The 110,872-nt window shown below is 73.1% G+C and carries 113 protein-coding genes and 1 riboswitch (2 of these 114 cut by a window edge); of the genes, 60 read left to right on the top strand and 53 right to left on the bottom strand.

From position 1 onward, the window contains the following. Positions 1–633 carry the 3' portion of an ABC transporter ATP-binding protein gene (locus AB0F58_RS03505; protein ID WP_357137308.1) on the top strand. The gene continues 201 nt to the left of window position 1, outside the view, so the window shows 633 of its 834 coding nt (coding positions 202–834); its start codon lies off the left edge, out of view; it ends in the stop codon at positions 631–633. Then, positions 630–1,703 carry an ABC transporter substrate-binding protein gene (locus AB0F58_RS03500; protein ID WP_357137305.1) on the top strand — a complete coding sequence of 358 codons (1,074 nt, stop codon included), beginning with the start codon at positions 630–632 and terminating at the stop codon, positions 1,701–1,703. The genes AB0F58_RS03505 and AB0F58_RS03500 overlap by 4 nt, the downstream gene beginning before the upstream one ends. An 18-nt stretch (positions 1,704–1,721) precedes the next feature. Here AB0F58_RS03500 and AB0F58_RS03495 read toward each other — a convergent pair whose 3' ends face one another. The 4 genes from AB0F58_RS03495 to AB0F58_RS03480 form a co-directional block, all read right to left on the bottom strand. Further along, positions 1,722–1,862 (bottom strand): hypothetical protein, encoded by a 141-nt coding sequence (locus AB0F58_RS03495; RefSeq protein ID WP_357137302.1) that lies wholly within the window; start codon positions 1,860–1,862, stop codon positions 1,722–1,724. A 119-nt stretch (positions 1,863–1,981) separates the two neighbouring features. Beyond that, complete coding sequence (locus AB0F58_RS03490; RefSeq protein ID WP_357137300.1) at positions 1,982–2,356, bottom strand: VOC family protein; 375 nt, start codon at positions 2,354–2,356, stop codon at positions 1,982–1,984. Between the two features lie 37 nt (positions 2,357–2,393). Continuing rightward, the gene (locus AB0F58_RS03485; RefSeq protein WP_357137297.1) at positions 2,394–2,591 is read right to left on the bottom strand and encodes a hypothetical protein; all 198 of its coding nucleotides are present in this window, start codon (positions 2,589–2,591) and stop codon (positions 2,394–2,396) included. A 65-nt stretch (positions 2,592–2,656) separates the two neighbouring features. Continuing rightward, a complete protein-coding gene (locus tag AB0F58_RS03480) occupies positions 2,657–3,298 on the bottom strand; it encodes a hypothetical protein (RefSeq protein WP_357137295.1) in 642 nt (213 codons plus the stop codon). Between the two features lie 89 nt (positions 3,299–3,387). Here AB0F58_RS03480 and AB0F58_RS03475 point away from each other — a divergent pair, with 89 nt between their 5' ends. After that, positions 3,388–3,741 carry a MazG-like family protein gene (locus AB0F58_RS03475; RefSeq protein WP_357137292.1) on the top strand — a complete coding sequence of 118 codons (354 nt, stop codon included), beginning with the start codon at positions 3,388–3,390 and terminating at the stop codon, positions 3,739–3,741. A gap of 39 nt (positions 3,742–3,780) precedes the next feature. Beyond that, positions 3,781–4,425 carry a GNAT family N-acetyltransferase gene (locus AB0F58_RS03470; protein ID WP_357137289.1) on the top strand — a complete coding sequence of 215 codons (645 nt, stop codon included), beginning with the start codon at positions 3,781–3,783 and terminating at the stop codon, positions 4,423–4,425. Between the two features lie 198 nt (positions 4,426–4,623). Here AB0F58_RS03470 and AB0F58_RS03465 read toward each other — a convergent pair whose 3' ends face one another. Beyond that, complete coding sequence (locus tag AB0F58_RS03465) at positions 4,624–4,824, bottom strand: winged helix-turn-helix domain-containing protein (protein WP_357137287.1); 201 nt, start codon at positions 4,822–4,824, stop codon at positions 4,624–4,626. 448 nt (positions 4,825–5,272) lie between these two features. Between AB0F58_RS03465 and AB0F58_RS03460 the strand changes: the two genes are divergently transcribed. Beyond that, positions 5,273–5,590, top strand: a complete 318-nt coding sequence (locus tag AB0F58_RS03460) for a DivIVA domain-containing protein (protein WP_357137285.1) — start codon at positions 5,273–5,275, stop codon at positions 5,588–5,590. Beyond that, on the top strand, positions 5,584–5,877 hold the full coding sequence (locus AB0F58_RS03455; protein ID WP_357137283.1) for a hypothetical protein: 294 nt from the start codon (positions 5,584–5,586) through the stop codon (positions 5,875–5,877). The genes AB0F58_RS03460 and AB0F58_RS03455 overlap by 7 nt, the downstream gene beginning before the upstream one ends. 4 nt (positions 5,878–5,881) lie before the next feature. Here the strand turns inward: AB0F58_RS03455 and AB0F58_RS03450 are convergent, their stop codons facing one another. Then, positions 5,882–6,496 carry a pyridoxamine 5'-phosphate oxidase family protein gene (locus AB0F58_RS03450; RefSeq protein WP_357137281.1) on the bottom strand — a complete coding sequence of 205 codons (615 nt, stop codon included), beginning with the start codon at positions 6,494–6,496 and terminating at the stop codon, positions 5,882–5,884. A 172-nt stretch (positions 6,497–6,668) separates the two neighbouring features. On the opposite strand from AB0F58_RS03450, the gene AB0F58_RS03445 reads away from it, so the two are divergent. From AB0F58_RS03445 to AB0F58_RS03435, 3 genes are all read left to right on the top strand, one after another. Further along, a complete protein-coding gene (locus AB0F58_RS03445) occupies positions 6,669–7,175 on the top strand; it encodes a DUF2231 domain-containing protein (RefSeq protein ID WP_357137279.1) in 507 nt (168 codons plus the stop codon). 61 nt (positions 7,176–7,236) lie between these two features. Beyond that, positions 7,237–7,878, top strand: coding sequence for an Hsp20/alpha crystallin family protein (locus AB0F58_RS03440; RefSeq protein WP_357137276.1), 642 nt, complete (start codon positions 7,237–7,239; stop codon positions 7,876–7,878). Positions 7,879–7,881: 3 nt separating this feature from the next. Continuing rightward, positions 7,882–8,994: a glycosyltransferase family 9 protein gene (locus AB0F58_RS03435; RefSeq protein ID WP_357137273.1), complete on the top strand. Its 1,113-nt coding sequence runs from the start codon at positions 7,882–7,884 to the stop codon at positions 8,992–8,994. Here AB0F58_RS03435 and AB0F58_RS03430 read toward each other — a convergent pair. Both AB0F58_RS03430 and rfaE2 read right to left on the bottom strand, forming a co-directional pair. After that, positions 8,991–9,860, bottom strand: coding sequence for a glycosyltransferase family A protein (locus AB0F58_RS03430; RefSeq protein ID WP_357138656.1), 870 nt, complete (start codon positions 9,858–9,860; stop codon positions 8,991–8,993). The two genes, AB0F58_RS03435 and AB0F58_RS03430, sit on opposite strands and share 4 nt — an antisense overlap. Before the next feature lie 98 nt (positions 9,861–9,958). Continuing rightward, positions 9,959–11,929 carry a D-glycero-beta-D-manno-heptose 1-phosphate adenylyltransferase gene (rfaE2, locus tag AB0F58_RS03425; RefSeq protein ID WP_357137271.1) on the bottom strand — a complete coding sequence of 657 codons (1,971 nt, stop codon included), beginning with the start codon at positions 11,927–11,929 and terminating at the stop codon, positions 9,959–9,961. A 139-nt stretch (positions 11,930–12,068) separates the two neighbouring features. Between rfaE2 and AB0F58_RS03420 the strand changes: the two genes are divergently transcribed. Continuing rightward, positions 12,069–12,614 carry a type 1 glutamine amidotransferase domain-containing protein gene (locus AB0F58_RS03420; RefSeq protein WP_357137268.1) on the top strand — a complete coding sequence of 182 codons (546 nt, stop codon included), beginning with the start codon at positions 12,069–12,071 and terminating at the stop codon, positions 12,612–12,614. 156 nt (positions 12,615–12,770) lie between these two features. On the opposite strand, the gene AB0F58_RS03415 is transcribed toward AB0F58_RS03420, so the two are convergent. Both AB0F58_RS03415 and AB0F58_RS03410 read right to left on the bottom strand, forming a co-directional pair. Continuing rightward, positions 12,771–14,069: an MFS transporter gene (locus AB0F58_RS03415; protein WP_357137265.1), complete on the bottom strand. Its 1,299-nt coding sequence runs from the start codon at positions 14,067–14,069 to the stop codon at positions 12,771–12,773. Positions 14,070–14,134: 65 nt separating this feature from the next. Continuing rightward, positions 14,135–14,626 carry an NUDIX domain-containing protein gene (locus tag AB0F58_RS03410; protein ID WP_357137262.1) on the bottom strand — a complete coding sequence of 164 codons (492 nt, stop codon included), beginning with the start codon at positions 14,624–14,626 and terminating at the stop codon, positions 14,135–14,137. 54 nt (positions 14,627–14,680) lie between these two features. Here AB0F58_RS03410 and AB0F58_RS03405 point away from each other — a divergent pair, with 54 nt between their 5' ends. Then, entirely contained in the window at positions 14,681–16,330 is a 1,650-nt protein-coding gene (locus AB0F58_RS03405) for a fatty acid--CoA ligase (protein ID WP_357137259.1), read from the top strand. A 199-nt stretch (positions 16,331–16,529) separates the two neighbouring features. Here the strand turns inward: AB0F58_RS03405 and AB0F58_RS03400 are convergent, their stop codons facing one another. The 4 genes from AB0F58_RS03400 to AB0F58_RS03385 all read right to left on the bottom strand — a co-directional run bounded on the left by AB0F58_RS03400 (position 16,530) and on the right by AB0F58_RS03385 (position 20,145). Beyond that, positions 16,530–17,543 (bottom strand): NADPH:quinone reductase, encoded by a 1,014-nt coding sequence (locus AB0F58_RS03400; RefSeq protein WP_357137256.1) that lies wholly within the window; start codon positions 17,541–17,543, stop codon positions 16,530–16,532. Between the two features lie 166 nt (positions 17,544–17,709). After that, positions 17,710–18,357 carry an HAD family phosphatase gene (locus AB0F58_RS03395; RefSeq protein ID WP_357137254.1) on the bottom strand — a complete coding sequence of 216 codons (648 nt, stop codon included), beginning with the start codon at positions 18,355–18,357 and terminating at the stop codon, positions 17,710–17,712. A 73-nt stretch (positions 18,358–18,430) separates the two neighbouring features. After that, entirely contained in the window at positions 18,431–19,255 is an 825-nt protein-coding gene (locus AB0F58_RS03390; protein ID WP_357138653.1) for a hypothetical protein, read from the bottom strand. A gap of 236 nt (positions 19,256–19,491) precedes the next feature. Beyond that, positions 19,492–20,145: an FKBP-type peptidyl-prolyl cis-trans isomerase gene (locus AB0F58_RS03385; RefSeq protein ID WP_357137252.1), complete on the bottom strand. Its 654-nt coding sequence runs from the start codon at positions 20,143–20,145 to the stop codon at positions 19,492–19,494. A 162-nt stretch (positions 20,146–20,307) separates the two neighbouring features. Here AB0F58_RS03385 and AB0F58_RS03380 point away from each other — a divergent pair, with 162 nt between their 5' ends. Then, positions 20,308–20,700 (top strand): PPOX class F420-dependent oxidoreductase, encoded by a 393-nt coding sequence (locus tag AB0F58_RS03380; RefSeq protein ID WP_357137250.1) that lies wholly within the window; start codon positions 20,308–20,310, stop codon positions 20,698–20,700. 16 nt (positions 20,701–20,716) lie between these two features. Here AB0F58_RS03380 and AB0F58_RS03375 read toward each other — a convergent pair whose 3' ends face one another. Next, positions 20,717–21,757 carry a Ku protein gene (locus AB0F58_RS03375; protein WP_357137247.1) on the bottom strand — a complete coding sequence of 347 codons (1,041 nt, stop codon included), beginning with the start codon at positions 21,755–21,757 and terminating at the stop codon, positions 20,717–20,719. 87 nt (positions 21,758–21,844) lie between these two features. Between AB0F58_RS03375 and ligD (AB0F58_RS03370) the strand changes: the two genes are divergently transcribed. The 3 genes from ligD (AB0F58_RS03370) to AB0F58_RS03360 all read left to right on the top strand — a co-directional run bounded on the left by ligD (AB0F58_RS03370) (position 21,845) and on the right by AB0F58_RS03360 (position 25,765). After that, the gene (gene ligD / locus AB0F58_RS03370; RefSeq protein ID WP_357137244.1) at positions 21,845–22,792 is read left to right on the top strand and encodes a non-homologous end-joining DNA ligase; all 948 of its coding nucleotides are present in this window, start codon (positions 21,845–21,847) and stop codon (positions 22,790–22,792) included. Next, complete coding sequence (gene ligD / locus AB0F58_RS03365) at positions 22,782–23,696, top strand: non-homologous end-joining DNA ligase (RefSeq protein ID WP_357137242.1); 915 nt, start codon at positions 22,782–22,784, stop codon at positions 23,694–23,696. The genes ligD (AB0F58_RS03370) and ligD (AB0F58_RS03365) overlap by 11 nt, the downstream gene beginning before the upstream one ends. A gap of 80 nt (positions 23,697–23,776) precedes the next feature. Continuing rightward, positions 23,777–25,765 carry a family 43 glycosylhydrolase gene (locus AB0F58_RS03360; protein WP_357137239.1) on the top strand — a complete coding sequence of 663 codons (1,989 nt, stop codon included), beginning with the start codon at positions 23,777–23,779 and terminating at the stop codon, positions 25,763–25,765. 136 nt (positions 25,766–25,901) lie between these two features. Here AB0F58_RS03360 and AB0F58_RS03355 read toward each other — a convergent pair whose 3' ends face one another. After that, on the bottom strand, positions 25,902–26,912 hold the full coding sequence (locus AB0F58_RS03355; protein WP_357137236.1) for a 3-oxoacyl-[acyl-carrier-protein] synthase III C-terminal domain-containing protein: 1,011 nt from the start codon (positions 26,910–26,912) through the stop codon (positions 25,902–25,904). A gap of 351 nt (positions 26,913–27,263) precedes the next feature. On the opposite strand from AB0F58_RS03355, the gene AB0F58_RS03350 reads away from it, so the two are divergent. Beyond that, complete coding sequence (locus AB0F58_RS03350; RefSeq protein WP_357137233.1) at positions 27,264–27,434, top strand: hypothetical protein; 171 nt, start codon at positions 27,264–27,266, stop codon at positions 27,432–27,434. A 140-nt stretch (positions 27,435–27,574) separates the two neighbouring features. Here AB0F58_RS03350 and AB0F58_RS03345 read toward each other — a convergent pair whose 3' ends face one another. Beyond that, entirely contained in the window at positions 27,575–29,254 is a 1,680-nt protein-coding gene (locus tag AB0F58_RS03345) for a DNA repair helicase XPB (protein WP_357137230.1), read from the bottom strand. A gap of 167 nt (positions 29,255–29,421) precedes the next feature. Between AB0F58_RS03345 and AB0F58_RS03340 the strand changes: the two genes are divergently transcribed. Together AB0F58_RS03340 and AB0F58_RS03335 are read left to right on the top strand one after the other, a co-directional pair. Then, positions 29,422–30,300 carry a L,D-transpeptidase family protein gene (locus AB0F58_RS03340; protein WP_357137228.1) on the top strand — a complete coding sequence of 293 codons (879 nt, stop codon included), beginning with the start codon at positions 29,422–29,424 and terminating at the stop codon, positions 30,298–30,300. Positions 30,301–30,387: 87 nt separating this feature from the next. Next, positions 30,388–30,687, top strand: a complete 300-nt coding sequence (locus AB0F58_RS03335) for a hypothetical protein (protein WP_357137226.1) — start codon at positions 30,388–30,390, stop codon at positions 30,685–30,687. Positions 30,688–30,691: 4 nt separating this feature from the next. On the opposite strand, the gene AB0F58_RS03330 is transcribed toward AB0F58_RS03335, so the two are convergent. Further along, positions 30,692–33,163: a helicase-associated domain-containing protein gene (locus tag AB0F58_RS03330; protein WP_357137224.1), complete on the bottom strand. Its 2,472-nt coding sequence runs from the start codon at positions 33,161–33,163 to the stop codon at positions 30,692–30,694. An 83-nt stretch (positions 33,164–33,246) separates the two neighbouring features. Here AB0F58_RS03330 and AB0F58_RS03325 point away from each other — a divergent pair, with 83 nt between their 5' ends. Both AB0F58_RS03325 and AB0F58_RS03320 read left to right on the top strand, forming a co-directional pair. Then, positions 33,247–33,861, top strand: coding sequence for an HAD family hydrolase (locus AB0F58_RS03325; RefSeq protein WP_357137221.1), 615 nt, complete (start codon positions 33,247–33,249; stop codon positions 33,859–33,861). Between the two features lie 36 nt (positions 33,862–33,897). After that, positions 33,898–34,284 (top strand): cold shock domain-containing protein, encoded by a 387-nt coding sequence (locus tag AB0F58_RS03320; protein ID WP_357137218.1) that lies wholly within the window; start codon positions 33,898–33,900, stop codon positions 34,282–34,284. On the opposite strand, the gene AB0F58_RS03315 is transcribed toward AB0F58_RS03320, so the two are convergent. The 3 genes from AB0F58_RS03315 to AB0F58_RS03305 all read right to left on the bottom strand — a co-directional run bounded on the left by AB0F58_RS03315 (position 34,245) and on the right by AB0F58_RS03305 (position 38,500). Continuing rightward, positions 34,245–35,144 carry a 1,4-dihydroxy-6-naphthoate synthase gene (locus tag AB0F58_RS03315; RefSeq protein WP_357137216.1) on the bottom strand — a complete coding sequence of 300 codons (900 nt, stop codon included), beginning with the start codon at positions 35,142–35,144 and terminating at the stop codon, positions 34,245–34,247. The two genes, AB0F58_RS03320 and AB0F58_RS03315, sit on opposite strands and share 40 nt — an antisense overlap. Positions 35,145–36,242: 1,098 nt before the next feature. Beyond that, positions 36,243–36,941, bottom strand: coding sequence for a futalosine hydrolase (locus AB0F58_RS03310; protein WP_357137213.1), 699 nt, complete (start codon positions 36,939–36,941; stop codon positions 36,243–36,245). Then, positions 36,938–38,500, bottom strand: coding sequence for an MFS transporter (locus tag AB0F58_RS03305; protein WP_357137210.1), 1,563 nt, complete (start codon positions 38,498–38,500; stop codon positions 36,938–36,940). The genes AB0F58_RS03310 and AB0F58_RS03305 overlap by 4 nt, the downstream gene beginning before the upstream one ends. 89 nt (positions 38,501–38,589) lie before the next feature. Here AB0F58_RS03305 and AB0F58_RS03300 point away from each other — a divergent pair, with 89 nt between their 5' ends. Beyond that, positions 38,590–39,426: a DUF3027 domain-containing protein gene (locus tag AB0F58_RS03300; RefSeq protein WP_357137207.1), complete on the top strand. Its 837-nt coding sequence runs from the start codon at positions 38,590–38,592 to the stop codon at positions 39,424–39,426. A gap of 56 nt (positions 39,427–39,482) precedes the next feature. Here the strand turns inward: AB0F58_RS03300 and AB0F58_RS03295 are convergent, their stop codons facing one another. Beyond that, on the bottom strand, positions 39,483–39,731 hold the full coding sequence (locus AB0F58_RS03295; RefSeq protein ID WP_357137206.1) for a DUF2530 domain-containing protein: 249 nt from the start codon (positions 39,729–39,731) through the stop codon (positions 39,483–39,485). Positions 39,732–39,782: 51 nt separating this feature from the next. On the opposite strand from AB0F58_RS03295, the gene AB0F58_RS03290 reads away from it, so the two are divergent. The 4 genes from AB0F58_RS03290 (at position 39,783) to AB0F58_RS03275 (ending at position 43,844) form a co-directional block, all read left to right on the top strand. Next, the gene (locus tag AB0F58_RS03290; RefSeq protein ID WP_357137203.1) at positions 39,783–41,300 is read left to right on the top strand and encodes an NCS2 family permease; all 1,518 of its coding nucleotides are present in this window, start codon (positions 39,783–39,785) and stop codon (positions 41,298–41,300) included. Between the two features lie 114 nt (positions 41,301–41,414). Then, positions 41,415–41,864 carry a MarR family transcriptional regulator gene (locus AB0F58_RS03285; RefSeq protein ID WP_357137200.1) on the top strand — a complete coding sequence of 150 codons (450 nt, stop codon included), beginning with the start codon at positions 41,415–41,417 and terminating at the stop codon, positions 41,862–41,864. A 61-nt stretch (positions 41,865–41,925) separates the two neighbouring features. Continuing rightward, positions 41,926–43,269 carry an MFS transporter gene (locus AB0F58_RS03280; RefSeq protein WP_357137197.1) on the top strand — a complete coding sequence of 448 codons (1,344 nt, stop codon included), beginning with the start codon at positions 41,926–41,928 and terminating at the stop codon, positions 43,267–43,269. A gap of 65 nt (positions 43,270–43,334) precedes the next feature. Beyond that, complete coding sequence (locus AB0F58_RS03275; RefSeq protein ID WP_357137194.1) at positions 43,335–43,844, top strand: hypothetical protein; 510 nt, start codon at positions 43,335–43,337, stop codon at positions 43,842–43,844. A gap of 73 nt (positions 43,845–43,917) precedes the next feature. Here AB0F58_RS03275 and AB0F58_RS03270 read toward each other — a convergent pair whose 3' ends face one another. The 3 genes from AB0F58_RS03270 to serC form a co-directional block, all read right to left on the bottom strand. Beyond that, entirely contained in the window at positions 43,918–44,904 is a 987-nt protein-coding gene (locus AB0F58_RS03270) for an aldo/keto reductase (RefSeq protein ID WP_357137192.1), read from the bottom strand. 93 nt (positions 44,905–44,997) lie between these two features. Continuing rightward, positions 44,998–46,071, bottom strand: a complete 1,074-nt coding sequence (gene sepH / locus AB0F58_RS03265) for a septation protein SepH (RefSeq protein WP_357137190.1) — start codon at positions 46,069–46,071, stop codon at positions 44,998–45,000. A 181-nt stretch (positions 46,072–46,252) separates the two neighbouring features. After that, entirely contained in the window at positions 46,253–47,380 is a 1,128-nt protein-coding gene (serC, locus tag AB0F58_RS03260; RefSeq protein WP_357137188.1) for a phosphoserine transaminase, read from the bottom strand. A gap of 208 nt (positions 47,381–47,588) precedes the next feature. On the opposite strand from serC, the gene AB0F58_RS03255 reads away from it, so the two are divergent. After that, complete coding sequence (locus AB0F58_RS03255; protein ID WP_357137185.1) at positions 47,589–48,023, top strand: DUF3592 domain-containing protein; 435 nt, start codon at positions 47,589–47,591, stop codon at positions 48,021–48,023. A 158-nt stretch (positions 48,024–48,181) separates the two neighbouring features. Here the strand turns inward: AB0F58_RS03255 and AB0F58_RS03250 are convergent, their stop codons facing one another. After that, positions 48,182–49,288 carry a citrate synthase 2 gene (locus tag AB0F58_RS03250; protein ID WP_357137183.1) on the bottom strand — a complete coding sequence of 369 codons (1,107 nt, stop codon included), beginning with the start codon at positions 49,286–49,288 and terminating at the stop codon, positions 48,182–48,184. A 250-nt stretch (positions 49,289–49,538) separates the two neighbouring features. On the opposite strand from AB0F58_RS03250, the gene pdxH reads away from it, so the two are divergent. From pdxH to AB0F58_RS03220, 6 genes are all read left to right on the top strand, one after another. Beyond that, positions 49,539–50,198: a pyridoxamine 5'-phosphate oxidase gene (pdxH, locus tag AB0F58_RS03245; RefSeq protein WP_357137181.1), complete on the top strand. Its 660-nt coding sequence runs from the start codon at positions 49,539–49,541 to the stop codon at positions 50,196–50,198. A gap of 56 nt (positions 50,199–50,254) precedes the next feature. Next, the gene (locus AB0F58_RS03240; protein ID WP_357138650.1) at positions 50,255–51,502 is read left to right on the top strand and encodes an MFS transporter; all 1,248 of its coding nucleotides are present in this window, start codon (positions 50,255–50,257) and stop codon (positions 51,500–51,502) included. Between the two features lie 123 nt (positions 51,503–51,625). Further along, positions 51,626–52,555 carry an aldose 1-epimerase family protein gene (locus AB0F58_RS03235; RefSeq protein ID WP_357137178.1) on the top strand — a complete coding sequence of 310 codons (930 nt, stop codon included), beginning with the start codon at positions 51,626–51,628 and terminating at the stop codon, positions 52,553–52,555. Between the two features lie 26 nt (positions 52,556–52,581). Beyond that, the gene (locus AB0F58_RS03230) at positions 52,582–53,223 is read left to right on the top strand and encodes a nitroreductase family protein (RefSeq protein WP_357137176.1); all 642 of its coding nucleotides are present in this window, start codon (positions 52,582–52,584) and stop codon (positions 53,221–53,223) included. A 147-nt stretch (positions 53,224–53,370) separates the two neighbouring features. Then, the gene (locus AB0F58_RS03225) at positions 53,371–53,676 is read left to right on the top strand and encodes a type II toxin-antitoxin system VapB family antitoxin (protein ID WP_145820482.1); all 306 of its coding nucleotides are present in this window, start codon (positions 53,371–53,373) and stop codon (positions 53,674–53,676) included. A gap of 51 nt (positions 53,677–53,727) precedes the next feature. Beyond that, complete coding sequence (locus AB0F58_RS03220; protein ID WP_357137172.1) at positions 53,728–54,894, top strand: acyl-CoA dehydrogenase family protein; 1,167 nt, start codon at positions 53,728–53,730, stop codon at positions 54,892–54,894. Positions 54,895–54,958: 64 nt separating this feature from the next. On the opposite strand, the gene AB0F58_RS03215 is transcribed toward AB0F58_RS03220, so the two are convergent. The 3 genes from AB0F58_RS03215 to argS are packed head-to-tail and all read right to left on the bottom strand — an operon-like array spanning position 54,959 to position 57,587. Continuing rightward, positions 54,959–55,459 (bottom strand): SRPBCC domain-containing protein, encoded by a 501-nt coding sequence (locus AB0F58_RS03215; RefSeq protein WP_357137169.1) that lies wholly within the window; start codon positions 55,457–55,459, stop codon positions 54,959–54,961. 16 nt (positions 55,460–55,475) lie between these two features. After that, entirely contained in the window at positions 55,476–55,808 is a 333-nt protein-coding gene (locus AB0F58_RS03210) for a helix-turn-helix domain-containing protein (protein WP_357137166.1), read from the bottom strand. Positions 55,809–55,859: 51 nt separating this feature from the next. Next, positions 55,860–57,587 (bottom strand): arginine--tRNA ligase, encoded by a 1,728-nt coding sequence (gene argS / locus AB0F58_RS03205; RefSeq protein WP_357137163.1) that lies wholly within the window; start codon positions 57,585–57,587, stop codon positions 55,860–55,862. 391 nt (positions 57,588–57,978) lie between these two features. On the opposite strand from argS, the gene AB0F58_RS03200 reads away from it, so the two are divergent. After that, on the top strand, positions 57,979–58,752 hold the full coding sequence (locus AB0F58_RS03200) for a DUF4230 domain-containing protein (RefSeq protein ID WP_357137160.1): 774 nt from the start codon (positions 57,979–57,981) through the stop codon (positions 58,750–58,752). An 85-nt stretch (positions 58,753–58,837) separates the two neighbouring features. Here the strand turns inward: AB0F58_RS03200 and AB0F58_RS03195 are convergent, their stop codons facing one another. Then, positions 58,838–59,041: a PspC domain-containing protein gene (locus AB0F58_RS03195; protein WP_357137157.1), complete on the bottom strand. Its 204-nt coding sequence runs from the start codon at positions 59,039–59,041 to the stop codon at positions 58,838–58,840. Positions 59,042–59,306: 265 nt separating this feature from the next. On the opposite strand from AB0F58_RS03195, the gene AB0F58_RS03190 reads away from it, so the two are divergent. From AB0F58_RS03190 to AB0F58_RS03150, 9 genes are all read left to right on the top strand, one after another. Further along, positions 59,307–60,677 carry an L-serine ammonia-lyase gene (locus AB0F58_RS03190; RefSeq protein WP_357137154.1) on the top strand — a complete coding sequence of 457 codons (1,371 nt, stop codon included), beginning with the start codon at positions 59,307–59,309 and terminating at the stop codon, positions 60,675–60,677. A gap of 79 nt (positions 60,678–60,756) precedes the next feature. Next, the gene (locus AB0F58_RS03185; RefSeq protein WP_357137152.1) at positions 60,757–61,584 is read left to right on the top strand and encodes an ABC transporter permease; all 828 of its coding nucleotides are present in this window, start codon (positions 60,757–60,759) and stop codon (positions 61,582–61,584) included. 34 nt (positions 61,585–61,618) lie between these two features. Further along, positions 61,619–62,353 (top strand): ABC transporter ATP-binding protein, encoded by a 735-nt coding sequence (locus AB0F58_RS03180; RefSeq protein ID WP_357138647.1) that lies wholly within the window; start codon positions 61,619–61,621, stop codon positions 62,351–62,353. Between the two features lie 65 nt (positions 62,354–62,418). Continuing rightward, a complete protein-coding gene (locus tag AB0F58_RS03175) occupies positions 62,419–64,332 on the top strand; it encodes a DUF5941 domain-containing protein (RefSeq protein ID WP_357138645.1) in 1,914 nt (637 codons plus the stop codon). Positions 64,333–64,369: 37 nt separating this feature from the next. Next, positions 64,370–66,601, top strand: a complete 2,232-nt coding sequence (locus tag AB0F58_RS03170) for a bifunctional glycosyltransferase family 2 protein/CDP-glycerol:glycerophosphate glycerophosphotransferase (protein WP_357137149.1) — start codon at positions 64,370–64,372, stop codon at positions 66,599–66,601. Between the two features lie 141 nt (positions 66,602–66,742). Next, on the top strand, positions 66,743–68,056 hold the full coding sequence (locus AB0F58_RS03165) for an ABC transporter ATP-binding protein (protein ID WP_357137146.1): 1,314 nt from the start codon (positions 66,743–66,745) through the stop codon (positions 68,054–68,056). A gap of 90 nt (positions 68,057–68,146) precedes the next feature. Further along, complete coding sequence (locus tag AB0F58_RS03160; protein WP_357137144.1) at positions 68,147–68,611, top strand: DUF4442 domain-containing protein; 465 nt, start codon at positions 68,147–68,149, stop codon at positions 68,609–68,611. 64 nt (positions 68,612–68,675) lie between these two features. Next, the gene (locus AB0F58_RS03155; RefSeq protein ID WP_357137142.1) at positions 68,676–69,428 is read left to right on the top strand and encodes a beta-phosphoglucomutase family hydrolase; all 753 of its coding nucleotides are present in this window, start codon (positions 68,676–68,678) and stop codon (positions 69,426–69,428) included. After that, entirely contained in the window at positions 69,425–71,797 is a 2,373-nt protein-coding gene (locus tag AB0F58_RS03150) for a glycosyl hydrolase family 65 protein (RefSeq protein WP_357137140.1), read from the top strand. The genes AB0F58_RS03155 and AB0F58_RS03150 overlap by 4 nt, the downstream gene beginning before the upstream one ends. A gap of 72 nt (positions 71,798–71,869) precedes the next feature. Here the strand turns inward: AB0F58_RS03150 and AB0F58_RS03145 are convergent, their stop codons facing one another. Then, positions 71,870–72,046 (bottom strand): hypothetical protein, encoded by a 177-nt coding sequence (locus tag AB0F58_RS03145; protein WP_357137138.1) that lies wholly within the window; start codon positions 72,044–72,046, stop codon positions 71,870–71,872. 235 nt (positions 72,047–72,281) lie between these two features. On the opposite strand from AB0F58_RS03145, the gene AB0F58_RS03140 reads away from it, so the two are divergent. Next, a complete protein-coding gene (locus tag AB0F58_RS03140; protein ID WP_357137135.1) occupies positions 72,282–72,950 on the top strand; it encodes a hydrolase in 669 nt (222 codons plus the stop codon). Positions 72,951–72,992: 42 nt separating this feature from the next. Here the strand turns inward: AB0F58_RS03140 and AB0F58_RS03135 are convergent, their stop codons facing one another. After that, positions 72,993–74,135, bottom strand: a complete 1,143-nt coding sequence (locus AB0F58_RS03135; RefSeq protein WP_357137133.1) for an AI-2E family transporter — start codon at positions 74,133–74,135, stop codon at positions 72,993–72,995. A 153-nt stretch (positions 74,136–74,288) separates the two neighbouring features. On the opposite strand from AB0F58_RS03135, the gene AB0F58_RS03130 reads away from it, so the two are divergent. The 3 genes from AB0F58_RS03130 (at position 74,289) to AB0F58_RS03120 (ending at position 76,091) form a co-directional block, all read left to right on the top strand. Further along, on the top strand, positions 74,289–74,471 hold the full coding sequence (locus AB0F58_RS03130) for an antitoxin (protein WP_357137132.1): 183 nt from the start codon (positions 74,289–74,291) through the stop codon (positions 74,469–74,471). Positions 74,472–74,650: 179 nt separating this feature from the next. Then, the gene (locus AB0F58_RS03125) at positions 74,651–75,847 is read left to right on the top strand and encodes a cytochrome P450 (RefSeq protein ID WP_357137129.1); all 1,197 of its coding nucleotides are present in this window, start codon (positions 74,651–74,653) and stop codon (positions 75,845–75,847) included. A 16-nt stretch (positions 75,848–75,863) separates the two neighbouring features. Beyond that, positions 75,864–76,091 (top strand): ferredoxin, encoded by a 228-nt coding sequence (locus AB0F58_RS03120; RefSeq protein ID WP_357137126.1) that lies wholly within the window; start codon positions 75,864–75,866, stop codon positions 76,089–76,091. A 101-nt stretch (positions 76,092–76,192) separates the two neighbouring features. On the opposite strand, the gene AB0F58_RS03115 is transcribed toward AB0F58_RS03120, so the two are convergent. The 6 genes from AB0F58_RS03115 to AB0F58_RS03090 all read right to left on the bottom strand — a co-directional run bounded on the left by AB0F58_RS03115 (position 76,193) and on the right by AB0F58_RS03090 (position 80,092). Then, on the bottom strand, positions 76,193–76,798 hold the full coding sequence (locus AB0F58_RS03115) for a hemerythrin domain-containing protein (RefSeq protein ID WP_357137124.1): 606 nt from the start codon (positions 76,796–76,798) through the stop codon (positions 76,193–76,195). Positions 76,799–76,897: 99 nt separating this feature from the next. Further along, entirely contained in the window at positions 76,898–77,608 is a 711-nt protein-coding gene (locus AB0F58_RS03110) for a C39 family peptidase (RefSeq protein WP_357137121.1), read from the bottom strand. Positions 77,609–77,814: 206 nt separating this feature from the next. Continuing rightward, the gene (locus AB0F58_RS03105) at positions 77,815–78,234 is read right to left on the bottom strand and encodes a TIGR03618 family F420-dependent PPOX class oxidoreductase (protein WP_357137118.1); all 420 of its coding nucleotides are present in this window, start codon (positions 78,232–78,234) and stop codon (positions 77,815–77,817) included. Between the two features lie 73 nt (positions 78,235–78,307). Next, positions 78,308–79,093: a hypothetical protein gene (locus AB0F58_RS03100; RefSeq protein WP_357138643.1), complete on the bottom strand. Its 786-nt coding sequence runs from the start codon at positions 79,091–79,093 to the stop codon at positions 78,308–78,310. A 162-nt stretch (positions 79,094–79,255) separates the two neighbouring features. Then, complete coding sequence (locus AB0F58_RS03095; protein ID WP_357137116.1) at positions 79,256–79,636, bottom strand: hypothetical protein; 381 nt, start codon at positions 79,634–79,636, stop codon at positions 79,256–79,258. A gap of 111 nt (positions 79,637–79,747) precedes the next feature. Continuing rightward, positions 79,748–80,092, bottom strand: a complete 345-nt coding sequence (locus AB0F58_RS03090; RefSeq protein ID WP_357137114.1) for a helix-turn-helix domain-containing protein — start codon at positions 80,090–80,092, stop codon at positions 79,748–79,750. 168 nt (positions 80,093–80,260) lie between these two features. Here AB0F58_RS03090 and AB0F58_RS03085 point away from each other — a divergent pair, with 168 nt between their 5' ends. Next, positions 80,261–80,941: a carbonic anhydrase gene (locus tag AB0F58_RS03085; protein WP_357137112.1), complete on the top strand. Its 681-nt coding sequence runs from the start codon at positions 80,261–80,263 to the stop codon at positions 80,939–80,941. A gap of 256 nt (positions 80,942–81,197) precedes the next feature. Continuing rightward, positions 81,198–81,764, top strand: coding sequence for a hypothetical protein (locus AB0F58_RS03080; protein ID WP_357137111.1), 567 nt, complete (start codon positions 81,198–81,200; stop codon positions 81,762–81,764). 106 nt (positions 81,765–81,870) lie between these two features. On the opposite strand, the gene AB0F58_RS03075 is transcribed toward AB0F58_RS03080, so the two are convergent. From AB0F58_RS03075 to AB0F58_RS03065, 3 genes are all read right to left on the bottom strand, one after another. Beyond that, complete coding sequence (locus tag AB0F58_RS03075) at positions 81,871–82,881, bottom strand: hypothetical protein (protein WP_357137108.1); 1,011 nt, start codon at positions 82,879–82,881, stop codon at positions 81,871–81,873. A gap of 3 nt (positions 82,882–82,884) precedes the next feature. Next, positions 82,885–83,016, bottom strand: a riboswitch (cyclic di-AMP (ydaO/yuaA leader). 165 nt (positions 83,017–83,181) lie between these two features. Next, positions 83,182–84,501: a YibE/F family protein gene (locus AB0F58_RS03070; protein WP_357137106.1), complete on the bottom strand. Its 1,320-nt coding sequence runs from the start codon at positions 84,499–84,501 to the stop codon at positions 83,182–83,184. A 219-nt stretch (positions 84,502–84,720) separates the two neighbouring features. Then, on the bottom strand, positions 84,721–85,017 hold the full coding sequence (locus AB0F58_RS03065; RefSeq protein WP_088980949.1) for a metal-sensitive transcriptional regulator: 297 nt from the start codon (positions 85,015–85,017) through the stop codon (positions 84,721–84,723). Between the two features lie 90 nt (positions 85,018–85,107). On the opposite strand from AB0F58_RS03065, the gene AB0F58_RS03060 reads away from it, so the two are divergent. The 5 genes from AB0F58_RS03060 to AB0F58_RS03040 all read left to right on the top strand — a co-directional run bounded on the left by AB0F58_RS03060 (position 85,108) and on the right by AB0F58_RS03040 (position 89,412). Further along, complete coding sequence (locus AB0F58_RS03060) at positions 85,108–85,317, top strand: cation transporter (protein ID WP_357137102.1); 210 nt, start codon at positions 85,108–85,110, stop codon at positions 85,315–85,317. Continuing rightward, complete coding sequence (locus AB0F58_RS03055; RefSeq protein ID WP_357137100.1) at positions 85,314–86,267, top strand: hypothetical protein; 954 nt, start codon at positions 85,314–85,316, stop codon at positions 86,265–86,267. The genes AB0F58_RS03060 and AB0F58_RS03055 overlap by 4 nt, the downstream gene beginning before the upstream one ends. 101 nt (positions 86,268–86,368) lie before the next feature. Continuing rightward, positions 86,369–88,624, top strand: coding sequence for a heavy metal translocating P-type ATPase (locus AB0F58_RS03050; protein WP_357137098.1), 2,256 nt, complete (start codon positions 86,369–86,371; stop codon positions 88,622–88,624). Between the two features lie 117 nt (positions 88,625–88,741). After that, positions 88,742–88,915, top strand: a complete 174-nt coding sequence (locus tag AB0F58_RS03045; protein ID WP_357137096.1) for a CsbD family protein — start codon at positions 88,742–88,744, stop codon at positions 88,913–88,915. A gap of 68 nt (positions 88,916–88,983) precedes the next feature. Then, positions 88,984–89,412 carry a hypothetical protein gene (locus AB0F58_RS03040; RefSeq protein WP_357137094.1) on the top strand — a complete coding sequence of 143 codons (429 nt, stop codon included), beginning with the start codon at positions 88,984–88,986 and terminating at the stop codon, positions 89,410–89,412. A gap of 108 nt (positions 89,413–89,520) precedes the next feature. Here AB0F58_RS03040 and AB0F58_RS03035 read toward each other — a convergent pair whose 3' ends face one another. Next, entirely contained in the window at positions 89,521–90,051 is a 531-nt protein-coding gene (locus tag AB0F58_RS03035) for a DinB family protein (protein ID WP_357137091.1), read from the bottom strand. A gap of 374 nt (positions 90,052–90,425) precedes the next feature. On the opposite strand from AB0F58_RS03035, the gene AB0F58_RS03030 reads away from it, so the two are divergent. Continuing rightward, a complete protein-coding gene (locus AB0F58_RS03030) occupies positions 90,426–91,013 on the top strand; it encodes a hypothetical protein (protein WP_357137088.1) in 588 nt (195 codons plus the stop codon). Positions 91,014–91,064: 51 nt separating this feature from the next. On the opposite strand, the gene AB0F58_RS03025 is transcribed toward AB0F58_RS03030, so the two are convergent. Together AB0F58_RS03025 and AB0F58_RS03020 are read right to left on the bottom strand one after the other, a co-directional pair. Beyond that, positions 91,065–92,306 (bottom strand): MFS transporter, encoded by a 1,242-nt coding sequence (locus AB0F58_RS03025; protein WP_357138640.1) that lies wholly within the window; start codon positions 92,304–92,306, stop codon positions 91,065–91,067. Beyond that, positions 92,303–93,442, bottom strand: a complete 1,140-nt coding sequence (locus AB0F58_RS03020) for a polysaccharide lyase family 7 protein (RefSeq protein WP_357137086.1) — start codon at positions 93,440–93,442, stop codon at positions 92,303–92,305. Before AB0F58_RS03020 ends, AB0F58_RS03025 begins: the two co-directional genes overlap by 4 nt. Before the next feature lie 279 nt (positions 93,443–93,721). Here AB0F58_RS03020 and AB0F58_RS03015 point away from each other — a divergent pair, with 279 nt between their 5' ends. Next, positions 93,722–94,171 (top strand): DUF4383 domain-containing protein, encoded by a 450-nt coding sequence (locus AB0F58_RS03015; protein WP_357137083.1) that lies wholly within the window; start codon positions 93,722–93,724, stop codon positions 94,169–94,171. 37 nt (positions 94,172–94,208) lie between these two features. Here AB0F58_RS03015 and AB0F58_RS03010 read toward each other — a convergent pair whose 3' ends face one another. The 4 genes from AB0F58_RS03010 to AB0F58_RS02995 all read right to left on the bottom strand — a co-directional run bounded on the left by AB0F58_RS03010 (position 94,209) and on the right by AB0F58_RS02995 (position 99,603). Continuing rightward, the gene (locus AB0F58_RS03010) at positions 94,209–95,987 is read right to left on the bottom strand and encodes an IucA/IucC family siderophore biosynthesis protein (RefSeq protein ID WP_357138637.1); all 1,779 of its coding nucleotides are present in this window, start codon (positions 95,985–95,987) and stop codon (positions 94,209–94,211) included. 122 nt (positions 95,988–96,109) lie between these two features. After that, the gene (locus tag AB0F58_RS03005) at positions 96,110–96,712 is read right to left on the bottom strand and encodes a GNAT family N-acetyltransferase (RefSeq protein WP_357137080.1); all 603 of its coding nucleotides are present in this window, start codon (positions 96,710–96,712) and stop codon (positions 96,110–96,112) included. Then, the gene (locus AB0F58_RS03000; RefSeq protein ID WP_357137078.1) at positions 96,709–98,001 is read right to left on the bottom strand and encodes a lysine N(6)-hydroxylase/L-ornithine N(5)-oxygenase family protein; all 1,293 of its coding nucleotides are present in this window, start codon (positions 97,999–98,001) and stop codon (positions 96,709–96,711) included. Before AB0F58_RS03000 ends, AB0F58_RS03005 begins: the two co-directional genes overlap by 4 nt. Positions 98,002–98,031: 30 nt before the next feature. Continuing rightward, positions 98,032–99,603: an aspartate aminotransferase family protein gene (locus AB0F58_RS02995; RefSeq protein ID WP_357137076.1), complete on the bottom strand. Its 1,572-nt coding sequence runs from the start codon at positions 99,601–99,603 to the stop codon at positions 98,032–98,034. Between the two features lie 206 nt (positions 99,604–99,809). Between AB0F58_RS02995 and AB0F58_RS02990 the strand changes: the two genes are divergently transcribed. Continuing rightward, positions 99,810–101,858: a penicillin acylase family protein gene (locus AB0F58_RS02990; RefSeq protein ID WP_357137074.1), complete on the top strand. Its 2,049-nt coding sequence runs from the start codon at positions 99,810–99,812 to the stop codon at positions 101,856–101,858. After that, positions 101,842–102,399 carry a GNAT family N-acetyltransferase gene (locus tag AB0F58_RS02985; RefSeq protein WP_357137071.1) on the top strand — a complete coding sequence of 186 codons (558 nt, stop codon included), beginning with the start codon at positions 101,842–101,844 and terminating at the stop codon, positions 102,397–102,399. The genes AB0F58_RS02990 and AB0F58_RS02985 overlap by 17 nt, the downstream gene beginning before the upstream one ends. Positions 102,400–102,563: 164 nt before the next feature. On the opposite strand, the gene AB0F58_RS02980 is transcribed toward AB0F58_RS02985, so the two are convergent. From AB0F58_RS02980 to AB0F58_RS02965, 4 genes are all read right to left on the bottom strand, one after another. Continuing rightward, positions 102,564–103,493, bottom strand: a complete 930-nt coding sequence (locus AB0F58_RS02980; RefSeq protein ID WP_357137068.1) for a siderophore-interacting protein — start codon at positions 103,491–103,493, stop codon at positions 102,564–102,566. Positions 103,494–103,555: 62 nt separating this feature from the next. After that, positions 103,556–105,664, bottom strand: coding sequence for an iron ABC transporter permease (locus AB0F58_RS02975; RefSeq protein WP_357137066.1), 2,109 nt, complete (start codon positions 105,662–105,664; stop codon positions 103,556–103,558). After that, positions 105,661–106,647, bottom strand: coding sequence for an iron-siderophore ABC transporter substrate-binding protein (locus tag AB0F58_RS02970; protein ID WP_357137063.1), 987 nt, complete (start codon positions 106,645–106,647; stop codon positions 105,661–105,663). Before AB0F58_RS02970 ends, AB0F58_RS02975 begins: the two co-directional genes overlap by 4 nt. Before the next feature lie 34 nt (positions 106,648–106,681). Beyond that, positions 106,682–107,506, bottom strand: a complete 825-nt coding sequence (locus tag AB0F58_RS02965; protein ID WP_357137060.1) for an ABC transporter ATP-binding protein — start codon at positions 107,504–107,506, stop codon at positions 106,682–106,684. Positions 107,507–108,166: 660 nt separating this feature from the next. Here AB0F58_RS02965 and AB0F58_RS02960 point away from each other — a divergent pair. Genes AB0F58_RS02960 through AB0F58_RS02950 form a run of 3 tightly spaced genes read left to right on the top strand, consistent with a single transcriptional unit; the run spans position 108,167 to position 110,772 of the window. Then, positions 108,167–109,273, top strand: a complete 1,107-nt coding sequence (locus AB0F58_RS02960) for a polyprenyl synthetase family protein (RefSeq protein ID WP_357137058.1) — start codon at positions 108,167–108,169, stop codon at positions 109,271–109,273. 21 nt (positions 109,274–109,294) lie between these two features. Further along, positions 109,295–110,173, top strand: a complete 879-nt coding sequence (locus tag AB0F58_RS02955) for an ATP-binding cassette domain-containing protein (RefSeq protein ID WP_357137056.1) — start codon at positions 109,295–109,297, stop codon at positions 110,171–110,173. Next, a complete protein-coding gene (locus AB0F58_RS02950; RefSeq protein WP_357137053.1) occupies positions 110,170–110,772 on the top strand; it encodes a hypothetical protein in 603 nt (200 codons plus the stop codon). The genes AB0F58_RS02955 and AB0F58_RS02950 overlap by 4 nt, the downstream gene beginning before the upstream one ends. Before the next feature lie 34 nt (positions 110,773–110,806). Here the strand turns inward: AB0F58_RS02950 and AB0F58_RS02945 are convergent, their stop codons facing one another. After that, a protein-coding gene (locus AB0F58_RS02945; RefSeq protein WP_357137050.1) for a methyltransferase domain-containing protein crosses the window boundary here: on the bottom strand, positions 110,807–110,872 show its final stretch. The gene runs 681 nt beyond the window's last position; only the last 66 of its 747 coding nucleotides appear in the window; its start codon lies off the right edge, out of view; the stop codon is at positions 110,807–110,809.

Here is a 110,872-nt window from a genome sequence, read left to right as displayed (position 1 = left end):
GGCGGACTGATCGATCTGCGGCGGCTCCGGAGCCGGGAACGCGCCCGGCAGCTCGCCTACGTGCCTCAGGAGGACGTGACGACCTCCGAGCTGCGGGTCGGGGAGATGGTCGCCCTCGGCCGGGTGCCGCAGACCCGTCCCTGGGCCCGCGGTGGCCGCGCCGAGCGCGATCTCGTGCTCGGCGCCCTCGACGCCGTCGGACTGGCCGGCCGGATCGACACCGTCGCCGACCAGCTATCCGGCGGCGAGCGGCGCCGGGCCGTCCTGGCCCGCGGCCTGGCCCAGCAGTGCCCGACGGTGCTGCTCGACGAGCCGACCAACCACCTCGACGTCGCCTGGCAGCTCGACCTCCTGGAGGTCTTCGCCACACGCGCCCGAACCCTGGTGGCCACCGTGCACGACCTCGATCTCGCCCTGCGCTTCTTCGACCGGCTGGCCCTCGTCGGCTGGCGCGCGGGCAGCGACCGGACGTCGGAGCCAGCGTGCATCGTCGCCGTCGGCCCGCCCGCCGAGGTGCTCGGCGCTCACCACGTCGAGACGCACTTCGGCGTCGGCTCCGTTCAGGTGCCCCACCCCGACCTCCCGCAGCACCATCTGCTCATCCACCCCCGGAAGGACACCTCACCGGCATGACCGTCTTCCCACCCGGCCGTACCCGTGTCCCCGCTCTTGTGCTCGGCCTGTTCACCCTCACCGCGTGCACCTCCGGCGATGCCGGATCGAGCGCGGCCACCGGTGCCATCACCGTCCAGAACTGCGGGCAGGACGTGAGCGTCGACAAGCCCGTCACCCGGCTGTACGCGTACGACGGCGGCATCATCTCGATCGTGCTGTCCGTCGGCGCACGCGACCAACTGATCGCCGTCACCGGGATGGACCAGGACCGGGACGTGCTCAAGCTCGCCTATCCCGAAGCCCGGGTCGATCAGATGAAGGAGGTCGGGGACGAGCACCCCACCCTGGAGAACGTCCTGGCGGTCAACCCGGAGATGATGTTCGCCGGCTACGGATACGGGTTCAGCGAGTCCCGCAACCTGATGCCTGAGGACCTGACGACCCACGGCATCAAGACCTACCTGCTCAGCGAGACCTGCAAGCAGGACAACGGCGCTCGCGGCACGATGGACGCGTGGACCGCGCTCACCACCGACCTGCGCAACGTCGGCACGCTGACCGGCCACCGCGAGACCGCGGACACCGTCGTCGCCGACATCGAGAAGCGGCGGACGGCGCTGGCCGCCGCACCCAGGGGCGGGAAGCCGACCGCGTTCCTCTTCGACTCCGGGACCGACGCCATCTTCACCTCCGGTTCGTACGGCGGCCCGCAGGCCATCTTCGACGCCGCAGGGGTCACCAACGCCACCGCTGACGTGCAGGACACCTGGACCGAGGTGGGCTGGGAGCGGCTCGCCGCATCGAACCCCGACGTCATCTTCTTCGTCGACTACCCGGGCCAGTCGTACCAGCAGAAGGTCGACACCTTGAGGGCCAACCCAGCATCCCGCAACCTCAAGGCGGTCAAGGAAGGGCGGTTCGTCAACCTGCCGTACGCCATGTGGGTCTCGGGCCCCCTCAACATCGACGCGGCCGAGTGGGTACGCGAAGCGATGGAGCATTTCGGCGTCGTCCCGAAGTCATCGGTCTCGCCGACGCTCGACATCCGGCAGCTCAGCAAACTGCCCGGCAACGACTGGCTCAAATGACCGCCCGCAGCTTGCGCGTCAGATGGCCTGGGCTTCGCCATTTCCGAGGTCGACGACGCCGAGATGCTGGGGTGCCTGGATCTCGTCGAGCAGCGCGATCGCGAGGTCCGCGTAGCTGATCCGGCTGGCCGACGCCCGCGAGTCGTACGACAACGCCACCCGCCTGGACCGGGCCGGATGACACGGCGGGCTTCCGGCCCTCGCCCGTCAGTCGGGACAGTCGCGGGCGGGCCGGTGCGTCGGCGCCCCGGACTCCTGCCGATCGAGCACCGGCCGGATCAGATGAACAGGCAGAACGGGTGGCCGGCGGGGTCGAGGTGCACCCGCACGTCCTGCTGCGGTTGAAAGTCCGCCAGCACAGCGCCTACGGCCACCGCGTGCGCCGAGGCCGCTTCGAGGTCGTCCACCCTGATGTCGAGGTGGGCCATCATCTGCTGCTGGTGCGGATCAGCCGGCCAGAACGGCCGGACGTAGGCCGGCTCGGTCTGGAAGGACAGGCCGGCGCTGCCGTCCGGTGCCCCCAGCGTGACCCAGTGCGGCTCGTCCTCGTGCCGCGACCACCCGAGCAGACGCTCGTAGAACGCGGCGAGTTCCCGGGCGTCGGGGGAGTCCAGCACGGTGGCGACCAGGGTCAGTCGGGGTTGGTTTGCCATGTCGCTGACCGTACCCGTGACGGCGTGATCGCCAACGTCAGCTGACGTACCAGTCGAAGAGTTCCCAGCCGGGCGGCGTGGCCATCACCACGAGCATCAGGCCGGTGAGGGCGCTGGACACGGCGAGGCCGACCGAGGCGGACCAATCGGCCCGCCGCCGCGCGGAGGCCAGTCGGGACAGGGCCACCACCAGGCAGAGCACCGCAGGAACGAAGCCGACCCCGACCACGATCACCGCCGGCCGGGACCATCCGGGCGGCGACTGCTCGGGGAAGCACCCGGCGTCGGTGTTGAGCGGTGTCAGTCCAACCAGTACCAGCCGTCCCCGAGCGACCAGCGCATCCGGCAGGGGTCCGCGAAGCAGTCGAAGCTGGCGTCCCCCGGCGTCCCGTCGAGGTACGCGTAGCCGGCCGCGCCGTCCGGCGTGCCGAGCCAGACCGGCAGGAGGACGCCCTCCGGTCCGCTGCCCTCGGTACCGATCCGCACCGCCCGCCCCATGGACGACAGGTGCCGCAGGTTCTTCGGCAGAACCTGGCCGTACCGGTCGCCGTACCCGGCCGTGACCTTGTCGGCGAGGGCGGCGGCGGCCCGGAAGTCGTCCCGGTTGAGGCGGTAGAAGTTGTGGACGTAGACGGAGGTCCAGTTGACGGCCACGATCGCCACCGGGGCCAGCAGCCCGGGGACCAGCACCAGCGCCATCGCCCTGACCGGCCCGACCCGCCGCCACAGGACCCCCAGGGCGACCCCGGTGACGGTCAGCGCCACCAACCAGCCCAACCCGGTGATGACCAGGCCGAACAGCCACAGGTTGGCCAGCCGAAGGCCGAACAGGTGCAGCCCGGCGACGATCCCCCAGGCCGCCACCACCCCGACCACCCAGGCGACGACAGCACGGCCACGCGGGCGTACGGCTGATGTGGTGACACCGGCGGCGACGGGCATCGGCCCATTGTGCCGCCGAATCGCAAGGGGGCTGGCCGCGCAGGTCGCGGGTGACAGGCTCCGGAGGCGTCGGGTCGTACGCTGCCCGGGTGGAGTTGAGCGAACTCACCGACCAGGTCGAGACGGTGTCCCGCAACTACGGTCGGCGACACGGCATCACCCAGGACGCCACCTGGTTCCTGCTCAAGCTGCAGGAGGAGGTCGGTGAGCTGACCCAGGCGTTCCTGATGCGTAGCGGGCAGGCCCGGCAGAAGGGGCTCACCGAGCAGGAGATCGACGAGCGGTTCCGATCCGAACTGGCCGACGTGCTGTGTCAGGTGCTGGTCCTCGCCCGGCATCACGGTGTCGACCTGCAAGCCGAGGTCGAACGGAAGTGGCTGAGGTGGAGTCCGACACCCGTTCCGGCGTCGGCCCTGCCCCCGGTTGCGAAGCCGGGGCGGTAACTCCGGTGCGGTCGGGACCGACCGGCGCGACAATGCCTCGTGCTCATCGACCACTGGCCCCTGCTGGGACTGCGGGTACGGACCGCCCGGCTGGAACTCCGACTGCCCACCGAGGACGAACTCGCCGAGTTGGCGGAGGTGGCCGCGCAGGGCGTGCACGAGCCGGGTGAGCGGCGCTTCCTGGTGTCGTGGGCGGATAGCGCACCCGCCGAGCGGGCCCGTTCCGTGGTCCAGACCCACTGGCGTCGACGGGGCGAATGGACCCCGCAGTCGTGGTCGCTCGACCTGGTCGTCTTCGTCGAGGGACGGCCCGTCGGCGTCCAGGACGTCTGGGCCCGGGAGTTCGCGGTACGTCGCGAGGTGGCGACCGGCTCGTGGCTCGGTCTGGCGTACCACGGTCGGGGGATCGGCACCGAGATGCGCGCCGCCACGCTGCACCTGGCCTTCGCCGGTCTCGGGGCCGCGCACGCGACCAGCGCCTCGTTCGTCGACAACGCCGCGCCGCTCGCCGTCTCCCGCAAGCTGGGGTACGAGCCGGACGGGATCAGCCGCGACCTCTGCGCCGGCGAGGTCCTCGTCTCCCAGCGGCTGCGCCTGACCCGGGAACGCTGGGAACGGACGGAACGCCGGACCGTCAGCCTGACCGGCCTCGAACCCTGCCGGGAGCTGTTCGGCCTCGACTGACCCGACCCACCACCCCGCCCTGCCGACGGAGCGGACGGTCGACCCGAGCGCCGCTCACTGGAACGGGCTCCGGTTGGGCCTCCGCCCGCGCTGATCGACTCCACTTTGGCGATATGGCGCTCTCTGGCGACTGGACACCGCGATGTCGCCACCCTGGAGTGGATCTTCGGGTTGTCGCATCACGACATCCGATCGCGGTTACTTCTCGGCGACGAAGACCCCCCGCCCCGGTCGCCCGACCAGAATGCCCCGCTCGCGCAGGGTGGCCACAGCTCTGCTGATGGTGGACTGGGAGACGTCGTACTCAGCGGCCAGGGCGCGGCCGGACGGCAACTGGGTGCCGGGCGGGTAGGTCCCGTCTTCGATCCTGCTCAACAGGCTGTCGAGCAGCTCATCCATGGTGGGCGGAATAGGCACGTCAGGGCCCCTTGCGGTCGGTTGGCCCCGCCAGTATCGATGAGTTGCCTCGCCATAGGCAACGTATGTACAAGCGTTGACAGTGGTGACTCGGTGACATTTGTGGGTTGAAGACATCCTTGACATAGGTGGGTTGGTGTCGATAGCGTCACGGACAGCGATGCGGTGCTTGCGGTTGGTTGGCGCCTCGTGGGTGCGGCATCGGTGCTCCACCACGCATCTGCCCCGGTCGGGGTGGTCGGTTTCCTTCCCGAGCCCGGCCGCCCGTCTTCCCCCGACTGACCGGGGCGGCTCCGCCGTCGCTGCTGCTCGACGCCGCGCACGGCAGGGCGGGGGTGTCCCGGCCGGACCCGAACCAGCAGGGGCACCCCCGAACACCAGGAAACACCACCTCGGCGAACATCACCTGACTTCCGGAAGGCGGTCACCCGTGCGCGTACTCCTCCGCCGGCCCCGGCGACGGGGCCGGCACCACCACCAACGACCCGCGTCCACCTGCGACACCGCCGCCCTTCGGGGGCACCCGCCGCTGACCCCGGAACGCATCCGGGACCACCGATTCACCATCCGTCGGCGGGGACTGGATCCGGCCGAGATCACCGCCTTCCTCGACCGGGTCGCCGGTGAGCTGGCCGTCGCCCGGACCGCCCTGACCGCCGTACGGGAGGAGAACCTGCGCATCAAGAACGCGTTGCGGTGCTGGCAGTCCGCCCAGGCCCCGACCGCCCGGGAGCTGGCCCGATGGTGAGCGGCCCCCGGAACCTGAACCGCTGGGTCATCCACCTGCCGATCGTGGTGCCCGACCTGACCCGGGCGCGGATCTTCGCCCGCACCGCAGCCCGAGCGCTCGCACAGGTCACCGGCTGCGTGGACGCCGGTGAGGTGACGGTTTCCGAGGAGGACGCCCAGGGCGTACGGCACCGGGTGTTCTGCGACCGGCTGCTGCCCGGCGGTGGCCGGTGTGCCCTGCCCAGCGAGCACACCGTGCCCTGCACGGCCCGGCGGCGACGGCCGAATCCGGACCGGTTCCGCTAGCGGATCAGTACATCGTCCTGGCGTAGCCGGGGCCGTAGTGGCGCTGTAGGGCGGCCAGCTCCACGTCGGGGGCCTCGACCGCCTTGACGATCCGGGGCCGGGACGGCAACGCGTCCGGCTGCCAGGTCTCCGGTCGCCACAGCTCGGAGCGGAGGAACGCCTTCGCGCAGTGGTAGAACACCTGCTCGATCTCGACCACGAGGGCGAGTTGCGGGCGGTGCCCCTGCACCACCATCCGGTCGAAGAACGGCGCGTCCCGGACCAGGGTCGCCCGGCCGTTGATCCGCAGCGTGTCCGACCGGCCGGGGACCAGGAAGATCAGTCCGACGTGCGGGTTCTCCAGGATGTTGTGGAAGCCGTCGGCCCGCCGGTTGCCGGGGCGCTCCGGGATGGCGATGGTCCGGTCGTCGAGCACCAGGGTGAAGCCGGGCGGGTCGCCCTTCGGCGAGACGTCGCAGGAGCCGTCCGCGCCGGAGGTGGCGATCAGGCAGAACGGCGCGGCGGCCAGCCACTGCCGGTCCAGCTCGTGCAGGACGCGTCGCTCCTTGCCGGCCACCCGGGGCGTGGGCTCGCCGAGCAGGTCACGCAGTTCCTCGGCCGAAGTGATCTCCGTCGTCACGTTGTCCTCCCCCGTGCGTTGACCTCGGTGACAGCACCCGCGCTGAGGGCAGACACCGCCGCCAGGGTACGCCGGGCGGGCCACGGCGAGGTTTGTCCACCAGAGGCGCGGGTACCGCCACGCAGCGGCACCCACGGGCGTCCGCGACTCGGAAGACCCTGGGAGGCCGGAGATGGAGAGCCGACTGAAGGTGTTGGGTCACCCCGTACACCCGATGCTGGTGATGTTCCCGTTCGGCCTGCTGGTGACCGCGGTCTTCTTCGACGTCGTCGACACGCTCGGCGGGTCCGCCGTCTTCGGGGAGATCGCGTACTGGAACATCACCGTCGGGTTGGTCATGGGCCTGCTCGCCGCGACCGCCGGCACCTTCGACCTGCTGGCCATCCCGGCCGGCACCCGGGCCAAACGAGTCGCCCTCACCCACGCCGCCGCCAACCTGGCGGTGATCCTGCTCTTCGCCGCCGTCTGGGCGGTGCGCTTCAACGCCGACTCGCGGACGGCCGGCGGTGCGCTCATCGCCATCGAGGTGGTCGCCCTGGCCATCCTCGGCGTCAGCGGATGGCTCGGCGGTGAACTGGTCGACCGGCTCGGCGTGGGGGTCGACCGGGAGGCCCACCTCGACGCACCCAGCTCACTGCGACCCCCGGCGGCCACCACACGCATCGGGGAGATGCGGTGAGCGGCGGTCCGCTGCGGCGCGGGACCGTCGGAGCGGTTACCACACGGATCGGGGAGATGCGATGAGCGAGCAGCAGAGCGGCGGCTCCGGCCGGAGCTGGCGCGGTCGGTCGACGGGCTGGGACCCGATCGGTGAGTTGCAGTCGCTCCGCGCCGAACTGGCCCGCCTCGTGGGTGGCCCGGCCGGGCCACCGGAGGTGGAGCTGACCGAGACCGCCGAGGGGTGGGAGGTCATTGTCCGACTGCCCGGTGTGGCACCGGAGGAGGTCGCCGTCGAGATCGACGACCGGGAACTCTGCGTACGGGCGCGTTCGGAGGCCGAGGTCAACGCCGACCACGGCATCCCCGGCGGGCTGGAGACGCGGGGCTTCGAGTACCGCGTCGACCTGCCCTCCCGGGTGGAGCCGGACGCGATCGACGCGGTCATGGACCATGGGCTGCTCCGGGTCCGGTTGCCCCGGGCCACCCGCTCCGCGCCGCGCACCATCACCGTCGGCCAGCCGAACCCGCTGCCCCGGGCGACGTCGGTGGCAGGCTCCGGCAACGGCCGTCCCGGCCGGGGTACCTTTCCGGCCGACCCGGCCGACCCGGCCGACCCGGCCGCCGACCGGGAGCTGCACCGTCCGGACGCCGGCCCCGGCTCCGCCGGATCCAGCGGTCGGCCCGACCCCGCCGAGGGCTCGGGCGAGATCGACCGGCCGTAGCGGATGGTCGCCCCGTCCCTGCTCGGCCCGGTCACCGGGCATGTGCCGGACGTGGCACGGATCGCCGTGCTGCGCGCCAACGCACTCGGCGACTTCATCTTCGTCCTGCCGGCGCTGGACGCGCTGCGGGCCGCGTACCCCGGGGCGGAGTTGGTGCTGCTCGGCGCGCCGTGGCACGCGAAGCTGTTCCGCGACCGGCCGGGCCCGGTGGACCGGGTCCTGGTGGTCCCGCCGGCAGCCGGCATCCGGGGCCGCGACCCGGGCGAGCCGGAGTCCGCCATGGACGACTTCCTCGCCGCCGCCCGCGCCGAGCACTTCGACCTGGCGTTGCAGGTGCACGGCGGCGGCGCGAACTCGAACCCGATCGTCAGTGGACTCGGCGCGCGGGTCACCGCCGGATTGCGTGCCGAGGACGCGCCACCACTGGACCGCTGGCTCCGGTACGTCTACTACCAGCACGAGGTGATCCGCTACCTGGAGGTGGCCGCGCTGGTCGGGGCCCCGGCCACCACCGTGCTGCCGAGCCTTCCGGTCACCGGTGCCGACCGGGCCGAGGCACGGGCGGTGCTCGGCGAGCCGGTCCGGCCCCGGGTGGCGTTGCACCCGGGCGCCACCGACACCCGTCGCCGCTGGCCCGCCGAGCGGTTCGCCGAGGTGGCCCGGGAACTGGCCACCGACGGGTACGAGGTGCTGGTCACCGGCACCCCCGGCGAGCAGGAGGTGGTCGACCGGGTGGTCGCGGCGGCCGGCGTGCCGGTCCGCCCCCAGGTGGGCACGCTCAGCCTCGGCGCGCTGGCCGCCTGCTACGCGGACTGCGCCCTGGTGGTGTCGAACGACACCGGCCCGCTGCACCTCGCGGCGGCGGTCGGTACGCCGACCGTCGGCGTCTACTGGGTCGGGAACCTGATCAACACGGGGCACCCGCTGCGCCGCCGGCACCGCCCGATCATGTCCTGGACGGTGCACTGTCCGGTCTGCGGCGTCGACTGCACGCCCGGGTTGTACCCGGCGCGGCCGGGCGACGGCGAGTGCCCGCACCGCGATTCGTTCGTCTCCGACGTGCCGACGGTGGAGGTCGTCGAGGCCGCCCACGAACTCCTGCACGGGGCCGGCTAGGCGGGCTCGGCGTCGGTGAGGACGACCTCCCACGCCTCGACGTCCCGCTCGGTGACCGTCGTCGGCGACTCGAGGTGGTACGCCCCGCTGGGCAGGATGCCGGCACCGCCGTACCGGGCCAGCACGGCGAGTTGTGCCGCGACGTCCTCGCCCTGGTGCCCCTCGGGCAGCCGCCGCCAGAAGTCGAAGCCGCCCGCCTCGACCAACCGGGCCCGGTCGTAGAGGACGCAACCCCCGATCCAGGAGATGCGGTACGCCCGCCAGGCTCCCCGGGGCAGGTTCAGGCTTTCGGTCACGTGCAGCAGGTTCGCCGCCGAGTGGATGGTCGCGCGCTGCCACTCGTGAGTGCCGGGGCGCACCGTCTCCGGGACGGGCCGGCCGGTCCACTCCTCGTAGTGTCGATGGGTCTGTGGCCGGACGTCGTGGAGGTAGGAGAGGCCGTGCACGGCGTTGCCGACGAACCCGCAGCGCAGCTCGGTGATGGCGGTGACCAGCCGGTGCAGGGTTCCCGGTTCCAGCCAGACGTCGTCGTCGAGGCAGAGCACGTACCGGGCCGCCGACCGGTCGAGCAGGTACGCCCGGTGCTCGGCCAGGCCGCGCCGGGGCAGCCGCCGGGTGAGCAGCACCGGATGTCCCCGGTGGCGTAGGGCTCGGGCCATCGTGGCGACCGCCGGGTGGCGGAAGGCCGGTGTGCCATCGGACTGGTCACTGACCACCACCCCGAAGCCGGGTACGCCCTCCTGTGCGGCCAGCCCGGAGAGGGTGACCGCGAGTTCGGCCGCCCGGTTCCGGGTGGGGACCAGCACGTCCAGGGTGCGCTCGCGGCGGAAGTCGTCCGGCGAGCCGGGGTCGAGCGGCCGATCCACCATGTCCGGTGCGTCCACGTGCGGGGGGCCCACGTGCGGTGCGCCGGACACGTTCGGCGGGCCCGCCATGTTCGGTGCGCCCTCGGCGTCCGGCGGGCTCACGAAGTCCGGCGGGTGAGGAAGGGGCCCCGCTTTTCCTTGCCGTGGCCGTTGGGGTGTCCGGTGCCGTTGGGGTGACCCTCGCCGTTGGCGTTGGCGTTGGCGTTGGCGTTGGCGTTGCCGTTGGCGTCGGCGGGCGGAGTGTCGACGACCTGCTGGGCACGGATCCGCGCGATGATCGCCGAGGTGGAGCGGTCCGGGACGTAGCCGAGGGTGTGCACCTGGCCGCCGAGCCGGCGGACCAGGGGAGCCTCGGGCACCATCTCGGGCGGGTAGTCGCCGCCCTTGACGTACACGTCGGGACGGATCGTCTCGATCAGCGTCGCGGGCGAATCCTCCCCGAAGACCACCACATGATCCACGCAGGCCAGGGCGGCGAGCAGGGCGACCCGGTCCTCGACCGGGTTCACCGGTCGGTCCGGGCCCTTGAGTCGGCTGACGCTGTCGTCCGAGTTGACCGCCACGACGAGCAGGTCGCCCAGTCCGGCCGCCTGTTCCAGGTAGCGCACGTGCCCCGGGTGGAGCACGTCGAAGCAGCCGTTGGTGAAGACCACCGACCGTTCGGCGACCCGGTGCGCGGCCACGATCTCGGCCAGCTCCTCGGGGCCGACCACCACCGGTCGGTCGCCGCCGTCCACCGTGACGCCGAGCGCGGCGAGCAGGTCCTGTCGGCGGCAGACGCAGGTGCCGGTGTCCGAGACGGTGATGGTCGCGGCGAGCTGCGCCAGGTGCGCGGCGGTGGACAGCGGGGCCTCGGCGGCGAGGGCCAGCGTCATGGCGGCCAGGTACGCGTCCCCGGCTCCCACGGCGTGACTGGCCGGCACGGGGGTGGCATGACTGCGCCGGGGAGAGCCCTCGGCGCCGCCGACCACCGCGCCCTCGGTGTCCAGGGTGACCGCCACCACTTCCGCCCCGGTGTGTGCGCGCAGCTCGGCCAGTCGGGACTCGGCGAGCCGTGCCCGGTCCGTGTCGGTGCCGTCGGCGGAGACGGTCACCCCGGTACCGGTGACGCTGAGTCCGTCCCCGGTCAGCGCAACCCGGTCCTCGCCCGGGGTCGGTTCCCCGGTCGGGCCGGTGGCCGGGAAGTCGGCCGGAGCGGGTGGCGGTTCGCCGGGGTGCGGCGACCGGCCGGGGGCGGTCCCGTCCGGGAGGGCGGCCGTGCGGGTGGCCCGTCCCTCGCCCGGCGCGGTGCCGACGACGAGTTCCGAGGGGCCGTCCGGTGGGTCCGAATGGTCGAGGTGGAGGACGTCGACACCGGCGCTCCGGGCGGCGGCCCCGAGGGCGGTGGCACGGGCCAGCAGCCGGGTCGCCTCGGCGAAGCTCGGCGTGACCACGGTCGGGGCCAGGCCACGCCAGTCGGCGAGGTCGTGTGCGTCCAGGGCGACGGTGGCGAAGCGGTGCCGGTTGGCGACCAGCCAGGCCCGGATCGGCGCGGACAGCGCACCGAGTCCGTAGTCGCAGACGACCAGGGTGGGTGGGGCTCCGGCCGAGGCGGCGCGCAGTTCCTCGACCGCGCATGCCACGGCGGTCAGCAGCCGGGTCACCCCGTCGTCGGTGAGCACGTCGTCCGGGTCCCCGGAGTCCTCCCGTAGCAGGATCTGGTTACCGGCCAGCATCCGACGCTTGACCGGGGTGGGGCGGCCGGGCTGGTTGACCGTCCGGTCCCAGACGGCCGCCCGGTCCAGGCAGTCGTGCAGCTCGTCACCGGCGACGTCCGCGCCGACCGGGGCGACCAGTGCGGCGAGGCCGCCCAGGGCGGCCAGGTTCACGGCGGTGTTCGCCGCTCCACCGGCCGCCGAGATTCGCCGGCGCAGGGTGAGTACCGGGGCGGGTGCCTCCCGGCAGAGCCGTTCGGAGTCGGCGAACCGCCACTCGTCGAGCATCGCGTCGCCGATGACCAGGACGGGACGTCCCCGCCAGCTCTCCACGACGGTGGCGAGCCGGCGCTGTTCCGCTGCTGCTCCTGCCATACCGTGCCGGATCCCCGTGCCTCGCCGGGTCAAACCCGGGCCGGGGCGGGGTGACCCGGGCGACGTGTTTTGTCCCTCCCACCCCGGGAACACCTTCAGTGGACACGGAGAACGGGACGAGACGGAGGAGGGCCGACGAATGGCAGACCAGGTACTGGAGGGCAAGCGGATCGCGTTCCTCGCCGCCGACGGGGTGGAGGAGGTCGAGTACGTCCAGCCCCGGGAGGCGGTGGAGAAGGCCGGCGCCCGGACCGAGCTGGTCTCCCTGGAGGGCGGCTCGATCCGGGCGTTCAATCACCTCGACCCGTCGACCAGCTACGACGTGGACGTGGCGGTGGCCGACGCGGACGCCGGGGCGTACGACGCGCTGGTGCTGCCGGGCGGGGTGGCGAACCCGGACTTCCTGCGGGCCGACCCGGCGGCGGTGCGGTTCGTGCGGAGTTTCCACGAGCAGGGCAAGCCGATCGGGGTGATCTGCCACGGCCCGTGGACGCTCATCGAGGCGGATCTGGTCCGGGGACGGCGGATCACCTCCTGGCCGACGCTCCGCACCGACCTGGTGAACGCCGGTGCGGACTGGGTCGACGAGGAGTGCGTGGTCGACGGCGGCATCGTCAGCAGCCGGAAGCCGGACGACCTGCCGGCCTTCTGCGCGGCGATCGTCGAGGAGTTCGCCCGCCGCTGACGCCGGGAGCCTCCGGATCGCCGGGAGCCCTCGGATCGCCGGGAGTACCGGTGACGCCGGGAGCCCCGGCGGTGCCGGAAGAACGAGGGTGGGTGGCACGGCCCGGGTGAGGCCCGCTCCGACCGGATGTGGTCGGAGCGGTCCGGGTCGTGCCGGTCAGGCCGGGGCGCGGTCGGCGGCGGTGGCCGCCCATTCCGCGTCCTCGGCCTGTTTGCGGGTCAGTCCGTCGCGGCCGTCGTAGCGGAGGAAGGCGGGCAGCGCGGCGGCGAGCGCGACGGTGCCGATCACGCAGAGGATGCCGCCGGAGACGATCGAGCCGTTCACCCCGACCCAGCGGGCGGCCAGGCCGGAGCGGAGCTGACCGAGGAGCGGACCGGTCGAGTAGGAGAGCATCTCGATGCCGGCGAGCCGGCCGCGCAGATGGTCGGGGATGGTCTGGTTCCAGATGATCATCCGGAACAGGCCGGAGACCATGTCCGCCGCGCCGGCCAGGGCCAGGAAGAACAGGGCCAGCCAGAGCGAGCTGACCAGCCCGAAGCCGATGATGGCCAGCCCCCAGGCGCCGGCGGCGAGGACCACCATCAGCCCGTGCCGGTGCACCCGGGCGGTCCAGCCGGAACCGACCGTGGCGATCATCGAGCCGACGGCCGGGGCGGCGTAGAGCAGCCCGAGGACCGACGGCCCGCCCATCTTCTCGGCCATGAACGGGTAGAGGGCCTGTGGCATGCCGAAGAACATCGCGTTGATGTCGACCAGGTAGGTGCCGAGCAGTTCCGGGCGGCTGCGGGCGTACCGCAGACCGGTCACCACCGACCGCAGCGACGGCCGGTCGGCGGCCGGGGGCGGTGGCACCGCCCGGACCATGGCCAGGCAGACCAGCGAGACGGCGAAGGTGAGCAGGTCGAAGGCGTACACCCAGGCCAGGTCGACGGTGGCGATCAGCACGCCGGCGATGCCCGGCCCGCCGAGCTGGGCGAGCTGCATGCGTAGCGAGTTCAGCGCGCTGGCCGCCGGGATCTGGTCCGGCGCGACGATGCGCGGGGTGAGCCCCTCCATGGCGGGTCGTTGCAACCCGTCGAGCGACGCGGTCAACGCGGCCACCAGGTAGAGCAGCCAGAGATGCGGCTCGTCGTCGAGGGAGTTGACCAGCAGCACCCCGCAGAGCAGGGTGAACCCGACCTCACCGCCGAGCACCAGCAGGCGACGGTCCAGGTAGTCGGCGAGCGCGCCGCCGACGAAGGCCATCACCAGCAGGGGTACCAGCTCACAGACGCCGATCAGGCCGACCAGGAGGGGATCCCCGGTGATCTGGTACACCTGGTACGGCAGCGTGACGTAGGTGATGAAGGACCCGAAGCTGGATATGCCCGCCGCGGTGAAGACCAGCCGGAAGTCCCGTGAGGTCCGCAGCGGCGTCACGTCCAGCGCCGTACGGCGGAGCAGGCGGATCAGCACGTGCGGATGCTCGCCGGTCCGGTGCCTCCTGTCCAGGGTTTTACCCGGAGGTGAGGCTTACCTAACTACTTCAGTACGAGCCGGCCGCTCTGGTCGAAGTCGGCGAGGTCGGCGAGGGTCTCGACGACCGAGGGGGAGAGCGGGGCGGGGAAGGCGTCCGGGTGGAAGAACCCGGCGTCGGTGGTCTCGTCGGTGCGGCGGAGCAGTTCGCCGTCCCACTCGTCGACCCGGAACGCGGCGGTGAAGACCTGGTACGTGTGGCCGTACATGTTGGTGTGGGTGCGGTCCGGGCCGGTGTAGAGGGCGAAGGCGCTGACCCGCAGGGCCCGGAGCCCGGTCTCCTCCCGGACCTCGCGTACGGCGCAGTCGGCGATCGACTCGCCCAGCTCCATCGCGCCGGCCGGCATCGACCAGTGGCCGTTGTCCGAGCGTTGGATCAGCAGCACCCGCCCGCGCTGGTCGCGCAGCACGGCCCGCGCGCCCACGAACATCAGCGTGCGGTCGCCGGCCAGGGCCCGCAGCTGCCCGACGTACGACTCGGCCCAGGAGACACTCACCGGACCACCCTACGGGGTGGTCGACGTGTCGTGCGCCACACTACGTTGTTACCTATGCGTAGCACGATGATGGACGCCCCCCTCCAGATCGCCCGGATCCTCGACCACGGCGCCACCGTGCACGGTACGGCCGAGGTGGTCACCTGGACCGGCGCCGAGCCCCGCCGCATGTCGTACGCCGAGGTGGCCCGGACGGCGGCCCGGCTCGCCCACGCGTTGCGCGACGAGTGCGGGGTGACCGGGGACGAGCGGGTCGCCACCTTCATGTGGAACAACAACGAGCACCTGGTGGCGTACTTCGCGGTGCCGAGCATGGGTGCCGTGCTGCACACCCTGAACATCCGGCTCTTCCCCGAGCAGCTCACCTACATCGCCAACCACGCCGACGACCGGGTGGTGCTGGTCGACGCCACGTTGATCCCGCTGCTGGCCGGGGTGATCGGCGACCTGACGGGGGTGCGGCACGTGGTGGTGGTCGGCGGCGGGGACCCAGCGCCCCTGCTGGCGGCGGCCGGCGACCGGATCGCCGTACACCACTGGGACGCGCTGCTGGCCGACCGCCCGACGGTCTACGACTGGCCGGAGGTCGACGAGCGTGACGCGGCGGCGCTCTGCTACACCTCCGGGACCACCGGCCATCCGAAGGGGGTGGCCTACTCGCACCGCTCGGTCTACCTGCACTCGCTCCAGGTGTGCATGCCGGAGGGGTTCGGGCTCGGCCCGACCAGCCGGGAGCTGGTCATCGTGCCGATGTTCCACGCGATGGGTTGGGGGCTGCCGTACGCGGCGTTCATGTCCGGTGCGTCGCTGGTCATGCCGGACCGGTTCCTCCAGGCGGCACCGATCGCCGAGATGATCGCCGCGGAGCGGCCGACGATGGCCGCCGCGGTGCCGACCATCTGGACCGACCTGCTGGCGTACCTGGACACCCACGACGCCGACGTCTCCGGGTTGCGGGAGGTCGTGGTCGGCGGGTCGGCCTGCCCGCCGGCCCTGATGCACGCCTTCGGCGAGCGGTACGGCATCGAGCTGGTGCACGCCTGGGGGATGACCGAGATGTCGCCGCTCGGTTCGGTGGCCCGTCCGCCGGCCGGAGCGACCGGCGAGGAGGCCTGGCGCTACCGCTACACGCAGGGACGGGTGCCCGCCGGGGTGGCCGCCCGGATCGTCGGGCCGGACGGCGAGGTGTTCCCCGCCGACGGCACCTCGGTCGGCGAGCTGGAGGTCCGGGGCCCCTGGGTGACCGCCCGCTACCTCGGGGACGAGACCCCGGACGGGGAGAAGTTCCACGACGGATGGTTGCGTACCGGGGACGTCGGTACGCTCTCCCCGGACGGCTTCATCACCCTGACCGACCGCTCGAAGGACGTGATCAAGTCCGGCGGCGAGTGGATCTCGTCGGTCGAACTCGAGAACGCCCTGATGGCCCACCCGGCGGTGCGCGAGGCGTGCGTGGTCGGGGTGCCGGACGAGCGCTGGCACGAGCGGCCGCTCGCCACGGTGGTGCTCCGCGAGGGTGCCTCGGCGACGGCGGAGGAGCTGCGCGAGTTCCTGGCCGGCACGGTGGCCCGGTGGCAGTTGCCGGAGCGGTGGGCGTTCGTCGACGCGGTGCCGAAGACCAGCGTCGGCAAGTTCGACAAGAAGGTGGTCCGCGCCCGGTACGCCGAGGGCGTGCTCGCGGTGCAGGCGGTGACGGCGGTGTAACGGTTTCGGGCGCGCCGACGCATGGAGAGGTAGGGGTGTGCGTGCTCCCCTCCCCAGGAGCGGCCCCGGCGTTCGCACCGCGCCGGGGCCGCCCGTTCCTGCGGGCGATCCCGCACCTGGATTGTTGCGAAACTTATTCACGTTTTCCGGTGGTCGGTGGTTCCGTCCCCCGGTCGGCGGAAGCTCCGGCAATTCGCCGTCAGGCCGCGCTGGTGCTGATCAGGACCCTTCCGACCACCGAGTGCTCCACGCTGCGGTGGGCCGCCGCGGTGGCGTCGAGCGGGTAGTGGTGCAGCGGCAGCCCGGCCTCCGCACCCACCCGGACGTGCCCCTGGGCGACCGCCGCCGCCACGTCCGCGATCGCCTGCTCCTTGGCCGGCCACGGGGTGGTGTAGACGAGGACGAACTGCCAGCGCGCGTTCGGCAGCATCAGCGCCCGGATCGGCAGGGTCACCTCGTCGCCGCCGTCGTCGGCGTAGACGCTGACCACCGCGCCGGTCCGCAGGATCCGTACGTCGGTGGCGGCGTTACGGGCGGCGGACACCTCCACCACCGCGTCCACCCCGTCGGGCGTGATCCGGCGGACCTCCTCGGCCACGTCCTGCTCCCGGTAGTTGATCACGTGGTCGGCTCCGGCCGCCGCCGCGAGGAGCGCCTTCTCCGGGCTGCTGACCGTGGCGATCACCGTGGCGTCCGCCCAACGGGCGAGCTGCACCGCCGCGTTGCCCACCGCCCCGGCCCCGCCCTGCACCAGCACCACCCGACCGGTCAGCGCCCCGGCGTGCAGGCGCTGCGGCATGGTCTCGCCGGCGGTCAGACAGCGGTGCGCGGTGAGGAACGGGATCCCGAGGCAGGCCCCCAGGTCGAAGGAGGCGTCGCCGAGCGGCACCGCCTGGCGGACCGGCACCACCGTGTACTCGGCGGCGGTACCCCACCGCCGCTGCCAGGACGCCTCCCACACCCAGACCCGCTCGCCGATCAGCTGCCGGTCCAGTCCGGCGCCGACCGCCTCGACGACTCCCGCGCCGTCCTGCCCCGGGGTCTGCCCGCCGTCGGGCACCGGCCAGTTGCGGCGGCCCTTCCAGTCGGTCGGGTTCACCCCGGCGACCGCGAGCCGCACCAGCACCTCCCCGGGACCGGGTTCCGGCACCGGACGGTCGACCACCTGGAGCACCGAGGGGTCACCGTTGCGCTCGTACACGATCGCCTTCATCCCGTCCTCTCCTCCCGGTCGCGCGCTGCCGTACCCGGCAGTGCCCCGATCATGCCGGTTCCGGCAGCCCGTCAGGGGGCAGTCGGCCGCCGTCGGGCAGGGCCCGCGGTGCGCCGTCCCGGCCCTGGCCGAGCGGCCCGGGAGACGGTCGCATGGCGGGACCGGTTCAGCCGGCGACGACGTCCGGGGTGAGCGCGGCGATCGACGGGAGCACCACGGCGGCCAGCCGCTCGGCGTCCGGATCCAGCGGGTACGCCCCGTGCGGCACGGCCACCACCCGCATCCCCGCCGCCGCGGCGGACCGCACCCCGTTGGAGGAGTCCTCCACCGCGACGCAGCGCCCCGGTTCCACCCCGAGGCGCGCGGCCACCGCCAGGTAGACGTCCGGAGCGGGCTTGCCGTGTGCGGTCTCCTCGGTGGAGAGGGTCGCGCCGAAGGTGTCGGAGAGGCCGGTCGCGGCCAGCGCCGCCGCGATCAGCCGGGTCGGCGAGGAACTGGCCAGCCCCAGCGGCCAGCGGGCGGCCAGCCGGCGCACCACGTCGTCGGCCCCGTCGATCAGCGGGACGCGCTCGGCGTACCGCCGGGCCATCTCCCCGACCACCTCGGCGGCGACCTGCTCGGCGGTCCGGTCGACGCCGAGGTCGTCGCTGAGGTGACGGGACCACTCCCCGGTGCTCATCCCCATCAGCCGGCGTTGCGTGTCCGGTTGCCAGGCGCCGCCGTGCGTCGCCACGTACGCGCGCCGGACCTCCTCCCACACCGGCTCGGAGTCCACGATCACGCCGTCCAGGTCGAAGACCACCGCATCCGTCACGGCTCCATCCTGCCGTGTCCGGGGCCCGTCGGCCCGCCAGGGCGATCGGGGCACCGGGGATTTCCGAAGCCGGTCAGCCCGGCAGGGCCGGCAGGCCGATCGGGTTGCCCGGGGGGATCATCGTGTGGCACCGGCGGGCCAGCGGGTCGAGCAGGTCCCGGAGCCGGTCGACCCGTTCGGCGCCGAGCGCCCGCCACGGGTGGTCGGCGGCCCGGTCGGTGGCCTCCTCGACCGCCCGGAAGCCGGCCCGGCCCTCCTCGGAGGGCTTCCCCTCCGGGGTCAGCCAGCCGCGTTCGACCAGCCGGTCGTGGGCCGCCCGCCACTGCTCCTCGGACCAGCCCCGGCCGGTCAGCATGACCGGCGCCATGCCGTCGGCGATCCGCCAGGCCAGCGTCTCCACCGGGTCGAGGCCGGCGGCGACGAGCGCCGCGACGTGCCCGTCGCCCCGGTGTTCGCGCAGCGTGGTGGCCGCCTGCCAGAGCCGGGCGAGCGGGTACTCGGCGCGGGGCAGGGCGGCGTTCGCCGCGCCCAGCACCCGGCCACCCGGCTCCACCGCCACGGCGGCGGCCTCCAGCAGCTCGGCGGCCTCGGCCAGATGCCCCTCGGGCAACTCGTACGTCAGCTCGGCGAGCGCCTGCACCGCGCCGGTGAGCCGGGCCCGCAGCGCCTCCTCCGGGGTGGCGAGCTGCCAGACGGCCGGCAGCGCCCGGCCGACCATGTGCGGGGCGAAGCTGAAGAAGACCGCGACCACCGCGGGGGCGTCGGTCGCGCCCAGCGGCGCGGCGCGCCCGGCGAAGTAGCCCCGCCAGTACCCGCGCAGCCCGACCGCCTCGTAGGCGGCCCGAGCCCGGGGGTGGAAGTAGGTCACCGCGTGCAGCGGCTCGTAGTGGGTCCACAGCAACCGGGCGGTCCGCCCCGGATCGTCCAGTGACGTCACGTGTACCTCCGCGTCCGCGGGTGGTCACCACGCCGCGCTGCGTGGTGGATCCTGAACCTACTGCCACCGGTCAAACCGCCGGAAGCCTCCTGTGGCCCACACCGCACGGGAGCGTCCCGCCGGGTCCTCGCCCGCAACGACCGCGAACGCCGGACGGCGGCCGACCCGTTCGGGTCGACCGCCACCGGTGGTGCCGGTCACTGGGCGGCGAGCACGTCCACCACGAAGCGCAGCGGACCGGCCGGGCGACCGCCGCCGCCTTCGCCGTACGCCAGCTCGGCCGGGATGTCCAGCTGGACCCGGCTGCCCACGTTCACCCCGACCAGGCCCTGGTCCCAGCCGGGGATGACCCGGCCGCCACCGACCTGGAAGGTGAACGGCTGGCCGGTCTTCCAGGAGGCGTCGAACTCCTCGCCGCTGGCGTAGAACACCCCGACGTAGTTGACGGTGAGCTGCTGGCCGGCCTTGGTGGCCGGGCCCTTCCCCTTGACCAGCGGGGTGACGGTGAGCTTGGTCAGCTCGCCGGAGCCCTTGGTCACGGCGGGCTTGCTGCCCAGCGCCGGGTCGGTGCCCGGGGGCAGCTGCGGAGCCGGTGCCGCGGGCTGGTCGGCCGGCGCGCTGGCCGACGGGGCGGTCGAGGCATGGTCCGCCGGGTCGTCGTCGTTGCCGAAGACCACGAACGCTCCCACGATCACGCCGACCACGGCCAGACCGGCGAGCGCGCCGAGCATCGACTGCCGGCGGCGCTTCGCCTCGGCGGCCTTCTGGGCGGCCAGCTTGGCGGCGAGTCGCCGCTCCGACTTGCTCGCCGGGCTCTGGCCCGAGGACCGGTTCTCCGCGCGCTCACTCACGTCGAGGACTCCCTGTAGCGATGGAAAGGTGGGTCGGCGCCGGTGCCGGGCCGAAGTCGACGCAAACGGTACCCGGATCGATGCCTCGCAGGCAGGGGTCCCAGCGGCCCGGACGCCGCAACGGGGGCGTGGCCGCGCCGGGACGACGGTAGATTCGGCCCCATGGCGTTCCTCACCGCAGACGACATTGCCCTCCTGAACGAGCCGCAGTTGGCCCACGTGGCCACGATCGAAGCCGACGGCACCCCGCACGTCACCCCGGTCTGGGTGGACACCGACGGGGAGCACGTCATCTTCAACACCGCGAAGGGGCGGGTGAAGCACCGGAACATGGAGCGCAACCCGGTGGTGGCGATCTCCGTCTCCGACCGGACGAACGACTACCGGACCTTGTGGATCAAGGGCACCGTCGAGCTGACCACCGAGGGCGCCGACGAGCACATCGACCGGATGGCGAAGAAGTACCTGGACAAGGAGACCTACCCGTTCCGCAAGTCGGGGGAGGAGCGCGTGATCGTCCGGGTCACCCCGACCCAGCGGCTCAGCCAGGGCTGACGTACGGCGGCCGGGGTCAGGCGGTCTTGCGCGGCGCCTTCTTCGGCGCGGCCTTCCTGGCCCCGGTCTTCTTCCCGGCCGTCTTCTCCGCCGGTTCGGCCTTCTTCTCGGCAGCCTTCTTCTCCGCCGTCTTCTTCGGGGCGGCCCTGCTGGTCGCGGTCTTCTTCCCGGCCGTCTTCCTCGCCGGGGCCTTCTGCTCCCCGGCCTTCTGTTCCCCGGCCTGCTGTGCCGACCGGGCCGCCGAGATCGGGGTCGGCTCGCCGGCGGGCGGCTGTTCGCCCCGGGCCGCGCGGGCCCGCTCCACGGACGCCCGGAGCGCGGCCATCAGGTCCACCGCTGCGGCCGGGGCCTCCTCGACCTCCTCCGGCGCGACCACCTCCCGCCCCTCCACCTTGGCGTCGATGACCTCCTGCAACGCGGCCCGGTAGTCGTCGGTGAAGGCGTCCGGCTGGAACTCGCCGGCCATCGAGTCGATCAGCGAACTGGCCATCGCCAGCTCCGGTGGGCGGACGGTGATGTCCTCGTCCAGGAAGCCGAACTCCGGGCTGCGCACCTCGTCCGGCCAGAGCATGGTGTTGAGCACCAGCACGCCCTCCCGCACCCGCAGGGTGGCGAGCTGTTCGCGCTGCCGCAGCGCCACCTTGACGATGGCCACCCGCTCCGCGTCGACCAGCGCGTCGCGCAGCAGCACGTACGGCTTGGTCGCCGTCCCCTCCGGCTCCAGGTAGTACGCCTTGTTGTAGAGGATCGGGTCGACCTGCTCGGCCGGTACGAACTCCAGCACGTCGATCGCGTGCGAGGTGGTCAGCGGCAGGTCGGCGAAGTCGTCGTCGGTGAGCACCACCATCTCGCCCCCGCCGAGGTCGTAGCCCTTGGCGATGTCGTCGTAGCTGACCTCCTCGCCACAGACCGAGCAGGTGCGCTTGTACCGGATCCGGCCGCCGTCGGCCCGGTGCACCTGGTGGAAGCGGATGTCCTTCTCCTGGGTGGCGGAGTAGAGCTTCACCGCGATCGAGACCAGACCGAACGAGACGGCACCCTTCCAGATCGCGCGCATGCTGGCGCTCCTCTCACCGCTTCTGACCAGGATCGCAAATGATCGAAGGTGGCGCGCGCGGTTCGCCGGCGAACTACAGTCACACTCGTGCCGGGCCGCCTGCCGCTGAGGCCGATGCTCGCGACGACCGGGCCGTTGCCGGCCGGGTCGGAGTGGGCGTACGAGTTCAAGTGGGACGGCGTACGCGCCCTGGCCGACATCTCCGCCGCCGGTCAGCACCTCTACGCCCGATCCGGCGTGGAGATCACCGCCGCGTACCCGGAACTGGCGGGCCTGGGCGAGCAGGTGGACGACGCCCTGCTCGACGGGGAGGTGGTGCTCCTCGGTGCCGCCGGGCAGCCCTCGTTCACCGCGCTGGCCGAGCGGATGCACGTACGGGACCGGAACCGGGCGGCCCGGCTGGCGGCGGTCGCCCCGGTGACGTACATGATCTTCGACCTGGTGCGGCTGCGCGGCGCGGACCTGACCGGCTGGCCGTACGCCCGGCGGCGCGCGGAGTTGGAGGCGCTGGGGCTCGCCGGGGCCGCCCGGTGGGCGGTGCCGCCGGCCTTCCCCGACGGGCCGGCCACCTACGAGGCGGCCGGCGAGCACGGGTTGGAGGGGGTGATGGCCAAGCGGGTCGACGGGCCGTACCGCCCGGGGGTGCGCTCGCCGGACTGGGTCAAGGTCAAGCTGGAGGTGACCGGGGACTTCGTGGTCGGCGGCTGGCGGCCCGGCGCGCGGAAGATCGGCGGACTGCTGGTCGGGGTGCCGTGCCCGGACGGGCGGCTCGCCTACCGGGGCCGGGTCGGTGGTGGGATCGGGGCGGCCCTGGAACGGGCGCTCCTGGCCGAGTTGGAGCCGCTGCGCACCGCCGGCTCGCCGTTCGGCGTCGGCGTGCCGAGGGAGGACGCCCGGGGTGCGATCTGGGTGGAGCCCCGGCTGGTGGTCGAGGTGAAGTACGGCCAGCGCACCCCGGACGGTCGACTGCGCTTCCCCCGGGTGTTGCGACTGCGTCCGGACAAGCCCGCCGAGGAGGTCGACGATGTCGGGTGAGCGGCTGCGGGTGGAGGTGGAGGGGCGTTCGCTGGAGCTGTCCAACCTCGACAAGGTGCTCTACCCGGACGTCGGGTTCACCAAGGGCGAGGTGATCGACTACTACACCCGGATCGCCCCGGTGCTCCTGCCGCACCTGCGGGACCGGGCCCTGACCCGGATCCGCTACCCGAACGGGGTGACCGGCACGTCGTTCTTCGAGAAGAACCGGCCCGCCGCCACCCCCGACTGGGTGCGGGTGGCGACCCTGCCCGCGCCCGGCTCGACCAGGGGACGGGAGACCATCGACTACGTGGTCGCCGACGACCTGCCCACCCTGGTCTGGCTGGCCAACCTCGCCGCGCTGGAACTGCACACGCCGCAGTGGCGGATCGGCGCGCACCCGGACACGATGGTCGTCGACCTCGACCCGGGGCCCCCGGCGGGCCTGCGGGAGTGCTGCCAGGTGGCGGTGCTGATGCGCGACCGGCTCGCCGACGACGGCGTGGCCGCCTACCCGAAGACCTCCGGCAAGAAGGGCATGCAGCTCTGCTGCCCGGTGGCCGGCACCCAGTCCGCCGAGGTGGTCTCCGAGTACGCCCACCGGATCGCCCGTGAGCTGGAGCGCACCCATCCGAAGTTGGTCGTGTCGCGGATGGCGAAGAACCTGCGCCCCGGGAAGGTCTTCATCGACTGGAGCCAGAACAACGCGGCGAAGACCACGGTGGCGCCGTACTCGCTGCGGGCCGGGCCGGCCCCGTCGGTCTCCACGCCGCTCACCTGGGACGAGGTGGAGGCGGTGGCCGCCGACGGCCGGCGTCGGCTGCGTCCGTTCACCGCCGCCGAGGTCCTGACCCGGGTCGACGAGTACGGCGACCTGCTCGCCCCGCTGCTCGACGGCGGCCCGGAACTGCCCACCCGCTGACACCGACACTGTTGCTATTTGACGGTCGTCGATGCGACGCTGAAGGAAATCTCAGTCGTGCGTCGAGTGGGGGATCGTCCATGAAACGGCTCATGTCCCGCCTGCTGGCGGCAGCCTGCCTCCTGCCGCTGCTGGCGGTGCCGGCCCAGCCCGCCGCCGCCTCGACCCCGTTCCGCAACCCGCTCAACCCGGGCGCGGACCCCACCATGACCTACTACAACGGTGCCTACCACCTGGCCACCACGCTCGGGGACCGGATCGGCATCTGGTCCTCGCCGACCCTGGCGGGCCTGTCCGCCGTGCCGGAGCGGACGGTGTGGCGGGACCCGGACCCCAGCCGCAACAAGCAGGTGTGGGCCCCCTCGATCCACCGGTTCGTCCGGCCCGAGGGCCCCCGCTGGTACATCTACTACACCGCCAGCGACGGCGTGGACGCCAACCACCGTAACTACGTGATCGAGTCCGAGGGCGACGACCCGCGCGGCCCGTACCACTTCAAGGGGCGGATCGCCGACTACGCCGAGTACGCCATCGACGGCGAGCCGTTCGTGCACAACAGCGTCATGTACTTCGCCTGGACCGGCCCGGGACGGGGCATGGGCGGCCCGGCCCAGCTCTACCTGCGCCGGATGACGAGCCCGTGGACCACGACCGGCAACCGGGTGGCCCTGCCCGCCGACGGCGGCTGCCCCGAGGTGCGCGAGGGGCCGACCGGGCTGCGCGGCCCGGGGCGGCTCTTCCTCGTCTACTCCACCTGCGACACCGGCAAGCCGGACTACCAGCTCTGGATGAAGTCCATCGCGGACGGCGCGGACCCGCTGGTGGTGTCGAACTGGCGCCAACACCCCGGTCCGGTGCTCTCCCGTAACGACGCGGCCGGCGTCTTCGGCCCCGGGCACAACGGCTTCTTCCGCTCACCCGACGACACCCAGGACTGGATCGTCTACCACGGCAAGACCACCTCGGCGTACACCTACGAGGGGCGCACCACCCGGGCCCAGCCGGTGCTCTGGAACAGCGACGGCACCCCGAACTTCGGCCGCCCGCTCTCCCTGGGCGCGGTGCAGGCGCCGCCGTCCGGGGATCCGTGGGCCAGCCAGGAGGCGGGCGCGAACCGCAGCTACCTGTCGGTGGACGAGCAGCACCACTTCGACCGCGACCCCAACGGGATGCTCGCGCACTGGTGGGCGAGCCCCGTCGACCGCATCGTCCGGCGCGACGTGTGGGGCGGCCCGATCGCCGGCCGGCCGACGGGCTACGCGGTCGGCAGCGAACAGCACGTCTTCGCGCGTACCCCGGACGGGCGGCTGCGGCACTGGTGGTGGGCGCCGGGCGGGAGCGTCCGCCAGGAGGACTGGGGAGCCGGGCTGGCCGGCGACCCGACCGGCTTCGTCGCCTCGAACGGACAGCGCCACGTGTTCGGCCGGGGCCCGGACGGCCGGCTGGCCCACTGGTGGCAGGAACCCGACGGCACCGTCCGGCGGGACACCTGGACCGGCGGTGATCTCGTCGGCACGCCCGTGGCGTACACCGTCGGCGAGGAACAGCACGTCTTCGCCCGGGGTAGCGACAACTCGCTGCGCCACTGGTTCTGGTACCCCGGGATCGCCAACAACCTGCCCGGCCTGGACAACTGGGGGGTGGGCAGCGGCCGGGTCCACTCCGACCCCACCGGGTTCTCCTTCGGCGACCAGCAACACGTCTTCTACCGGACCGCCAACGGCAGCGTCGAGCACACCTTCTTCGACCACGGCGACTGGACCACGACCACCGACAATTGGGGTGGCTCGGTGGTCGGCGCGCTCACCGCGATCCGGCACGGCCAGAGCCAGCAGGTCTTCGCCCGGGGCACCGACGGCGCGCTGTGGCGGCTGGTGTGGCGCCCGGACGGAAAGCCGGTGAGCGCCGACCGGGCGACCACCGGGCCCACCACCGACCCGGTGGCGGTCGCCTGGCGGGACGAGACCCACCTGCTGGGCCGGGGCGCGGACGGCTCGCTGGTGGACTGGCGCTGGCAGCCGGCGGGCGGCGCGGTGTCGAACTCCTGGGGCGGTCAGGTAGCCCCCTGACCCCCTCCGGCCACCTCACGCCTGCCCTGCCGGCGGTGCCCACCGCCCGTCGCTGGCGGTCGGCGCGCGCCATGCCGCCGCTCGGCTGCGAATCCTGGACACTTACCGTCGAATGAGGACGGTAAGTGTCCAAGATTCAAGCGGACACCGGGTGCCAGCGGACGGCTGCGGCTGCGGCGAGGTCGCCGGCGTGCGCGAAGCCGGCCAGCACCACCAGGTCACCCGGGCGGGGCCGGCCCTGTTGGAGGTTCTCGTGCAGGGTGACCGGCACGGCCGCGCCGAAGAGGTTGCCGTACTCGTCGAAGGTGTCCGGATGCCGCGCCGCGTCGATACCCAGCGACTCCCGCCAGTTGGCCAGGAAGAGCCGGTTCGGCTGGTTGGTGACGAGCAGGTCGATCGCCGAGGTGGGAACGTCGAGGCGGTCGCAGAGCCGACCGACCACCTCCGGTACGAGAACGTTGCCCCGGTCGATGATCTTCCGCACCCGGTCCGGGGTGAACGAGACGTCGAGCTGGCTGTGCCCGGGTTCCCAGTAGCGGCGGCCGTCCTCCAGCCGGACGCCCATGTCCCCGGCGAACTCGCCGAGGTTGCGCAGCTCGATGTCGAGAATCGGCGACTCGTCCCCCACCCGCAGGTAGCCGACCCCGCAGCCGTCCCCGGGCACCGAGGCGTGCGAGCGTCGGCGTACCTCCGACTGGGCGAACATCTGGCCGGCGGTGTTCTGCACGCAGCAGATCAGCGCGGTACGGGCCTCGCCGGTACGCAGGATCTGTCGGGCGGTCCGGAGCAGGTGGACGAAGGAGGCACAGCCGCCGTTGTGCACGTCGAGCACCCAGCCCGGATCCTGCCCGAGCCGGTGCGCCAGCGCCGCTCCCGCGCCGGTCCACGGCAGGTCGGGTAGTTGGACGTTGGTGAGCAGCACGTCCAGTGGCCCGTCGCCCCGGGCGGCGGCGCGCTCCAGGACCGGCCGGGCGGCCTTCTCGATCATGTCCACGGCGCTCTCGCCGGGGGCCACGTGTCGCCGGTACCGGGGCGACTTGAACATCACGCTCTCCCGGAGCGCGTCGTCGTCGCCACCGTAGAAGTCCACGGTCACCCGTCGTTCGGGCAGGTAGCTGCCGACGTCCACCAGGCTGACCGGGTTCACGCGACCTCCCGGTCTCGGTGGGGGTGGCCGACCAGCCGGAACCGCGGGTCTGCTGCATTCATCGAGGATCGCCCCTGTCGTGCGGCGGCGCGGACGTCCTTCGCGTGATCATCGTCGTCGGGAAACCGGGCCGACACAAGTCCCCGCCGGGCCGCCGGGGCCGCTGGCCGTCCGCTACCGGTGGAGCGGGAAAGGGAAACGAACCCATTTCCCACTTCGGGTGGCTGCGGCTACCGCTGCCGGTGCCGGGTCGACGTCGTCGTCTTCGGCGCGGCCCACCGGCCCCGACGGCTGCCCGCCGCGCCGCCGGTCGGGCCGGTCGCCAGTGCGCGGTGCGGCACACTGAGCGGCATGACGCGGGGGCACGATCGTCTGCGGTGGGCAGCCGGACCGGTGGCGGAGAGCCTGATGGCGCAGCCGGTACGGCTGACGGTCTGGGCGTCGGCGGCCGTGGCCACCGTGTTGATCATGCGGGTGCGGGGATGGCGGGAGGCTCCGGCGGCATCGGTCCGGCCGGGCTGAACCGGAGACTGCCCCGTCTGCGCGAGCAGTCCGACATTGCCCCGTCTGCGCAGGCAGTCGGGAACTGCCCCGTCTGCGCGGGCAGCTCGACAGGACCGCGACCGGGTACCCGTGACCCTGCCGGTCGACCCGCTCCGCGGTCAGTCGACGGTGGGCAGCTTCGGGCCGAGCACGTCATCGGCGTCGACGATCGTGTACGCGTATCCCTGCTCGGCGAGGAAGCGCTGCCGGTGGGCGGCGTACTCGGTGTCGATGGTGTCCCGGGAGACGACGGTGTAGAAGTGCGCCTGGCGGCCGTCGGCCTTCGGCCGGAGCACCCGACCGAGCCGCTGCGCCTCCTCCTGCCGGGAGCCGAAGGTGCCGGAGACCTGGATCGCCACCGCCGCCTCGGGCAGGTCGATGGAGAAGTTGCCGACCTTCGAGATGACCAGGGTCCGGACCTCGCCGGACCGGAAGGCGTCGAAGAGCCGCTCCCGTTCCTTGTTCGTCGTCGAGCCCTGCACGATCGGCGCGTCGAGGTACTCGCCGAGCTGGTGGAGCTGGTCGATGTACCCGCCGATCACCAGCACCTGCTCGTCCGGGTGCCGCTGCACGAGCGCGCGGATCACCGGCAGCTTGGTCCGGGCGGTCGCCGCCATCCGGTAGCGCTCCTCGCTCTCGGCGGTCGCGTACGCCAGCCGCTCGGCGTCGGTCAGGGTGACCCGTACCTCGGTGCACTGGGCCGGGGCGATCCAGCCCTGCGCCTCGATGTCCTTCCACGGCGCGTCGTACCGCTTCGGGCCGATCAGGCTGAACACGTCGCCCTCCCGGCCGTCCTCCCGGACCAGGGTCGCGGTCAGGCCGAGCCGGCGACGGGCCTGGAGGTCGGCGGTGAACCGGAAGATCGGCGCGGGCAGCAGGTGCACCTCGTCGTAGATCACCAGGCCCCAGTCGCGGGCCCCGAACAGGTCGAGGTGGGTGAACGCGCCGCCGCGCCGCGAGGTGAGCACCTGGTACGTGGCGATGGTGACCGCGCGGATCTCCTTGCGCTCGCCGGAGTACTCGCCGATCTCGTCCTCGGTCAGCGAGGTGCGGGCGACCAGCTCGCGCTTCCACTGCCGGCCGGCCACGGTGTTGGTGACCAGGATCAGCGTGGTCGCCTTCGCCTCGGCCATCGCCGCCGCCCCGACCAGGGTCTTGCCCGCGCCGCAGGGCAGCACCACCACGCCCGACCCGCCGGCCCAGAACGCCTCCACCGCCTCCCGCTGGTACGACCGCAGCGTCCACGGCCGCCCGCCGTCCCCGCCGGCCTCGGCCAGTTCGATCGGGTGCGCCTCGCCGTCGACGTACCCGGCCAGGTCCTCGGCGGGCCAGCCGAGCTTGAGCAGCGCCTGCTTGAGCCGCCCGCGCTCGGACGGGTGCACCGCGATCGTGTCGTCGTCCAGCTTCGCGCCGAGCATGCCGGCGAGCTTCTTGCTCTTGGCGACCTCGATCAGCACCACCCGGTCCAGCGCCCGCAGCACCAGGCCGTGCACCGGGTCGTTGGCGAGCTGGAGCCGGCCGTACCGGTCCATCGTCTCGGCCACGTCCACCAGCAGCGCGTGCGGCACCGGGTAGCGGGAGTACTTCAGCAGCGAGTCGACGACGCCCTCGGCGTCGTGCCCGGCGGCCCGCGCGTTCCACAACCCGAGCGGGGTGAGCCGGTAGGTGTGCACGTGTTCGGGGGAACGCTCCAGCTCGGCGAAGGGCGCGATGGCCATCCGGCAGGCCTGGGCGTCCGGGTGGTCGATCTCCAGCAGCAGGGTCTTGTCCGACTGCACGATCAGTGGTCCACCGCTCACGCCGGGTCCTCCTGCTCTCACCAGGTCATTCGCCCTCCGGACGGTCCCGGGACGACCCTCCAGTCTTGCACGGAACCGGAAGAGGCAGAAAAATTCACCACAGGGTGCAACCTTCGCAGCACTCCCACACGTCTAGCGAAGGGACGGCTGCGCCCCTAGGAGGACACATGAACAGAGTTCGGTCCACCCTCGGGGTCGCCGCCCTGGCAGTGGTCACGCTGGTCGGTGCGGGCGCGTGCGCGCTCGACCCGCAGGCTGATCCGGCCGGCGACGACCTCGCCGCGGTCAGCGTGTCGGGACGGTTATCGGGGGAGAGCGCCTTGCTCGGCTCCGACCAGCTGACCGGCCTGACGTCCGCCAGGACGACGACCACGACGACCGCGACACTCGCGACCACCCGCACCACCGTCCAGACCACGTCCAACAAGACCACGGCCAAGACCAAGGCGGCCGCCGCCTGCCCGCAGGGTGAGTACCAGAAGGCCGTCGAGACCTACCTCGCCAAGCTGGGCACGTTCGGCAAGATGACCGTGGACGGCAAGCAGTCCGCCGCCGACTGCGCCGCGATCAAGCTGTTCCAGCAGCGGTACGACATCCGCCCCGTCGAGGGCCGCGCCGGGCCCACCACGCACGACGTGGCGAAGCGGCTGGCCACCACGAGCGTCAGCAGCTGCAAGGCCGGTTCCGGCGTGACGTTCTGCATCGACCTGACCCGGCAGACCACCTGGATCATGCGGGACGGGAAGGTGATCTATCCGCCGACGGTGACCCGGACCGGGATGCGCGGCTACGCCACCCCGACCGGTACCTACAAGATCAACTACCGGAACATCAAGGAGTGGTCCAACCCGTACGAGGTGTGGCTGCCGTACTGGCAGCGCTTCGTGGGCGGCATCGGGTACCACCAGACCACCACCTACCTGCACGACAAGTCGATCGGCTCGCACGGCTGCATCAACCTGCTCCCCGCCGACGCCAAGCGGTTCTGGGACTGGGGCAAGGTCGGCTACCGGGTGGTCGTCTTCGGTCACCGATCCGGCACCTGACGCGGGTCGGACTGCGTCCCCCCTGTCACTTCGTCCCCTCAGGTGACAGGGTGGACGCAGGGGCGGCGGCGACGGGGAGGTCAGCAGATGACGGTCGACCGGGACACCACCACCGGGACCGAGCGGGACGCCCCACCCGCGCCGGCGCAGGTGTCCCGGGCCGACCGGCCCCCACGGACGGGAGCCGCCCCGGCGTCCACCGTGTCCACCGCGACCGTGGTGGCGTACGCGATGGCCGGCGCGGCGGTCCTCGGCTGGTTCCTCTTCGGGTGGCTCGTGCTCCAGCAGGGGTTCATCGACTCGGTCGGCGAGTCCGCCGGTGCGGCCTTCGCCCTGCTGCTGATCGTCTCGATCGTCGGCACCGTCCGACGCGGCCGACGCCGCTGACGACCTACTCGTCCCGCACCGCCGCGGTGATCCGGTGCAGGGCGAAGGTGTGCAGCATCTCCGTCCGCTCGTCCTCGGCGCGCAGGTAGCCCGCCCCGATCGACACCGGACGCACCAGCCGGGACGCGGTCGCGCCGTGCGCGTCGACGTACCCCACCCAGACCAGGACCTTGTCCCGGACCGCCTGTTGCAGCACCGCCAGCGCATCCCGGTGACCCGGCACCGCAGCGGGGCGGCCCCCCTCCGGCGTCACGCCACGCAGCACCGACGGAGCCCGCCGGGCGGCCCGCGCTGCCGCCTCGCCCCGCCGGATCTGCTCCACGATGCCGAGCAGTCGGGGCGGGGTGAGCCGGGGCCCGGCCAGCGGGTCGGCCGAACGGCTGGTCACCGGCACCCGGGCCGGCGCGCGGCGGGCCTTCGGCCGGGCCAGCACCACCGTCCCGGCCGGATCCTCCGGCACCGGCGCGTAGCCGGCGTCCCGCAGCGCCCCCAGCAACCGGCCGACCTGGTACGGGGTGACCAGCACGGTCGGCGCGAGCCGGCGCATCGAGAGCCCCTCCAGCCGCCGGTCGGCGAGCACCTCGGCCAGCAGCGCCTCGTCGTCGCTGCGCAGGTACGCCCCGGCCGAACCGGCCCGCAATCCGCCGTGCCGGCGGGCCACGTCGTCCACCAGGTACGTCAGCCCCTGCGGCACCGGGGTACGGGACCGGCGGCGGAACAGGTCGTGCAGGTCGTCGGCGGACCAGCCGGCGTCCAGCGCCCGGCGCACGCTCGCCGTGGTGATCCGGTGCACGCTCGCCCCACCGGCCGACTCGTGCTCGGCGACCACGTCCAGTTCGGCGGCGAGCGTCGGCTCCGGTGGGCCCGGCACCACCACGGTCAGGTCGGCCTGGACGAGGAAGTGGTCGACCGGCTCGGGGAGGAGCGCGTCCAGGGCCCGGACGGCGGTGTCCTGCTCGTCCGGATCGGTCCGCACCCCCAGCGGGTCGTCCGCCCCCGTCCCCGGGGACTCCGTGTCGGCCAGCAGCAGCCGCCCGTACGAGGTGAGCGCCCCCAGCCCGGTCACGCCCAGCGTGGCCGCCTCCGCCAGCACCTCCCGGTGTGCCGTCTCCCGTCCCCGACTGCGCCGGGGCGCCCGCCAGTCGAGCAGGGCCAGCACTTCGTCGGGACTGGGGGCGGTCGCCGGGGGCAGGTCGGCGAGGATCCCGAGCACGGCCCGACGGGCGGCCGGCGCGCCGGCCCGTTCCGCCTCGGCGGAGAGCGCGCTGATCGGCCGGTCCCGGTCGTCGCGCTGCCCGACCAGCCCCACCTGCCGGGTCATCGCCAGCCAGGCGCGGGCCAGCCGCTCCCAGCGCCGGGCCAGGGAGACCGCCCGCCACACCTCGTACCCGCCGGTGGGCAGGACCTGCTGGTCCGCCCCGTACCGGGTGGTGGTGGCCCCGGGCAGGTCCAGCTCGCCGAGAAGCCCGGCCGCGTACGCCGTCTCCAGCAGCAGGGCGGTGGTCGGCTCGTCCAGCCCGGTGCCCTTGGCCAGCCGACGCAGGTCCCGCACCCCGAGCCCACCGGTCCGCAGCACCGGCGCCGGGTCGGCGGCCAGCGCGTCCAGCAGCGTCTCGGTGTGCCGGACCACCTCCATGGTCTGCCCGACCCCGGCGTTGTCCACGACCTTCGGCTCGCGGGACGCGGCGGCCACCGCCGGTGGCTCGGTCCGCAGCGGACCGAGCGGGCCGGTCTCCCGACGCAGCAGCAGGCCGACCTCGCGGGGCAGCTCCACCGCGCCCGCCCCGCCGGACTCCGCGCCGGAGACCGGCACCAGGAGCCGATGGTCGACCAGCCAACGCACCGGGGAGCCGGTTGGCGGGCCACCGTTGGTCGGGTCGGCGGGGACGGTGTCCTCCGCCCCGGAGGCGGGGGCGCGCAGCGCGCCCGGGGGCACCGTGCCGACCGGTGGACCGGCGGCGAGCCGGTCGAGGATCGCCCGCGCGGAGGGCGGCGCGGCCAGCACCGTCCGCCGCAGCTTCGCCGGGTCCGCGCAGAGCGTGGCGGTGGCCGGGTCCAACTCCGCTGCCGGCCGGCCCAGCCCCGCCGGGTGGGTGGAGACCTCGTCCACACTCGCCACCACGCGCAGGTCGTGCTCCGGGCCGTACACCAGGAAGAGCTCGCGCAGCCGCGACAGCGCGGCCCGGACGGCGGTCGGCGCGGGCGGACGCGGACCGGCGGTGGCCAGCGCGAGCACCGTCTCGACGGAGGTGCCGCCGTCGGGCCCCCGGGTCAGCCGGGCGGCGTCGAGGATCTGGAGGGTGAACTGGTCCAACCCGTCGAGCGCGCGGGCCACCGAGACCCGCGACTGCGCCCGGACGGCGAGGGCCGAGAGGTCGGCGGGCACCGGCACGACGAGGTCCGGCCGCCGGGCGAGCAGCGCGGCGAGCGTCTCGTCGTCGAGGGTGCGCAGATGGTCCGCGAGTGAGATGGTCATCGTCGTTCCACGCTAGCCGGCCGAGGGGCCGTCGCGCCCCTCGGACGTCCGGCCGGTATCCCGGTGACGGGTAGGTTCGCGGGATGCCCCCACTGACGGTCGGATTCGACCTCGACATGACCCTGGTCGACTCGCGTCCCGGCATCGCCGCCACCTACCGGGCGCTGACCGCCCGGACCGGCGTGCCCGTGGACGTCGACGCCGTGGTCGCCCGGCTCGGGCCTCCGCTGCACACCGAGATCGCCCGCTGGTTCCCGCCGGCGGAGGTCGAGACGGCGGTGGCGCTCTACCGCGAGCTCTATCCGGCGTACGCGATCACGCCGACGGTGCCGCTGCCCGGCGCGCTCGCCGCCCTCGACGCGGTCCGCGCCCACGGCGGACGGGTCCTGGTGGTCACCTCGAAGCACGGCCCGCTGGCCCGGCTGCACCTGGACCACCTCGGGCTGACCGTCGACGAGCTGGCGGGTGACCTGTTCGCCGAGGAGAAGGCGACCGCGCTGGTCACCCAGGGCGCGACCCACTACGTCGGCGACCACGTGGCGGACATGGTGGCCGCCCGGACGGCCCGGATTCCCGGGATCGGGGTGGCGACCGGTCCGTGCACGGCGGCGGAACTGCGTGCCGCCGGAGCGGACCTCGTGCTCGATGACCTCACCGGATTCCCAGCGGCGATGAGGCAGTGGATCCGGCTAGCCTGAGGGGAGTAGACGTCTCAACGAAGCAGAGGTTCTCAGGTGCCGACGGGTCGAGTGAAGTGGTATGACGCGGCCAAGGGATACGGGTTCGTCACCAGTGACGAAGGTGGCGACGTGTTCCTGCCCAAGGGCGCGCTGCCGACAGGGGTCACCGATCTGAAGGGTGGTCAGCGCGTCGACTTCAGCGTCGTGGACAGCCGCCGGGGCGCACAGGCGATGGGGGTCAAGCTGCTCGATGCCCCGCCGTCCGTCGCCGAGCTGCGCCGCCGCCCGGCGGAGGAGCTGCACGGCCTGGTCGAGGACATGATCAAGGTGCTGGAGGCCAAGGTCCAGCCGGACCTGCGGCGGGGCCGCTTCCCGGACCGGAAGAACGCGCAGAAGATCGCTCAGCTCGTCCACGCGGTCGCGCGCGAGCTGGAGGTCTGAGGCACGAGCCCGGCGTCGGCGGCCCGGCTCAGCAGGGCCGCCACGGCGGCGAGCCCGTCCGCTCCCAGGTCTGCGGTGAACTCGTTGACGTAGAGGCCGATGTGCTGGTCCACGACGTCGGGCTCCATCTCCTGCGCGTGGGCCAGCACGTAGTCCCGGGTCGACGCCGGGTCGGCCCACGCCCGCTCCACCGAGGCGCGGATCCACCCGGCGGCGGCCTGCGGGTCCACCACGCCCCGGCGGGCCAGGATCGCCCCGAGCGGGATCGGCAGGCCGGTGGTGGCCTCCCACCACTCACCGAGGTCGACCAGGGCGGTCAGCCCGTGCCGGGGGTACGTGAACCGGGCCTCGTGGATCACCAGGCCGGCGTCGTACCGGCCGGCGGCGACCCCCGGCATGATCTCGTGGAACGGCACCACCTCGATCCGCGCCGGCGGCCGGTCGGCCGACCAGAGGCGGAACAGCAGGTACGCCGTGGTCCGGTCACCCGGCACGGCGACCGTCGCGCCGGTGAGGTCGCCCCCACCCGCGCCCCCGTCCAGGGCGCTGCCCGCTTCGCCGCCGCTGTCCCCGGTGCCGCCCGCGCCCACGTTTCCGGGGCGGGTGAGCAGGAGCGGGCCGCAGCCCCGGCCGAGCGCCCCGCCACACGGCAGCAGCTCGTAGTCGTCCAGCAGCCACGGCAGTGCCCCGTAGCTCACCTTCACCAGGTCGAACGCGCCCTGCTCGGCGGCGTTGTTGGTCACGTCGACGTCGGCGTAGGTCACCTCGACCGGCGGTGCGCCGGGCACCAGACCGTGCACCAGAGCGTGGAACACGAAGGTGTCGTTGGGGCAGGGCGAGATCGCCAGCGAGAGTGCCACGCCCTCACGGTAGCCCGTTCACCTGCCGCGCCGGCCGGCCCCTCGACCGGGCTGCCCACCCTCGGTGTTCCGAGCGACCGGTTGCCGGTGCCGGCGACATGCTTCTTCGAGTCCTCTGGAGCTGCCCGCACAGACGGAGCACCCACCCAGCTGACCGTACGCCCATCTGACCGCAAGTCCCCTGACTGCAAGTCCACTGACCGCACGCCGACTGGCCTCCTCCAGCGGACGCACGGATGGGGCAACTCGACAGCGTTCAACCGGTACTGTCCACCGCGCGCCGCGTTGTCCACAGGGTTGTCCACAGGACCGGCGAGCCTGTTGAGAACGGCAGTGGTCCCTCGGACTATCGAGGTGTGACGGAGCACGCGGTGAGCCCGGATCGCCCGACCGCGGAGCGGTTACCGGCCAGGGACGAGAACCGGGCCGCTGCCAGGCCCGAAACCGTGACTGGGACCGGAACCGGGGACGGAGCCGTGAGCGGGGCCGGAACCGGGGGCGGGGCCGGAAGCGGGGGTGGAGCGCTCGGAACAGGTGTGGAGTGCGGGCCGGTGCTGCGCGCCCTGCGCGGACCGTCGCTACCCCGTGCATCTCGATGTACGCGAGGTCCGCACCCTCAAGGACTGGCCGGGGCCTGGTGGGCGGAGTGGTACACCCTGCCGCCGGAACGGTGGCCGTTGCCGGTGCCTCCGGCGACCTACGACCTCGACCGGCGTCGGCGTGACCGACGGCGTGCGGTCGACCGGATCTCCAGCGGCTTCGGTACCGGCGTGACGGCGTCGGCCTGCCGGACACCTCGTGGCGGTTCGTCGCCGAGCTGCCCGACGGTGCGCTGGTGGGGGAGTTGCGGGCCCACGAGCGCAGCGTCGACCTGCTGGCGGCCCGGCCGGGCCACGGTGACCGGGAACTGGTGCTGGACGGGGTGCTCGTCGCGCCCGGTCTGCACCGGTCAGGCACCGGTCGGCGGCTGGTCAGCCTCCTCCTGGGGGGAGATGGAGCGGGCCGGGATCGGCGCGGTCCACGCGGTCGCCGAGGGCGGTGCGGTGGATTTCCTGCTCGCCTGTGACTTCCGGCTGGGGTGGACCCGCCCGTGGCCGATCAGCCCCCGTCGGCCCGCAGGGCGTCGAGGGCCGCCGCCGACCCCAGTGCGGTGAGGGCCGCCGCCGCCGACCCCAGTGCGGTGAGGGCCTCCCGGAGCCGCCACGACTCCCGGTCCCGGGGCCCGATCGGGTTGGAGATCGTCCGGATCTCCACGAAGGGAAGGCCGGCCTGGGCGGCGGCGACTGCCACGCCGTGTCCCTCCATCGCCTCGGCCACCGCGTCGGGGTGCCGGGCGGCGAGGGCCCGGGTGCTGGCGGCGGTGCCGGTCACCGTGCCGACGGTCAGCACCGTCCCGACCACCGCGTCCGGCAGGGCCGACCGTAGGGCGGCGAGCAGGGCCGGGTCCGCGTCGACGGCGACCGGGCCGCCGAGCTGCTCGGGGGACATGCCCAGCTCGTCGATCGGGATGAACCCCTCCGGTGACTCCGCGCCCAGGTCCGCCGCGAGGCTGCGTTGGCCGAGCACCGTCCGGCCCACGGCGACCCGGTGGGCGAAGCCACCGGCCACGCCCGCGCTGACCACACCGTGGTACGGGCGTCCGGCGGCTTCGGCGAGCGCCAGCAGCCGCGCGGTGGCCGCCCCCGCCACGGCCGGCCCGACCCCGACCGGGACGACGGTGGCCGTCGGGTCGGTCAGGCCGGTACGCACCGCCGCCGCCTCGGCGGGGACCGCAGTGACCACGAGCAGGCCGGTCATGCCACCGGCCCCGGCGAGTCCTGGCGGTCCTCGCCCTCCGAGCGGTCGGCCGCGGGTGAGGGGCGGTAGATGTGGTACCCCGGCGGGGCCAGTCGCTCGTCCTCCGCTCTAGTGGGTGCCGGTGCCGGTGCGGGGGCCGGGGCCGGGGCGGGCTCGGCGGGCGGCTCGTCGCCGAGCGGTCGACCGAGCAGGCGTTCCCCCCGTAGCCGCCGGGTGACCAGGACGCCCCGGACGGCGGCGAGCGTGCCGGCGGCAGCGGCGACGCCGATGCCGACCCGCCCGTGGAAGGGGACCAGCCCGAGGCCACCGCCGGCCACGAAGGCGAGCATCAGCACCGTCTCCGAGTGGGCGAAGGAGCTGGCCCGCAGCCGCTCCGGGATCCGTTCCTGGATCGAGGCGTCCACAGCGAGCTTGGCCACACCGCTGGCCAGGGCGGCCACCAGGCAGAGTGTGGCCACCGTCTCCAGGGAGAACCGGAGGGTGGCGAGCACCGCCACCGTGGCCACGACGACCATGCCGCTGGACTGGATCAGTGCCGGGTGGTGGATGCGGAGCCGGGTGCCGACAGCGGTGGCCAGGAAGGTGCCCACCGCCAGGGCCGCGCCGACCAGGCCGAGGGCGGCCTTGTCCCCGAGATCCCGGCCGAGCAGCACGGTGGTCAGGTCCCCCGCCTTGATCGCGAAGGCGAGGAAGAGCAGGAGGAAGCCGTACACGGCGCGGAGGGTGGCCGCGCCGATCAGCGTGGCCAGCACCAGCCGGCCGGCCGGGCGGCCACGGCCCAGGGGGCGTTCCCCGTCGCGACCGAACGCCCGCCACAGCGGACGGGGAACCCGTTCCGGCGGCTCCGAGTCGGCGCGGGGCGGCAGGCGCAGGGCGATCACCATGCCGGCCAGGAAGATGAGCGAGGCGACCCGGAGCGGCCACTGCGGGCCGAACCAGAACGCGGCGAGCCCGATCGGGGCGACCAGCCCGCCGGCGACCGTGCCGTAGACGCTGGCCCGCGCACCGACCTGGGAGAGGCCGAGCCCCTCGGGGAGCAGCCGGGGTACCGCCGCGGACCGGGCCACCCCGTACGCGCGGGAGAGGGCGAGCACTCCGAACGCGGCTGGATAGAGCCCGAAGCCGTGGATGTAGTCGGAGATCATCCAGGCCAGGAACGCCCGGCCCAGCATGGTGGCGGCCAGGGCGTAGCGGCGGCCGTGCCGGAAGTGGTCCAGCAGCGGACCGACCACCGGCGCCAGCATCGCGAACGGCACCATCGTCACCAGCAGGTAGATCGCGACCTTGCTGCGCGCCTCGCCGAGCGGGACGTTGAAGAAGATCGTCCCGGCCAGGCCGATGGCGATCAGGGTGTCCCCGGCGCACGAGACGGCGTGCAGGTCGAAGAGGCGGACCATGCCGACCTCGCCCCCGGCGCTGCGGCTCCTGGCCTGCCCGAACCGTCGCCCCATCCACCGGCCGCCGTTGACCGAACCCCGCAGGACCCTGCGGGTGGTACGGACGCCCGTACCGACGGTCGTCCCGAGGACGGACCGCCCGGAGCGGGAGAACAACGGCATGTGCACCATCCTCGCCCATCGCCCCGGCCGACGCCGCAGCTGCCCGGGAAGACGTGTGTCGGGGACTCCCCTGTCGGTCCGCGCCACGCATGGGGGACAATGGACAGGTGACCAGGCCCGCCTCCGCCCGTGCCCGCCTCGACCAGGTCTGCGCCGCTGCCGTCGAGGTGGCCCGCGACGGCATCACCGAGGTGGAGCCCTCGGACATCGGTGACCACCTGAAGGCCGTCGCCGAGGGGGACCGGCTCGTCACCCACTACTTCGAGTGCCGCCTTCCGGGTTACCGGGGCTGGCGCTGGGCGGTGACCGTCACCCGGGTCCCGCGCAGCCGTAACGTCACGATCTGCGAAACCGTCCTGCTGCCCGGTCCGGACGCGCTGCTCGCGCCGGGCTGGCTCCCCTGGCAGGAGCGGCTCCAGCCGGGTGACCTCGGCCCCGGCGACCTGCTGCCCACCCCGCCGGACGACGAGCGCCTGGCGCCGGGCTACCTGCTCTCCGACGACCCGGCCATCGAGGAGACTGCCTGGGAGCTGGGCCTCGGCCGCTCCCGGGTCCTCTCCCGCGAGGGGCGGACGGACACCGCCCAGCGGTGGTACGACGGTGACCACGGCCCCGGCGCGGCGATCTCGGCGGCTGCTCCCGTCGCCGCCCGCTGCGGCTCGTGCGGCTTCTACCTCCCGTTGGCCGGCGCGCTGCGGCAGTCCTTCGGTGCCTGCGGCAACTTCTACGCCCCCGACGACGGTCGGGTGGTCAGCGCCGACCACGGTTGCGGCGCGCACTCCGAGGCCCTGTCCGAGGCGGCCGAGGCGGCGGTCGACGAGCTGCCCACCGTCTACGACGACAGCGCGGTCGAGGAGATGTCGGTGAGCCGGGCACCGGGTTCGGTCGAGGCGAGCGAGCCGGCGGAGCCGTACGGACACCCCTGAGCCGGGCGACGGGCCCGACGCTGCCGGACGGTGACGGCTCTCGGTGACCCGTCAGGTCAGCGTCGGACGCGGCGGCGTCGCCGGTTCGCGTCGTGCCGCATCATTACCGCCAGACCGGGAAAGCCCCACAGGAAGCCGGCCAGGCAGGTCCAGAGCCAGTTCTCGTGACCGTTCGTGGTGATCCAGTCGCGGAAGAAGACCAGGAGCGTCAGCCCGACGACGGCCCAGATCGCCAACCCGGCGAGGGCGAAGGGCACCATCGGCGGGTCGAGCGGCTCCGGCCGCGGTGGCTGTTGTCTGGGCACCTGGGAAGCGTACCTCGATCAACTTTTCCCGGTGGCCCCTGATCTGCGACGATGCGCCCCGACAGACGGAAGATCAGTTGCGAGGAACCGATGGACAAAGCCCCGTTCGAGACCGGAACACCCCCCGGCTCCGCCCGCCCCCGCGGCGGCTTCGACCGGTTCTTCGAGATCTCCGCCCGTGGCTCGACCGTGGGCCGCGAGGTACGTGGTGGTCTCGCCACCTTCTTCACGATGGCCTACATCGTGGTGCTGAACCCGTTGATCATCGGCGGCGCGGTCGACGGTGAGGGGCAACGGCTGGCCATCCCCGCCCTGGCGGCGGCGACCGCCCTGGTCGCCGGGCTGATGACCCTGCTGATGGGCGTGGTGGGGCGGTTCCCGTTGGCGCTCGCCGCCGGGCTCGGCGTGAACGCGCTGGTCGCGTACGAGATCGCGCCGCAGATGACCTGGGCGGACGCGATGGGCCTGGTGGTGATCGAAGGTGTGATCATCGCGGTACTGGTGCTCACCGGGCTGCGGACCGCGGTGTTCCGCTCCGTGCCGACCCAGATGAAGACCGCGATCGGGGTCGGCATCGGCCTCTTCCTGACCATCATCGGCCTGGTCGACGCCGGGTTCGTCCGCCGGGTACCGGACGCGGCGAACACCACCGTCCCGGTCGGGTTGGGCATCGGCGGCAAGCTGGTGAGCTGGCCGATGCTGGTCTTCGTGCTCGGCCTGCTGGTCACCCTGGTGCTGGTGGTGCGCAAGGTCCGGGGCGCGATCCTGATCGGCATCCTCGCCTCGACGGTGCTGGCGATCATCGTCGAGGCGGTGGCGAACGTCGGCCCGTCGGTGGTCGACGGCGAGCCCAACCCGAAGGGCTGGGCGCTCAACGTGCCGGAGCTGCCGAAGAGCGTGGTGGACGTCCCGGACCTCTCCCTGCTCGGCAACTTCAACGTGCTGGACTCGTGGGGCCGGGCCGGCTGGCTGGTCGTGCTGATGTTCGTCTTCACCCTGTTGATCACGGACTTCTTCGACACGATGGGGACGATGGTCGCCGTCGGCCAGGAGGGCGGCCTGCTCGACGAGCGCGGCACCCCGCCCCGGGCCAAGGAGATCCTGCTGGTCGACTCGATCGCGGCGGCGGCCGGTGGCGCGGCGAGCACCTCCAGCAACACCTCGTACATCGAGAGCGCCGCCGGGGTCGCGGAGGGCGCCCGGACCGGTGCGGCCAACCTGGTCACCGGCGCGCTGTTCCTGCTCGCGATGTTCCTCGCGCCGCTGGTGGTGATCGTGCCGTTCGAGGCGGCCTCGACGGCGCTGGTGGTGGTCGGTTTCCTGATGATGACCGCGGTGCGGACCATCGACTGGACCGACTACGAGATCGCCATCCCGGCGTTCCTCACCATCGTGCTGATGCCCTTCACCTACTCGATCTCCAACGGGATCGGCGCCGGCCTGATCACCTACGTGGTGGTGAAGCTGGCAAAGGGGAAGGCCCGCGAGGTCCACCCGCTGCTGTACGGGGTGGCCGCCCTCTTCGTGGTGTACTTCCTGCGAGGGCCGGTCGAGGCCGCCCTCCTGTGACACCGTTCCGGCCCGGGGCACCTGAGGGTGTTCCGGGCCGGAAGGGAACACCTCCTGGTGAGCATGCTCATATTCGGATGTCGTTAGCTCTGCTCATTAGCTAGGCTAACCAACGTGACGGAGCGGACGGTGACGACGAGACGCGTGGCACCGACGCAACTGGCGCAACAACTGCGTGATGCGCTCACCCGGCTCAACCGGCGGGTCCGACAGGCCCGTCCGGTGGGTGACCTCACGGTGACTCAGCTCTCCGCGCTGACCAGCCTCCGGCTGGCGGGCGCGCTGACTCCTCGGGAACTGGCCGACGTCGAACGGGTACAACCGCCGACGATGACCAGGATCGTCGCGAAGTTGGAGGAGCGCGGCCTCGTACGCCGCACCCCCCACCCGACCGACGGCCGGCAGGTCATCCTGGCCGCCACCGAAGGGGGACAGGCCGTGCTCGACCAGTTCGAGCGGGCCCGCGACGAGTGGCTGGCCAACCGGCTGGCCGACCTCACCGACGAGGAACGCGACACTCTGCGGCACGCCGCCGAGATCCTGCAGCGGCTCGCCCGCGGCTGAACGCCACCGGGTCCGCACCGTCCACCCGTGGATGACGCGTACCCGAGGAGGCGCACCGAGCGTGCGGACGAAGCTGAGCACGATGTTCCAGTCCCTGCAGATCCGTAACTACCGGCTCTTCGCGTCCGGGCAGCTGATCAAGTTGATCGGCGTCTGGATGATGTTCATCGCCCAGGACTGGCTCGTCCTCGACCTCTCCGGCAACTCCGCCACCGCGCTCGGCATCGTCACCGCACTCCAGTTCGCGCCGGTCCTGCTCCTGACCCTGATCTCCGGCCGCCTCGCCGACCGTTACGACAAGCGCCTGCTCCTCTTCGTCGCCAACGCGTTCTGGAGCGTGCTCGCGCTCGGGATGAGCCTGCTGGTGCTCACCGGCCTGGTGCAGCTCTGGCACGTCTACCTCTTCGCGGCCCTGCTCGGCGTCGCGAACGCGGTGGAGACCCCGGTCCGGCAGGCGTTCGTCTCCGAACTGGTCGGCACCCCGCTGCTGCCGAACGCGCTCGCCCTCTCGGCGGCGACCTTCAACAGCGCCCGGATCATCGGCCCCGCCGTCGCCGGTGTGGCCATCGCCCTCGTCGACGTCGGTCCGGTCTTCCTGGTCAGCGCGCTCAGTTCGCTCGCCCCGCTGGCCAACGTGGTCCGGATGAACCCCGCCGAGCTGCACCGGGAGGACCTGCGCCCGATGAAGGAGCGCGACTCGGCCAAGGTGGTCGACGGGCTGCGCTACGTGGCGAAGCGCCCCGACCTGCTGCTGCCCATGGCGCTGATGTCGGTCGTCGGGATGAGCCTGTTCAACTTCCAGATCACCCTCGCCGCGCTGGCCAAGACCGTCTTCAACACCGGCGCGGCCTCGTTCGGCCTGTTCACCACCACGCTCGCGGTGGGCTCGCTCGCCGGCGCGCTGGCCGGCAGCGGACGGCGCAGCCGGCCGTCGATCTGGGTGGTCCTCGGCGCGGCGGTCACCTGTTCGGTGTTCGGCACCCTGGTCGGGCTCGCCCCCGGGTACTGGCTGGTCGTCGCGTTGCTCCTGCCGACCGGGTTCTTCGTGATCTACTTCGCCCAGGCCGCCAACCAGCGGGTGCAGCTCGGCACCGACGCCGCCTTCCGGGGCCGGGTGATGGCGCTCTGGGTGCTGGTCTTCCTCGGCACCAACCCGGTCGGCGCGCCGCTCGTCGGCTGGGTCGCCGAGACGTACGGCGCGGGCGTGAGCATCTGGGCGGGTGGGTTGATCTCGCTGACCGCCGCCCTGATCGCCCTGACCTGGCAGTTGCGTCGCTCCAAGGCCCGGATCCGGCTGCGGATCCGCCCGATGCCCCAGCTCTACGTCGTTCCGCCGCCGACCGTCGACCTGCCCGGTCGCGGCGCCTGCGCGCCGCGCGTCCCCGCCGAGGCCGGTGTCCGCTGAAACGTCCCCGACCGGATACCGGCATTCCGCTGGCACGGTGGGTCACGGGGGATTAGCGTCGATACGTGGAGATCGGTCGGGCGACGCTGCTCGTACTGGTGATCCTGCTCGTGGCGTGTCTGCCGGCCGCGGTTGCCCTGGTGTGCTGCGGCGACGACCGTCTCGACCGGATCGCCGGTGCCTGGTCGCGTCGGTGGGCCGGTCGGCGCGACCGGCGGACGATCGCCGGGCTCGACCGCGCCGTCGACGCTGACGCCCTCACTCGCGACATCGACCTCAGTGAGTTCGACCGCCCGGACCGCCGGCCGGTGGAACAGATCGCCGCCGACCTGTGGCGGCTCCGTGGGTACCGGTCGGGGCGCGGTGGACGCCCCACCGTCTGGCCGGTGCTGCTGATCGAGGCGTACGACGACCGGCTCCGGTCGGCCTGCCGGTGCCTCGGCATCCCGGAACACCTGGTCGAGTTGGAAGGGGTGGACCGGGAGATCGAGCGGGTCCGTGTCGAGGGGGCGCTGCACGCCGCCGGGCTGCCACTGCCGGCGGCCACCGCCGGCCACCGGCAGCGACACCGCTGACCCACCCCCTGCCACCGGCACCGGCACCGGCACCGGTACGTACCGGCACCGCCCCGGCACCGACGAGGCGTGGCTACCAGGCCCACGCCTCCGGGGCGGGACCGCCGCTGCCGATCGGCGGGAAGAGTTCGTCCAGCCGTTCCCCGGTCGCCTCGTCGAGTCGGACCGCCAGGGCCCCGAGGGACCGGTCGAGCTGCTCGACGGTACGCGGGCCGATGATCGGCGCGGTCACCCCCGGCCGGGAGAGCAGCCAACCCAGCGCCACGTCGGCCGGGTCGTGGCCGAGATCCGCGCAGAGCTGCTCGTACGCCTCGATGGTCGCGCGGTGCGCGGCCAGCGCGTCGGCGGACCGGCCGGTCGCACCGCGTGCCGCCCCGCCGGCGGCCATCTTGGCCAGCACCCCGGCCAGCAGCCCGCCGTGCAGCGGCGACCAGGGGATGATGCCGAGGCCGAGGTGCTGCGCGGCCGGGACCACCTCCAACTCGGCGTGCCGGGTCATCAGGTTGTAGATGCACTGTTCGGAGACGAGCCCGAGGAAGTTGCGCCGTCCGGCAGCGGCCTGCGCGACGGCCAGGTGCCAGCCGGCGAAGTTCGACGAGCCGACGTAGAGCACCTTGCCCTGGGCGACCAGGGTCTCCATCGCCTGCCAGATCTCCTCCCACGGGGTGCTCCGGGAGATGTGGTGCATCTGGTACAGGTCGATGGTGTCGGTCTGGAGCCGGCGCAGCGAGTCCTCGCAGGCCCGGACGATGTGCCGGGCGGAGAGACCCTGGTCGTTCGGCCAGTCGCCCATCTTGCCGTAGACCTTGGTGGCCAGCACCACCTTCTCCCGGCGACCGCCGCCCTGGGCGAACCAGCGCCCGATGATCTGCTCGGTGACGCCCTCACCGGTCTGCCAGCCGTAGACGTTGGCGGTGTCGAAGAAGTTCAGTCCGTGCTCCAGGGCACGGTCCATGATCGCGAAGCTGTCGGGTTCGCTGGTCTGCGGCCCGAAGTTCATCGTGCCGAGACAGAGCCGACTGACCGAGAGGCCGGTCCGGCCGAGGTTCGTGTACTCCATGGGCTCAGCCTGCCACGGCCCGGTCGACCGCACCGGCTGGCCGGCTGCGGTCGAACCGTGCGGGGGTGGCGCCCCGGCCGCCGGGCCGATCGGTCAGGAGGACTCGCGAGCCGCCGGACCGGAACCGAAGAGGACGTCGTCCCAGCTCGGCAGCCGCTTACGCGGCTTGCCGGTAGCTTCGGCGGGAGCCTCGGCGGTGGGCGCGCCGGTGCGGCGGGGCCGGAGCACCGCCAGCGACGGTACGGCCGGAACCTCCTTCGGCGCGTCCGAGTCGTCGTCGAACGCCGAACCCTGGCCACCGCCGAGCAGGGCTGCCGCGCCCCCGCTGATCGCCCGCTGGCGGGTCGTCTCCTGGTCGCCGAGGGCAGCCGGGGTACGCGGTTCGAGGCCCCGGCCGGAGGTCGAGCCGAGCGGCCGGTCCAGGGAGGCGAGCAGGGCGTCCCGACCGGCGCGGATCGGGTCACGCCCGGGACGGGTGCGCTCGACGGCGGCCGGCAGCCCGTGGCCGCCCCGGCTCGGCTCACCACGCGACGGGCCGGGCAGCGCGTGGCCCCGCTCCGGGGCCGGCTCCTGCCCGAGGATCGGGGTGGGGCGCTCGGCGCAGAGGTACTGCGCCATGTCGTCGTGCGGCGTGACGTTCTGCCGGGTCTTGTCGAGATCCCAGACGGCCTGCGCGGTGGCCTTGCCGGAGGGCCAGGTGGCGATGATCCGCCAGGTGCCGTCGTCGCGGCGGTACGCGTCCCAGGAGATCTTCTCGGTGTCGATCCCGTGCTGGGCCAGCCGGCCGTTGACCACCTCGGCGAGCGGGGTGGGCTTCTCCGCGCCCTTGAGGCGGGTGCGCCGGGCGTGCTGGGCGAGCATCGCCCGCTCCTGGAGCACCGGGCCGGCGTACCGCAGGACCCGGTCGACCGGCACCCCGGCGATCCGGGCGACGTCCTCGGCGGACTCGCCGGAGCGGATCCGGGCCTGGATGTCCCGGGGGGAGAGCGAGGGGATCGGGTCGGGGGCCCGTTCGGTGGCGACGGCCAGCGGTGGCGCACCCGGCTCGGCGTGCAGCACGTTGGTGACGCGCTCGTCGATGGGCAGAGCGAGCAGGCGCCCCACCTCGTCGGCGAGCACCAGGGCCTGGCCGTCCTCGGAGAGGGCGACGAAGCGTACTGGGCGCATGACGTTGCCTCCGTCCCGCTTCGCTGGCCGCACGCCAGGGTCAGCCACCCAGGCGTCTGGTCAACACGGTACGCCCATCCCGCGCGGGGTGGGGGATGCCACGCCCGGATGTTGCGGCTGAGCAGGTCAGGATCACAGTCGCAGGGGACGCCGCCGGTCGGCGACGTCCCCACCATAGCGGTTAGAGCCGCTCCACGACGTAGTCGATCGAGGCGGTCAGCGCCTCGACGTCGGCCGGCTCCACCGCCGGGAAGAGTGCCACCCGAAGCTGGTTACGGCCGAGCTTGCGGTACGGCTCGGTGTCGACGATGCCGTTCGCCCGCAGCGCCTTGGCGATCGCCGAGGCGTCCACCCCGTCGGCGAAGTCGATCGTGGCGACCACGTTGGACCGCAGCGCCGGGTCGGTGACGAAGGGGGTCGCGACCGCGGACCGCTCGGCCCAGCCGTACACCGTGCCGGCGCTCTCGGCGGTGCGCTTGGCGGCCCAGGAGAGCCCGCCCTGCGCGTTCATCCAGTCGGTCTGCTCGGCGGCCAGGAAGACGGTGGCCAGCGACGGGGTGTTGTAGGTCTGCTCCAGCCGCGAGTTGTCGATCGCGGTGACCAGGTCGAGGAAGGCCGGGACGTAACGGCCGGAGGCCTTGATCTCGGTGGCCCGCTCCAGCGCGGCCGGCGACATCAGCGCGATCCAGAGGCCGCCGTCGGAGCCGAAGCACTTCTGCGGGGCGAAGTAGTAGACGTCGGTCTCGCCGACGTTGACGTCCAGGCCGCCGGCCCCGGAGGTCGCGTCGACCAGCAGCAGCGAGCCGGGGTCGGCCCCGTCCACCCGGGCGATCGGCACGGCCACGCCGGTCGAGGTTTCGTTGTGCGGGGTGGCGTAGACGTCGACCCCGGCCTCGGCGACCAGCGACGGCGCGCTGCCCGGCTCGGACGTGTGGACGGTCGGCGTACCGAGGAACGGTGCCTCCTTGACCGCCTTGGCGAACTTCGCCCCGAACTCGCCGAAGCTGGCGAACTGCGCCCGGTCGCGGACCAGACCGAAGGCGGCGACCTCCCAGAACGCGGTGGTGCCGCCGTTGCCGATGACGACCTCGTAGCCCTCGGGAAGGGAGAAGAACTCGGCGAGGCCCCGACGCAGCCGGGCGACCTCGTCCCGGACCGTCTTCTGCCGGTGCGATGTGCCGAGGTAGCTGGTCGCGACGTCGGCGAGCGCGGACACGGCCGCCGGACGGACCTTGGACGGCCCGCAGCCGAACCGGCCGTCGGCGGGCTTGATCTCGTCGGGAATCCGGATGGTCGAAACATCAGCCACGGTGATCAGGCTTCCTTCTGTGGGCCACTTGACCGGGGTGTCGTGCGGTTCCGGCGACGTTGCCGAGGGCTCCATCCTTCCATCCGCGGCGGGGTGGAACGCCGTCAGTCACTCGTCGGACGGTGAGGCGCTGCCCACACCGCGGAGTGGCTCGCCGCCGCCGCCATCATCGACGGCGCGCCCCGCAGGCGCGATCGGAGGACGGCACATGGCGGATCGGAGCGCTGACCGACGGCGGCAACGACCACGTCGGCCGTTCGGCATGGCGGTCGGCCGCTGGCTCGGCGTGCTGGTCTGCGCCGGTTCCGGCCTGGTCCTGCTGACCGTGGCCGGACAGTACGGGGATCGCGACCTGCGTCTGCTCCGGTCGGACCACCGGGCCGAGGCGACGGTGCTGGAGCGTACGGGCCGGCAGGGGCGGGTCGTCTTCACCACCGACGACAGGCGGACGGTGGCCGCCGAGATCGACATGGTCGCGGGAACCCGGTCCGGCGACGTGATCACCGTCCGCTACCACCCGGACGACCCGACCTGGTACGTCGCGGACACCGCCGCCCACTTCTGGCCCTTCCTGCTCCCGGCGATCGCCCTGGCCGGCGCGGTCTGCCTGGGCCGCATCCTCTGGCTGTTGCCAACCCCCTGAACCCCCTCCCCTCCCCCTCCCCCCGTCGATCATGGACTTCTGGTGCCTCACACATTGTGCGAAGCCGACAGATCGGGTGCCATAACTTCATGATCGACGGGGTGAGGTGGGGGTGCGGGGGTACCGGGTGCGGAGTGCGGGGGTACGGGGTGCGGGGGTCAGACGCCGTGGGGGATGGCGTTCCAGCCGTCGACGTCGTGCGGCTTGCGGGGGCCGTGGCCGACGTACCGGGCGGACGGGCGGACCAGCCGGTTGAGCCGCTTCTGCTCCAGGATGTGCGCGCTCCAGCCGCCCATCCGGGCGCAGGTGAACATGGAGGTGAACATGTGCGCCGGCACCTCGGCGAAGTCGAGCACCACGGCCGACCAGAACTCGACGTTGGTGGCGAGGACCCGGTCCGGGCGGCGGGCCTGGAGTTCGGCCAACGCGGCCTTCTCCAGCGCCTCGGCCACCTCGAAGCGGGGCGCGCCCAGCTCACGGGCGGTGCGGCGGAGCACCCGGGCGCGCGGGTCCTCGGCCCGGTAGACCCGGTGGCCGAAGCCCATCAGCCGCTCGCCCCGGTCGAGGACGCCCTTGACGTAGCCCTCGGCGTCGCCGCTGCGCTCCACCGCCTCCAGCATGCTGAGCACCCGGGAGGGAGCGCCGCCGTGCAGCGGGCCGGAGAGCGCGCCGATGCCGGAGGAGATGCAGGCGGCGGCGTCGGCGCCGGTCGAGGCGACGATCCGGGTGGTGAAGGTGGAGGCGTTCATGCCGTGCTCGGCGGCCGAGATGAAGTACGCGTCGACGGCCTTGACGTGACGCGGGTCGGGCTCGCCCCGCCAGCGCTTCATGAACCGCTCGACGATGGTCGAGGCCTTGTCGATCTCCTTCTGCGGCACGGCCGGCAGGCCCAGACCCCGGGCGGACTGGGCGACGAAGGAGAGCGCGGTGACCGACACCCGGGCCAGATCCTCGCGGGCCTGCTCGTCGGAGATGTCGAGAAGCTGGTCGAGCCCCCAGTACGGGGCGAGCATCGCCACGGCGGACTGCACGTCGACCCGGATGTCGCCGGAGTGCACCGGCACCGGGAACGGCTCGGCCGGCGGCAGGCCGGGGCCGAACCGCCCGTCGACCAGCAGCGCCCAGACGTTGCCGAAGGAGACCTGGCCGATGAGGTCCTCGATGTTGACCCCGCGGTAACGCAGCGACCCGCCCTCGCGGTCGGGCTCGGCGATCTCGGTCTCGAAGGCTACGACGCCCTCCAGGCCCGGTTTGAAGTCGGCCATGTCGTCTCCTTGGATCTGCTCGGTGCGCCCGCCTGTGGGCCCATCCGGCCGGACGGCCGGGCGCCGTAGGCGACCCTCAGGGATGTGTTCGAACATCTTGCCTGGTGGAGAACCGGGTTTGCGACCCGCAACCACTGTGCTACAGGCGACATCCGGGTGCGCGGTCAACCGCAACATCGCCGTGACCCGGGGCACAACGTGCTGGTCAACGGGGTGTGGCACGGTATCGGCAGGTGAGAAGGAGGGGAACGTGACGGGAGACACAGTGGTCCCGGGCGTCGGTTGGGCCGGGAACGCCGAGCAGGAAGGGCTTTCCCGGACGGATCTGGCAGCCGACTGGTGCACCCAGTTCGACCGCTGGTTCCGCGCCGTGGCCGCCGCCGCGCTGCCCCAGCCGAACGCGATGGTGGTCGGCACCGCCGACCCGACCGGCCGTCCGAGCGGCCGGACCGTCCTGCTCAAGCGGTACGACCCCGAGGGCTTCGTCTTCTTCACCAACCACACCTCCCGCAAGGGCACCGAGGCGCTCGCCAACCCGTACGCCAGCCTGGTGTTCCCGTGGTTCGCCGTCGGCCGGCAGGTGACCGTGACCGGACGGGTGGAGCCGGTGGACCGCGCCGAGACGGAGGCGTACTTCGCCAGCCGGCCGCGCGGCTCGCAGCTCGGCGCCTGGGCCAGTCCGCAGTCCCAGGTGATCCCCGATCGGGACTACCTGGTGGAGCGGGAGCGGGAGGTGGCCGAGCGGTTCGCCGGTACCGACCCGATCCCGCCCCCGTCGCACTGGGGCGGGCTACGGGTCGTCCCCGACGCGGTGGAGTTCTGGCAGGGGCGGGCCAACCGGCTGCACGACCGGTTCCGTTACCGCCGTACCGGGCAGGGTGACTGGGTCGTCGAGCGGCTCGCGCCGTGACCGGGACGCAGACCGCGACCGGGGCGGCGGAGAAGCGGTCGGGCGCCGCCCGGCGCGTGGCGATCGACCTGCGCCCGCTGCGGGTGCCGGCGTACCGGCGGCTCTGGACCGGCAACAGCGTGGCGATGTTCGGCTTCCAGTTCACCGCCGTCGCGGTTCCGGTCGAGATGTACGCGCTGACCCGCGACTCGTTCTGGGTCGGGCTGATCGGGGTGGCCGCCTTCCTGCCGCTGCTGGTCTTCGGGCTCTGGGGCGGGGTGATCGCGGACCGTCGGGACCGCCGACAGGTGCTCCTGTTCGGTTCCGTGCTGCTCTGGCTCGCCACCCTCGGGCTGCTGGTGCAGGCGCTGGCCGGGGCGCGCAGCCCGGTGCTGCTGCTGGCCCTGGTGGCGGTGCAGTCGGTCGCGTTCGCCATCACCTCGCCGGCGCGCAACGCCATGCTGCCCCGGCTGGTGCCGCTGGACCTGGTGCCGGCGGCGAGCACGCTGAACTTCACCACCAACACCGGGGCCGCGGTCGCCGGCCCGATGGTCGCCGGGCTGATCTTCGGGATCTGGGGCACCGACACCGGCCTGCCGATCGCGTACGCGGCGGACGCCCTGCTGCTCACCGCGCTGATCTGGGCCGCCCGGGGGCTGCCGGCGCTACCGCCGGAACCGGAGCCGGACGGCGTTCCGCCCCGACGGGGGCTGGCCAGCGTGGTGGACGGCTTCCGCTACCTGCTCACCACCCGGGTGCTGCTGCTGTCGTTCGCCATCGACCTGGTCGCCATGATCCTGGCCATGCCCCGCGCGCTCTTCCCGGAGGTCGCCGAGGAACGCTTCGGCGGCGGTGCGGCGGTCGGTTGGCTGTTCAGCGCGATCGCCTTCGGCGCGCTGCTCGGCGGACTGACCTCCGGCTGGATCGGCCGGATCAGGCGGCAGGGCCTGGCGCTGGTCGGCGCGGTCGTCGGCTGGGGGGTGGCGGTCGCCCTGGCCGGCCTCGCCGGACAGCTCTGGCTGGCCGTCGGGCTGCTCGCCGTGGCCGGTGCCGCCGACCTGGTCAGTGCGGTGCTGCGGCAGTCGATGCTGCTGGTGCACGCCCCGGACCGGATGCGCGGCCGGCTCCAGGGGGTGAACACCGTGGTGGTCGCCGGTGGGCCACGCCTGGGCGACCTGCGGGCCGGGACGATGGCCGCCGGTCTCGGCAGCGGGGTGGCCTGGGTCGGCGGTGGCGTGGTCGCCGCCGTGCTGGCCGTGCTGCTCGCGGTCAGCTTCCCCGCCCTCGTCCGCTACCGGAGCACCCCGGCCACCGGGACGCGGTAGCCCTGACCCGATCCGACCGCGAGCGACCGCTTGGCGCGGTGCCGGCCGCGAGCGACCGTCCGGTGCGGGGACGGCCGCGAGGCCGTCGGGCGCGGCGGTGGTCCAGGCACTAGGGTCGCCGGCATGCAGACCACCGAGCCCACTCCGCCCTCCGGAGCACAGTGGACCATCGCCGCCGCCGGCCACGAGGCCGTCATCGTGGAGGTGGGGGGTGGACTGCGGGCGTACCGCCGCGACGGCGTCGACTACGTCGACGGCTACCGCGCCGACGAGATCTGCCCCGGTTGTGCCGGGCAGGTGCTCGCTCCCTGGCCCAACCGGATCCGGGACGGCGAGTACACCGTCGACGGGCGGTCGTACACGCTGCCGCTGACCGAGCCGAGCCGGCAGGTCGCCATCCACGGCCTGGTGAACTGGGTGCCGTGGCGGCTGGTCGAGCAGGCCGGTGACGCGGTCACTGTGGGCTACGACCTGCCGCCGCAGCCGGGCTACCCGTGGGCGCTGCGACTGCGCAGCCGGTGGAGCGTGGGGGCGGACGGACTGCGGGCGGAACACGAGGCGACCAACCTGGCCGCCGAGCCGGCCCCGTTCGGCTTCGCCGTGCACCCGTACCTGCGGCTGCCCGACGTCGCCGTGGACGACCTGCTGATGCGGGTGCCCGCCGGCAACCGGCTGGTGGTGGACGGCCGGCTGCTGCCGATCGGGGCGAGCCCGGTGGCCGGCACCAAGTACGACTGGACGGCGCCCCGGCCGATCGGCGACGCGGTGCTGGACACCACCTTCGGCGCGGTGGTCCGGGACGCCGACGGCGGCTCGACGGTCACCCTCGCCGCCCCGGACGGCTCGGACGCGGTGCACCTCTGGGCGGACGCGCAGTTCGGCTGGTGGCAGGTCTTCACCGGCGATGCCCTGTCCGGCGAGCGGTACCGCCGGTCGGTGGCGGTGGAGCCGATGACCTGCCCGCCGGACGCGTTCCGGTCCGGCCGGGACGTGATCACCCTGGCCCCGGGGGAGACCTGGCGGGGCGTCTGGGGCGTCCGGACGGGCGCCTGAGCCACCGGCGGAGAGGGAGGCAGGGCATGGAGTTCGCAGAGGTCGTCCGGCGGCGACGGATGGTGCGCAACTACGACCCGGACCGCCCCGTCCCGCCGGAGGTGGTCGACCGGTTGCTCGACCACGCGGTCCGCGCGCCGTCGGCGGGCTTCGCCCAGGGCTGGGGTTTCCTGGTGCTGGAGGACCCGGCCGACCGGGAGCGGTTCTGGGCCGCGGCGACACCCGAACGGGGCGGGCGGGACCGCTGGTTGACCGGGATGCGGCGGGCTCCGCTGGTGGTGGTCCCGCACGCCAACCGCGCCGCCTACCTCGACCGGTACGCCGAGCCGGACAAGGGCTGGACGGACCGCGCCGAGGAGCGCTGGCCGGTGCCGTACTGGCACGTCGACGCCGGCTTCGCCGCCCTGCTGATGCTGCTCACCGTCGTGGACGAAGGGCTGGGGGCGTGCTTCTTCGGCATCCCGCCGGAGCGCACCGCGACGTACCGGGCGGCGTTCGACGTTCCGGCGGAGTTCACGCCGGTCGGCGCGATCACCATCGGTTACCGGGCACCCGACCAGCGGTCACCGTCGCTGCGGCGGGGGCGTCGACCGGTCGACGAGGTGGTGCACCGGGGACGGTGGGGGCGACCGGTGGCGATCCCCGAGGCGGGGAGCGCAACCGAGTAGCGAAGCTGACAAGAGGGAGCAAAATGTGAAGTGACCGGGGCCGCTAGGCTGACAAGGTCATCGAATACCGCTGGGTCGCGGTGTCACGCCGCGGCCCGCGCTGGCGGGTGCCGGCCGGCTCGGTAAAGGGGAGGGGAGCGTGCCGTCGTGATCTTCAGAGCGGTTCGGGACGGGCGTCCCTACCCGGAGCACCACCTCACCCTCAAGCAGTGGGCCGAGATCCCGCCACGCCCGCTCCGCCTGGACCAGCTGATCACCACCAAGCGGGAACTGGCGCTGGACAAACTCCTCGCCGAGGACTCCACCTTCTACGGTGACCTCTTCCCGCACGTGGTCCAGTGGAACGGCGGGCTCTACCTGGAGGACGGGCTGCACCGGGCGCTGCGCGCCGCCCTCCAGCAGCGCAACCAGATCCACGCCCGGGTGCTCGTGCTGAGCGACCACTCCGAGTAGGCGTCCGCCGCGTGGTCGCGGCCGGGCCTGAGGAGTCGTTAGGGTGACCGCATGAGCGCGCCCACCCTCGACCTGCTCGACCTGGACTCGTCGCTCGGCGAGGAGGAGCGGCAGATCCGCGCCGTCGTGCGCCGGCTCGTCGACGACCGGGTACGCCCGTACGTCGCCGACTGGTACGAGCGGGGCGAGGTGCCCGCCCGCGAGCTGGCCCGGGAGTTCGGCAGGCTCGGCCTGCTCGGCATGCACCTGACCGGGTACGGCTGCGCCGGTTCCTCGGCGGTCGCCTACGGTCTGGCCTGCCTGGAACTGGAGGCCGGCGACTCGGGCGTCCGGTCCCTGGTCTCGGTGCAGGGCTCCCTGGCCATGTACGCCATCTGGCGGTACGGCAGCGAGGAGCAGAAGCAGCGCTGGCTGCCGCCGATGGCGACCGGTGAGGCGATCGGCTGCTTCGGGCTGACCGAGCCGGACCACGGCTCCGACCCGGCCTCGATGGCGACCCGGGCCCGGCGGGACGGCACCGACTGGGTGCTCACCGGGGGCAAGACGTGGATCACCAACGCGCCGGTGGCCGACGTCGCGGTGATCTGGGCTCGGGCCGAGGAGGGGGTGCGCGGGTTCGCCGTACCGCTGGACACGGCCGGGGTGACCACCCGGGAGATCCGCCGCAAGATGTCGCTCCGCGCGTCGGTGACCGGTGAGATCGTCCTCGACGACGTCCGGCTCCCGGCGGACGCGCTGCTGCCGGAGGCGGCCGGGTTGCGGGCCCCGCTGAGCTGCCTCACCGAGGCCCGGTTCGGCATCGTCTGGGGCGCGCTCGGTGCGGCCCGGGAGTGCCTGGAGACCACCCTGCGGTACGCCACCACGCGGACCCAGTTCGGCCGGCCGCTCGCCGGTTTCCAGCTGACCCAGGCCAAGCTCGCCGACATGGCGGTGGAGTGGCAGAAGGGCTACCTGCTCGCCCTGCATCTCGGCCGGCTGGCCGACGCGGGCGGGTTACGTCCGGAGCAGGTCAGCGTGGGCAAGCTGAACAACGTCCGGGAGGCGCTGGCGATCGCCCGGCAGTGCCGGACGATCCTCGGCGCGAACGGCGTCTCCGGGGAGTACCCGGTGATGCGGCACGGCGACAACCTGGAGAGCGTGCTCACCTACGAGGGCACCTCGGAGATCCACCAGCTGGTCATCGGCCAGAAGCTGACCGGCGTCTCCGCCTTCACCTAGGCCGACGACCAGCTGGTCTCCCCCGATCCTCCGCCCGGCGGGGCGCCGCCGGGACGACTGCGGTTCAGCCGGTCGCGCGGTCCTCGGCGAGCAGCGCGTCGATCTGCCCCATGGCGGCGCGCGAGCCCTCCTCCATGCCCATGGCGACCATCTCCTCCAACTGTTCCCGGCTGCGGAACGTGGAGACCGTCGTCATGCGGGTGCGGTCGCCGACCTGCTCCAGGGTCACGACACCGTGGCTCCGGTCCTCCGGGTCGAGCGGTTCGCCGTCCTCGCCGGCGAAGCCGTCGTCGAACTCCAGCCGGTGCGGCGCGTCGATCGCGGTGATCGTCCACCAGCCGCGTGACTTCTCGCCCTCGGGGCCGGTCATGTGGTAGCGGGCGGCGCCACCCACCACGAGTTCGTACCGGACGAAGGTGGCGGGCCACTCCGGCGGGCCCCACCAGCGCTCCAGCTGGCGCGGGTCGGCCCAGAGCTGCCACACCCGCTCCACGGTGGCGTCGAACTCGGCGACGATGGTGAGGGTCTTCGCCTCGGGGTCCTGCTGCGAACTGATGACGGGCATCTGTCGACCTGCCTTCTCACTCCTGGTCAAGAATCTGGTCCATGCGCTGTACGCGGTGGCGCCACAGCTCTTCGTACGCGTCGAGGAGCTGGCTCACCCGGCGCAACGCCGCCAGGTCGCCGTGCACGATTTGTTCCCTGCCCTTCCGTTGCTTCGTGACGAGGGACGCCCGTTCGAGGACCGCCACGTGCTTCTGCACCGCCGCGAAGCTCATGGTGTAGTGCTGCGCGAGCGCGGTCACCGACTGCCCGCCACGAATCACCCGGGCGAGGATGTCGCGCCGGGTGGCGTCGGCCAGGGCGTGAAAGACCCGGTCGGCCTCCGCCTGTTCCCGCTCACCTACAACCATGTGGTTGTACGTTAGGGCCTCGGGAGGCCCGGCGCAAGCACCAGCGCGCGTCTACAGCTGCTCCGGTGCCTCGATGCCGAGCAGGTGCAGGCCGGTGCGCAGGGTGTCACCGGTGAGCCGGCACAGGGCGAGCCGGACACCGCGCCGCTGCGCGTCGGCGCGCAGCACCGGGCACCGCTCGTAGAAGGCGGTGAAGGTCTGGGCGAGCCGGTACAGGTAGCCGCAGAGCCGGTGGGGCTCGTAGCCGGCCACCACCTCGTCGAGGATGTCGGCGAAGGCGTCGAGGTCGAGCACGAGCGCCCGTTCCGCCGGTTCCAGGAGCGTGCCGGTGTCGACGACCGCGTCGCCGTCCGCGCGGGCGAGGATGGAGCGGATCCGGGCGTGCGCGTACTGCAGGTACACGCTGGTGTTGCCGGTCAGCGCCAGCATCCGCTCCGGGTCGTAGGTGTAGTCGCGGGCCCGGCCGGTGGCCAGGTCGGCGTACTTGACCGCACCGATGCCCACCTGCCGCGCCCGTTCGTCCAGGGCCGCGCCGGTGAGGTCCGGGTTCTTGCCGGCGACCACGCTCCGGGCCCGGTCGACCGCCTCGGTGAGCAGGTCGACCAGACGGACGGTGTCCCCGGCCCTGGTCTTGAACGGCCGTCCGTCCGGGCCGAGGACGGTCCCGAAGGCCACGTGCACGGCGGACACGGCCGACGGCAGCCAACCGGCCCGCCGCGCGGTGTCGAAGACCATCCGGAAGTGCAGCGCCTGCCGGGCGTCGACCACGTACAACAGCCGGTCGGCATCCAGGTGGACGACCCGCTGCCGGAGTGCGGCCAGGTCGGTCGCCGCGTATCCGAAGCCTCCGTCGCTCTTGCGCACGATCAGCGGGGTGGGGCGGCCGTCGGGGCCGCGTACCTCGTCGAAGAAGACGCAGAGAGCACCGTCGCTGACCACCGCGACCCCGGTGCGTTCCACCTCGTCGGCGATCCGGGGCAGCTCGTCGTTGTAGGCGCTCTCGCCGACCGCGTCGGCCTCGGTGAGGAGTACGTCGAGCTGCTGGTAGACCTCGGTGAAGTAGCGGCTGGACTCCGCCACGATGTCCCGCCAGGCGGTCACCGTGGCCGGGTCGCCGCCCTGTAGGGCCACCACCCGCTGCCGGGCCCGCTCGGCGAAGGCCGGATCGGTGTCGAACGCCGCCCGCGCACGCCGGTAGAGGGCGGCCAGCCGACGTACGGTGTCGGTGTCCTCTGCGGCCGGCGGCTCGGGCTGCTCGAACCGGTGCTGGATCAGCATGCCGAACTGGGTGCCCCAGTCGCCGATGTGGTTGCGCCGCACCACCGCCCCGCCGAGGTGTTCGAGGATCCGTACCAGGGCGTCCCCGATGATGGTGGACCGCAGATGCCCGACGTGCATCTCCTTGGCGATGTTCGGCTGCGAGTAGTCGATGACGGTCGTGACGCCCGCCTCGGGCGTGCCGACCCCCAGGCGCGGGTCGTCGAGGCGGGCCGCGACCTGCGCCAGCAGCGCCGCGTCGGTCACGTCGAGGTTGACGAATCCAGGCCCCGCTATCCGCGCCGACGCCACCGGACCGACCGCCGGCAGCGCCGCGACCAGCTCCGCCGCGAGGTCCCGTGGGTTGCGGCGCAGTACCCGGGCCGCCGCGAGGACTCCGTCGGCCTGGAAGTCGGCGTGCTCGGATCGGCGGACCAGCGGTGCCAGGTCGGACAGCCCGAGGGAAGCTGCGGCGACGGTCACGGAGTCGGACAACGACGAGGCCAACGAGGGCACGGTCACGGGTACTCCCGGAAGTTCGGGTGAGCGGGAAGGCGGCAACGGAAGGCCGGCTGCTCGGCATCGAGGAAGCGGAGCGCCGACCGCGCTACGGACACGGCTCGGACGGCAGGAACGCGCAGGGGGGAACGGCGACTATCGTCGTCGCAGGCGCGCGCGGAGGACGGGGCTGGTCACCAGCTCCATGTCCACCGCCTTCGGGCCGCGAGCGGGCCGCGATCCACGCGGCCGGTCGTCGACCATCGTACGCGCCGTCCCGACACGGCGGGAGACTCCTGCGGCCGGCCGGCCGGACGGTGCCCTGGAGGTGAATCCGGCTCGACGCGCGCGCGTCGTACCGGGGACGTACCGTCATTCCCAGGTACCGATGTCACGACCGAGGACGGTGAGGGCGATGTCCCGCAACGGCGATGTCAACCAGCCCACGCGCGAGTTCCCGGAATACCCGACCGAAAGCGAGTCGACCGGGCCGGCCCCGGCCGACCGGCCGCCCGCCGACACCGACGAGCCCGTCGCCGCCGGTCGCCGTGGCCCGGCCCGCGGGCTGCTCCTGGTCCTGGGGGCCGCCGCGCTGGCCGTGGTGGTGCTGCTCGGCACCCAGGTGGCCGGGCTCTGGCCGAGCTGGCGTAACCCGTTCGCCCAGGAGACCACCGACCGCAGCCAGCCGCCGTTGCTGAAGTCGATCCGGGACCTCAGCCGGTACGTGGCCGCCGAGGGCAACTTCCAGGTCGTCGTCGACCTGGAAACCGACCGCAAGTACGTCCCGGACTTCCTGCTCAACCAGCGCACCCTCTTCGTCGGCGCGGGCCGGGTCGAGGCGTACGTCGACTTCTCGAAGATCGCCGAGCGGGCGGTGGTGGAGTCCGCCGACGGAAAGTCCGTCACGATCACCCTCCCCGCGCCGCAGTTGAGCGACACCAACCTCGACATCGAGAAGAGCTACGTCTTCGCCGAGAAGCGCGGCCTGCTCAACCGGCTCGGCGACGTCTTCGCCGACGACCCGAACCGACAGCGGGAGGTCTACCGGCTGGCCGAGGAGCGGATCACGGCCGCCGCCCGGGACAGCGAACTCGCGGCCCGCGCCGAGGCGAACACCCGCAAGATGCTGGAGGGGCTGCTCCGCTCCCTCGGCTACCAGACCGTGACCGTCACCTACGCCAAGCCCTGACCCTTCGACGCCGGGACGAAACAGCGCCCGCCCCGGAAGGCCGGGGCGGGCGCGGTGGTCGTCGGGTCGGGTGTGGCGGTACGGGTCAGTAGCGGACGGCGTACCGGTCCTCGTTGGGCATCAGGACCCAGAGCACCAGGTAGACGATGACCTGGGTGCCGGGCAGCAGCAGCGACAGCAGGAACAGCAGTCGGATGAACCCGGGAGACCTGCCGAACCGCCGGGCCAGGCCGGCGCAGACACCGGCGAGCATGCGCCCCTCACGGGGCCGGACCAGTTTGCGACTCATCGTCGTCTACTCCCACTCTGCGGCGCTTTGGCCGCCTCTGCGATCCACGGTAGGCGGGGCGCGCCAGCGCGCCCTCGGCCGGCAGGTGGACCGGCAACCGGCGTACCCGTAGGTACATACCCGCGCCAGAGGGGGGTGACCCCTCCTGACGGTGGTGACCGGCGCGGGGGTGTGGCGACGACCGATCGGGGAAACGTGACCAGGACGGGTACGCTCGCCAGCGGCCCCGCCGACGTCGCCGGGGCCGAGGGGAGAGGTGCAGATCGTGATTAGCGTCTTCGATCTCTTCAGCGTCGGTATCGGGCCGTCCAGTTCACACACGGTGGGGCCGATGCGCGCCGCGCGCACCTTCGTCGAGGGGCTCAAGGCCGACGGGCTGCTCGCCGACACCGCCCGGGTGCGGGCCGAGCTGTTCGGTTCGCTCGGCGCGACCGGGCACGGGCACGGCAGCCACCGGGCCGTGCTGCTCGGCCTGGCCGGCGAGGCCCCGGAGACGGTCGACACCGACGGGGTGGGTCCCCTGGTGGACCGGGTCCGTGCCGAGCGGCGGCTGCGCCTGCTCGACGTGCACGAGATCGACTTCGACGCCGACCGGGACCTGGTGCTGCACCGGCGCCGGTCACTGCCGTACCACCCGAACGGGATGACCTTCACCGGGTACGACGCCGACGGGGCGCAGCTGCGCAGCCGCACGTACTACTCGGTCGGGGGCGGGTTCGTGGTGGACGAGGCGGCGGCCGGCGCGGACCGGATCCGGCCGGACACCACCCCGGTCCGGTACCCGTTCGGTACCGGCGCCGAGCTGTTGGCGGTCACCACGGCCACCGGGCTGTCGATCAGCGAGGTGATGCTCGCCAACGAACGGTCCTGGCGGAGCGAGGCGGAGGTCCGCGCCGGCCTGCTGGAGATCTGGCGGGTGATGCGGGAGTGCGTCGACCGGGGCTGCGCGCGTGACGGCGTACTCCCGGGTGGGTTGAAGGTCCGGCGGCGCGCGGCGGAGCTGCGCCGGGGCCTGGTGGCGGACGTGGGCAGCGCGGACCCGCTGCGGGTGATGGACTGGGTGACCCTCTTCGCCCTCGCGGTCAACGAGGAGAACGCGGCCGGTGGCCGGGTGGTCACCGCCCCGACCAACGGGGCGGCCGGGATCATCCCGGCGGTGCTGCACTACTACACCCGCTTCGTGCCCGGCGCCGACGACGACGGCGTGGTCCGCTTCCTCCTGGCGGCCGGGGCGATCGGGGTGCTGTTCAAGGAGAACGCCTCGATCTCCGGTGCCGAGGTGGGCTGCCAGGGCGAGGTCGGATCGGCCTGCTCGATGGCGGCGGCCGGGCTGGCCGAGGCGCTCGGCGGCACCCCGGCGCAGGTGGAGAACGCCGCCGAGATCGGCATGGAGCACAACCTCGGTCTGACCTGTGACCCGGTCGGGGGTCTGGTGCAGATCCCCTGCATCGAACGGAACGCGGTGGCTAGCATCAAGGCGATCACGGCGGCCCGGCTCGCGCTGCGGGGCGACGGGGTGCACGCGGTCTCCCTGGACAAGGTGATCAAGACGATGCGGGAGACCGGCGCCGACATGAAGGTCAAGTACAAGGAGACGGCACGCGGGGGGCTCGCGGTCAACGTGATCGAGTGCTGAGCCCGGGGGCCGGGCAACCCGCGTAGCGGGCATCCCGGCGAGTCGGTCGCCGGAGTGCGGGCCGGGGCGGGAGGCGACGGTGGCGACCGGTGCCGCGACCCTGTGGTCGCACCGCAACGCGCTGCGCATCCTGGTCCGCCGCGACCTGGCGGTGAAGTACCAGCGGTCGGTGCTCGGGTACCTCTGGTCGCTGATCGAGCCGCTCGGCCTGGGCGCGGTCTACTACTTCGTCTTCGGCGTCCTGTACGCCCGGGACACCGGCCGGCACCTGGGCGAGGCGGCCGGGTCGTACCCGCTCTTCCTGGTCGCCGGGATCTTCGCCTGGCAGTGGGCCAGCTCGGCGATCACCGAGGCCACCGGCGCGCTGAGCGGCCAGGCCCGACTGATCACCGTGCTGAACGTGCCCCGGCAGATCTTCCCGGTCGGCCGGGTCGCCGGCCGGTTCGCCGAGTACGTCGCCGGCCTGCCGATCCTGGTCGGCGTGGCCGCGGTCTACGCCCTGCGCGACCGGATCGACCCGGGCGTCTCGCTGCTCGCCCTTCCGCTGGCCCTGTTGGTGCAGGCGGTCCTGCTGGTCGGGCTGGCGCTGCTGCTCTCCGCGCTCAACGTGCTGGTACGGGACGTGGAACGGGTGCTGCGCCTGGTGCTCCGGCTGCTCTTCTACGCCACCCCGGTCATCTACCCGCTGAGCCTGGTCCGGGACTCCTCGGCCCCCGGCTGGGTGAAGGGGCTCTACGAACTGAACCCGCTGGTCGGCATCGTGCAGCTGCACCACGCGGCCTGGTATCCGGACGAGTTCCCGGACACCCGGCTGCTGCTCACCTCGGTCGCCGGCAGTCTGCTCGTGCTCGTCGCCGGTCGGTTGGCGTTCCGCCGCCTCGAACCGGCCGTGCTGAAGGAGCTGTGAGCGTGCGGACCGGAGAGCTGCGGACGTGTCCGCGATGATCGAGGCGGACCGGCTGGGGATCCGCTTCGCCCGCAACCGGCGCCGGCGGCTGCGTCTGCGTGAGCTGGTCGTCCACCGGGGCGCCCGGCATCCGGACGCCGGCCGGTTCTGGCCGCTGCGGGAGGTGTCGTTCCGCATCGCCGCCGGGGAACGGGTCGGTGTGCTGGGGCGCAACGGCAGCGGCAAGAGCACCCTGCTGCGGCTGATCGCCGGGGTGCTGATCCCCGACGAGGGACGGATCCGGGTGCGTGGGGCGGTCGCCCCGTTGCTGGAACTCTCCGCCGGTTTCGCGAGCGACCTGACCGGTCGGGAGAACCTGCACCTGGTCGGTGGCCTGCACGGGCTCTCTCCGGTTTACCTCCGGCGGCACTTCGATGACATCATCTCCTTCGCTGGCGAGCAGGTCGAGCGGGCCGTCGACACCCCGGTACGGCACTACTCCTCCGGGATGAAGATCCGGCTCGGCTTCGCGATCGTCAGCCGACTGCCGCACCCCGTGCTGCTGATGGACGAGGTGACGGCCGTCGGGGACGCGGAGTTCCGCGCGAAGTGCTACGCCACGATCGACCGACTGCTCGCGGAGGGGCGCACCTTGGTGCTGGTGTCACACAACGAGAAGGACCTGACCCGGTTCTGCCGTCGGGGTCTCTACCTCGACGGTGGCCGGTTGACCGTCGACGGGTCGCTGGACGAGGCGCTCGCCGCGTACCGCCGGTCGGTCGCACGGTGACGCTGGCCATCGTGCTCGCCGGCGGGGGACCGGCGACGACGCTTCCCGACGGCTCCGGGCCGGACCTGACCACCCACCTGGTCGAGCAGTGGCGACGGGCCGGGGCGGACGAGGTGCGGGTCGCCGCCGACCTCGACGAACTGGCCGTGCTGGCCGGACGGGCGACCGGGCCGGTCCTGCTCTCCGGCGTCGACCTGGTGGCCCACACCACCGTGCTGAAGCACCTGGCGACCAGCCCGGTCGCGGGTACGGCCGCGCTGGTGCTCGGCGATCCGCCGGCCGACGGCCACGCGGCGGTGCGCGAGGAACGGGGCCAGGTGGTGTCCGCCGCCCCGGCCGGTGGGCTGCCCGAGGCCACCGGCAGCTTCGGCGGCGCGCTCCGGGTCGTCCCGGCCGACCTGCCCGCGCTGGTCGCCGCGGCCCGTACGGCCGCCGCCGCGCCCGCCCCCACCGCTGCCGGCGGCACGCCGGCCGACCTGACCGGTGGACCCGCCGACCCGATCGGTGGGAGCGCCGTGGACCGGCTCTTCGCCGCGTTCACGGCGACCGGGACGCTGACCTTCGCCCACCGGGTACGCCTGCTCGTCGCGCACCGGGTCGTCGACCCGGCCGGGCTGGCCGCCGCCCGCGCCGAGCTGGCCGGGGTGGACGAGGACGCGACCGAGCTGCGGCTGTCGGTCAAGGAGCGGGACGACTTCTTCACCACGTACTTCGTCAGCTCCTGGTCGCCGTACGTGACGAAGGTCTGTGCCCGGCTCGGGCTGACGCCGACCGGGGTCACCATGATCTCGGTGCTCTTCGCCGTGGTCGCGGCGGTGCTGTTCGGCGTCGGCGGGCGGCCCGCGCTGGTGACCGGCGGCGTGCTGCTCTACCTCGGGTTCATGCTCGACTGCGTGGACGGGCAGCTCGCCCGGTACACCCGCGACTTCAGCCCGTGGGGCGGCTGGCTGGACACCATGGCCGACCGGGCCAAGGAGTACGTCGTCTACGCCGGGCTCGGCTTCGGGATGACGCACGCCGGGCTCGGCGACGGCTGGGTGCTGGCGCTCGCCGCGATGACCCTCCAGACCGTCCGCCACCACACCGACGCGTGGTACGGGGTGCTGCACGACGAGGCGGCCCGCCGGCCGAAGGCCGCCAGCCCCGGCGGCGGCATCGGCGACCGGCTCAACGCCGCCTCCAACCGGGTGCAGGCCGACACCGGCTCGGTGTCGTACTGGCTGAAGCGGACCGTGGTCTTCCCGATCGGGGAGCGCTGGGCGCTGATCGCGCTCGCCGCCGCGCTCTTCGACACCCGGGTCGCCCTGATCGCCGTGCTGGTCTGGGGTGTCCTGGCGTTCGCGTACACCGGGGCGCTGCGCACCCTGCGGGCCCGGTTCATGCGGGTGCCGGTGCTCGGCACGGTCGACGCCGGCCTGCACCGGGACGACGGCCCGCTGCTGCGCCGGTTCGGCGGCCGGATCCCGGCGCAGCTCCCGCTGGCCGTGCTCGCCGTGCTCGGCGCGGTGGGCCTGCTCGGGGCGGCGCTGGTCGGCGGCGACACCGCCCGTTGGGCGGCCCCGGCGGCCCTGCTGGTGCTGCTCGCCGCCGGCCTCGGCGCGCGGGGCCGGGCCGAGGGCGCGTTGGACTGGCTGGTGCCGGCCGCGCTGCGGGCCGCCGAGTACGTCTTCGCGATCGCCGTCGGGGTGGCCGGCGACGTGCCGCTGCCGTTGGTCTTCGGGTACGTCTTCGTGCTCACCCTGCTCCACTACGACCTGGTGGCGCGGTTGGAGAAGCGGCAGCCCGCCCCGCCGCTGCACGATCTCACGCTGGGCTGGGAGGGGCGCTCGATCCTGCTGGTCGTGGCGCTGATCGCCGGATTCGCATGGGTGGGCACGGCTACACTCGGTACGTACCTTTTCGTGGTGTTCGTGATGACTGTGGTCGCCACCTGGGTGACCGTCCCGGCCCGCGCCGCGCGTACCGCCCCGGCGCGGTGAGGGGGCGCCGCGCGGTGGGCTGACCGGGGGGCCCGGGATGGCGCTGATCAGCTTCGTCGTACCGGCCCACCGGGTTCAGGGCTACCTGCGCGAGTGCCTGGACTCCCTGCTCGGGCAGGCGTTCGACGACGTCGAGGTGATCGCCGTCGACGACTGCTCGCCGGACGCCAGCCCGGAGATCCTCACCGGGTACGCCGGCCGGGACCCCCGGGTCCGGCTGGTCCGGCTGACCGGCAACGTCGGGCTCGGTCCGGCCCGTAACGTCGGGCTGGACCGGGCCACCGGCGAGTACGTCTGGTTCGTCGACGGCGACGACTGGCTCGCCCCCGGGTGCCTGCCGGCGGTCGCCGAACGGCTCCGCGCCACCCGGCCGGACGTGCTCCTGGTCGACCACGTCCGGGTGCACTGGAACGACAACGCCACCCGCAGCGCGCTGCGCGACGTCCACCCGGAGCCGGTCGGGCCGGGGACCTTCCGGCTGCGGGACCGCCCGGAGGTCGTCGGACTGCTGCACACCGCCTGGAACAAGCTGGTCCGGCGGGAGTTCCTGGTCTCCCTCGGGCTGCGCTTCGCGTCCGGCTGGTACGAGGACGTCTCGTTCAGCTACCCGGTGCTGCTGGCCGCCGAGCGGATCGGCCTGCTCGACCGGGTCTGCGTCAACTACCGGCAGCGGCGGGCCGGGGCGATCACCCGGACCCGGGGGGACCGGCACTTCGACATCTTCGCCCAGTGGGAGCGGGTGTTCCGGTTCCTGGCCGACCACCCGGCGGCCAGCGGGGCCGGGGAGTTGCACCCGGTGCTGTTCGAGCGGATGGTCTGGCACTACCTGACGGTGCTCGGCAACGGGGAACGCATCGCGCCGGAGCTGCGGGCGGCGTTCTTCGAGCGGATCGTCGCCGACCACGCGCGGTGGCGGCCACCGGGCGGGTACCGGATGCCGGACGGGGCCGAGGGGCTCAAGCACCGACTGGTGGCGGCCGGCCGCTGGCGTACCTTCAGCGCGCTGCGCGGTGTCCACCGGGCCGGGGCGACGGCCCGGCGGACCGTACGGGTGGCGAAGCGGCGCGGCGCTCCGGTGCTGCGCGGTGCGGCGCGGCTGACCCGGGACGCGGCGCTGCTCGCCGGATACCGGGCGGAGCTGCGCCGACCGGTCGACCCGACGCTCGCCGTCTACGCCGCGTACTGGTACCGGGGGTACGCCTGCAACCCGGCCGCGATCCACGCCGCCGCCCAACGGCTGGCCCCGCACGTGCGCGGGGTGTGGATCGTCCGGCGGGACCGGGTCGACTCGCTGCCACCCGGCCTGGAGTACGTGGTGCCCGGCACCCACGCCTACTTCCGGGCGCTGGCCCGGGCCCGGTGGCTGGTCAACAACGTCAACTTCCCCGACCACGTGCGCAAGCGCCCCGGCACGGTGCACGTGCAGACGCACCACGGCACCCCGGTCAAGGTGATGGGGCTGGACCAGCGGCGCTATCCGCTCGGCGCGCCCGGGATGGACTTCGCCGCGCTGCTGCGCCGGGTCGACCGGTGGGACTACAGCATCTCCTCGAACAGCTTCTCCACCCAGATGTGGGAGCGGGCGTACCCGGCGTCGTACACCACGCTGGAGGTGGGCTACCCGCGCAACGACCGGCTGGTGAACGCCACCGCCGCCGAGGTCGCCGAGATCCGGGCGGGACTGGGCGTCGGGCCCGGCGAGCGGGTGGTGCTCTACGCGCCCACCCATCGGGAGCACCTGCCCGGCTACCGTCCCCCGTTCGACCCCCACCGCCTGCTCGACGCGCTCGGCCCCGCCGGGCGGCTCCTGGTGCGCAGCCACTACTTCCACGACCGTGAGCCGGACGGCCACCCGTCCGGCTGGCCGTCCGGTGCTCCCCGGGTGACCGACGTCAGCGGGTACGACCCGGTGGAGGAGCTCTACCTCGCCGCCGACGTGCTGGTCACCGACTACTCCTCGGCGATGTTCGACTTCGCCGTGCTGGACCGCCCGGTCGTGGTGTACGCGCCGGACCTGGAGGCGTACCGGCTGGCGCGCGGGGTCTACTTCGACGTGACCGGGGAACCGCCGGGTGCGGTGGCGACCACCTTCGCCGGCCTGGTCGACGTGTTCCGCTCCGGGGCGGTCGACTCGGCCGCCGCCACCGTGCGGCGGCAGCGGTTCCGGGCCCGGTTCTGCGTCTGGGACGACGGGCGGTCCGCGCAGCGGGTGGTCCGCCGGGTCTTCCTCGGCGAGCCCGACGGCGACGGGCCGGGTGGCGGGGGATGACCGGGGACCGGGCCGCTGGGAGGGACGGCCGGCGTAATAGGCCTGTCACGAGCCGAACATGGCACGTTTACCCGATGTCCCGATCCCTTGATGCTGGTCACAGTCATTGCGGTGTCCGCGATGACCAGCGGGAGGTGACGGGTGGCCACCGTCGCGTTGAAGGATGTCTCCAAGGTGTTCCCGAACGGGACGCTCGCGGTGGACAACGTCAACCTCGATGTGAACGACGGCGAGTTCATGGTGCTGCTCGGGCCCTCGGGCTGCGGGAAGTCGACGGTGCTGCGCATGGTCGCCGGCCTGGAGGACCCGACCAGCGGCGCGGTGATGATCGATGGCGAGTACGCCAACGACCTGACCCCGCGCGACCGGCGGATCGCCATGGTGTTCCAGGACTTCGCGCTCTACCCGCACATGACGGTGGAGGACAACATCGCCTTCCCGCTCAAGCTGGCCGGGATGGAGTTGACCCCCCGTGAGGAGCGGGTGACGAGCGTGGCCAGCGCGCTGGGTATCGGGGACGTGCTCGGCCGCCGGCCGAGTCAGCTCTCCGGCGGGCAGCGGCAGCGGGTGGCGATGGGCCGGGCGATCGTCCGCCGGCCCCGCCTCTTCCTGATGGACGAGCCGCTGTCCAACCTCGACAGCGGCCTGCGGGCCGAACTGCGCGCGGAGATCTCCGGGCTGACCCGGGAACTCGGGGTCACCACCGTCTACGTCACCCACGACCAGGCCGAGGCGCTGACCATGGCCGACCGGGTGGCCATCATGCGCAGGGGCGTGCTCCAGGACGTCGGCACCCCCACCCAGGTGTACGGCCGTCCGGCCACCCTGTACGTCGCCGCCTTCCTCGGCAGCCCCCGGATGAACCTGCTGGAGGCGTCGGTCTACGTCCACCTCGACCGGTACGTGGCGCTGAACCTCGGCGAGCAGTCGCTCTACCTGCCGTGGGACGACATCCGCAGCCGGGCGGTGGCGCACTACCACGGTGAGCGGATCGTGGTCGGGATGCGGGCCGAGGCGCTGACCCCGGTCGCGCCGGACGCTCCGGGCGACGTCCTCCGGGGGCGGATCCGGTTCCTGGAGCACCACGGGCACGAGTCGCTGGCCTTCCTCGACGTCGGCGCGACGGCGGTGGTGGTGGACGAGATGGGCCGTCGGGCCGAGGCGGACGACACCGGCTCCGGGTCGCGCGGCCTGCGCCGGGGGCTCGGGCAGGTGGTGCAGCGGCTCACCGGCCGGTCGGTGGAGTCGCCGCCGGAGGAGCCGGTGGTCCGGGACAACCGGGCGAGCGTCCTCGGTGACCCGGGGCGCCACCACCGCCGCCCGGCGGAGCTGTCCGTCCGGCTGGCCCCGTACCCGGCGGTGGCCGCCGGTCAGCAGTTGGCGGTCTCGGTCCGGATGGACGCCGTGCACTTCTTCGACGACCGGGGCGACCGGATCGACGTGGGCTGGCGCTGAGGGAGGAACGCCGGTCCGGTGGCGGCCGGCGTGTGGGGTGATTCCCGGCGGGCCCTTGCCGGACAAGTTACCGCTCAGTAGCCTCTGGTCATGTCGATTGACTCGCGTCAGGTGGCTGCCGGTCTGCTGGCGGCGGTGCCGTTCGTCCGTACCCTCGGCCTGGAGGTCGTCGAGGTCGCGTCCGAGGCCGACGGTGGTCTCCGGGCCGTGCTGCGACTGCCCGACACCCCGGCGACCCACAACCACGTCGGTGGCCCGCACGCCGGGGCGATGTTCACCCTGGGCGAGAGCGCCTCCGGCGCGGTGGTGCTCGCCGCCTTCGGTCACCTGCTCGACCGGGCGACGCCGCTGGCCGTCCGGGCCGAGATCGGTTACCGTCGGCTCGCCATGGGGCCGGTGACCGCGACCGCCCGCCTGGGCCGCCCGGCCGCCGAGGTGGTCGCCGAGTTGGAGGCCGGCCGCCGGCCGGAGTTCCCGGTGCCGATCGAGATCGCCACCGCCGACGGCACCACCACCGGCACGATGACCGTCATCTGGACCCTGCGTCCCCACTGACCGTTGGCGTACGGTACGCGCGGAATGGGGTTTGCCAGCACTTTCCACTGGTTAGATTCATGGGGTGCTGGGCCTACCCGATCATGTGACCGCCTGTCTCTTCGATCTGGACGGCGTGCTGACCCAGACCGCCCGGGTGCACAACGCCGCGTGGACCGAAACCTTCGACACGTTCCTGCGCGCGCGGGCCACCGCCACCGGTGAGCCGTACCGCCCCTTCGACCCGGGGGACGACTACAACCGTTACGTCGACGGCCGGGCCCGGGCCGACGGGGTGCGCACCTTCCTCTCCTCCCGGGGGATCGCCCTGCCCGAGGGGGACCCGGACGACCCGCCCGGGGCGGAGACCGTGCACGGCCTCGGCAACCGCAAGAACGTCGTCCTGCTGGCGCGGCTGCGCTCCGACGGCGTCGACGTCTACCCCGGCTCGGTGGCGTACCTGGAGGCGGTGACAGCGGCCGGGCTGCGCCGGGCGGTCGTCTCGGCCAGCGCCAACTGCCGCGAGGTGGTCGCCGCCGCCGGGCTGGAACACCTGCTGGAGGTCCGGGTGGACGGGCTGGTCGCCCGCGCCGAGGGACTGCGGGGCAAGCCGCACCCGGACACCTTCCTGGCCGGGGCGCGGCAACTCGGCGTCGTACCGGCCCAGGCGGCGGTCTTCGAGGACGCGCTGGCCGGGGTGGCCGCCGCCCGGGCGGGCGGTTTCGGCTACGTGGTCGGCGTCGACCGGGTCGGGCAGGCCGACGCCCTGCGTGCCCAGGGCGCCGACATCGTGGTGCCCGACCTCGGTGACCTGCTCGACGCGGAGTTCGGCGGGTGATCCGGGAGCGGGCGTATCCGGTCGAGCCCTGGCACGTGCGGGAGGTCCTCCTCGACCTCGACGTGCTGTCCCAGTCCGAGTCGCTCTTCGCCCTCTCCAACGGGCACATCGGGCTGCGCGGCAACCTCGACGAGGGCGAACCGCACGGCCTGCCCGGCACCTACCTGAACTCCTTCTACGAGCTGCGCCCGCTGCCGTACGCCGAGGCCGGGTTCGGCTTCCCGGAGTCCGGGCAGACCATCGTCAACGTCACCAACGGCAAACTGATCCGGCTGCTCGTCGACGACGAGCCGTTCGACGTCCGGTACGGCGAACTCCTGGACCACGAGCGGATCCTCGACCTGCGCGCCGGCACCCTGCACCGGTACGTGCACTGGCGCTCCCCGGCCGGGCGGGAGGTCAAGGTGCGCAGCACCCGGCTGGTCTCGTTCCGCCAGCGCTCGGTCGCCGCGATCAACTACGAGGTCGAGGCGGTCAACGGGCCGTTGCGGCTGATCGCCCAGTCCGAGCTGGTGGCCAACGAGGCCCTGCCCGCGCAGAGCAAGGATCCCCGGGTGGCGGCGGTGCTGGAGTCGCCGCTGCTCGCCGAGGAGCAGCTCACCCAGAGCCATGGCGGCCTGCTGATCCACCGGACCAAGGTGAGCGCCCTGCGGGTGGCCGCCGCGATGGACCACGAGGTGCAGGCCCCGGCCGACGTGACGGTCAGCACCGAGGGGTACGACGACTGGGTCCGCACCACCATCGGCTGCGTCCTGGAGCCGGGGGAGACGCTGCGCGTGGTCAAGCTGCTCACGTACAGCTGGTCGAGCCAGCGGTCGTTGCCGGCGCTGCGTGACCAGGTCGCGGCGGCGCTCGCGGCGGCCAAGCTGGACGGCTGGGACGGCCTGCGCCGGGAGCAGCGGGAGTACCTGGACGAGTTCTGGGACGCCGCCGACGTGCGGGTCGAGGGCGACCCCGAGATCCAGCAGGCGGTGCGGTTCGGCCTGTTCCACGTGTTGCAGTCCGGTGCCCGCGCCGAACGGCGGCCCATCGCCGCGAAGGGGCTGACCGGTCCCGGGTACGACGGGCACGCGTTCTGGGACACCGAGATGTTCGTGCTGCCGGTGCTCACCTACACCCAGCCGACCGCCGTCCGGGACGCCCTGCACTGGCGGCACTCCACCCTCCCCCAGGCCCGGGAACGGGCCCGGACGTTGTACCTGGAGGGGGCGGCCTTCCCCTGGCGGACCATCGAGGGCCCGGAGTCGTCGGCGTACTGGCCGGCGGGGACGGCGGCCTTCCACATCGCCGCCGGTGTCGCCGACGCGCTGCGCCGTTACGTCCTGGCCACCGGAGACACCGAGGTGGAACAGTCGATCGGCCTCGAACTGCTGATCGAGACGGCCCGGCTCTGGCGGTCGCTCGGGCACCACGACCGGCACGGGCAGTTCCACATCGACGGTGTGACCGGCCCGGACGAGTACACCGCGGTCAAGGACGACAACGTCTACACCAACCTGATGGCCCAGCGGAACCTGCTCACCGCCGCCGACGTGACGATGCGCTACCGCGACCAGGCGATCCAGCTCGGGGTGACCGAGGAGGAGGCCGCGGCCTGGCGGGACGCCGCGCACTCCATGCACATCCCGTACGACGACGAGGTGGAGGTGCACGAGCAGGTCGAGGGATTCACCCGTCAGGAGGAGTGGGACTTCGAGCGCACGCCGTCGGACCGGTACCCGCTGCTGCTGCACTACCCGTACTTCGACCTGTACCGCAAGCAGGTGGTCAAGCAGGCGGACCTGGTGCTGGCGATGCACTGGCGCGGGGACGCGTTCAGCGCGGAGGAGAAGCTGCGCAACTTCCTCTACTACGAGCGACGGACCGTCCGGGACTCGTCCCTGTCGGCCTGCACCCAGGCGGTGCTCTCCGCCGAGGTGGGCCATCCCGAACTGGCGCACAGCTACCTGCGCGAGGCCGCGCTGATGGACCTGCACGACCTCAACGAGAACACCCGCGACGGCGTGCACATGGCCTCCCTGGCCGGGGCGTGGATCGCGCTGGTCGCCGGGTTCGGCGGGCTCCGTGACCACGACGAGGAACTCACGTTCCGCCCCCGGCTCTCCAGCCGGCTCAGCCGGCTGGAGTTCTCGCTCCAGTGGCGGCAGCTCCGGTTGCGGGTGGACGTCCGGGCCCACCAGACCACGTACTCGCTGCGGCACGGTGGACCGGACGCGGTGCTGGAGCTGCGGCATTACGGTGAGCCGGTCCGGGTCACCTGCGACCAGCCGGTCACCATGCCGGTGCCGCCACTACGGGCGCCCGGACCACCCCCGGTGCAGCCGCCCGGTCGGGCGCCGCTGCGTCAGGCCGACAAGATCCGCGAGTAGCCCGGCCCCGGGTCGCCCGTCGTCACCGGGACGGGCGACCCGCCGTACGTCGTCCGGACCCGGGCCTCCGGGTCAGAGGTGCCCGCCGGTGGTCGGCCTGCCGGCCGCGTCGTGCGGTGCCACCGCCCGGGGGTCGTCGGCGGTCCGCGCCTGCGCCGCCTCGTCCGCCCAGTCCCGGCCGCGCTCCTCGTCGGTACGCCGCCGCTGCTCGTCGGTGTGCTGCCTGCGGGACTCCTGCCGCTGCCCCATGCCGGTCCTCCCCGTCTGGTGGCGGCCGTGTGCCGGCCGTCTGGTGGCGGGCGTCGCCCGCCGGTCACCGGCGGCTACCCGGGCCCGGCACCGGCAAACCCGGCACCGTCGGGCCGGCCGCCCTCCTCGCCGGACCGTCCCCCGGCGCGGAATCCCGACGGTGGGAGTGCCGGCGGCCGAGCCGGGTAACGCACCCGGAGCCGGCACAGCGGCCGGCGGTTGCGGAGGTCGGGCCATGGACGTACGCGCCACCGAGACGGCGGTACCCGTCGCGAACGCCGGTGCACCGTCGGCGGTCGCGCTCACCGCGGACCTGCTCGTACCCGCCGAACCGGTCGGAGTGGTCCTGTTCGCGCACGGCAGCGGTTCGTCCCGGCACAGCCCGCGCAACGTGGCGGTGGCGCACACGCTCCACGAGCGGGCACTCGCCACCGTCCTGGTGGACCTGCTGACCCCGCAGGAGGAGCAGGTGGACGAGGTGACCGCCGAACTCCGCTTCGACATCGACCTGCTCGCCGGCCGACTGGTGGGCATCGTCGACTGGCTGGCCGTCGAGCCCGCGCTGGGGCGGCTGCCGATCGGCCTGTTCGGGGCCAGCACGGGGGCGGCCGGGGCGCTGGTCGCGGCGGCGGACCGGCCGGACCGGGTGCGGGCGGTGGTCTCCCGGGGTGGTCGTCCCGACCTGGCCGGTGCCGCCCTGTCCCGGGTCCGCGCACCCACCCTGCTCCTGGTGGGCGGCCGGGACGAGCAGGTGCTGGCGCTGAACGAGTCCGCCCTCGCCACGCTCGACGGGGTGGGCGAGCTGCGGGTGGTCCCCGGTGCGACCCACCTCTTCGAGGAGCCGGGCACCCTGGAGGCGGTCGCCGGGCACGCCGCCGCCTGGTTCGCCACCCACCTGCGCTGAACGTCGCCCGCGCGGCCAGCTCTCGGCCCGGTGGCCGGCGGGTCAGGCCGGGCCCGGCTCGGCGTCCTGCGGCAGGTGGAGCGCCTGGTGGCGGACGGCCCGCTGGCGGTGTCGCTGGACGGTGTCGACCACGCGGTAGCCGACGGCGGTGATCGGCACCGACACGAAGGCCCCGGCGATGCCGGCGACCAGCGTCCCGGCGGTCACCGCCACCAGGATCACCGCCGGGTGCAGCCGTACCTGACGCTTCATGATCAGGGGCTCCAACAGATTGCCCTCGGCCTGCTGGACGGCGATCACCGCCGCGAGCACCAGCAGCGCCGTGCCGGGGCCCTCCGCCGCGAGTGCCACCAGGACGGCGACCGCGCCGGCCACGGTGGCTCCGATGATCGGGACGAACGCGCCGATGAAGGTGACCAACGCCAGCGGGAAGGCCATCGGCACGCTGAGCAGCACCAGAGCCAGCCCGATGCCGGCCGCGTCGATCAGGGCGATCATCACGGTCCCCCGGCTGTACGCCCCGAGGGTGCGCCACCCGGCCCGCCCGGCGGCGGCGGCCGTCGCCCGGTTCCGCTCGGAGACCCGCCGCACCACCCAGTGCCACATCGCCCGGCCGTCCTTGAGCAGGAAGAAGAGCAGGACGAGGGAGAGCAGCGCCGAGCCGACCACCTCGACGGCGGTACGGGCGCTGGACACCGGATCCGGTGAGCCGCGGTCCAGGCCACTGCGGGCCTGCTCGGTCAGCCGGTCGAGTTGGGCCTCGCTGACCGGTAGCGTCGAGGTGACGAAGTCGCGGGTCCGCTGGATGCCCTGGTCGAGTTCGCCGGACAGGTCCTCGAACTGGCCGGCGGTCAGGTTCCAGACCAGCGCGGCCGCGCCGAACAGCAGGCCGAGCAGCAGCAGCACGGTGAACAGCGCGGCGAGCGACCCGGGCAGCCGGAGCCGGCGCAGCAGCCGGGTCACCGGGTCGAGCAGCGCGGCGAGGAAGAGGGTCACGGCCAGCGCGATCGCCAGCGGGGCGAGCAGCATCGCGATCCGGCCGAGCAGGTAGAGGGCGGCGACCACCACCACCAGGCAGGCGCTCCACATGACCATCGACCGCAGCAGCCAGGGCAGCCGGTCCCAGGTACCCCGCACTCCGCCCGGCACTCGCCGGCCCGGGTCGCGCGCCTCGTCGTCGATCACGTCGGCCCTCCTCGATCCCGGCCCCGAGGTACCCGCCCATCCCGCCCGTGACACCCGGTGGAGCACCGGACGTGGCCGAGGGCTCGCCGTGAGCCGTTTGTCCCGCCGGGGGGAGGGAAGGCGGATGGGACGGATCCAAGGAGGGGAGACACCGTGAGTGACTTCATGGACAAGGCCAAGGACGTCGCCGACAAGCACGACAAGCAGGTCGACCAGGGGCTGGAGAAGGGCGGCGACCTGGCCGACCAGCGCACCGGCGGCAAGTACGACGAGCAGATCGACCGGGGCGTGGACCAGGCCCAGTCGCGTACCGGTGAGGGTGACCAGGTGCGCTGACGCTCCGGCCCCCGGTCGGTCTGCTCGGCGACACCGCCGACGGGCCGTACCCCGGGGGCTCTGGTCAGGATCGACCACTCTCGCTACTATCCGCAGTCAGGGCATGACTCGACGTCGAGTCGTGTGTCGCGGACGTGCAGCCGCGTCTCGCGCGGACGCCGACGAGAGGACGTCATCCGGTGACCGACACGGTCGCGCACCCGTACCCGTTCAGCCCACCCGACCGGCTCAACCTCGATCCCCGGTACGCCGAACTGCGCCGCGACGAGCCCCTCGTGCGCGTGCGGTTGCCGTACGGCGAGCCGGCCTGGCTGGCCACCCGGTACGCCGACGTCCGCCTGGTGCTCGGCGACCCCCGGTTCAGCCGGGCCGCCTCGGTCGGGCGGGACGAACCGCGCAACGTGCCGGAACAGCGGAAGTCCGGCATCCTCGGGATGGATCCGCCGGAGCACACGCGACTGCGGCGGGTGGTGGCGAAGGCGTTCACCGCCCGCCGCGTCGAGCGACTCCGGGCGGGCACCCGCCGGGTCGCCGGGGAACTGGTCGACGGTATGGTCGCCGCCGGCGCCCCCGCCGACCTGGTCACCCACCTGGCGACACCGCTGCCGATCCGGGTCATCTGCGACCTGCTCGGCGTGCCGGTCACCGACCAGGACCGGTTCCACACCTGGTCCGAGGCGATCGTCTCGACCACCGCGCTGAGCCCGGAGCAGGCCCGCGAGTACGTCGACAACCTGTTCGGGTACATGGCCGGGCTGGTCGAGCGGCGTCGCACGACCCCCACCGACGACCTGATCGGCGCGATGGTGCGCGTCCGCGACTCCGACGGCGAGCGGCTCGGCGAGGACGAACTGGTCAGCCTCGCCGCCGGGCTGTTGGCGGCCGGGCACGAAACCACGGTGAACCAGATCCCGAACCTGCTCTACGTGCTGCTGACCAACCCGGAGCAGTGGGCGCGACTGTGCGCCGAGCCCGGCCTGGTGCCGAGCGCCGTCGAGGAGCTGTTGCGGTTCGTCCCTCTCGGGGCCACCGCCGCCTTCCCCCGCTACGCCACCGAGGACGTCGAGGTCGGCGGGGTGCTGGTCCGGGCCGGCGAGCCGGTGGTCGTGTCGATCCACTCGGCGAACCGGGACGAACGGGTCTTCACCGAGCCGGATCAGCTCGACCTGGCCCGCCCGGTCAATCCGCACGTCGCCTTCGGGCACGGGGTGCACCACTGCGTCGGCGCGCAACTGGCCCGGATGGAACTCCAGGTCGTCCTGGAGACCCTGGTCGAACGGACGCCCGGTCTGCGGCTCGCCGTGCCCGAACCGGAACTGACCTGGAAGACCGGCCTGCTGGTACGTGGCCTGACCAGCCTGCCGGTGAACTGGTGAGCGAGAGGAGAACGCGGTGACCTCGTCGTGGCGGGTGGGCGTCGACCCCACCCGGTGCATCGGATCCGGCATCTGCACGGGTGCGGCGCCGGACCACTTCGTCCTCGTCGACGGCCTGTCCTGCCCCCGGAGGGAACTGATCGAGCCGGCCGACCCGGTGATCGACGCGGCCGAGTCCTGTCCGATGGAGGCCATCTGGGTCTCCGACGCGGCCAGCGACCGCCGGATCGCCCCGGAGGTGTGAACCCGGCCCGACCGCGCTGACGTGCCACGGCACCTCCGTGGGCCGTGCCGCCCGTGGAGGTGCCGTGCGCAGCGTCGGCGTACGCCTCGGCCGGTGTCCGGTCAGCGGTGCTGCTTCTCCCGCAGCTCCGCCACGCTGGTGGGTCGGCCGCTGAGCGCGTCCCGCAGCCGGTCGACCAGTCCGGCGCCGGGGGCGAGCAGCTTGTTCGCGGGCGGGTGGTCCGGTGCGGCGGGGTGCGGGCGGGTCGGTGCGATCCGCTTGGCCGCCGTCACCTTGTCGGCCAGTTCCACCAGTTCCTCGTGCGCGAGCGCGGCCCGCAGCCGGGGGAAGAGGTCGGTCTCCTCCTCCTGCACGTGGTGCCGGATGGTGCTGGTCAGATGGGCGAGGAGCTGGTCGAAGCGCGGGTCGGACGGCTCCACCGACTCCAGTTCCTTCATGGTCCGTTCGGCCTCGGCGTGTTCGGAGATCTCGTGCTCGGCGACCTGGTCACCGTCCGGGAACGCCTTCCGGGCGGCCGGGTAGACGTACGACTCCTCCGCGATGCTGTGCCGGACCAGTTCGGCGATCACCACGTCGACGAGCTGCCGACGGTGCTCCGGGGTGCCCTGGCGGCTCTCCAACTCGGCGAATAGCGTCTCGACCTCGCGATGGTCGCTGGTCAGGACGTCGATGACGTCCCGGCCCGCAGTTGCTTCTGGGTTGGTCATGTCACTGCCCCCTACCGGTGCCGATCGTTGCGGATGTGGCACTTCGTACCCGTCGCTCCGTCGATCAATCCGTCACGCGGGGTGAATCCGTGGGCGCGGTCAGGAACTGTAGCCGCGCTCGGCGATCCAGTGCGCGAGCCGCTCGGTGGTCATCCAGTACTGGCCCACCGGGGCGGCGGGGTCGGCGATCCGCACGACGTCGCCGCCGTCGCGGTAGGCCACCACGGTCAGGTAGTGCCCACCCGGGAAGGAGTGCGTCCGGCCGTCGGTGTCGACCGCGCTGCCCTTGATGTTCGCCACCACCGGGTCCCCGGCCTCCAGCGCGTCGACCACGTCGGCGCGCAACTGCTCGATCTGCTGCCGGCTGGCCGCCGACTCCCGGATCTCGGTGGTCCGGTAACCGCCACCGGTCAGCTCGTTGAGCACCCGGGTGATGTCCTCGGCCGAGCTGGTGCCGGCCACGGTGGTGCCCAGCTTCCTGGCCAGATCGTGCTGGCTCACCCGCTTGCCGGCCGCGGTCAGGGCGATCCGGGTCGCGGCCGGGCCGCAGTAGTAGAAGTTCGGCTGGGCCTGGTACTCGACGCCGACCGTACGCGCACGGCGACGGTCGTCCCGGCGGTCCCGGTCATCCCGGCGGTCACCCCGGTCGTGCCGGTTCCGGTCATTCTGGTCGGCGCGGGGCGACTGGCCCGGAAACCGTTCGGCCTGCGGGGGCGCGGCCTGGGCGTGCAGGGCAGGTCCGAAGACCGCACCGCCGGTGAGCACCAGCCCGGCCACCGACAGCATGCTCTTGCGCAGCATCCCGTTCATGTCGAAGCTCCTTCGGGGGTGAACGTCCGCGCCGGGGGTCGGTGGCACGGACAGCGCCGGGGGCCGGTGCCACGGACACCGCACCGAACCACGTCCGACTGTCCAGGGAGAATTGCCCCTGCCAGGGGCTCACGGAGATGTCAACGACCCGTCCCCGGCAACCATTCCGCCCCTGCCCGGCCGGGGTCCGGCGGCGGCTGTGCGGGTCAGAGGGTCCCGAGGAGGCGGGTGACGGTGATCTCGATGACCACCCGGGCGGGATTGACCCGGGGCGGGCGGTACCGCTCGGCATAGCGGCGCTCCGCCTCGGTCACCGCCGGGGCGTCGGTACGGACCACGGCCCGGCCCTCGATCGTCAGCCAGCGCCGGCCGTCGACCTGGCACACCGCCACCGGTGCCCCCTGCGGGCCGGCAGCGGCGACGTGGTGGGCCTTGTGGGACGTCCCCGAGGTGATCACCCGGGCCAGGCCGGCCTCCGGGTCGAAGGTCACCCCCACCGGTACGACGTGCGGCGTGCCGTCCGGGCGCAGCGTGGTCAGGGTCGCGAGGTGCCGTTCGCGGCAGAACGCGGCGACCCGTTCGTCGTGCGGGTCGAGCCGGTGCCCGCCCCCGGTCCGCTGGCGCATGTCGTCCCCTGTCCTCCGGTCAGTGCGATCATGGCACGACCGTCCCGGATCGGGGGCGATGTCCGGTCCGTGGTCAGGCGACGGCGGCCCGCCCCTGGTGGAACTCCGGGCGGACCGGCCGGTTGGCGGCGACCGTCGGTTGCTCCGTACCGGGCAGGGGGAGCAGGTCGGAGGTCTCGGGCTCGCGTCCGGCGGCGGCGAACGCCTCGTCGCGCAGGCTCCGGGCGGACGCGGCGGCCACTTCCGCGTCGTGCCACGCGGTCCGCTCCCGGTCGGCGGCGATCCGGTGCCGGGCGAGCAGGTGGTCCCGGACGGCCCGGCGCAGCACCAGTTCCTGCTCGACCGGGTGCCGCCGGGGGTCCCACCCGTTGCGGTGCGCGAAGACGTCGCTGAGCTGTTCCTCCGACAGTTCCCGACGCCAGTACGCGGCCAGCGCGGTCCGGTGCAGGTAACGCTCCCGGTCGGCGTACTCGGCCGGGGTCTGCGGAGTGTGCGGCAGGGGCAGGGCCGCGGCGCTCTCCAGGCGGCGCAGGCCCGCCTCGGCGTCCTGGTACGCCTGCCAGGCCGCCTCGACCGCCTCCTGGGCGGCGAGCCACTCGGACCGCTGGCGTCCCGCGGTCAGCGCGGCGCGTTCGGCGGCGACCGCCACCTCCTCGGCGTACCGGTCGAGGTCCTGCCGTTCCCGGGTCACCTCCAGCTCGGCGGGGAGTACGGCCTGCCGGATGCGGCGGCCCGTGCGGAACCGGTCCGGTCGGGCGAGCAGGGTGGCGACGACGGCCACGATGACGCCGAGGAGGGCCAGCCAGATGACGGCGGCCCGGGGTACGTCGAGCAGGACGGAGGAGAGGACGGTCTGCATCACCAGCACCTCGTGACGGGAGGACGGGACAGGACTCGAACGGGGGTGCCCGGTCCAGGCGGGCGCGGACGCGTCGGCCCGGCGGGAGTCCCCGCCCACGGCGGACGTCGACCGGTCGAGGGCTGCGGGAGCGTCCGGGGCCGGTCGGTCGTGGGCGGTCGGTCAGGCCGGGGGCGGGCCGCGTCGGCCCGGAGACCCCCGTCCGGGGTCGGCGGCCGGCGGCGGAAGCAGGGTGGTGACCGCCGCGAGGGCGGTGCCCGGGTCGTCGGCGCGGCGGACCGGCGCCCCTGCGGCGTCGGCGTGCTCGTCGACGGACCGGGCGGGCACGGGCGCCACGACCGGCCGGACGGCAGGCTGCCCGACGCCGACCGTGGGGGCCGGCCGGAGCGGGGGCGAGGCCGGGAACGCCGACTCGGCCGGGGCGGCGGTGGCCCCGCCGAAGGTCAGCGTCAGGACCAGGGCGGTCAGCGCCAGGCGGGTCAGCACGCGCAGGGCGCGCAGCATCGTCGGCCCGAGCGGGCGGACGAAGGCGGGCGGCTGCACGGTTCCAACCTAACGGTCGGGCCGCCCGGTCGCCCACCGGTGACGGTGGTGTGACCGGATCCACCGTGGTCCGGCGGCGTCATCTTCCGTCCAGAAAGGACGCGACGGTGGTCAGGAGGGGGCGGCGGCCGGCTGCTCGTCGCTCGGCGCGGTGAAGAGCGCGAGCAGGGCCCCCACGTGCTGGTACGCCTCGGCGGGGTGCCGGAATCGCCCGGCGGGGTTCACCGTGTACTCGTTGCGTCGACCGACCCGGGTGCGTTGGAGGTAGCCCCCGGCCTCCAGGTCGGCCACGATCGCCTGCGCGGCCCGCTCGGTGACGCCCACCTCGTCGGCGACGTCGCGCAGCCGGGCGGTGGGGTTACGGGCGATGGCGAGCAGTACGTGTGCGTGGTTCGTGAGGAAGGTCCAGTTGCGCTGGCTCCCGCTCCCACGCTGCGTCGTCGCCATGACCGTCATGTTATGGCCCTCCCTTCGCATTCGCCGCCGCGCCCTCCGCTGTCAACACCTGAAATCCATATCACGTATCCCTTGACGTAGTTTGCGCTCCGTGTGACGGTGGTGGCAAGCCGTGTTCCCCCGCCGTTCGGGTGTGCGGCCCCGGCCCGCAGGAGGGGTGGAGGAGTCATGACCGTTTCCGGTGCACCGCAGTCTCCGACGAGTCCCGCGCAGGCGCTGGTCGAGTTGCAGACGGGCAACCGTCGCTTCGTCACCGGCAGCCCGCTGCACCCCAACCAGGACGCCATCCACCGGACCGCGGTCGCCGACGGGCAGCACCCCTTCGCCGTCGTGCTCGGCTGTTCCGACTCCCGACTGGCCGCCGAGATCATCTTCGACCGGGGCCTCGGTGACCTCTTCGTCGTCCGCACCGCCGGGCACATCGTCGGCACCGAGGTGCTCGGCAGTGTCGAGTACGCGGTGAGCGTCCTGGAGACCCCGCTGGTGGTCGTCCTCGGCCACGACTCCTGCGGGGCGGTCCAGGCCGCCCGGGAGGCCGACGGCACCGGGACGACGCCCCCCGGGTACCTGGGGGCGGTGGTCGGCGCGGTGGTGCCCAGCCTCCGCCACGCCGCCCGGGAGGGGATCGACGACATCGACGGGATCGTCGACATCCACATCGACCACACCGTCGAGGTGCTGCTGGAGCGTTCGGTGGCGCTGAACCGGGCGGTGCGGGAGGGGCGGTGCGCGGTGGTCGGCATGTCGTACCGACTGGCTGCCGGCGAGGTACGGGTGGTCCGCTCGGTCTCCGCCACCGAGGACGTCGCCCTCGCCGCCGGCCCGGTCGCGCCCTCGGCCCGGTGCTGACCCGCCGGTCCTGCTGACCCACTGGTCCTGCTGACCCACTGGTCCTGTTGACCCATCGGTCCTGTTGACCCGTCGCCCCCGTCCTGCTGGGAGGGCCCGACCGTCGGTCCCGGCACGGCTGTAACGGATCGTCCTTTGTGGACGCCGTTCGAGGTGGACGCGGACGACGGACCTTCCGATCCCGTGCCGTCGTACGCCGTCCGCCGGATCCCGCCCGCTGGGCGGCCCGGCCGGTGTGCGATCGGAGGACCGGGCCATGAGTCTCGCGACCTGCCGGAAGGGCCTCGCCATGGCCCTGACGACGGCCATCCTGCTGCCCCTGACCGGATGCGGGCCGGGCGAGGGGGCGGTGCGTACCGGCTGGCTGGCGCCCTCGTCGCCGGCCCGGAGCACCCCCGGCACGCGGGTGCCGGCACCGGTCACCGGGGCCTGCCGGCTGGTCGAGACGGCCACCGTCCGGGCCCTGCTGGAGCTGCCGGCGGTCCGGAAGAAGGAGCGCCGGCCGGTCGACGCGGTGCCGGGCGTCCGGACGTACACCTGCGAGCTGCTCGCCGACGGGGAGCCGGTGCTCACCGTCAGGGTCGCCGTCGGACCGGCCAGCGGCAGCGCGTCGGCAAACGTCCGGGCGGCCCTCGACGACCGTCCGGGTGAGCCGGTCGATGGCCTCGGCGACGCGGCGGCCTACGACCGGTACGGCGACACCGGCACGGTCGCGGCGGCGTTCCGGTCGGGTGCCCGGATGCGGGTGCTCCTCGTCTCCGCTCGCCGGGGTGGGCGGGCGGAACTGGTCGAGGTGGCCCGGACGGTGGCCCGGCGACTCTGATCCCGGCGGGCTGCCGCCCGGTCACCCCACCCGCTTCTCGGCCCGGTCACGCGAACGGGCCCCGCCTCCGGTGGTTCGGAGGCGGGGCCCGGTTCGGTGGCGGGGATCAGAGCATCGACACGTGGACGTGGTCCGTGTGGTCGGAGGGTCCGCTGTACGAACTCCAGTTGGTCGCCGGGAACCAGATCTGCTTGTTCCAGATCACGTAGTAGATGCCGAGCCGGTCGGCGTTACGGACCAGGAACGCGGTGAGGTTGTTGCCGTACATCCGTTCCTTGGTGGTGTCCCACCGACTGAATCCCGACTTCTGGAGCGACCAGTCGCAGGCCCGCCCCTTCGGGTGCTCGTACGGCCCACCCGGTCGGTAGCACCCGACGAACATGTCGAAGCCGGCCCGCTTGACCTCCTTGTACATGTGCAGGGTGCGCGGGGTGATGCAGCCACCGGTGGTCGGGTCGTCCTCGGTGCAGCCCTGCGGGCGCCAGTTGCCGTTGCTGTCCCGCCCGGGGCCGGGCCGGGCGATCGGGGAGGTGGCGTCCACCAGGCCACCGGTCAACCCGACGCCGCCGACCAGGGCGAGCGACCGTTCCGCCTCGCGCTTGCGCTTCTTCAGGATGTCGGCCTGCTTCTGCTGCTCCAGCACCTCGGCGTCGAGCGCCTTCTTGGCCCGTTCCGCCTGGTCCCGGGCGGCGGCGACCGCGCCGACCTTCCTGTTGTTGACCATGTTCAGCTCGTCCAGCGCGCTGGCCCGCTTGACGAACGAGTCGGGCGTGTCGCTCTCCAGCAGCATGGAGGCGGGGCCGACCCGGCCGGTCATGTAGGACCGCACGGCGATGGTGGCCACCTGGGGGGTGAGCGCCTTCAGCTCGTTCTGCGCCCGCTGGACCTCCAGGGCGAGGGTGAGCTGGCGCTTCTTCGAGGCGTCCAGTTTCGCCTGGGCCTGTGTGTAACTGCGGTTCGCCTCCTCGATGACCTCGTTGAGGAGCTTGGGCTGCTCGCCGTCGTGCCCCGACGGGCTCGACGGCTCCGCCAGCGCCGGCGCGGGCCCGGCGGCCACGGCGAGGGCGGCGAGCACGGCCACGACAGGTTTCAGCCAGCGGCGTAGGGGTGCCGTCACAGTGTTCCCTTCCGTCGACCGCCGACCGGGTTAGCTGACGGGTTCGGGGCGGAAGTGGCCCCTACCGCTGACGCGGATGCACCCCATGAACCTGGTTCCCCGATTCGCCGGTGGGCGATTAGGCGGTGGTACCGCTGGCGCCGGTGCGCGCCTTCGGCGGTAACCGGCAGCGAGGTTACCTGACGGTGGGCATGGGGTTCTACGCCCGGATCCCGACCAAAAGCGTTATTTCCTTATTGCATTCCGTCACTCCTGTCACATTTGTCAAGATCAGGCGCCCGACGGCTACGCTGTGGAGTTTCACCATGACGAATCCGTGTTCCCCGGGCGGCCCGTCGCCGGGGCGGCGTCGGGGGCGCCGGTGGTGGCGGCACGGGGGCTGCTGAGGGCGGCCAGGGCCTCGTCCGGGTCACCGGCGGGCCGGGGCGGGCGGCGGGCCGGCGGACGATTCCGGCCAGCGGTGGTCACCAGGGCGGCCAGGCCGGTGGTGATCGGCACGGCGGCGATCAGTCCGAGCGTCGCGACGATGCTGCGGACGATCTCCTGGGCGAGGAACTCACTGGTCACGATCTCGCTGATGCCACGCGTGTCGGCGGTCAGCAACAGCAGCAGGGGCAGCGACGCCCCCGCGTACGCGAGCACGATCGTGTTGACCGTCGAGGCGATGTGCGCCCGGCCGACCCGGGTGGCCGCCCGGTAGAGCTGGAGCCGGGTGAGGTCGGGGTTGGCGCGGGCCAGCTCGGTGACGGTGGCGGCCTGGGTGACCGTGACGTCGTCCAGCACGCCCAGGGAGCCGATGATGATGCCGGCGAGAAGCAGTCCGTGCAGGTCGACGTCGGCCTGGAACATCGACAGCGTGGTGGCGTCCTCGGAGCCGTACCCGGTCAGGTGGGTGAACGCGGTCGCCAGGCTGCCGAGGATGCCGGTCAGCACCAGGCTGGCCAGGGTGCCCAGGACCGCGACGGAGGTCTGCGCGGTGACCCCGTGGGTCAGGTACAGCACCACGAACATGATCAGCGCGGCACCGGTCACCGCCACCGGCAGCGGCGCCTGTCCGGCGCTGATGCCGGGCAGCACGAAGGTGAGCAGGATGGCGAAGCTGGCCACCAGCCCGCCGAGCGCGGCCAGGCCGCGCCACCGGCCGAAGGCGACGATGGCGACGGCGAACGCCAGGGCCAGCCAGATCAGCGGTTGCCCCCGCTGGTGGGCGGCGATGCTGTAGCTGCTGACCGTCGGGTCGGCCGGGTCGGTCAGCACCACCAGGACGATCTCGTCGCCGACCTCCACCGCCGGTGCTCCCGGTCCGGTGGGCAGCGCCGTCTCGACCCGTTGCCCGGCGTCCGGCCCGGTGTCCACGGTCACGGTGACGGTGCCGCACGGCCCCTCCGTCGTCCCCTCCGGGGTCTCCGGGGCGGGCGGGCAGGGCTCGGTCACCACCCGCGCCACGGTGCCGTGGTAGCGGGCCGCGTCCTCGCCGCCGCCGACCGACGGGGTGTCCCGGGGCCAGAGCACCAGCGCCGCGACCAGGGTCACCAGGAAGAGCGGGACCACGGTGGCGATCAGGACACGCCGGACGCGCGGCGGCGCGGCGGTGGCGGGACGGCTGTGGTCGTGGCCCATACCTTCTCCCTGCGGTCCTGACGCGGGCGGTTGCCCCGGCCGGACCATTCTGCCGGGTGCGAAGCCGCAGCTCGCAGCCTGCTCACCGGCCCGCCCGCCACCGCTTTCCCCGGTTCGGCGACACGGCGGTGTCCCCGCACCAGGACACCCCCGTGTCGGCGATGCGCAGCGGCGCGGCGCGGCGCGGCCCGGTACCGCGTCGCGTCGGGGGTGCGGGGCTCAGCCGCGCTTCATCAGGCGGCCGACCGCCGCCATCATCTCGGTGGCCATCTCGTCGGCGCGCCCCTCGGCGGCGCCCTCGTGCATGCAGTGCCGGGCGTGGCCGTCGAGCAGCCCGAGGGCGACCTTGTCCAGGGCGGCCTGGATGGCGGAGATCTGGGTGAGCACGTCGATGCAGTACCGGTCCTCGTCGACCATCTTCTCGATGCCCCGGACCTGCCCCTCGACCCGGCGTAGCCGCGCGAGCAGCTGGTCCTTGGTGGCCGTGTATCCCCGGATCGGTGTGGGTGTGCTCATGGCAGCGAGGATAGCTTACCCCCCAGGGGTATGCTACGGTCCAGTCGTAGGGATACCCCAGGTGGGTATCCATCGTCGAGAGGAGTTTCGATGGCCACCAAGACGTACCAGGTCCAGGGAATGACCTGCGGACACTGCGTCAGCGCGGTCAGCAGCGAGCTCGGAGCGGTCGCCGGTGTCACCGACGTCAAGGTCGACCTGGCCTCGGGTCAGGTCACCGTCACCAGCGACGCCCCGCTGGAGACCGAGACGGTCCGCGCGGCGGTCGACGAGGCCGGATTCGAGCTCGTCGGATCATGAACACCGCGACGAAGCTGAGCGGGTTCGCCCTCGGCCTCGTGGCGGTTCTCGGAGCGGCGTACGGGGCCGGGCAGGTGACCGGCCCCGTCACCCCCGCCGAGAGCGGTCACGCCACCACCGGGCACCCCACCGCCGGTCCGGACGGCAGTGCGGCCCCGTCCGGCCACGGCGACGGGCACGAGGACGCGGGCGGCGGTGGACCCGAGGACGCACCGACCGGCGGCGACAGCCACCTGCCGGGCGGTCTGCTGGTCTCCGACCGGGGCTACGCGCTCACCCCCGTCTCCACGCCGGTCGGCGAGTTCGCCTTCCGTGTCACCGGGCCGGACGGGCACGTGGTCACCGGCTTCGACGAGTCACACGACAAACGGATGCACCTCGTCGTCGCCCGGCGGGACCTCGCCGGCTTCCGGCACGTGCACCCGAGGATGGACCCGGACGGGACCTGGCGGATCGTCTCCCCGCTGGGCGCGCCGGGGAGTTGGCGGGCGTTCGCCGACTTCGTCCCGACCGGGGCGGAACCACTCACCCTCGGGGTCGACGTCGCGGTCCCCGGCGCGTTCGCACCCCGTGCGCTGCCCGCGCCGGCGGCCACCGCCACCGTCGACGGGTACACCGTCCACCTCACCGGCGAGCTGCGCCCCGGTGGGACCAACGAGCTGACCCTGACCGTGCACCGCGACGGCGTACCGGTCACCGATCTCCAGCCCTACCTCGGCGCGTACGGGCACCTGGTGGCGCTGCGCCAGGGTGACCTGGCGTACCTGCACGTGCACCCGCAGGGTGCCCCCGGTGACGGGCGGACCCGTCCCGGCCCGGAGGTGCGCTTCCGCGCCGAGGTGCCGTCCGCCGGGACGTACCGCCTCTTCCTGGACTTCCGGCACGGCGACACGGTCCGCACAGCCGAGTTCACCGTCGTGGCCGGCGCGTCCGACCACGCCCACGACTGAACGGGCAATCCGACCACGCCCACGACTGAACGGGCAATCCGACCACGCGCACGACTGAACGGGCAATCCGACCACGCGCACGACTGAACGGGAGGGACCCCATGTCCACCGCTGGGCCACTGCAGGTGGCACCCCACCGGATCGAACTGGCGATCGGCGGGATGACCTGCGCCTCCTGCGCCTCCCGGATCGAGAAGAAGCTCAACCGCCTGGACGGCGTCACCGCCACGGTCAACTACGCCACCGAGAAGGCGAGCGTGCGGTACGCCGACACCGTCACGCCGCAGGATCTGATCGCCACGGTCGAGAAGACCGGCTACACCGCCGCGCTGCCCGCCCCGCCCACGCCGACCGCCGGCCCGGAGGGGACCGGCGAACCGGTGGACGGGCTGCGCGGGCTGCGTACCCGGCTCTGGGTGTCGGCCGTGCTGGCGGTGCCGGTGGTGCTGCTGGCGATGGTGCCGGCCTGGCAGTTCACCTACTGGCAGTGGCTCTCGCTGACCCTCACCGCTCCGGTGGTGGTCTACGGCGGGCTGCCCTTCCACCGCGCCGCCCTGGTCAACCTGCGCCACGGCGCGGCGACCATGGACACCCTGATCTCACTCGGCACCCTCGCCGCGTTCGGCTGGTCGCTCTGGGCGCTCTTCCTCGGCGCCGCCGGGACGCCGGGGATGACCCACCCGTTCACCTTCGACATCGCCCGCAGTGACGGGGCCGGCAACATCTACCTGGAGGCGGCGGCCGGGGTGACCACGTTCATCCTCGCCGGGCGCTACTTCGAGGCGCGCGCGAAGCGCACCGCCGGTGCGGCCCTGCGTGCCCTGCTCGAGATGGGCGCGAAGGACGTCGCCGTGCTGCGGGACGGCACGGAGGTCCGGATCCCGGTCGACCAGCTCGCGGTGGGGGACCGGTTCGTGGTCCGGCCCGGCGAGAAGGTCGCCACCGACGGCGTGGTGGCCGAGGGCACCTCGGCGGTCGACGCCAGCATGCTCACCGGCGAGTCGGTGCCGGTCGAGGTGGGACCGGGCGACGCCGTGGTCGGCGCGACCGTCAACGCGGGCGGCCGGCTGGTGGTCACCGCCACCCGGGTCGGCGGGGACACCCAACTCGCCCAGATGGCGAAGCTGGTGGAGCAGGCGCAGACCGGAAAGGCCGCCGTACAGCGGCTGGCCGACCGGATCTCCGGGGTGTTCGTCCCGGTCGTGATCGCGCTCGCGGTCGGCACCCTCGGTTACTGGCTCGGCCGCGACGCCGGCCTGACCGCCGCCTTCACCGCCGCCGTGGCGGTGCTGATCATCGCCTGCCCGTGTGCGCTCGGCCTGGCCACGCCGACCGCCCTGTTGGTCGGCACCGGCCGGGGCGCGCAGCTCGGCATCCTGATCAAGGGACCGGAGGTGCTGGAGTCGACCCGGCGGGTGGACACCGTCGTGCTGGACAAGACCGGCACCGTCACCACCGGGAGGATGACCCTGGTCGACGTGTTCGCGGCGGACGGTGAGGACGCCGACGAGCTGCTGCGCCTGGCCGGCGCGCTGGAGGCGGCCAGCGAGCACCCGATCGGCCGGGCGGTGGCCGCCGGGGCGGCCCGCGCCGGCACCCTGCCCCCGGTGACCGGGTTCGTCAACGCCGAGGGACTCGGCGTCGTCGGCACGGTGGAAGGCCGGGAACTGGTCGTCGGCCGGGTACGGCTGCTCCGCGAGCGCGGTGTCGACGTACCCGGGGAGGTCGAGCGGGCCGTGGCCGACGCGGAGGCCGGAGGGCGGACGGCGGTGCTGGCCGGGTGGGACGGCCGGGCGCGCGGCGTCCTGGTCGTCGCCGACGTGGTCAAGCCGACCAGCCGGGCCGCGATCGGCCGGCTCCGGGCGATCGGCCTGACCCCGGTGCTGCTGACCGGGGACAACGCCGCCGCCGCCCGTGCGGTCGCCGCCGAGGTGGGGGTGGACGAGGTGATCGCCGAGGTGCTGCCGGTGGAGAAGGTCGACGTGGTCAGGCGGCTCCAGGCCGAGGGGAAGGTGGTGGCGATGGTCGGCGACGGTGTCAACGACGCCGCCGCGCTGGCCCAGGCCGACCTGGGACTGGCCATGGGCACCGGTACGGACGCCGCGATCGAGGCGTCCGACCTGACCCTGGTCGGGGGCGATCTCATGGCGGCGGTGGACGCGATCCGCCTCTCCCGCCGGACCCTGCGGATCATCAAGAGCAACCTCTTCTGGGCCTTCGCCTACAACGTGGCGGCGTTGCCGCTGGCCGCCGCCGGCATGCTCAACCCGATGATCGCCGGAGCGGCGATGGCCTTCTCCTCGGTCTTCGTGGTCGCCAACAGCCTGCGTCTGCGGGGCTTCCGCCCGGTGGCGTGACCCGGCCCACTGCGGCCGGTCCGGGCACCGGGTCAGGTGTCGGACCGTGGGGATCGGGGTAGGAGGAGCGGGGTAGGACGAAACAGAGGTTCCACCCCCACGACCTGGAGGTGCCGCATGGGTATCGATGACAAGATCAATAACACGTCCGAGCAGGCGGCCGGCAAGGTCAAGGAAGGCGTCGGCCGGGCCACCGACGACGAGCAGCTGGAGGCCGAGGGTCGTAAGGACCAGGCCAGCGCCAACCTCAAGCAGGCGGGCGAGAAGATCAAGGACGTCTTCCGCAGCTGAGTTCCACGTTCCACCTTCCGCGTCGGGTCGGCCCTTCGGTCGGCCCGACGCGCGCGTACGGAGGAAGCATGCCGGTCACCCTCGACGACCTCGGTGCGTGGCTGCTCAAGGGCAACGCGGACAGCACCGACCTGAGCGGCCGGTTCGCCCACGAGCCCCGGGTGCGGGGCTGGTGCGTCCGTCCCGGCTACCGGGCCCGGCTGATGGCGGCCGGGCAGCCGGTCGTCCTCTGGGCCAGCGGGAGCCGGGGGCGGCTGCCGTACGGCGTCTGGGGCGTCGGTCGGCTCACCGGCCCGGCGGTGTCGGACGGCGACGGGTGGACGGTGCCGCTCGACCTGACCGTGCTCGCCCCCGACGACCGGGTGCGCCGCGAGATCCTGCGCGCCGACACCCGCCTGGCGGCGGCCGAGGTGCTCCGCCAGCCGCAGGGGGCCAACCCGTCCTACCTGACGGTGGCCCAGTTCGCCGCCCTCCGCGACCACCTGCCGCCCGTCTGAGCGCTTCGGGCATGGTCACGCTCGGCGGTCCGACCGTCTGCCGCCCGCCCGTCTGAGTGGTTCGGGCACCGGTCGCCGGCCTGGCCGGTCCGACCGGCTACCGCCGCGTCAGCCGGCCGAGCGCGCCGCGCGCAGCAGCCGGAGCTGACCGATCTCGGCGACGTTCTTCATCAGTTCGGCGTTCACCCAGCTCAGGGTGTGCGCGACGGTGTGTGCCGGGTCGTCCTGCCACGGGAAGGTCGCGGGACGGTCGAGGTCGGCGTCGGTGAGCCGGTCCAGCACGGCCAGCCAACGCGTCCGCAGGTCGCGCAGCCAGGCCACGGTCGGCTCCCCGGGGCCGGGCCAGTGGACGTCGGCGCGTCCGCGCGGGGGCCGTCCCTCCAGATGGTCCAGGGTGACGCTCCACCACCAGCCGAGGTGCCAGGTGAGCCACCCGATGGTGGGCACCGGCACCGGATCGGGCTCGGTGTCGGCCCAGTCCGGTATCCACCCGCCGTCGGGGCCTGTCCGCATCGTCCAGCAGAGCGCGGCCGGCTCCCAGCGGAAGTCCTCCGGCTCGATCCGGTCGAGGTGGTAGTCGAACAGCGACCAGGTCAGGTCGAACTGCCACCGGGTGAGCGTGTGGAGAGATGCCGGCATCGGGGCACCATGTCACCGTATCGCCCCGCCCGTCGACCGAATAAGGCCCGCTCGCCCCCACCGGGCCGGGAATGGCCGTGGGGGCCGGTCGGTTGTATCCACCGTGCGGCCGTAGCCCGGCGCTGGTGAGCGCCCGGGTTCGGGTGGCCCCGGGAATGGGGCCGGCCGGCTGGTCGTTACACCATGTCGACGCCGATGGAGCAGCCCGCACGTGGGCCGCCTGGCGGATCCCCCGATCCCCGCCGTCCGGCGCGACGAACTCCCCCGGAAGTTCCTCAGAGCGCCCTTACGCGTGGTGCTTACGCACTGTCCCGTCGCTGCCCAGCTGGGCGGTCTGTCGGGTTGTGCGTCGACCCCCGAACGGAGCTTTGACCATGAACAAGCTTATTCAGCGTGGTGTGCTGTCCATCGCCGGTCTGACCGCTGCGGCGGGCATCGCCGCCGGGCCCGGACTGGGCCTGGGCCAGGACGCGACCCCGGCGGTGACCACCGCGCCGGTGGCGGCGACCCAGCAGGTGTCGACCGACAAGCTGCTGCCCGACGGGGTGCCCGCCGCGCAGTCGACGATCCCCCTGTCGGGTGAGCAGAAGGCCAACGCCAAGGCGATCGTCGAGGCGACGAAGAAGGCCGGCATGGACGAGCGGGCCGCCGTGGTCGCGATCGCGACCAGCCTCCAGGAGTCGAAGTTGGAGAACCTGGGTCACCTGGGTGACCGCAACGACCACGACTCGCAGGGCCTGTTCCAGCAGCGCCCGTCGTCCGGGTGGGGCACGGTCGAGCAGATCACCGACCCGCAGTACTCCACGACGGCGTTCCTGAAGGGCCTGAAGCAGGTCGACGGGTGGCAGGACATACCGCTGACCGAGGCCGCGCAGACGGTGCAGGTGTCGGCCTACCCGGACCACTACGCCCAGTGGGAGAAGCAGGCCGCCGACCTGGTTGCCGAACACTGGAACAAGTGACACCCCACGAGGGCCCCTTCCCGTTCGGTCGGGAAGGGGCCCTCGTGCTGTTCACCTGTCGGTGCGGCGCAGGTCGGCGCTGTGGCGGACCCGCCCGGCGGGCGAGCCGACGATCCAGGCCGCCGAGGTCGCGGCCCCGGCCGCGCCGAGCGCCAGGACGGGGGTGGTGCCCCACTGTTGGGCGAGCCAGCCGGCGAGCAGCGCGCCGACCGGTGCCGAGCCCCAGACGACGGTACGGATCGTGGCGTTGACCCGGCCGTGCAGGTGGTCCGGGGTGAGCGCGTACCGGATCGGTACCTGGTGCACATGGTGGACCTGCTGCCCGAACCCGGCGACCACCTGAGAGGCCAGCACCAGGGTGAACGCCGTCCACCCGGGCGTCAACTCGGCCAGCGGGGTCAGGGCCGCGCCGAGCCCGCCGACCAGCAGGGCGCACGCCATGGTCGGGCCACTGCCCAGGCGGCGGCCGAGCGGTGCGGCGACCACCGCGCCGAGCAGGCCGCCGACCGCCGCGGCACCGAGGGTCACTCCGAGCAGCCACGGGGCGAGCCCCCGTTCCCGCAGCAGGTGGAGCACGAGCAGGGCGGACGAGCCACTGGTCCAGAAGACGAGGGTGGCAGTCGCCAGGGTGACGGCGCGCAGCACCGGCTCGCCGGAGACCACCCGCAGCCCCGCCCGGATGGCGGTCAGCAGGCCGGTGGCCGGTCCGGCGGGGCGGGGTGCGCGGTGCCGGATGGCCAGCACCGACCCGGCGGCGACCAGGTGGGAGAGGACGTCGACCACGACGGCGACCGGCGCGGTGAGCACCTGCACGAGCCAGCCGGCCAGGGCCGGCCCGCCGAGCTGCCCGGTCGACTGGGTCACCTCGATCAGACTCTGCGCGCCGGTGCGCAGGGGCGCGGGCACCAGCGTCGGCACGTACGCCAGGTGGGCGACGTCGAGGAAGACGGCGAGCGACCCGGCGACGACGGTCACCGCGTACAACTGCGGGAGGCCCAGCCAACCGAGGAGCGCGCCGACCGGGACCACCGCGAGCACCACGGCCAGGGCCAGATTGACCGCGACCAGCGCGCGGCGGCGCGGCAGCCGGTCGACCCAGACCCCCACGACCAGGCCGAGCAGGAGGTACGGTGCCCGGCTCAGCGCGGCCAGCACGCCCATGTGCAGCGGGCCGGCGTCGAGCACCACCGCTGCGGTCAGCGGCAGCGCCACCACGCTCACCTGGGAGCCGAGGTACGACACCCCCTGCCCGGCCCAGAGCCGGCGGAAGTCCGGGTCACGCCAGGCGGTCAGGAGTGCGACACGCTCAGGCCGTAGATCAGCGTCTGGCCGTAGTTGTCACTGCTGCACGGCGACGAGTTGCTGCAGTTGGCCTGGGTGTACGCGCCGGCCTTGAAGTACGCGCCGGAGAAGCTCTTGCTGAGCGTGGTCTGGAGGGTGCCGTTGTAGTACGCCTTGACCTGCCCGCCGCTGACCACGAACTTCACCTGGATGCGGGTGCCGAGCTGGTAGCTGCTGGTGACCAGCTTGTGGTGGGCGGTGTCGCCGTTGGTGACGTACAGGTTCGTCCCCTCCAGCCGGAACACGGTCACGTCGTCGCTGCCGTCGTGGATCTGCGCGCCGACGACGTGCGGCTTGGTGGACGGCAGGCGGGTGAAGGCGAGGTCCACGGTCAGGGTGTGCGTACCAGAGTTGGAGGACCAGGCCGCGTTGGACGTGCCGTTGTTCGTCATCTCGCGCAGCTCCGAGCGGGGGTAGCTCGAGCCGCTGGTGGTCACCCCGTTGACCGGGGCGCGGAACTGCACCGCCCGGCACGAGTCGGCGGTGACGAACCACGGGGAGATCTGGTAGTTGTCCAGCGTGGGCTGCTTGATCTCCGTGGGGCTCTCCGCCGGACCGGTCGGCAGGGTGATCTTCCAGTTGGTCAGGTCGAGCACGTCGGCGGGGACGGAGCAGGTGCCGCCTCCGCCGCCGTCCGCCCCGTACACCCGGGCCTCGGTGATGCTGTTCCAGTCGTTGTACGTGTTGCCGTAGCCGACCACCCGGACGTAGCGGGCGGTGCGGTCGGTGAAACCGTACGTCTCCAGTTGCGTGGTGCCGCCGCTGCTCGTCCGCTGGCTCACGACCGTGTTCCAGGTGGAGGCGTCGGCGGAGACCTGCACGGCGAACGTCTGCACCCGCGTGTCGCCCTGGTGCCAGGCGACGGCGATCGAGCCGATCGTGGTGCTCGCCCCGAGGTCGAAGCGGATCCAGGAGCCGTCGCCCTCGGCCGACCAGCGGGTGTTCAGGTCGCCGTCGACGGCATTGGCCGGGACGTTGCCGTCGTGCGAACTGGCGGTCACGGAGGAGACCGGCAGGGTTGTCGCGGCCCGGGCGGGCGCGGCGGTCAGGCCCGAGCCGAGCAGTGCCAGCGGCAGGATGACAGCCATCGATCGTCGCAACGGTACCTCGCAGGGGTCGGGGCAAGCTCCATCGCTTTGCCAACGCCGAGCGACCATAGGAGACAGTTCGGTGAGCGTCAATGTGTTGATGGCCCATGATGTCGCCGTGCGGAAATGGAAGTGCCGAACGGGTCGTTTTTCCCGGGGTTGCCTGATCAGGGGGAGCGTGCCGGACGGCGGTCGATCGCGGTGGTCGCCGCTGTCAGGTTTCAGACAGCTCCAAAGGGGGAGATGCGGTCGGATCTTCCCTTCAGTGGAGGTAGCGACATGGCCACCAGAACCGGTGCTCGCGCCCGGACCAGTCACCCGGTGCGCAGGGCCGCCCAGTTGGTCGGGGCGGTCTTCCTGCTGGTCGGGGTGCTCGGCTTCGTGCCCGGCATCACCACCGGGTACGACTCGATGACGTTCGCCGGACACGAGTCCGAGGCGAAACTGCTCGGCCTGTTCCAGGTGTCGATCCTGCACAACCTGGTGCACCTCGCGTTCGGCGTCGCCGGGCTCGCCCTGGCGCGTACCGTCTCGGGCGCCCGGACGTACCTGGTCGGCGGTGGCGCGCTCTACCTGGTGCTCTGGCTCTACGGCCTGGTGATCGACCACGACAGCGGCGCGAACTTCGTACCGCTGAACACGGCCGACAACTGGCTCCACCTGTTCCTCGGCGTCGGCATGATCGCTCTCGGCGTGCTGCTCACCCGGGGCGGCCGGGCCCGGCGCTAGTCCTGCGCCGGGCCGGGTACCGCTGCCCCGACCTACCTCAGCCGCGCGGGGCGTACCGGGCGAGCGGGTTGGCGAGGGTGCCGACCAGTTGCAGGGCGGCGGACGGGTCGGCCAGGTCGACCATCTGCTCGTTGTTGCGCAACTGGAGCCGGTTGAGGCAGGAGAGGGCGAACTCGTCGGCGAAGAGGTCGTACCGGGCGAACCGCTCGGCCAGGTGCGGCACCCGGTCCCGGTAGTCGGCGGCGCACGCCGCCACCGTCCGCCAGAAGCTCTCCTCGTCGAGCACGCCCTCGGTGGCCAGTACCGCGTTGAGGTGCCGGAAGAAGCAGTCGAAGACGTCGGTGAAGATCGACAGCAGTCGCATGTCCTCCGGGACGTCCGCCTGCACCCGGCGGACCTGCTCGGGCAGCTCCACCGCCGGGTCCATCACGCAGATCTCCTCGGCGATGTCCTTGAAGATCGCGCGTTCGACCGTTCCGCCGTCGAGCACCAGGATGACGTTCTCGCCGTGCGGCATGAACGCCAGGTCGTAGGCGTAGAAGGCGTGCAGCAGCGGCACCAGGTAGGCGTCGAGGTAGCGGCGCAGCCACACCTCGGCGGCCAGTCCGGACTCCTCGACGAGCGCGGCGGCCAGCGAGCGTCCGTCGGCGTCGACGTGCACCAGCGACGCCATGGTGGCCAGCCGGCGGCCCGTCGCCAGGCCCGGCACCGGGCTCTCCCGCCACAGCGCGGCCAGCATCTTCCGGTACGGGGAGTACCGGTCGGTGGCCGCCTCGAACTGCCGGTGCCGGTAGCCGACGGCGGCCCGCTCGCGCAGGAGGGTCAGGCCGGTTCCCGTGATCACCTCGTCGGCGTCGAACAGCTCGGCGAGCCAGTCGTTGATCGCCGGCGTGGCCTCCATGTACGCGGCGGAGAGCCCGCGCAGGAAGCCCATGTTCAGCACCGACAGCGCGGTCTTGACGTAGTGCCGCTCCGGGGCGCTGACGTTGAAGAAGGTGCGGATCGACTGCTGGGCCAGGTACTCGTCCGGTCCCTCGCCGAGGCAGACCAGTCGCCGCCGGGCCACCTCACCGGCGAAGGTGACCGAGAGCCGGTTCCACCACTGCCAGGGGTGCACCGGGATGAGCAGGTAGTCCGCCGGGTCGAGGCCGAGGCCGGTGAGCGTGGCGGCGAACCGGCCGAGGGTTTCCCCACCCAGCTCGTCCGCGACCAGCTTGTCGTAGTCGAGGTCGGCGGCGCAGGTGAAGGTGGCGTGGTCGCGGTGCGCGGCGAGCCAGAGCAGGCGGACCGGGTGCGCCGCCTCCGGGGCGTACCGGTGGTATTCGTGGATGCCGAAGCCGAGCCGTCCGTTGTTCGCGACGAAGCAGGGGTGGCCCTCGGTCATGCCGGTCTCGATGGCCTGGAAGTCGGCGCGGGCCAGCTCGGCCGCGCGCACCGTCGGCCGGCTCAGCTTGTACGCGGTGCCGGCCAGGGTGGAGGTGATCTCCTCCAGGTAGACCGGCAGCACCCGGTCGGAGAGGCCGAGCGTGCCGCGCAGCTCGGTGCAGAGGTCCAGGGCGTCGAGCGGCAGTTCCTGGCCGTCGCGGTGGCGGGTGATGCTCTCCGGGTCGATGTGCCAGTGCTCCAGGGAGAGCAGCCGCGCGGTGAACCGGTACTCGACGCCGCCGTCGTCGCTGCGGACCAGGTACGCCCGCGCGGCCGGACCGGCGGGGTCGTCGCCGACCGGCTCGGGGGTGAGCAGACGTTCGTGGGCGAACTCGGCGAGCGCCTTGCGCACCAGCAGCCGGTTCGCCCGCGCCCAGTGCTCCGGGGTCAGGTGGGCGACGGCCCGTTCCGGGCTCGGCCCGGCAGACGCTTCCGGTGCGGCGACGGACCGTTCCGGGCTCGGGGCTGCGCCGGACCGTTCCGGGGTCGGGGCGGCGACGGACTCGACGGGGTTCACGCGCGGGACTCCTCCGGGGACGGCCGGACCGTGGTGTCCAGGCCGGTGGCTTTCTCGAACATGGCCCGGGTGCAGACGCTGAGCAGCGCCTCCTTCTCGGGCTTGGCGACGGGACCGACCACCTCGAAGCCGACCGCCGCGTTGAGGGCGTGCACCGCCGTGTTGCGCACGTCCGGCTCGACCACCACGCGGTACGTCGCCGGGTCGGCGAAGAGCCAGGCCATCACGGTGGTGATCACGGCGAGGGTGAAGCCGTGCACGGGCGTCCCGGCGGGGGCGCAGAGGAAGTGCATGCCGACGTCGCCCTCGGCCGCGTCGTACAGGCCGACGAGTTCGACCCGTGCCGGGTCGTACCGTTCGGCGAGGAACGCCGGCCGGTCCTGCCACAGCCCGACGAAGGCGTCGTGGTGCGGGTGCTCGTGGATACGGCGGTACTCGGCGGCGACCCGGGCCACGTCCGCGTCGAGCATCAGCCAGTACGCGGCCTTGGGGTGGGTCACCCAGCCGTGCAGCAGCGCGGCGTCCGCGTCCGGGTCGAGGGTACGCAGGGCGAACGCGCCGAGCCGGTGGTCGACCCGGCGGTACACGACGGCGGTCACGATCCGGCACCCGCCGGTACGCCGAACTCCTGGAACGCGATCCGCTTCTCGATCGGGTAGTGCTCCCGCCCGGTCAGCTCCCGGATGATCCACGAGTTGCGGTACGGCCCCATGCCCAGGTCGGGCGAGGTGATGCTGTGCGTGTGGGTGCCCGCGTTCTGCAGGAAGATCTCGCGTCCGGCGAGGTCGACGGCGTAGTTGCGGGCCACGTCGAAGCGGCCGTGGGAGTCCCAGCGGATCCGGTCCCGCACCGGCTCCAGGAAGTCCGGCACCCGGTAGTGGTAGCCGGTGGCCAGCACCAGCCCCTCGGTGTCCAGGGTGAGGTCCCGCTCCTGCTCGACGTGGCGCAGCCCGAGCCGGTAGCTGCCGGTCGCCTCGTCGTACGCGGCACCGGTCAGCTCGGTGTTGGTCAGCAGCCGGGTGCGGACCGGACCGTCGAGGCTGCGGGCGTAGAGCAGGTCGAAGATGTCGTTGATCAGGTCGGAGTTGATCCCCTTGAACAGGTTCTTCTGGTCGGACTCCAGCCGGTAGCGGGTCGGCTCGGGCAACGCGTGGAAGTAGTCCACGTAGTCCGGGGAGGTCATCTCCAGGGTCAGCTTGGTGTACTCCAGCGGGAAGAAGCGCGGCGAGCGGGTCACCCAGTTGAGCTGGTAGTCGTGGCGGTCGAGGTCGCCGAGGAGGTCGTGGTAGATCTCCGCCGCGCTCTGCCCGCTGCCGACCACGGTGATGCTGCGCTTGGCCCGCAGGGCGTCCCGGTACTCCAGGTAGTGCGCGTTGTGGATCATGTCCCCGCCGAGTTCCGCGCAGGCCGGCGGCAGGTACGGCGGGGTGCCGGTGCCCAGCACCAGGTGCCGGCCCCGGTAGGTCACCGTCTCGCCGGTCGCGGCGACCGTGACGTGGACGGTGTAGCCGCCGTCGGCGTACTCGACCGAGGTGACCTGCTGGCCGAACCGGAGCGAGCTCAGCTTGCCGGCCGCCCAGCGGCAGTAGTCGTTGTACTCCCGGCGGAGCGGGAAGAAGCTCTCCCGGATGTAGAACGGGTAGAGCCGGCCCGACTCCTTCAGGTAGTTGAGGAAGGAGTACGGGGAGGTCGGGTCGGCCAGGGTGACCAGGTCGGCGATGAACGGCGTCTGGAGCCGGGTGGACTCCAGCAGCATTCCGGGGTGCCAGTCGAAGTCCGGACGGGCCTCCAGGAAGACGCCGTCCAGGTCGGCGATCGGTTCGGTCAGGCAGGCCAGGCCCAGGTTGTACGGGCCCAGCCCGATCGCGATGAAGTCGTGGGTCGACATGGCTCTCCAGGGAACGAGGGGCGAGGGCGGTCAGCCGACGTGGCAGGGTTCGGCGACGTCGACGGACGGCACCTCCGCGGGGGCCGGCATCGGCACCCCGGTGGCTGTTCGCGCCCGGACGTACCGGCTCGCGTGCGCGGCGACCAGGTCGAGGACGTGCGCGATGTCGTCGATCGTGGTCTCCGGGTTGAGCAGGGTGAACTTCAGGAAGTGCCGACCGTCCACCTTGGTCCCGGCGACGACGGCGGCACCGGAGGCGGCCAGCGCCTCCCGGGCGTGCAGGTTCGCGTCGTCGGCGAGGTGACGCTCCGCCGGCAGGTACCGGAACACCACCGTGCTGAGCTGCGACCGGGTGACCACCTCGAACCTCGGGTCGGTGCTGAGCAGCGTGTAGGTGTCCGCGGCCCGGTCCACCACCTCGTCGAAGAGCGCGCCGAGGGCGTCCGCGCCCATGATGCGCAGGGTCAGCCAGAGCTTGAGCGCGTCGAAGCGGCGGGTGGTCTGGAGGCTCTTGTCCACCTGGTTGGGGATGCGCTGCTCGACCATCCGGGCCGGGTTCAGGTAGTCGGCGTGGTAGGTGGCGTGCCGCAGCACCCGGCGGTCCCGCACCAGCACCGCGCTGGAGCTGACCGGCTGGAAGAAGGACTTGTGGTAGTCGACGGTGACCGAGTCGGCGTGTTCGATGCCGTCGAGCAGGTGCCGCCGGGTGGTCGAGGTCAGCAGCCCGCAGCCGTACGCGGCGTCCACGTGCAGCCACACCCCGGCGGCCCGGCACTGCTCGGCGATGGCCGGCAGCGGGTCGATGGTGCCGAAGTCGGTGGTGCCGGCGGTGGCGACCACGGCCATCACGACCAGCCCGGCGCGGTGGCAGCGGTCGATTTCGCGGGCGAGTGCCTCGGGAAGCATCCGGCGGTCCGGTCCGGTTTCGACGGTGACCACCGCGTCGCGGGCCAGGCCGAGCAGCTTGGCCGACTTCTGCACGCTGAAGTGCCCGGCCGCGGAGGTGAGCACGCGCAGCTTGGGCAGCAGCTCGGCCCGGGGCAGCGGCTGGGAGGCGCAGGACTCCTCCCGGGCCATCAGCAGGGCCTGGAGGTTGGACTGGGTGCCACCGCTGGTGAAGACCCCGTCGGCGGTCGGGCCGAGGCCGATCCGGTCGGTCGTCCAGTCGATCAGGCGGCGCTCGATCAGCGTTCCACCGGCGCTCTGGTCCCAGGTGTCCAGGGAGGAGTTGACCGCGCTGAGCACCGCCTCACCGAGCAGCGCCGGGATCACCACCGGGCAGTTCAGGTGGGCGAGGTAGCGGGGGTGGTGGAACCAGACGGCGTCGCGGAGGTAGACCGCGTCCAGCTCGTCGAGGGCGGCGGCCGGGTCGTGCAGCGGCCGGTCCAGGTCGATCCGGTCGATCTCGGGGGCGAGCCGGTCCGGTGTGATCCCGGAGAACGGGCGGTCGGCTCCGGCGACCCGCCCCGCCACCCGGTCGATCCCGGCGCTCACGGTCCGCCGGTAGTCGTCGACCGTGCCCTGGTTGAGCAGGTACGCGCGGGCGGCCGTCGGCCGGCGGCGCGCCGGGTTCGGCGCGGGCTCGTGCCCCTGGAGGTTCATGGCGTTTTCCTCAACGGTCGCGTGGAGACGGTCAGGGTGGGCCAGCGGCCGGAAACGGACAGACCGGCGCGAGCCGTGGTTAGGTTACCCTAACCTAACTTCTTGTCAAGGAGTTGTGATCGAATCGCGTACCGTCACCGAACGGGATTGTGTGTGAGCCCTCCGGTTACGTAGGTTAGGCAAACCTTATCGATGGAAGGGGTCGGGTGGAACATCAGGTCTTCCGGGATCCGTGGGGAATTCCGCACCTGCGGGCCGACGATCCGCACGCGCTCGTCTTCGCGCAGGGGCGCACCGCGGCGATCGACCGCGCCTGGCAGATCGAGGTGGAACGGCACCGGTCACAGGGGACCAGCGCGTCCTTCCTCGGCCCCGAGGCCCTCGACTGGGACCGGTTCGCCCGGCAGGCCCGGCTCGCCGACACGGCCCGCCGCTGCTACGACAACCTCGACCCGGCCACCGCGACCTGGGTACGGGCGTACGTCGACGGCGTCAACGCCGGCCTCGCCGCCGGAGACCACCGGGCACCGGAGTTCGCCGCCACCGGGCTGGTGCCCGGTCGCTGGCAGCCCTGGACGCCGCTCGCCGTCTGGCTCTCCCACCACGTGCTCTTCGCCGGCTTCCCGACCAAGCTCTGGCGGACCGAGGTAGCCCGGCACCTCGGCGAGGACGCGGTCCACCTCTTCGCCACCGACCGCCCCGACACCGCCGGCAGCAACGGCTGGCTGCTCACCGGCGCGCGGACCGCGGCCGGCGCGGCGATCGTCGCCGGGGACCCGCACCGGTTCATCGAGGACCCCGGCATCTACCAGCAGGTCCGGCTGGCCTGCCCGGCGTACGACGTGGTCGGGCTGGCCGTGCCGGGCGTTCCCGGTATCGCCCACTTCGGACACGCCGGGTCGGTGGCCTGGGCGATCACCAACGCGATGGCCGACTACCAGGACCTCTACGCCGAGCGGCTGCGTCGCCGGGGCGACACGGTCGAGGCGCTCGGCCCGGACGGCTGGCACCCCGCCGAGCGACAGGTCGAGACGGTCGAGGTCGCCGGCGGTGACCCGGTCGAGATCGAGGTGATCGAGACCGACCGCGGGCCGGTGATCATCGGAGGTCCGGACGACGACGGGGCGATCAGCCTCCGCTACCCGCCCCGGGTCTCCGGGAACCTCGGCTTCGCCGCGCTGCCCGCCCTGCTCGCCGCCACCCGGGTGGCCGACGTGGACGCCGCCGTCGAGCACTGGGTGGAGCCGGTCAACGTGCTGCTCGCCGCCGACACCGAGGGCGGCCTGCTGCACCGGGTCGCCGGGGCGGTCCCGGTCCGGGACCGGGCCAACGGGCTGGGTGTCGTCCCGGCCTGGGAGCCCGGTCACGAGTGGCGCGGCTGGCGCGACCTGCCCCGCGCCGAGGTGCGCGACCTCGCCGTGATGGCCAACGACCGGGGTGTCGCCACGCCGCTGGGCGTCGAGTTCGCCCCACCGCACCGGGCGGACCGGATCCGGGACCTGCTCTCCGCCCGCACGGACTGGACCGCCGCCGACCAGGCGACCGTCCACACCGACACCCGGCTGGCCTCCGCCGAGCCGCTACTGACCCTCCTCGCCGGCCTGGACGGGCTCGCCCCGGCCGCCGCCGCGCTGCGGGACCGGATGCTGCGCTGGGACCGCGAGATGCGCGCCGACAGCACCGACGCCGCCGCCTTCGCCGCCGTCCGGGGCGGGGTGGCCCGCCGGCTCGCGGCGCACCCGACGCTCGCCCCGCTGGCCGACCCGGCCCGGTACCCGGCGCTGTTCCACCCCTGGCTCGCCCTGGTGCCGAAGGTCGGCTTCGCGCTGGAGGCCATGCTCACCACGGATCTCCTCCCCGCGACCGACCGGGTCGCCGCCGCGCGGGCCGCACTCGACGAGGTGGCCGGGGCCCCGGCGGTGCGGTGGGGGGACGTGCACCGGCTCGCTCCCTGGGCGGCCCTGCCCGACCCGGAGGAGCAGTGGCCGGGACTGGCCGGCGACCACGACTGCGTGCTCGCCACCTCCAGCGTTCCCGGCGCTACCCACCTCTGCTTCCGGGCGTCGGCTGCCCGTTACGCCTGGGACCTGGGCCGACGCGACGACAGCCGGTGGGTCGTGCCGTTCGGGGCGTCCGGGGTACCCGGCGACCCGCACCGGCGCGACCAGTTGCCGTACTGGCTGCGCGGGGAGATCGTCCCCGTCGTCACCGACTGGGACCGGCTCACCGAGGAGCGAGATGACGAGGCCCACTGACCCGGTCTGGCGGCGGCACGTCGACGGCTTCGGAGAGGTGTCCATCCGGCTGGTCGAGCCGGCCGCCGACGCCGACCTGATCCACGACTGGGTCACCCGGGAAAGGTCCCGCTTCTGGGGCATGCGGGACGCCAGCCGGGAGCGGGTCCGGGAGATCTACACCTACCTGGACTCGCTGACCACCCACCACGCGTATCTGATCCACCGGGACGGCCGCCCGGTGGGGCTCTTCCAGACGTACGATCCGGCGGCCGACCCGGTGGGCGAGTGCTACGACGTGCGGCCGGGCGACTTCGGCATCCACCTGATGGTCGGCCCACCGGACGGCCGCACCGAGCCGGGCTTCACCGGCACCGTGCTCGGCGCGTTCCTCGACTTCGTCCTGGCCGACGAGTCCCGCCGACGGATCGTCGCCGAGCCGGACGCCCGCAACGACCGGGCCATCGCCCGGCTGGTCCGGGCGGGCTTCGTCCCCGGTCCGCAGGTCGACCTGCCGCACAAGCGCGCCCGGCTGCTCTTCCTGGACCGCCCCGACCCCTGACCGCCCCCGCCCCGGACCTGACCGCCCCGCCTCACCCCGCGCCGTTTCGCCGATTCTGCGGTGTCGCGGGCGGGCGAAGGCGCAGGGTCGCCGAGTCCTTCTGTGCGGGCTTGACTCGGGGCGGCTCCGGGGCCGGATCAACGGTGGGGCAGGCGAGAGGGTGGTCAGTCGGCGGTGCGGCCGAGCCGCCAGTAACCCATGAAGGCCACCGCGCTGCGGTCGAGTCCCCGTTCGGCGACCAGGTGCCGGCGCAGTCCCCGGATCACCGCCGCCTCGCCGGCCAGCCAGGCGTAGAGCGGGGCGGCGGGGGGCACGTCCGGCACCTCCCAGAGGATGTCCCGGTCCACGTCCACCTCGGCGAGCGAGCCGGCCGGTGCGGAGAATCCGCCGGCCAGGGCGGGCACGGGCCGGGCGGCCGGCAGCAGTTCCCCGGCGAGCGCCGCCACGGTGGGGGCGAGCCGGCTGCCGTGGGCCGCGCCGATCCGGGGCAGCCAGGTCACGGTCACCCCGGGCGGAGCGGTCACCGGCAGGACGTCGCCGGTGGCGGGCACCTCGATCAGGGCGTGGCCACGGGCGGTGGCCGGCAGCCGCTCCAGGATGGCGCAGATCGCCGGGGCGGCCGTCTCGTCCCCGGCCAGCAGCAGCGTCCCGACCGCCGGGGGCCGGAACTCGAGGCCGCCGTGCACCCCGTCGTACCCGGCGTCCGGGCCGACCAGGGCGAGCCGGTCGCCGAGCCGGGCCCGTCGCGCCCACCGGGTGGCCGGCCCGCCGTCGCCGTGCAGCACCAGGTCGACGTCCACCTCCTGGGCGTCCTGCCGGACCGCCCGGACCGTATAGGTGCGGATGTGGCAGCGGCTCTCCTCCGGCAGCGCCCGCCACCGCTGGTACCAGTCGGGGCCGGACGGCAGCTCGGCCACCGCCTCGCCGGTCTGCGGCAGCGCCACCTTGATCCGCTGGTCGTACCCGTTGTCGGCGAACCGGTCGAGGTCCGGGCCGGTGAAGGTGACCCGCAGGAACGACGGGCTGAGCCGGCGCAGCGCACGGACCTCGACGGCGAAGACGCGCCAGGGCGCTACGGAGAGGGTGCTCGGCATGACGGCCTTCCTTTATCGGTGCGCGGTGCTCCGGCAGAGGTGCCGGACCACCCGTCGGGGACTCAACGTGGCCCGGTCGCCATGCCGCGCGAACGCCACAGCAACCAGACGAAGTAGGGGGTGCCGATGATGGCGGTGACCAGGCCGGCGGGGACCTGGGCGGGGGCGATGACCGAACGGCCGAGGGTGTCGGCGAGGCTGACCAGGGCCGCGCCCAACAGCACGGCGACCGGCAGTACCCGCGAGTGGCGGCCACCGACCAGGGCCCGTGCGGCGTGCGGGGCGACCAGCCCGACGAAGCCGATCACGCCGACCGCGCTGACGGCGGTCGAGGTGAGCAGTGCCGCCGCGCCCAGGGCGAGCAGCCGGGTCCGCTCCAGCCGGACACCGAGCACCCGGGGGGTGTCGTCGTCCAGCGAGAGCAGGTCGAGTTCCCGGCGCGCCGCGACGACGGCCGGGATGCTGAGCAGCAGCGCGATCGCCACCGGGAGCACCTGCGGGGCGGTCCGGCCGTAGGTGGAGCCGGAGAGCCAGGTCAGCGCCTTGCCGGTGTTCCACGGGTCGGAGCTGACGATGATGAAGGTGATGATGGCGGTGCCGCCCTGCCAGACCGCGAAACCGATCAGCACCAGCCGGTCGGAGCTGAGGCCGCCGTACCGGGCCAGTCCGTAGACCAGGGCGAACGCCAGGATCGCGCCCAGCCCGGCCGCGCCGGAGATGGCCGCGACCCCGGCCAGCGGCACGAAGGTGAGCAGGGCCACGGCGCCGATACCGGCGCCGCCGGTGATGCCGAGGATGCCGGGTTCGGCCAGCGGGTTGCGGCAGACCGCCTGCACGGTGGTGCCGGCGACCGCGAGCGCCGCGCCGGCCAGCAGCGCCGCCGTGACCCGGGGCCAGCGCTGGTCCAGCACGAAGGTGTACGCCGGTCCGGTCCGCCCCTGCACCCAGTTGACGACGTCACCGAGGAGGACCCAGGTGTCCCCGGCGAGCATGCCGAGCACCATCGCCCCGACCGTCACCGTGGCGGCGGCGGTGACCACCATGAGGTGGAAGGCGCGGGAGCGGATGGCCGCGTGTCCGCCCGGGGGCCGACGGGTGGGGCCGGCGTCCCGGTACCGGCGGGCCAGCCAGACCATCAGCACGGCGCCGAAGAGGGTGGTGACCACCCCGGTCGGCACCTCCACGCCGGCCTGGCCGCCGAGCACGGCCCGCAGCAGCACGTCGGAGCCGAGCACGATGAGCACGCCGACGATGCCGGAGAGCGGCAGCAGGACCCGGTGCCGGTGCACCCCGGGGACCACCCGGCCGAGCAGCCGGACGATCACCGGCGCGCAGAGCCCGACGAAGCCGATCGGCCCGGCGAGGGTCACCGCGGCGGCGGAGAGCAGGACGGCGAACACGATCACCGTGACCCGGGTGCGCCGGACGTTCAGCCCGAGCACGGTGGCGGTGTCGTCGCCGAGGGCCAGCACGTCCATCCGGTGCCCGAGCGCCACCAGCACCACGGCGACGATTCCGATCACCGGGGCGAGCTGCTTGAACGCCGTCAGGTCGGCCTGCACCAGCGAGCCGTTGCCCCAGGCGAACAGGCCGATGGTGGCCTGCTCGAACAGGAGCATCAGGAGCATGGTGATCGAACTCAGGGCGAGCGCGGTGGCCGAACCGGCGAGGACCAGCCGGGTCGTGCCGGCCTGCCCACCGGTGGCCAGCGTCATCACCAGCCCGGCCGCCGCGAGGCCGCCGCAGAAGGCGAGACCCCCCGACGGGAGCGCGGGCAGGGAGATGCCGAACGCCGCCACGGCCACGATGGCCAGGTGGGCCCCCGCGTTGACCGCGAGGGTGTCCGGGGAGGCCAGCGGGTTGCGGGCCAGCGACTGGAGGGCGGCGCCGGCGAAACCGAGCGCGACACCGACGGCCAGCCCGGCGAGCAGGCGGGGGATCCGGGACGCGACCAGCACCCGGGCCGCCTCGTCGTCCGATCCGGTGAGCAGGCGCAGCAGGTCGAGCGCGCCGACGGTCGAGGTGCCCTGGGTGAGGTGCACCGCCGTGACCACCAGCAGCAGGGCGGTGGCTACGGCGAAGGCGGTGACGACCCGGGTGGGGGCGAACGGTCCGGTCGGGGCCGGCCGGATGGCCGCCCCCGACCGGGCAGGTGCGCTGAGCTGGCTCAAGCCGTGTAGACCTTCACGAACTCGTCGATGTACTGCTTGCCGGAGAGCGGTCCGCCGAAGGTCCAGATGCCGTCGGGCATCCGGTGCAGCTTGTTCTGCTGCACGAAGGGCAGCGCCTTCCAGATCGCGTTGCCGGCCAGGCCCTGCTTGAAGACGTCGTCGCCGTCCGAGGCGTTGTAGAAGAAGGTCAGGTCCTGCCCCTTGAGGACGGTCAGCCCCTCGACATCGGTCTGGCCCAGCCCCCACATCTCGTCGACCTTGCCGTTCCAGGCGTTCTTCAACCCGAGTTGGATGCCGATCTGGGAGACGAACGCGCCCTGGCCGAACATCCGGATGGTGACGTTGCTGCCGTCCTTCCAGCCGTCGGCCACGGTGAACTGCTTCCCGGCGGCACCGGCGTCGGCGAGCTTCTTCTTGGCGTCGGCGAGCGCGCCGTCGAAGTCGGCGAGCAGCTTCTCGCCCTCGGCGGTCTTCCCGGTCGCCTGAGCGATCATGGTGACGTCCGACCGCATCCGGCCGAGGTTGTCCTTGGCGTCGCTGCCCTTGGTGACCAGCACCGGCACGTACTTCTCCAACTGGTCGACCAGGGTGGCGCCCCGCTCGGCCTCCATCACCACCAGCTCCGGCTGCAACGCGACGATGGCGTCGACGCTGGGCTCGGCCCGGGTACCGACGTCCTTCACGCTGGCGTCGAGCTTGGCGGCACTGACCCAAGTGGCGTACGCCTTGGTGTCGGCCACGCCGACGGGCATGACGCCAAGGGCGACCAGGGTCTCGGCCTCGGCCCACTCCAGCGCGACGACCTTGGTGGCCGGCGCCTTCAGGGTGACGGCCTTGCCCCGGCTGTCGGTGACGGTGACCGGGCCGCTGGACGCGGAGGCCGAGGTGGAGGGGCTCGCGGCCGGGTCTTCGGTGGTGCCGCAGGCGCTGAGCGCGAGCGCGGCGACGGCGGCGACCAGGAGGGTCGCGCGGGTACGCATCATGACGGTCTTCTCTGCTCGTGATTCGGTTGTCGGGTCAGGTGAGGGCCCGGGTCGAGTGCCGGCCGACGGGTCGGGTGGAGAGCAGCCCGTTGAGCGGATCGACGGTCACCTCGATGCGGATGCCGTACGTCTCGGTCAGGGCCTCCTCGGTGAGGACGTCGACGGGCGCGCCGGTGGCCCGGACTCGCCCGGCCTGGAGGAGCACCACCTCGTCGGCGACGGCGGCGGCCTGGTTGAGGTCGTGCAGGACGACGCCGACCGCGACACCGTCGGTGTCGGCGAGGTCCCGCATCAGGTCGAGGATCTCCACCTGGTAGCGCAGGTCGAGGAAGGTGGTCGGCTCGTCGAGCAGCAGCACGCCGGTGTCCTGGGCCAGGCAGGTGGCCAGCCAGACCCGCTGCAACTCCCCGCCGGAGAGTTCGTCGACCGGCCGGTCCGCCATCGCGGTGACACCGGTGGTGGCCATGGCCCGGTCGACCAGGGCCGGGCCGTCGGGGTCGCCGGCCCGCCAGCGGCCCCGGTACGGGTGTCGGCCGTAGCCGACCACGTCCCGGACGGTGACACCGTTGGGGGTGGGACGGCTCTGGGCCAGCAGGGTGACCCGACGGGCGAACTCGCGGGGGGCGAGCGCCCGGGTCGAGGTGCCGTCGGCGAGCTGCACCTCGCCGTGCTCGAGCGGGTGGAGTCGGGCCAGTCCGCGCAGCAGCGTGGACTTGCCGCTGCCGTTCGGCCCCACCAGGGCGGTCACCGCGCCGGGGCGTAGCGTGATGGCGGCGTCGTGGACCACGGTCGCACCGTGGTAGCCCAGACGCAGATCCACGCCGCGCAGGCCTTCGGCGCGACTGTCCCGACCACTCATGGCGGTTAGGTTAACCTAACCTTAGTCGGAGCTGTCAAGGTTGGGTGACCCTCCTGTCGCCAGTGGTGAACGGGGCTGGCGGTCGCGTCGTCGGCGCGCCATTTTCCCTCCGGCATCCGGGGCGGTGGCGGGAAATGTGCCGGGGTGGCCGGACCAATGCGCGGGCGGTTGCCCGGCAACGGTGACGACCCCGCTGGCGCGCGGCGGTCGAACCGCAGGCCAGCCCGGTTCTGGAAGTGTGTCTACGGTCGTCGTGGCGAGGGCTGCCCGAACCGCCGGTGTTCCGTCGTGAACAAGCCTGAGCTGGGCAAACGGTGATCGGCCATGGCGTTGCCGGGCGGGGCCGCAGGATTCGGGGAAATGCCCGTGGCGGGCCGCCCACAGGGTCGTCTTCCGATACAATCCATCGAGCGTTGCCGAATTGTTTCCGGTCATTGTCCAAACCGGTCGCGCAGTGCGTGAACCGCTGCCTCCGCGAGGGGAAAAGGGCCAGCGAGTGTGGACGGTCGGACGTCACGACGGCGGGGCGGGGAAATCGTCCACCCGGCGGTCCGGACCGTCGGTCGCCCGGCCCCGCCCGCCGGTGACGGATCCGGCGACCCGACCCGTCGGGCCCGCGCGGTGGTGTTCCGCCGCGCGCCGGCTGAGGGGAGAACACCCATGATCAACCTTGGGGGCGCGGCCCGGACGGTCGCCGCAGGCCCGACGACGGTCGTCTCCGACCCCGTCGCCGGATCGTTCCGGGAAGAGGTCGACGCGGTGCTCGCCGACTTCCTCGCCGGGAACCTCGACACCGCCGGCGACGAGGACTGGCGGCACGGCATCGAACTGCTCCGCTCCTTCGTCCTGGGCGCGGCCGGCAAGCGGACCCGGCCGACCTTCTGCCACCTGGGCTGGCGGGCCCGGGGCGGGGACGGCCCCGGCGTGGTGCGCGTCGCTGCCGCCCTGGAGCTGTTCCACGCCTTCGCGCTGATCCACGACGACGTCATGGACGACAGCGACACCCGGCGCGGCCGGCCGACCCTGCACGTCGACCTCGCCGACCGGCACCGACGACGCGGCTGGCGCGGTGACGCGGAGCGGTTCGGCCGGAACACGGCGATCCTCTGGGGGGACCTCTGCCTGGTCTGGTCCGAGCAGCTCTTCCAGAGCGGCGGCAGCGCCGAGCGGGTGGCCCGGGTACGGACGCTCTTCCAGCGCATGCGGGTCGAGGCGGTGCTGGGGCAGTACCTCGACGTCCGGGCCGAGGTCGCCGGGGCCGGGCTGGCCGACTGCCTGCGGATCCTGCGCTACAAGTGCGCCCGCTACACCGTGGAGCGTCCGCTCCAGATCGGGGCCGCGTGGGCCGGTGCCGACGACGCCGGGCTGGCCGCCCTCTCCCGGGTCGGCGTTCCGCTCGGTGAGGCGTTCCAGCTCCGCGACGACGTGCTCGGGGTCTTCGGCGACGACGGGCTCACCGGCAAGTCCAACCTGACCGATCTGCGCGACGGCAAGGCGACCGTGCTGATGGCGCTGACCCGGCAGGCCGCCACGGCCGCGCAGAGCGCCGAGATCGAGCGGTGGCACGGTGACCCACACCTCGACCGGGCCGGCGCGGACGTGCTGCGGGAGATCATCGTCGACACCGGCGGCCTGCGGCGGGTGGAGGAGATGATCGCCACCCGGACCGAGGAGGCCGTGGCCGCGCTCCACGACGCCTCGATCGAGGACGACGCCCGCACCGAACTGGTCGGGCTGGCGCGTAGGCTCTCGGTCCGGAGTCGCTGACGCCCCGGGGGACCACTGCGCATGATCGAGGCCCGCGAGCTGAGCAAGACGTACGGCCGGGTACGCGCCGTCGACGGGGTGAGCTTCACCGCCTCCGCCGGCCGGGTCACCGGGTTCCTCGGGTTGAACGGTTCCGGCAAGACCACCACGCTGCGCATGCTGCTCGGACTGGTCACGCCGACATCCGGGCAGGCCCTGGTCGACGGCCGCCGCTACCGCGACCTGCGGCACCCGGCACGCCAGGTCGGCGCGGTGCTGGAACAGGGCATCGGCCACCCGGGGCAGACCGGCCGCGCCCACCTGGTCACCCAGGCGGTCTTCTCCGGCGCCGGCCGGTCGCGGGTGGACGCGTTACTCGACCACGTCGGGCTCGGGCACGCCGCCGACCAGCGCGTCGGCGGGTACTCGCTGGGCATGCGGCAACGCCTCGCGGTGGCCACCGCCCTGTTGGGCGACCCGTCGATCCTGGTGCTCGACGAACCGGCCAACGGCCTCGACCCGGAAGGGATCGCCTGGCTGCGGGGGCTGCTGCGCGACCACGCCCGCGCCGGGGGCACCGTGCTGATCTCCAGCCACCTGCTCGCCGAGGTGGCGCAGCTCGTCGACGACGTGGTGATCATCGCCGAGGGGCGGGTGGTCCGGGCGACGTCGCTGGTCGACCTGACCCGGGGCAGCGAGGCCCGGGTCCGCGTCCGGGGCGGGAACCCGGGCCGGCTGTGGCACGTCCTGACGGACGCGGGTGCGCGGATCACCACCGACGGACCGGCGCTGGAGGTGGCCGGCCTCTCCCCGGAACAGGTGGGCGAGCTGGCGTTCCGGGCGCAGGTGCCGATCTACGAGCTGACCGTCCGCACACCCGACCTGGAGCAGGTCTTCCTCACCCTGGCGACGGCCCGGTGACCGCCGTCCTGCGCAGCGAGCTGCTCCGGGCGGTGACCCTGCGCTCGTCGGTGGTCACGCTGACCGTGCTGGTCGCGACGGGGCTGCTGTTCGGCACGTTCGAGGCCGGTATGTGGGCCCTGCTGGTCGGCCTCGGCGCGTTCGGGATCGGGGTCGTCGGCACCACGCAGCACTTCCAGCACCGGACGGCGGTGCTGCTCCACCTGGGACAGCCGCGCCGGCTGCGGGTCCTGACCGGCCAGGCCGCGGCGTACGTGCTGATCGGGCTCGCCGTGGCGGCGCTCAGCGGGATGACCGTGCTGGTCGGCGGGAAGACCGACCGGTACGCCAGCGCCCTGGTGGCGGTGCCGCTGATGGCCGTCTTCGGCGTTGCCACGGCGGCCGTGGTCCGGCGTACCACCTGGTTGTTCCTCGGGAGCGCGGGGTGGTTCATCTTCGTCGAGGGACTGCTGGGCCGGCTGAAGCTGCCGCTGCCGTTCACCACCTTCCTGGACGGCAGCACCGGGGACGCCCGCGCCCTGGCCCTCTTCGCCGGCTGGACGGTCCTGGCACTGGCCGCCGCGGCGGTCGCCGTGCACCGTGACCTGACCGGCGACTGACCGGCGTCCCCTCGCCAGCCGGCCCGCCCTCCGGTCAGCGGCGGCGCAGGGCGAAGACCCCCCAGCCGAGGTACTCCCGGACGTACCGTACGTGGCGGAC

The organism is Micromonospora sp. NPDC023956 (genome assembly GCF_040639195.1).
GTDB lineage: Bacteria > Actinomycetota > Actinomycetes > Mycobacteriales > Micromonosporaceae > Micromonospora.
The sequence above is the reverse complement of the archived record's forward strand: the minus strand, read 5'-3'. Positions and strand labels throughout refer to the sequence as shown.

Excerpts from the sequence above, each read along its gene's own strand:
- AB0F58_RS02960 (WP_357137058.1), top strand. The coding sequence starts at position 108,167 with ATGATCAACCTTGGGGGCGCGGCCCGGACGGTCGCCGCAGGCCCGACG.
- AB0F58_RS03060 (WP_357137102.1), top strand. The coding sequence starts at position 85,108 with ATGGCCACCAAGACGTACCAGGTCCAGGGAATGACCTGCGGACACTGC.
- sepH (WP_357137190.1), bottom strand. The coding sequence starts at position 46,071 with ATGCGCCCAGTACGCTTCGTCGCCCTCTCCGAGGACGGCCAGGCCCTG.
- AB0F58_RS03480 (WP_357137295.1), bottom strand. The coding sequence starts at position 3,298 with ATGCCCGTCGCCGCCGGTGTCACCACATCAGCCGTACGCCCGCGTGGC.
- AB0F58_RS03195 (WP_357137157.1), bottom strand. The coding sequence starts at position 59,041 with ATGAGTCGCAAACTGGTCCGGCCCCGTGAGGGGCGCATGCTCGCCGGT.
- AB0F58_RS03035 (WP_357137091.1), bottom strand. The coding sequence starts at position 90,051 with ATGCCGGCATCTCTCCACACGCTCACCCGGTGGCAGTTCGACCTGACC.
- AB0F58_RS03085 (WP_357137112.1), top strand. The coding sequence starts at position 80,261 with ATGACCGTTTCCGGTGCACCGCAGTCTCCGACGAGTCCCGCGCAGGCG.
- AB0F58_RS02995 (WP_357137076.1), bottom strand. The coding sequence starts at position 99,603 with ATGAACCTCCAGGGGCACGAGCCCGCGCCGAACCCGGCGCGCCGCCGG.
- AB0F58_RS03115 (WP_357137124.1), bottom strand. The coding sequence starts at position 76,798 with ATGACCAACCCAGAAGCAACTGCGGGCCGGGACGTCATCGACGTCCTG.
- AB0F58_RS03200 (WP_357137160.1), top strand. The coding sequence starts at position 57,979 with ATGTCCCGCAACGGCGATGTCAACCAGCCCACGCGCGAGTTCCCGGAA.
- AB0F58_RS03400 (WP_357137256.1), bottom strand. The coding sequence starts at position 17,543 with ATGAAGGCGATCGTGTACGAGCGCAACGGTGACCCCTCGGTGCTCCAG.
- AB0F58_RS03270 (WP_357137192.1), bottom strand. The coding sequence starts at position 44,904 with ATGGAGTACACGAACCTCGGCCGGACCGGCCTCTCGGTCAGTCGGCTC.
- AB0F58_RS03110 (WP_357137121.1), bottom strand. The coding sequence starts at position 77,608 with ATGAACGGGATGCTGCGCAAGAGCATGCTGTCGGTGGCCGGGCTGGTG.
- AB0F58_RS03235 (WP_357137178.1), top strand. The coding sequence starts at position 51,626 with ATGCAGACCACCGAGCCCACTCCGCCCTCCGGAGCACAGTGGACCATC.
- AB0F58_RS03465 (WP_357137287.1), bottom strand. The coding sequence starts at position 4,824 with ATGGATGAGCTGCTCGACAGCCTGTTGAGCAGGATCGAAGACGGGACC.
- AB0F58_RS03325 (WP_357137221.1), top strand. The coding sequence starts at position 33,247 with ATGCCCCCACTGACGGTCGGATTCGACCTCGACATGACCCTGGTCGAC.
- AB0F58_RS03405 (WP_357137259.1), top strand. The coding sequence starts at position 14,681 with ATGCGTAGCACGATGATGGACGCCCCCCTCCAGATCGCCCGGATCCTC.
- AB0F58_RS03055 (WP_357137100.1), top strand. The coding sequence starts at position 85,314 with ATGAACACCGCGACGAAGCTGAGCGGGTTCGCCCTCGGCCTCGTGGCG.
- AB0F58_RS03500 (WP_357137305.1), top strand. The coding sequence starts at position 630 with ATGACCGTCTTCCCACCCGGCCGTACCCGTGTCCCCGCTCTTGTGCTC.
- AB0F58_RS03180 (WP_357138647.1), top strand. The coding sequence starts at position 61,619 with ATGATCGAGGCGGACCGGCTGGGGATCCGCTTCGCCCGCAACCGGCGC.
- AB0F58_RS03170 (WP_357137149.1), top strand. The coding sequence starts at position 64,370 with ATGGCGCTGATCAGCTTCGTCGTACCGGCCCACCGGGTTCAGGGCTAC.
- AB0F58_RS03335 (WP_357137226.1), top strand. The coding sequence starts at position 30,388 with ATGACGGTCGACCGGGACACCACCACCGGGACCGAGCGGGACGCCCCA.
- AB0F58_RS03380 (WP_357137250.1), top strand. The coding sequence starts at position 20,308 with ATGGCGTTCCTCACCGCAGACGACATTGCCCTCCTGAACGAGCCGCAG.
- AB0F58_RS03045 (WP_357137096.1), top strand. The coding sequence starts at position 88,742 with ATGGGTATCGATGACAAGATCAATAACACGTCCGAGCAGGCGGCCGGC.
- AB0F58_RS03220 (WP_357137172.1), top strand. The coding sequence starts at position 53,728 with ATGAGCGCGCCCACCCTCGACCTGCTCGACCTGGACTCGTCGCTCGGC.
- AB0F58_RS02980 (WP_357137068.1), bottom strand. The coding sequence starts at position 103,493 with ATGCCGAGCACCCTCTCCGTAGCGCCCTGGCGCGTCTTCGCCGTCGAG.
- AB0F58_RS03020 (WP_357137086.1), bottom strand. The coding sequence starts at position 93,442 with ATGGCTGTCATCCTGCCGCTGGCACTGCTCGGCTCGGGCCTGACCGCC.
- AB0F58_RS03455 (WP_357137283.1), top strand. The coding sequence starts at position 5,584 with ATGGTGAGCGGCCCCCGGAACCTGAACCGCTGGGTCATCCACCTGCCG.
- AB0F58_RS03160 (WP_357137144.1), top strand. The coding sequence starts at position 68,147 with ATGTCGATTGACTCGCGTCAGGTGGCTGCCGGTCTGCTGGCGGCGGTG.
- AB0F58_RS03375 (WP_357137247.1), bottom strand. The coding sequence starts at position 21,757 with ATGCGCGCGATCTGGAAGGGTGCCGTCTCGTTCGGTCTGGTCTCGATC.
- AB0F58_RS03100 (WP_357138643.1), bottom strand. The coding sequence starts at position 79,093 with ATGCAGACCGTCCTCTCCTCCGTCCTGCTCGACGTACCCCGGGCCGCC.
- AB0F58_RS03000 (WP_357137078.1), bottom strand. The coding sequence starts at position 98,001 with ATGTCGACCCACGACTTCATCGCGATCGGGCTGGGCCCGTACAACCTG.
- AB0F58_RS03300 (WP_357137207.1), top strand. The coding sequence starts at position 38,590 with ATGGGGGACAATGGACAGGTGACCAGGCCCGCCTCCGCCCGTGCCCGC.
- AB0F58_RS03360 (WP_357137239.1), top strand. The coding sequence starts at position 23,777 with ATGAAACGGCTCATGTCCCGCCTGCTGGCGGCAGCCTGCCTCCTGCCG.
- AB0F58_RS03070 (WP_357137106.1), bottom strand. The coding sequence starts at position 84,501 with ATGGGCCACGACCACAGCCGTCCCGCCACCGCCGCGCCGCCGCGCGTC.
- AB0F58_RS03215 (WP_357137169.1), bottom strand. The coding sequence starts at position 55,459 with ATGCCCGTCATCAGTTCGCAGCAGGACCCCGAGGCGAAGACCCTCACC.
- AB0F58_RS03080 (WP_357137111.1), top strand. The coding sequence starts at position 81,198 with ATGAGTCTCGCGACCTGCCGGAAGGGCCTCGCCATGGCCCTGACGACG.
- AB0F58_RS02955 (WP_357137056.1), top strand. The coding sequence starts at position 109,295 with ATGATCGAGGCCCGCGAGCTGAGCAAGACGTACGGCCGGGTACGCGCC.
- AB0F58_RS03090 (WP_357137114.1), bottom strand. The coding sequence starts at position 80,092 with ATGACGGTCATGGCGACGACGCAGCGTGGGAGCGGGAGCCAGCGCAAC.
- ligD (WP_357137242.1), top strand. The coding sequence starts at position 22,782 with ATGTCGGGTGAGCGGCTGCGGGTGGAGGTGGAGGGGCGTTCGCTGGAG.
- AB0F58_RS03210 (WP_357137166.1), bottom strand. The coding sequence starts at position 55,808 with ATGGTTGTAGGTGAGCGGGAACAGGCGGAGGCCGACCGGGTCTTTCAC.
- AB0F58_RS03350 (WP_357137233.1), top strand. The coding sequence starts at position 27,264 with ATGACGCGGGGGCACGATCGTCTGCGGTGGGCAGCCGGACCGGTGGCG.
- AB0F58_RS03330 (WP_357137224.1), bottom strand. The coding sequence starts at position 33,163 with ATGACCATCTCACTCGCGGACCATCTGCGCACCCTCGACGACGAGACG.
- AB0F58_RS02965 (WP_357137060.1), bottom strand. The coding sequence starts at position 107,506 with ATGAGTGGTCGGGACAGTCGCGCCGAAGGCCTGCGCGGCGTGGATCTG.
- AB0F58_RS03040 (WP_357137094.1), top strand. The coding sequence starts at position 88,984 with ATGCCGGTCACCCTCGACGACCTCGGTGCGTGGCTGCTCAAGGGCAAC.
- AB0F58_RS03310 (WP_357137213.1), bottom strand. The coding sequence starts at position 36,941 with ATGACCGGCCTGCTCGTGGTCACTGCGGTCCCCGCCGAGGCGGCGGCG.
- AB0F58_RS03140 (WP_357137135.1), top strand. The coding sequence starts at position 72,282 with ATGGACGTACGCGCCACCGAGACGGCGGTACCCGTCGCGAACGCCGGT.
- AB0F58_RS03230 (WP_357137176.1), top strand. The coding sequence starts at position 52,582 with ATGGAGTTCGCAGAGGTCGTCCGGCGGCGACGGATGGTGCGCAACTAC.
- AB0F58_RS03290 (WP_357137203.1), top strand. The coding sequence starts at position 39,783 with ATGCGCCCCGACAGACGGAAGATCAGTTGCGAGGAACCGATGGACAAA.
- AB0F58_RS03250 (WP_357137183.1), bottom strand. The coding sequence starts at position 49,288 with ATGGCCGACTTCAAACCGGGCCTGGAGGGCGTCGTAGCCTTCGAGACC.
- rfaE2 (WP_357137271.1), bottom strand. The coding sequence starts at position 11,929 with ATGGCAGGAGCAGCAGCGGAACAGCGCCGGCTCGCCACCGTCGTGGAG.
- AB0F58_RS03435 (WP_357137273.1), top strand. The coding sequence starts at position 7,882 with ATGGTCGCCCCGTCCCTGCTCGGCCCGGTCACCGGGCATGTGCCGGAC.
- AB0F58_RS03420 (WP_357137268.1), top strand. The coding sequence starts at position 12,069 with ATGGCAGACCAGGTACTGGAGGGCAAGCGGATCGCGTTCCTCGCCGCC.
- AB0F58_RS03305 (WP_357137210.1), bottom strand. The coding sequence starts at position 38,500 with ATGCCGTTGTTCTCCCGCTCCGGGCGGTCCGTCCTCGGGACGACCGTC.
- AB0F58_RS03050 (WP_357137098.1), top strand. The coding sequence starts at position 86,369 with ATGTCCACCGCTGGGCCACTGCAGGTGGCACCCCACCGGATCGAACTG.
- AB0F58_RS03340 (WP_357137228.1), top strand. The coding sequence starts at position 29,422 with ATGAACAGAGTTCGGTCCACCCTCGGGGTCGCCGCCCTGGCAGTGGTC.
- AB0F58_RS03255 (WP_357137185.1), top strand. The coding sequence starts at position 47,589 with ATGGCGGATCGGAGCGCTGACCGACGGCGGCAACGACCACGTCGGCCG.
- AB0F58_RS03145 (WP_357137138.1), bottom strand. The coding sequence starts at position 72,046 with ATGGGGCAGCGGCAGGAGTCCCGCAGGCAGCACACCGACGAGCAGCGG.
- AB0F58_RS03030 (WP_357137088.1), top strand. The coding sequence starts at position 90,426 with ATGAACAAGCTTATTCAGCGTGGTGTGCTGTCCATCGCCGGTCTGACC.
- AB0F58_RS03440 (WP_357137276.1), top strand. The coding sequence starts at position 7,237 with ATGAGCGAGCAGCAGAGCGGCGGCTCCGGCCGGAGCTGGCGCGGTCGG.
- AB0F58_RS03490 (WP_357137300.1), bottom strand. The coding sequence starts at position 2,356 with ATGGCAAACCAACCCCGACTGACCCTGGTCGCCACCGTGCTGGACTCC.
- AB0F58_RS03445 (WP_357137279.1), top strand. The coding sequence starts at position 6,669 with ATGGAGAGCCGACTGAAGGTGTTGGGTCACCCCGTACACCCGATGCTG.
- AB0F58_RS03105 (WP_357137118.1), bottom strand. The coding sequence starts at position 78,234 with ATGCGCCAGCGGACCGGGGGCGGGCACCGGCTCGACCCGCACGACGAA.
- AB0F58_RS03065 (WP_088980949.1), bottom strand. The coding sequence starts at position 85,017 with ATGAGCACACCCACACCGATCCGGGGATACACGGCCACCAAGGACCAG.
- AB0F58_RS03015 (WP_357137083.1), top strand. The coding sequence starts at position 93,722 with ATGGCCACCAGAACCGGTGCTCGCGCCCGGACCAGTCACCCGGTGCGC.
- AB0F58_RS02970 (WP_357137063.1), bottom strand. The coding sequence starts at position 106,647 with ATGATGCGTACCCGCGCGACCCTCCTGGTCGCCGCCGTCGCCGCGCTC.
- AB0F58_RS02985 (WP_357137071.1), top strand. The coding sequence starts at position 101,842 with ATGACGAGGCCCACTGACCCGGTCTGGCGGCGGCACGTCGACGGCTTC.